The following is a 112,542-nucleotide window of genomic DNA, read 5'->3' as shown; positions in this document are numbered from 1 at the left end:
CATCGAGGACCGCTACGGCGAGGGCTACACCCTGGTCAAGCTCGGCGACACGTACTCGGAGCTGAAACGCCCCGCTGAGGCCCTGGACTTCCTGCGACGCGCGCTGGTGCTGCGCCGCGAACTCGGTGACCGCTGGGGTGAGGGCGAGACCCTGCACAAACAGGGCCTGGCGCTGAACGACGCGGGCCAGCCGGAGAAAGCGCGGGAATGCCTCCGGGCGGCGGTCGCCATTTTCGACGAGCTCGGCGACCCCCGGGCCGCGGACCTGAAGGACCTGCTGGCGAAGCGGACCTGACGCGGTGCGCTGGAGGAGTCCTTCAGCGCACCGGTCGCGATGGTCTGACTAACGTTTCAACGCCTCGAACATCTGGTCCAGGAACCGCGGCACGTCAACGGTTTCCGCCACCTTGACCGGCGCCCGCCCCTCCCCGGCCTTGGTGGCGATGTAGGCGTCACTGGCGATGAGCCGCTGGTCGGAAACGACCTGCCCCCGCGTGTGGGTGCCCGTCAACTCGATGGCGAGCGGCATTTCCCGGTACGTGGCGAGCTTCGGCTCCAGCAGCAGGGCGGCGGCCAACGGATCGTGCAGAGTGCACGTGTGCACGCCGAACATCTGCGAGTAGAAACCCGCGTAGTGCTCGAACAGCAGATTGGCGAACCTGGCGCGCGGATTGTCCAGCGTGCCGACGGCGGTCAGCCAGTCCGAACCGGCGCGGGCCTGTTCGGTGGCGTCCAGACCGACGAGCGTCATGTCCGGGAAACCCGCGCCGAGCACCAGATCGGCGGCCTCCGGATCATGGAAGAAATTTGCGTCCGCGTACGGCGTGATGTTCCCGGGCACGGTCACCGCGCCACCCATGACCACCACGGAACGTAACAACGTGGGTAAGTCAGGTTCGAGGAGCACCGCGAGCGCGATGTTGGTGAGCGGGCCCAGCGCGAGCAGCGTCAGCTCGCCGGGATGTGCACGCGCCAGCCGCACGAGCTGTTCGGCCGCCGACTCCGACACCACGGTCCCGCGTGGTTCCGCACCCGCGTGACCTCCCAGTCCGTCCGCTCCGTGCACGAACTCCGCGGTCTGCAGCGGTTGGGCGAGGGGCCGGGCGGCACCGACCGCGACCGGCGCGTCGATGCCTACGAGCTCCAGCACCCGCAGGGCGTTCCGTGCCGCCAATGGGGCACCGACGTTCCCGTGGACGCTACCCACAGCGACGATCTCCGCGTCCTCCTGGGCCGCGAGATACATGATCGCGAGGGCGTCGTCCACCCCCGGATCGGTGTCGAGAATGATGCGCACGCTGTGGCACTCAACCAGACGACCCCGAGGTAAAGCCAGACCGGGTGACCAAGATCGGTACCCAAAGTAGGGTCTGGCCGTGCGCGTGTGTGTTTTCTGCGGATCATCACCAGGCAAGGGCGAGGCCTACCGGGACGCGGCCCGGCACGTGGGCCGCGTGTTCGCCGAGCGGGGCATCGAGCTGGTCTACGGCGGCGCGAGCGTGGGCACCATGGGCGTCCTCGCCGACGCGGTGCTCGCCGCGGGTGGCAAGGCCCACGGCGTGATCCCGAGGAGCCTCGTCGACCGCGAGGTCGCCCATGCCGGGCTCACGACCCTGAAGGTCGTCGCGGACCTGCACGAACGCAAGGCGGCGATGTCCGAGCTGGCCGACGGCTACCTCACGCTGCCCGGCGGCGCGGGCACGCTGGAGGAGCTGTTCGAGGTGTTCACGTGGGCGCAGCTGGGCCTGCACAGCAAGCCGATCGCGCTGCTGGACGTGGGTGGCTACTGGCAGCCGATGATGAGATTTCTGGAGAACATGTCCGCCGAGGGCTTCCTTGCGGACGACTTTCGGAGGATGCTCATCGTCACCACGGAGGTGACCGAGGCGCTCGAACGGTTCGTCGACTACCGCCCGCCCCGGACAAAGTGGACTTGATGTCACTGGTTGTGATCGCCAACCGCGTACCGTGACTCGCCCATTCGGTGTTTCCTGGATTGCTCAACACGTCAACACTGTGCAACCGCCACGTGACTCCCCATAGTTGGCGGTAACGGCCGGTGAGGAGTGTTGACGATGCGTCGATCGGGGGTATTCCCGGCCAGACACCTCATCCACGGGTGCGACTGACAGGGGAGACAGCATGCACACGGCAAGGGCGGGAGCCGGCGAGGGAGCGGACGCGGCACACGCCGAGCACCAGCATCCGGAGATCGTGGCGCCGAGGTCGGGGGAGCGGCCGCTGCAGTCCGTGCCGGCGGCACGGCGTCGCTGCGACTCGTGCGGCCAGCTGATGACCGACCCGCCGACCGGCCTGATCGAGCGCTGGCACTGGGACGAGGTCGCGGCCGAGACGGTTGCGCAGTCCAGGGTCCGCGGCGAGTCGGTCGCGCTGATCATGATCGACCTGGACCGCTTCAAGGACGTCAACGACAGCTACGGGCACCTCGCCGGGGACGCGGTGCTGCGCGGGGTCGCCGACGTCATCCGCGAGTGCACCCGCGACGGCGACCTGGCCTGCCGCTACGGCGGCTCGGCAGGCGACGAGTTCCTGGTGTTGCTGCCCGCCTCGGAGCTGGAGGCCGCGCTGGCGGTCGCCGAGCACATCCGCGCGGGCATCAACGGCATGTCGGTCACCGCCAAGGTGACGCGCGAGCTGACCACCACCATCGAGGGCCAGACCGCGTCGATCGGCGTCGCGACCTACGGCATCGGCGACCTGGTCGAGCTGGACCTCGAGGACCTGATGCTGGACGCCGACGTGTCGCTGCGCGCGGCCAAGCGCCACGGCCGGGACCGGATCTGCGTGGCGAACATGGACGTGAGCGCCACCGCCGAGTCACCGAGCCAGGCGACCAAGCGAATGGCTACGTGGGCCCGTTTCCGTCGCCTCAGGTCAGTCTGAACACCTCCTGTAGGTTCGGCCCGTGCTGGTTGTCGGATTTCCCACGGGTGCGTTCCAGGCCAACTGTTATCTCGTCGCGGCGGGTGAGGGCGAGCCGTGCGTGATCGTCGACCCGGGGCAGGACGCCGTCGAACCGGTCGCCGAGGCGCTGCGCGAGTACCGGCTCTCGCCGGTCGCGGCGCTGTGCACGCACGGCCACTTCGACCACGTCTTCTCGGTGACGCCGATCTGCGACGGCAACGACATCGCCGCGTGGATCCACCCCGAGGACCGCGGGATGCTCAGCGACCCCATGAAGGGCCTGTCCACGCAGGGCTCCGCGTTCTTCGGCGGCAAGCTGGAGATGCGTGAGCCCGCCGAGGTGCGGGAACTGACCGACGGCGCCGAGCTGGACCTCGCCGGTCTGCGGCTCACCGTCGACCACACTCCCGGCCACACCCGGGGTTCGGTGGTGTTCCACACCGCGCTGGACGAGGGCGGACGCGTGATGTTCGCGGGCGACACGTTGTTCGCGGGCTCGATCGGCCGCACCGACCTGCCGGGCGGCGACATGCGCACGATGACGGAGACGCTGCGCACGAAGATCCTCCCGCTCGCCGACGACACGGTGGTGCTGCCCGGCCACGGCGGCAGCACGACCATCGGCCGCGAACGCGCGAGCAACCCGTTCCTGCTGGAGCTGGACCCCACCGCCGCCGGTCCGACGCGGGGCATCTGACGTGGTGGACGGCATCAGCGGGCCCATCCCGCTCGACCTCGCCGAGGTGTCCAGTGCCCGGCGGCGCGGCTGCGTGTCGTTCGGCGTCGCGCTCGTGTTCGGCGCGGCGATCGGCGGGATCGTGGCCCTGTTCGCGGGCCAGACCCCGGCGTTGGTCACGGCCGCGGTCGTGATCGTGCTGCTCACGTTCCTCGCCTGGGTGTCCGGCAGGCGCAAGCTCACGCTCGAGGGCGACCTGGTGGTGTCGAAGGCACTCGGCCGCAAGTCGGTCGACCTGGTGCGCGTGGACAAGATCGAGCTGATGGTGACCGACATCCGCGGCACGCGGACCGTCGGCCTGCTGTTCACGGGCGGCCGCAAGTCGATCAACCTGGCGCTGGCGGTCTACTCCGGCGCCGGCGGACGCGAACTGGGCATCCTCGTGCTGCGCGGGCTCGCCGACGTGCTGGCCCGCAGCGAGAACACGTCCGGGCTGGTGTTCTCCCAGCTCCTCGTGGCACAGCTGCGGGCGGAGGCCAAGGGTGACGTGGCCGCCGACCGCCCGCTGTACCAGCTCGCCGCGCTCGCACCGACGGGCAAGCTCGCCCAGCGGCTCACGCCGGAGGCGGTGACCCGGTTCGTCGCGAGCCTCGACTGACCGGCCCCGGCGCGGCCCGCCGCCGTCCGCCGTCGGGCACGCGTCGTCCCGGTGCCGCCGGTTCCCGCCTCGCACCAGCCTGGGCGGGCCGCTTCTCGGGTCGCCGCTCGCCGGTCCGCTCCCGGTCGTCCGGTGCCGGTGTCTTCGGCCGCTCCGGTTCCCGGGCCGGTGGCTCCTGCACGGCCACGGCCGCCGCGAGCGCGGTGGTCGCGGGCACGGCCGCGACGATGCCGATGCTGCCGACTAGCGTCCGCACGATCTCCTGCGCGATCGACTGCGACGAGACGATCGTGCCGATGCCCACCCCGGACACCGACGAGTAGAGCAGCAGCGGCAGCGCGGCGCCCGCGTACGCCATGACCAGCGTGTTCACCGCCGACGCCACGTGGTCGCGGCCGATCCGCAGCGCCGAGGCGTACAGCTGCCGCCGCGACAGCGACGGGTTCGCCGCCCGCAGCTCCCACACGGCGCTGGTCTGCGTCACCGTCACGTCGTCGAGCACGCCGAGCGCGCCGATCACGACGCCCGCGAGCAACAGCCCCCGCGTGTCGATCGGCTGGTTCAGCACCGCGATCAGCGTCGAGGTGTCCTCGTCGATGCCGGTGAGCTTCGCGAACGCGGCCCACAGCGCGCCGAGCACACCGATCAGCGTGAGGCTGACCATGGTGCCGAGCACGGCCGTCGACGTCCGCGCGGACAGCCCGTGCGTCAGGTACAGGACCGCGAACATGATCACGCCCGCGCCGACGATCGCCACCAGCAGCGGGCTCTCCCCGCCGGTGATCGCGGGGAGCACGAAGAACACGAGCACGAGGAAGCTGATGACGAGCGCGCCGAGCGCCTTGAGGCCCTGCCAGCGGCCGAGCACCAGGACGGCGACCGCGAACAACGCCGCCAGCAGCGCGAGCGGAACACCGCGCTGGAAGTCGACCAGCTGGTAGGACTGGCCGTTGGTCGGGTCGCCGCCGCCGTAGGACAGGACGACCTCGTCGTCGGCGGCGAACCTCGGTGTGGTCGGTTCGAGCGGGACGATCGTGCGGATCTGCTGGTCCGGCGCGGGCCCGTCGGTCATGCGGACGTCCACGACGACGCACTTCGGCCCGTCGTCGGGCGCGCCGACCTGCACCTCGCCGTTGCAGGCGCCGGTGGCCGTGGCCGTGACGACGCCCTTCACGGGCGTGCCGCCGCCACCGTTGGTGTCCGGCGCCGGGCCGAACGGGTACAGCAGGACGACCCCGACGACCGCGGCGAGCGCGAAGGGGACCAACAGGGCCGCGATGATCGTGCGCACGCGGCGGGACGCGGGTGGTGGCGGGGTGTGACCGTGGCCGTGCCCGTGACCATGCCCGGCAGGCTCGTGCTCGTCGTCCGGTTCGTCTCGGCGCCCGCGCGCCGTGATCCGGGGGATCGGTTCGGTCTCGCCCTCGTACACCCGCGCAGTCTCTCAGGCGGTCAGCGGGTCGTTGAACCGGAAGTGCCGCGCGCGCAGGTCGTCACACGCGGCGACGGCCTGCCGCAGCCGTTCGTCGTGGGTGCCGGTGACCTTGCGCCACGGCACGCCCCGCGCGGCGAGCAACTCCTCGAACCGCCCCGTCATCCACTCCCGCCGGTGCTCGCCGTCGCGCCAGCCGTCCTGCTCGAACGGCACGCCGACGTGGTCGGTGAGCAGGTACAGCGCGGGTCTCCGCGCGGTCGCGACGTCCGGGTGGCTCGCGCCGAGGTACCGTTCGCACCACACGGTCGCGGCCCACGCGTCGTTGTCGCACACGAGCAGCGGGCCGCCGCGCCTGGCCGCCGCGTCCTCCTCCTCGGCCTGCCGCCGCGCCACGTCCACGAAGTCGCCGACGGTCCACACCAGGTCGTCCAGCCTGGGCGGCACGCCGCCGGCGAGCGCGGTGGCGGCGACGAACTTGTCCTCGGTGTGCCTGCGGCCCTCCTCGGCGACCCATTCGGCGCGGTAGTGGTCGGCGAGCGCCCTGCTGAGCGTGGTGGTGCCGGTCGACTCGGCGCCGACCACGACCACCCGCGCGCACAGTCCGGCCCGGGTGGCGGGCGCGAGCTGGTCCCAGTGGCCCGGCGTGTCGGCCCTGACCGCCGTGCCGGACACGGGCACGACCGTGCGGTCCGGGTCGAGCGACACGTGCTTGGCGCCGAGCCTGCCCGCGAGCTCGGCGCCGTAGTCCTCGCTCGAGAACACGGCGTCGACGGGCGCGGCCGCGGGGTCGCCGTCCCGCATCGCGCGACGGGCGAGTACCGCCTTGACGATGCCGACGTGCAGCTCCCACACGGCGTCGTCGTGGAAATCGATCGGGTGATCGTCGACGTCGCCGACGATCGCGACCCCGGCGTCGGCGGCGTGCTCCTCGGCGAGCCAGCGCACCCGGTCGGCGAGCGGGATCGACTCGACGGAGGCGGCGAGCACGGCGACCGTCGTGCGCGCCGCGGCGGCCGCTGCGGCCCTGACCAGCCGGTGGTGACCGGCGTGCGGCGGGTAGAACTTGCCGAGGACCAGCGCGTGCGCGAACATGCGGCAATCGTGCCGTACCGGTCGTGGCCCGGTCGCGGCACCGTCGGGAACCAGCGGAAACCGCTTGCCTTGCGGTATTGGCATCTGTCACATCCGGTTACGCTGGGGACGCCCGGATTGTTCGCACGGCACGTGGAGGACGTATGGACGCCATCGAGTTGGAGGTCTGGACCACTCCGGACTTCGTCGAGTACGAGACGCCGATGGAGGTCACCGCCTACGCGGCGCGTATGGAGGACTGACCACGCGGTTGATCTGGGTTTCCCCGGCGCGGCTGCTTCTCGTCGGAAGCGTCCGCGCCGGGCAGTTCTCTCGGAAGGTGTCCCTGTGATCCGCTCCGCCGAGGAGTTCGTCGCCGAGCTCCGCGCCCTTTCCGGTCGCTACTGGGGTACGCACCCGTTCCACCAGCGCATGCACGCGGGTGAGCTGTCCCGCGACGAGCTGCGGGCCTGGGCCGCGAACCGCTGGTACTACCAGTGCGTGCTGCCCCAGAAGGACGCGGCGATCATCGCCAACTGCCCGTTACCCGAGATCCGCCGCGCGTGGCTCGACCGGATCGTCTACCACGACGGCCACTCCGATGACGATCTCGACAGCGGTCGCGAGCGCTGGCTGCGGCTGTGCGAGGCCGTGGGGCTCACGCGTGCGGAGGTGCTGGACGAGCGCCACGTCGTGCCCGGCGTCCGCTTCGCCGTCGACGCGTACGTGACCTTCGCGCGCACCCGGCCGTGGCTCGAGGCCGTGGCGTCGGGGCTCACCGAGATGTTCTCCGGGCACCTCATGCAGCGCCGTGTCGCGGACATGCTGGCGCGCTACGAGTGGATCTCCCGCGCCGACCTCGCGTACTTCACGAACCGCATCGAGGCGGTCTCCGGCGAGGGCAAGTCCACGTTGGACATCGTGGTGCGCCACTGCGTCACCGGCGAGCAGCAGGACGCCGCGGTCGCCGCGCTGTCGTTCAAGTGCGACGTGCTGTGGTCCATGTTGGACGCCATCGAACGAGCGGCTCGTGAAACCTAAGCTGCGCAAGGGAGTCCGGCTCACCTTCGACAAGACACGGGACACGCACGTGCTCCTGTTCCCGGAAGGTGTGCTGGTGCCCAACGCGACCGCGGCGGCGGTCCTGTCGCTCTGCGACGGGCAGTCCACAGTGGAGGAGATCGCGACCGCGCTCGGCTCGCGGTTCCGCGGCGTGCGTGCCGAGGACGTGATCGACGTGCTGACCCGGTTCTCCGAGCGGAGGGTAGTGGAATGGACGTGACCGTCGCGCCGCCGCTGGGCATGCTCGCCGAGCTGACGCACCGCTGCCCGCTGCACTGCCCGTACTGCTCCAACCCGGTCGAGCTGGTCACGCGCGCCGACGAGCTGACCACCTACGACTGGCTGTCCGTGTTCGACCAGGCCCGCGACATCGGGGTGCTGCAGGTCCACCTGTCCGGCGGCGAGCCACTGGCCCGCTCCGACCTGCCGACGCTGGTCACGCACGCCACCGACCTCGGCTGCTACGTCAACCTCGTCACCAGCGGGCTGGGCCTGACCAAGGACCGGCTGACCGACCTCGTCGACCGCGGCCTCGCCCACGTCCAGCTGTCCGTGCAGGGCTCAGACGCCGCGAGTGCCGACCGCGTCGCGGGCGCCCGCGCGCACACGCACAAGCTCGCCGCCGCCGCACTGATCAAGGACGCCGACCTGCCGCTGACCGTGAACGTGGTGCTGCACAAGGCCAACCACGACGTCGGCGCGCTCATCGCGCTCGCCGAGCGGATGGGGGCCGACCGGCTGGAGCTGGCCAACACGCAGTACTACGGCTGGGCCCTGCGCAACCGGGCCGCGCTCATGCCGACCCCGGCGCAGCTCGCGGCGGCGGAGCCCGTCGTGCGGGCCGAGTCGGAGCGGCTGCGCGGCACGATGGAGATCGTGTACGTGGTCGCGGACTACTACGAGAAGTACCCGAAGCCCTGCATGTACGGGTGGGGCGCGCGGCAGCTGACCGTGGCGCCCAACGGCGACGTGCTGCCGTGCCCCGCTGCGTCGGCGATCACGACGCTGCCGGTCGAGAACGTGCGGACCCGGTCGCTGCGGGAGATCTGGTACGACTCGGAGTCGTTCAACGCCTACCGCGGCGAGGACTGGATGCGCGAGCCGTGCCGGACGTGCGACCGCCGGTCGGTGGACTTCGGTGGCTGCCGCTGCCAGGCGTTCCAGCTGCTCGGCGACGCCGCCGCGACCGACCCGGTGTGCTCGCGCTCGCCGGACCGCGGGGTGGTCGACCTGCTGCTGCGCTCGCCGGGGGAGCAGACCGAGTTCGTCATGCGTGGCCCGGTGGGCTCGCGATGAGGGTGGTCGTGCTCGGCACCGCTGCCGGTGGCGGCTTCCCGCAGTGGAACTGTGCGTGCCGGTTGTGCGTGGCCTGCCGTGCGGGTGACGTGCCCGCGCGGACGCAGGACTGCCTCGCCGTGCGGGCGGACGACGGCTGGTACCTGGTCAACGCGTCGCCGGACGTCCGCGCGCAGGTGCTGGCGACGGCCGAGCTCGCGCCGGGGCCGGGCCCGAGGGACACACCGCTGCGGGGTGCGTTGCTCACCGACGCCGAGCTGGACCACACGATGGGGCTGCTCATGCTCCGCGAGGGCGGCGGGCTGCGGGTGTCCGGTCCGCCCGCGGTGCTCTCCGCACTCGGGACGGTCCGGGACACCGTCGCGGGCTACGGCTCGTGGGACTGGTCCGCCACCCCCGCCCTCCCCGGGCTGACCGTGTCGACGTTCGCGGTGAGCGACAAGAAGCCCCGGTACGCGGCCGCCTCCACCGAACCCGGCCCGTGGGTGGTGGCCTACCGCATCGCGGATCCGGCGACCGGCGGCGCGCTCGTGTACGCGCCCTGCCTGCGCACCTGGCCCGACGGGTTCGACGAGTTCGTCGACGGCGCCACCTGCGCGCTGGTCGACGGCACGTTCTTCGCGCAGGCGGAGATGTCGGGCACCGGCACGTCCACGGCGGCGCAGCGGGCGATGGGGCACGTGCCGATCGACGGTGCGGACGGCAGCCTCGTGCGGATCGCGAAGCATCCCGGCACCCGGTGGTGCTACACGCACCTCAACAACACCAACCCGGTGCTGGACCGCCGGTCACCGGAGTACGCGACCGTGCGGGACGCCGGGGTGGCGGTCCCGCTCGACGGGGACGTGCTCACGGTCTGAGCGACGCTCGAGTGGTGACCCGTGGACACGGCTACCATCGGTGACGTGACAGAACAGGTCGTCCTGCTCGACGAGCAGGGGCGCGGTATCGGGGTCGCCGACAAGGCGACGGTGCACCACCACGACACGCCCCTGCACCTCGCGTTCTCGTGCTACGTGTTCAACCCGCGCGGCGAGCTGCTGGTGACACGGCGGGCACGCGGGAAGAAGACGTGGCCGGGCGTGGTGACCAACAGCTGCTGCGGTCACCCGGGACCGTCCGAGCCGTTCGCGGCCGCGGTCCGGCGCAGGCTCGCCGACGAGCTGGGCCTGCCCGCGGCACCGGACGTCGACCTGCTGCTGCCGTCGTTCCGGTACCGCGCGGTGATGGCCAACGGCGTCGTCGAGAACGAGCTGTGCCCGGTGTTCCGCGCGGTCACCGACACGCAGCCGGTGCTCTCGCCGCTGGAGGTCGACGAGTACGGCTGGATGTCGTGGCCGCTGTTCACCAGCCTCGTGACCGGCGGCGAGCTGACGGTGTCGCCGTGGTGCCGCGAGCAGGTCGATCAGCTGGTCGCGCTGGGCTCCGACCCTTTGACCTGGCCGGTCGCGGACGACTCCGGGCTGCCCGCCGCGGCCAGGGGAGCGGTGGCGTAGCTGGCACTCCAGTTACGCAGGCCGAGCACGCACAGCGCGAGGAAGCCGACGTACAGGACGGCTGTGAGCCACAGGTCCTTGTAGGCGTACAGCGGCACGTAGATGACGTCCGCGGTGATCCACAGCCACCACGACTCGACCTTCTTGCGTGCCTGTCCCCAGGTCGCGAGCAGCGACAGCACGGTCGTGATCGCGTCGGGTAACGGCACGGTCGAGTCGGTGACCGTGTCGAGCAGGACGGTCAGCCCCACCGTCGCGAGCACGCCGACGGTTCCGAGCACGAGCCACTGGCTCCGTGTCGTGCGGGTGACGGTCAGCGTGCTGTGGTCCACGCCGCCGCGCAGCCAGGCCCACCACCCGTACAGCGCCAACCCCATGTAGACGATCTGCAGGCCGGCGTCGGCGTAGATCCCGGCTGTCCAGAACAGGATCAGGAACATGACGTTGTTGGCGATCCCGATCGGCCAGTTCCAGACGTTCTGCCTGGCGACGAGCCACACGCACAACGCGCCCGAGACGAACCCGAGAATCTCGACGATGTCCACGCCACTCCCTTTAGTGTTGACTTATATAAGCGAGCCTCGATACATTGCTGCTCGCGAACGACAATGACACCAGAGGAGACCCCCGATGATCGATCTCGCTGAGCAGATCAACGCGGTGCGCCGGGACCTCGGCACCCGCGTGTTCGGCCCGGGGGAGGCGCGCGTCTCGACGATCAGCCAGACCTACGACGCGGACGTCGAGGACGTGTGGGACGCGTGCACCAACCCCGACCGCCTCCCGAGGTGGTTCCTCCCGGTCACCGGCGACCTCGCAGTGGGCGGGAAGTACCAGCTCCAGGGCAACGCGAGCGGCACCATCGAGCGCTGCGACCCGCCGAAGAGCTTCTTCGCCACCTGGGAGTTCAACGGCATGGTCAGCTGGATCGACGTCCGCGTCGCACCGGAGGCCGAGGGTGGGACCCGTCTCGAACTGGAGCACATCGCCCACGTCGACGACGACCTGTGGGCCCAGTTCGGCCCGGGCGCCACCGGCATCGGCTGGGACCTGGCGCTGCTCGGCCTGGCGGGCCACCTCGCACCCGGCGAGCCGGCGGTCACTCCGCAGAACGCCGACGCGTGGTCCGTGTCGCCGGAGGGCGTCGCGTTCGTGCGGGCCGCCGCGCAGCGGTGGCGGGCCGCCCACGTGGCGTCGGGCACGGACGAGGAGACCGCCGGCGCCGCGTTCGAACGCGTGACGGCGTTCTACACGACCGCACTCGAGGGCTGACACGCCACGGAGCCGGGGGGTCGGCTGCCCGCCGGATGGCTCGGTGGACAGCCGCCTCGTACCCTGGCGTGCCATGGACGCACTCGTCATCGGTGCGGGAGTCAACGGCCTGACCACCGCCATCTGCCTCGCCGAGGACGGCTGGCCGGTGCGCGTGGTGGCGAAGGACCTCCCGCACGACACGACGTCCGTGGTCGCGGGTGCACTGTGGGGCCCGTCGTTCCAGGAGCCCATGGCCATGACCATGGCGTGGACCGACCAGTCGCTGCTCGACTTCACGGCGCTCGCCGAGGACCCCCGCTCCGGCGTCCGCATGGCGCGCGCCCTGACCGTCAGCACCATGCCCCCCGGTGAGCCGCCGCCGCAGGCCCGCTCGATCCCGGAACTCCGCGCGTGCGCCCCGGACGAGGTCCCGGCCGGTTTCGCCGGCGGCTTCCACGCACTGATGCCGCTCGCGGACATGCCCCGCTACCTCGACCACCTGACCGCCCGTCTCGCGGAGGCGGGTGTGCGGGTCGAGCAGGGCACGGTCGCCTCACTCGACGACGCCGCCCGCGAGGCCCCGCTGGTCGTCAACTGCACCGGTCTCGGCGCCCGCGAACTCGGCGACGACAGTGTCCGCCCCGTGTTCGGGCAGCATGTGGTTGTCACCAATCCAGGCCTTGACCTCCTGTTCATGGAACTGTCCACCGCCGACGAGTGGACCAGCTACTTCCCGCACGGCGACCGTGTCGTGTGCGGCGGCGTGCGCGTCCCGGACCGCTGGGACCGCACGCCGGACTCGGCGATCACCGACCGCATCCTGGCGAGGGTCCGCGAACGGGAACCACGCCTGGGGGACGCGGAGGTGATCGAGATCGTGACCGGTCTGCGCCCGGACCGGCCCGCGGTGCGGGTGGCGAAGGAACGGCGCGGCACCGCCTGGTGCGTCCACAACTACGGGCACGGCGGCAACGGCGTCAGCCTCTCGTGGGGCTGCGCCCGCGAAGTCGCCGCGCTAGCCACCGAGCTGCGCGACGAGCCTGCGCGGCGCCTGTAATCGGTACGCGTCGGTGAGCAGCTCCCGTAGCTCGGCCCAGTCGACCTCGCCCACGTCGAGCCGGACCGCGGCCCAGCCCTTGGCGCCGAGGTAGGCGGGCACGTAGAACCGCGCGGGGTCGGACTCCACCAGCGCCTGCTGCTCACCGGGCGCCGCCTTGAACGCCACGCCGACGATCCCGTCGCCGTGGTGGTCGTCGAGGAAGTACCCGAACGTCTTCTTGCGCACGGCCAACGTCAGGTGCTGGTCGCCGGTGCACGTCGCCTCCGGCAGCTCGGCGACGATGGCGGCGACCCGTTCGCGGACCCGGTTGTCGGACATGCGGAAGACGCTAGCGCGGACCACCGACAGCCGAACACCGACACCGCTCATGTGTTCGAATTGACACTGCATCGAACGTGTGTTCGACTGTCTCCGTGCGATGGGAAAGCCAACGCGTCGACCACGACGGCCAGCAGACACTGCCCGGTCTCCCCGGGCTGGTGCGCAGCGTGCGCACGCCCGAGTTCAACGGCGTCGTCTTCCACGAGGTGCGCGCCAAGTCCGTGCTGAACAAGGTGCCCGGCCCGTCGCGGATGCCGTTCAGCTGGACCGTCAACCCGTACCGGGGATGCAGTCACGCCTGCCGGTACTGCCTCGCGGGTGACACCCCGATCCTGATGGCCGACGGCCGCACCAGGCCGCTGTCCGAGCTGCGGGTCGGCGACCGGATCTACGGCACGGAACGGGCCGGCAACCGGCGCAGGTACGTCACCACGCGGGTGCTCGCGCACTGGACCACGCACAAGCCCGCCTTCCGCGTCACGTTGCGGGACGGCACGCAGCTCATCGCCAGCGGCGACCACCGCTTCCTCACCGACCGCGGCTGGCGGCACGTCGCGGCGGGCGCGTGCGCGGACGAGCGCCGGGTCCTCGTGCCCGGCGACCGCCTGGTCGGCACCGGACACTTCGCCACCCCGCCCAAAGGCGGCGTGGACTACCAGTGCGGCTATCTGGCCGGCATCGCCGCGGGGCACGGCGAGCCGGTCGACCCGCGGGTGCTCGAGCGGGCCAGGGAGTTCCTGACCGGGGAGGAGTCGATCAGCCTGCCGATACGCCGTCCCGATGTGCCGAGCGAGGAGTGGCACAAGGGATACCTGGCGGGTGTGTTCGATGTGGACGGTGACTTCTCCCGAGGGCACCTGCGGGTCGGTCGCACAGGACGGTCCGTGCTGCCGGAGGTCGTGACCGCGTTGCGCCGCTTCGACTTCGCCTACGTGGTGGAGGAGGCGGGGCACCGCAGCGGCGTGTGCCGCTTCCGGCTGACCGGTGGCCTCGGGGAGCACCTCCGGTTCCTGCACACGACCGATCCCGCCCACACGACGACCGACGAACTGAACGGCGTGGCGCTGCGGTCCGCCTCACACCTGGCGGTGGCGACCATCGAGCCGCTGGGCCTGGACCTGACGCTGTACGACATCACCACCGGCACGGGCGACTTCATCGCGAACGGCGTCGTCAGCCACAACTGCTTCGCCCGCCGCAGCCACGAGTACCTGGACCTCGACGCGGGCCAGGACTTCGACTCGCAGATCATCGTGAAGGTCAACGCCCCTGAGGTGCTCGCGGCACAACTCCGTTCCCCCCGCTGGACCCGCGAACCGGTCGCGATGGGCACCAACACCGACCCGTACCAACGCGCCGAGGGCCGCTACCGACTCATGCCGGGCATCATCCGAGCACTGGCCGACAGCGGCACCCCGTTCAGCATCCTCACGAAGGGCACGGTGCTGTCCCGGGACCTACCACTCCTGTCAGCGGTGAGCCAGGACGTGGAGGTGGGCGTAGGCGTGTCCATCGCGTTGGTGGACCGAGAACTGCAGCGAAACCTGGAACCAGGAACGGCAAGCCCGCAGGCAAGACTGGACCTCGTCCGCAGGATCGTCGACGCGGGCCTGCCGTGCGGCGTGTTCGTGGCCCCGGTGCTCCCCGGCCTGACCGACTCGACAGAACAACTGGACGCGTTGCTGGCGGCCATAGCGGAAACAGGAGCGAACGGTGCGACGGTGATCCCCCTGCATCTACGCCCGGGCGCACGGGAATGGTTCGCACAGTGGCTGGCGCGCGAACACCCAGGGCTGGTCCCGAAGTACCGCCGCCTCTACGCGAAGGGCAGCAACGCGGACGTGCGCTACCGCCGCTGGCTGGGCACGAGGGTCGGACCACTGTTACGCAAGCACGGCCTGGCCCCGAAGTCCCCAGGGCCGGAGGACAAGGCAGAACCGGCATGGCCGGAAGGCAGCCTGACCGAGGCAGCGAACAAGACCGAACCGGTACGGCAGGAACAACTGGCCCTGCTGTGAACACATGACGGATGCCAGGTAGGGACATGATCTCACCTCCTTTCCAGTCCCGAAAACCACAAGGGGACGAAAGGAGGCGCCGGAGAGTCACTGAGCGCCACGCTGAACGCCGCCGCAGGCCGGATCACCTGGACATACCTTAGGCTCGCTGGCATGCCGGACACGCAGTACGAAGACCTGCTCCGCCACGTGCTCGACGAGGGCGCCCGCAAGGAGGACCGCACAGGCACGGGCACCCGCTCGATCTTCGGGCACCAGCTGCGCTACCGCCTGTCCGACGGCTTCCCGCTGATCACCACGAAACGGGTCCACTTCCGCTCCATCGCCTACGAACTCCTCTGGTTCCTGCGCGGCGACTCCAACATCACCTGGCTCCAGGAGAACGGCGTCACCATCTGGGACGAGTGGGCGGCACCGAACGGCGACCTCGGCCCCGTCTACGGCGTCCAGTGGCGCTCCTGGCCAACCCCCGACGGCGGCCACATCGACCAGATCAGCGAGGTCCTGCACACGCTGCGCGAGAACCCCGACTCGCGGCGCATCATCGTCTCGGCCTGGAACGTCGCCGACATTCCGCGGATGGCGCTGCCGCCGTGCCACGCGTTCTTCCAGTTCTACGTCGCCGAGGGACGACTGTCCTGCCAGCTGTACCAGCGCAGCGCGGACCTGTTCCTCGGCGTGCCGTTCAACATCGCGAGCTACGCGCTGCTCACGCACATGATCGCCGACCAGGTGGGACTCGACGCAGGTGACTTCGTCTGGACCGGCGGCGACTGCCACATCTACGACAACCACGAACAGCAGGTCCGCACACAGCTCGCCCGCGACGCCCGGCCGTTCCCCACGCTGGCCCTCAAGCCCGCGGACAGCCTGTTCGACTACACCTACGAGCACCTCGCGCTCGACGGCTACGACCCGCACCCCGGCATCAAGGCGCCGGTGGCGGTGTGATCGGGCTGGTCTGGGCCCAGTCGGCCAACGGCGTGATCGGCCGGGACGGCGCCCTGCCGTGGCACCTGCCGGAGGACCTGAAGCACTTCCGCGCCCTGACCTCGGGTGCGACCGTGCTCATGGGCCGACGCACGTGGGAGTCGCTGCCGCCGCGGTTCCGGCCGCTGCCCGGCCGGCGCAACCTCGTGCTGTCACGCACACCTCAGGAGGGTGCGGAGACGTTCTCCGATCTGCCGACGGCACTGGCCGCGGTGACCGGGGACGCCTGGGTGATCGGTGGCGCCGCCGTCTACCAGGCCGCGCTGCCGTACGCGGACCGGATCGTCGTCACCGAGATCCGGGACCACTTCGACGGGGACACGCACGCACCGGACGTCGGCCGGGCGCCGGACGCCGTCGGGGAGTGGCAGGAGTCGTCGACCGGCCTGCACTACCGGTTCCTGACCTGGGGCTGAGGCGGCTCAGCCGCGGTCGCGTGGCCAGTCCCAGCGCACGCAGAACGTGCCCGGTCCGAAGTCGAGCGCCACGGCGTGCGCCTGCCCGTTGGGGGTGACCTCGACCTTGCGCCGCGTGGTGGTCTGTTCCTCCGGGTTGACCGTGTACAGCTCGCAGTACGCGGGCAGGGCATCGGGATCGAACTGCATCTCGAGCACGAACTCGCGCACCGGCGTGGTGAACCGGCGGCAGTAGCTGTCGTCGCCGCGTGAGTACGGCGGACCCGGGTGGTTGAGGGCGTACTCGACGATCGCCGTCTCGCCGCGGGCCAGGGGTGCGTCGAGCAGGATCTCGGCCGCGATCAGGCCCGCGTCCTCGTCCCGGGCGACGCGCCCGATCTGGCACGACTGACCGGCCACGACCTCCGGGAACGGCCTGCCGATCCGCTCGAGGTCGTACACCATGACGGTCCGGTCGACGCCGTCGCGCTCGGCGCGCAGCACCTGCCGCACCGCGATCCGCTTCTCGCCCCAGTCGGCGGCGACGTCCATGCGGTCGTGCTGCGACAGCTTGGTCAGCGCCGTCTCCGTGGTGAAGTCGATGCGCTTGAGCAGCTTCGACAGCGCCTCGCTGGACGGGAACAGCGACGGGATCGGCACGCGCGACGACTCGCGTTGCACGCGGCCTCGCGGCCGGGGCGGGCCGAGCAGGGCGATCAGCGAGCCCGGCGCCACGCCGAGCACCGACTCGAGGTGCCCGAGCGCCGCCAGCGACTCGGCGCGTTCCGGCCTGCGCCGCCCCGACTGCCAGTAGCTCAGCGCCGTGACGCTGACGGACACGCCGCGCGCACGGAGCCGGTACTGGATGCGGTCGAGACTCAGGCCGCTCGCCTGGATCGCGGTGCGCAGCGCGGTCGGAAACGCATCGGCCGCGAGGTTGTCCACCGGATGGGGGAGCGTGCGCCTGACCTCGCTGGTCCGGTGCAGCTCTCGAACTGGTTCGCGGGTCGCGCCGCCACCCATCGTGGTCTCCTCGCGTTCTCCCCAGCTGTCCCTACCTACCACCTGGTAACCAACACCCTACGACGTGCCGCCCGACCGTGGTAGCCGACACGTTAAATCCACGTGTGACTGTTTCGGTGCTCAACGTGATCGTAGCGCCGCAAACCTGCTGGACGGAACCGCGACACCGCTGGCTAGTCTCTATCAGCACATCGTCCCTCGACAGGAGAGAGCACGCCGTGATCCGCACGCACGAGGCCGGGACGCTTCGCGCCGAACACGCCGGACAGTCCGTCACGCTGAGCGGCTGGGTTGCCCGCCGGCGCGATCACGGTGGGGTCATCTTCGTCGATCTGCGCGACGCGTCCGGCGTCGCGCAGATCGTGTTCCGCGAGGGTGAGATGGCCGAGCGCGCGCACGGCCTGCGCGCCGAGTACTGCATCAAGGTCGTCGGCGAGGTCGCCAAGCGGCCCGAGGGCAACGAGAACCCGGAGATCGTCACCGGTGACGTCGAGGTCCTGGTCACCGAGCTGACCGTGCTGAGCGAGGCCGCGCCGCTGCCGTTCCAGCTCGACGAGCACCTCACCGTCGGCGAGGACGTCCGCCTGCGCCACCGCTACCTCGACCTGCGCCGCAGCGGCCCCGCGCGGGCCATGCGCATGCGCAGCGAGGCCAACCGGATCGCCCGCGACGTCCTGCACGCCGACAGGTTCGTCGAGGTCGAGACCCCGACGCTCACCCGCTCCACCCCGGAGGGCGCCCGCGACTTCCTGGTCCCGGCCCGCCTGCAGCCCGGCTCCTGGTACGCGCTGCCGCAGTCGCCGCAGCTGTTCAAGCAGCTGCTGATGGTCGGCGGCCTGGAGCGGTACTACCAGATCGCCCGCTGCTACCGGGACGAGGACTTCCGCGCCGACCGCCAGCCCGAGTTCACCCAGCTCGACATCGAGATGAGCTTCGTCGAGCAGGACGACGTGATCGCGCTCGGCGAGAAGGTCGTCGCGGCCCTGTGGAAGGAGCTGGCCGACCACGAGATCCAGCTGCCGATCCGGCGGATGACCTACGCCGACGCCATGGCCCGCTACGGCACGGACAAGCCCGACCTGCGGTTCGGCCTGGAGCTGACCGAGCTGACCGAGTACTTCGCCGACACCCCGTTCCGGGTGTTCAAGGCCCCGTACGTCGGCGCGGTCGTCATGCCGGGCGGCGCCGACCAGCCGCGCCGCCAGCTGGACGCGTGGCAGGAGTGGGCCAAGCAGCGTGGCGCCAAGGGCCTCGCGTACGTCCTGGTGGGCGCGGACGGCACGCTCGGCGGCCCGGTCGCCAAGAACCTGTCCGAGGCCGAGCGCGAGGGCCTGGCCAAGGCCACCGGCGCCAACCCGGGCGACTGCGTCTTCTTCGCCGCCAGCACTCCGGCCGAGGCCCGGTCGCTGCTCGGCGCGGCCCGCGTCGAGATCGGTCACCGGCTCGGCCTGATCGACGAGTCGGCCTGGTCGTTCGTGTGGGTCGTCGACGCGCCGCTGTTCGAGGAGGCGGAGGCCGCGCGCAGCGCCGGTGACGTCGCGGTCGGCGGCGGCCGCTGGACCGCCGTGCACCACGCGTTCACCTCGCCGAACCCGGACTGGATCGACCGGTTCGAGGAGGACCCGGGCAACGCGCTGGCCTACGCCTACGACCTCGTGTGCAACGGCAACGAGATCGGCGGCGGGTCGATCCGTATCCACCAGGCCGACGTGCAGAAGCGGGTCTTCGAGGTCATGGGCATCGCCGAGGAGGACGCCCAGGAGAAGTTCGGCTTCCTGCTGGAGGCGTTCAAGTTCGGCCCGCCCCCGCACGGCGGCATCGCGTTCGGCTGGGACCGCATCGTGATGCTCCTGGCCGGGGAGCCGTCGCTGCGCGACGTCATCGCGTTCCCGAAGACCGGCGGCGGTTTCGACCCGCTGACCAGCGCGCCCGCGCCGATCACGCCGGAGCAGCGCAAGGAGGCCGGCGTGGACTTCAAGCCCCAGCAGCCCAAGGCCGAGAAGGCATAACCCGTGCTGCACCTGCGGGTCATCTGCCCGCCGGAGCACACCGACGACGTGGTCGCCAGGCTGAACGAGCTCCCTGGCGTCGCGCACGTCGTGGTGCTGCCGGGTGCCGCCGTGAAGCCGCCGGGCGACGTCATCGAGGCCGACGTCGCCCGCGAGGCCACGGACGAGATCATCTCGGCGCTGTGCGGGCTGGGGATCGACCACTCCGGCGGCATCACGCTCGAGCAGATCGACACCGCGTTGTCCGACGCCGCGGACGAGGCGGAGGAGAAGGCGCCGGGTGACGGCGCCGACGCGGTCGTCTGGGAGGAACTGGTCGCGCGGACCGGCGAGGAGTCCCGGTTCAACGCGACCTTCATGGCCTTCCTGTCGATCGCGTGCCTGCTCGCGGCCGTCGGCGTGATCACCGACTCGCCGGTGACGATCGTGGGCGCGATGGTCGTCGGGCCCGAGTTCGGGCCGCTCGCCGCCGTCGCGGTCGGGCTGGTCCGGCGGCGCTGGGACCTCGTGCGCCGGGCCGCCATGGTGCTGGTGGTGGGGTTCCCGCTGGCCATGCTGATCACAGCCGGTGGCACCGCGCTCGGCAACGCTGCCGGGCTGTTCGACGCGAGTGCCATCGCGGGCGAAGACCACCAGGTCGATTTCGTCTACGAGGTCGGGCCGTGGTCACTGATCGTGGCGCTCCTCGCGGGCGCCGCGGGCATGCTGTCGATGACGTCGGCCAAGTCGGCGGCGCTGGTCGGCGTGTTCATCTCCGTCACCACGGTGCCCGCGGCCGGTTACGCGAGCATCGCCGCGATCCTCGGCAACTGGGGCCGCGCCACGGAGTCGGTCGTTCAGCTCGCGATCAACCTCCTCGGCATCGTGCTCGCCGCGACCGTGGTGCTCCTGGTGCGCCGCGCCACGTGGACCACCTCGGACGCGGGCAGGCCACTGTCCAACGGCTGAACCCGCTGGTCCGAAACTATCCCGACACGAAGCTGTTTTCGTTATTTATCCGAGGAATCCTGGCTACTTGATCGATGGACATGACTACGGTCGGTGGTACGAGCGGGAGTAGGGTCTGAGGAGATGAGTGTGGAAACCGCCGCCGACCCACCGACACTTGGTGGCGATGCGGATCCCGAAGTACTGGCGACCATGGTCGCGGCCGAGGCGGTGCTCAGCAGGCGGTTCGGTGCCCGCATCCGGTTGACGGAGCCGGAGGACCTCGGCGGTTCCAACCGGTCCTGCGTGGTCCGCGTGCGGGTGGCGGTGAGCCCGTTCTCCCTGCCGCGCACGCTCGTGCTCAAGCGCTACCTGCAGCCCTCCGACGAGCACTGCGACAGCTTCGTGCGGGAGGCGGCGAGCTACCAGCTGTTCACGGCACTCGCGTCCGAGGACCGGATGTGCCCGGAGCTGTTCGCGCACGACCCGGTCAGCCGCCTGCTCGTGCTGGAGGATCTCGGCCGGGCGCCGACGCTCGCGGAGAAGCTGCTCGGCGACGACGCGAAGGGCGCTGAACGGGCGCTGCTGTCGTACTCGCGGTCGCTCGGCCGGCTGCACGCCACCACCGCGGGCCGCGAAGCCGACTTCGACGCGCTGCAGCGGCGGTTGACCGTCCCGGACTTCAAGGACCCCCTCGCCATCGACGGTGGGTCCGCGCTGAACGACCTGCCCGGCCTGCTGGCCGAGGAACTGGGCGTGCAGACGTCCGTGGCGGTCCTCGAGTGCGCGGAACGCAGCCGGGAACTTCTCGAAACGGGCAGGCACCGCGCGTTCAGCCCGTCCGACTCCTGCCCGGACAACAACCTGATCACCAGCCGCGGCGTGCGGTTCCTCGACCTCGAGGGCGGCTGCGTGCGCAACGCGATCTTCGACGCCGCCTACCTGCGGGTGCCGTTCCCGTCGTGCTGGTGCCCGTTCGCGCTGCCCAACGGCATGACCGACGCGATGCTCGCCGGCTGGCGGGCGGAGGTCCGCGTCGTGTGGCCGGACCTCGACGACGACAGCGTGCTGCTGCCCGCGCTGCTGGACGCGCAGCTGTTCTGGGTGTGGCTGACCACCTGGCAGTTCTTCTCGCAACCCCACGCCGCGCAGGGGCATTCGTCGAAGCTGGCGGACACCCCGCCCGAGACCCACGTGCTGACCGACCGGTGGCGCCGGCTCGCGAACGACGCGCTGCTGGCCGGTGCGGACGCGGTCGCCGAACACGCCGCCGCGGTCGGGGACCGGCTGCGCAAGCGCTGGTTCGACGACGACCCGATCCTCGCGGTCTACCCCGCCTTCCGCCGCTGATCCGTTTTGTCGGTGGTCGGGGATACCGTGCGCGGCATGGGATTCTCAGAGCGTTTCCTCCGCTGCGGGGGCGTCGTGCCGGTGGGGGACTGGCGCGTCAAGCAGTACCTGGTGACGGTCACCGAACAGCCCGTCGAGGCCGCCGTGGTGGCGGCGGCCGAGGCGTACCTGCCCAAGCTCCTGCCCGCGGCCGCGGCGTCCGACGCGACACCGCGCGTCGCGTTCTCCGTGCTGCACAAGGGAGCCGACGCGGTCTGGCTGAACCTGTACGCGTGGGTGTACGGCGAGATCGTGCACTGTCGTGCCGCCAACGCGGGTCTCGACGCGCCGACCGCCTTCACCCCGCTGACCGAACCGCTGATCGGCTGCGTGTGGGAGCTGCCCGCGCTGGCGCACGAACGGTCGGCGTGGGTCCGTCACGGGTTGCGGCCGGAGAACCCCGACGTCGACGCCTACCTCGCGGACGTCCTACCCGACGGCCCCGTCGGCGGGCCGTGACGACACCGACCACCAGCGCACGCGATCTGCGGAGCACCGCACCCGGACGTACGTTGGGTGCACGGTGAAGGGAGACGCGATGGCAGACAAGGAGTTGCGCACGCACCACACCACAACTTCGTCACCGGCCCAGCCCGTCGACGCGCCGTCGATCGTGTCGGCGTACGACTGGGGCGCGCTTGGCCACGTGGTCGACGTCGGCGGCGGGGACGGCAGCCTGCTGATCGCACTGCTCAACGAGTACCCGGCGTTGCGCGGCACGGTGGTCGACCTGCCCGCGGCAGCGGAGACCGCGCGCAAGATGCTGTTCGCGGCGGGCCTGTCCGACCGGGCCAACGCCGTGGCGGCAGACCCGCTCGACGCGGTGCCCGACGGTGCCGAGGGCTACCTCCTGTCCGCCGTCCTCTGCGACCGGAACGACGACGACGCCAACACGATCCTCCGCAACTGCGCGACCGCGGCGGGCGAGGACGGCGCGGTCTTCGTCATCGAACCGGTCCCGCCCGTGGACGGCGTCGTGGTGGACACCGGCCCCCTCGGCGTCACGGGCACCGCGCTGCCGGAGCCGCCGGGGTCCGCGCGGCAGGCCCGCGGCCTCACCGAGCTGACCGCGCTCGCCGAGCGTGCGGGCCTCCAGGTCACCGCGGTCCACACCGCGGGCACGGCCGCGATCGTCGAGCTGGCGGCGCGGTGACTCACGTCTTCCGCGTGAACCGGACGTGCTCGGGCGCCAGCTCACGCAGCGACCGCAGCGCGTCGTCGAGCACGCGTGCCTTCTGCTCCGCCACGGCGAGCGGCGAACCGAAGGTGCTGGTGAGCCGCCGCGCGCGGGTGGCGAGCCGGGGATCGGCCGCGAGCGCGGCCGTCGCCTCGTCGGTCAGGTCGAACGACAGGTAGCGCGCGGTGGTGCCGCGTCGTCCGTGCCACAGGTGCAGCGTCACGCCCGTGATCTCCGGCCAGTCGAGCCGCACCGACCGCGGTGAGGTGAACCCGCCGGCCCGCACCCAGACGTGGTCGTCGTCGGCGGCGAGCAGCGGACCGAACGCGGCCTGCGCGCGGACGAGCATCAGCTCCAGCACCACGCCGCCGAGACAGAGTGACCCGAGCACGAGCCACACCACCGACCCGGTGGTCGCGACCCCGAGGCCGGCGACCACCGTGGTCGCGACGAAGGTCGCGATCGTGGTCCCGTGCTCGCGCAGCGCGTGGCGGGACTCGGCGGGCACGACCAGCTTCGTGTCGTCCGGGATCCGGGCGGCTCCTTGCACGTCGGGGAGGGTATCCGGCGGCGATAGGCTGGTCCCGGCAGGCGTGGGGAGGGAGGCACGACGGGTGTACGAGCGGTACGTGGCGATCGGTGACAGCCAGACCGAAGGCGTCGGCGACGGTGACGACCTCGCCGGGTTGCGTGGCTTCGCCGACCGGCTCGCGGCACGGCTCGCCGAGGTGAACCCCGGCCTGCGGTACGCGAACCTCGCGGTCCGCGGCAAGCTCGCCGGCGAGGTCCACGCCGAACAGCTCGGGAAGGCGCTCGAGCTGGAACCGGACCTCGTGACCGTCGTCGCGGGCCTGAACGACGTACTGCGCCCTACCTGCGACGTGGAGCTGGTGGCCGGTCACCTGGCGGCGATGTTCGCCTCGCTCACCGCGGCGGGCGCGACCGTCGGCACGCTCACCTTCCCGAACGTCGCCAAGATCGCGCCGCTGGCGAAACCGCTGGTCCCGCGCGTGCTGGCGCTCAACGCCCGGATCCGCGACGCCGCGGCCCGGTACGGCGTGGCGATGGTCGAGACGTTCGCGGTGGACGTCACCACGGACGCCCGCATCTGGTCGCCCGACCGCCTCCACGCGAACCCGCTCGGCCACCAGCGCATCGCCGACTCGATGGCGCACGCCCTGGACCTGCCCGGCGCCGACGACTCGTGGACGCACCCGCTGCCCGCGCTCCCGCCCGCGGACCGGCTGACCGTGATCCGCACCGAGCTGCGCTGGCTCACCGGCTTCCTCGGCCCGTGGCTGGGCCGGCGGATCCGCGGCGTCTCCTCCGGCGCCGACCGCGAAGCCAAGCGCCCCGAGCTGACCCCGTTCCGTCCGGTCGGCCAGGGGAGGCGCGACGACGCCCCGTAGGCCCCGGGTAGCGTCGGAGGCGTGGAAGATGGGCTCGACCTGGAACTGTTCGACACCGCACCGGAGGAGCGGCACCCCGGCGGCAAGGAGCGGGTGAGCGCGAACGCGCCGCTCGCCGTCCGCATGCGGCCCGCGACGCTCGACGAGGTGGTCGGCCAGGACCACCTCCTGGGGCCCGGTGCGCCGCTGCGGCGGCTCGTGGAGGGCGCCGCCCCGGCGTCGCTGATGCTGTACGGCCCGCCCGGCACGGGCAAGACCACGCTCGCCATGCTGGTGTCGAGCGCGATCGGCCGCCGGTTCGTCGCGCTGTCCGCGCTGTCGGCCGGGGTGAAGGAGGTCCGCGGCGTCATCGAGGAGGCACGCCGCCGCCTCACGCACTCCGGTGAGTCCACCGTCCTGTTCATCGACGAGGTGCACCGCTTCTCCCGCACCCAGCAGGACGCCCTGCTCGGCGCCGTCGAGGACCGGATCGTGCTGCTGGTCGCCGCAACCACGGAGAACCCGTTCTTCTCCGTCGTCTCCCCGCTGCTGTCCCGCTCGCTCGTACTGCAACTGCGGTCGCTCACCGACGACGACGTCCGCGCGCTGGTGCGCCGCGCGGTCGCCGACGAACGCGGCCTGGGCGGCACGGTCACCCTGGAGACCGACGCCGAGGACCACATCGTCCGGCTCGCCGGTGGCGACGCCCGCCGCGCGCTCACCGCGCTCGAGGCCGCCGCCGACTCCGCGCTCGCCACGAACGACGGCACCGTGGACCTCGCGACCGTCGAGTCCACCGTCGACAAGGCCGCCGTCCGCTACGACCGCCAGGGCGACCAGCACTACGACGTGATCAGCGCGTTCATCAAGTCCATCCGCGGCTCCGACGTGGACGCCGCGCTGCACTACCTGGCGCGCATGATCGAGGCGGGGGAGGACCCGAGGTTCATCGCGCGCCGCCTGGTGATCCACGCCAGCGAGGACGTCGGCATGGCCGACCCGACCGCGCTGCAGACCGCCACCGCCGCCGCGCAGGCCGTGCAGCTGATCGGCCTGCCGGAGTGCGCGCTCAACCTCGCGCACGCCACCGTGCACCTGGCGACCGCACCCAAGTCGAACGCGGTGACCACCGCCATCGGCGCCGCGATGGCCGACGTCCGCCAGGGCGCGGTCGGTACCGTCCCGCCCCACCTGCGCGACGGCCACTACGCGGGCGCGAAGAAGCTCGGCAACGCGACCGGCTACCGCTACCCGCACGACGTCCCGGAAGGCGTGCTCGAACAGCAGTACCCGCCGGACGAGCTGGTGGGCAGGGACTACTACCAACCGACCCAGCGCGGCGCAGAACGCGCCCTCGCCGAGCGGGTACCGAAACTGCGGCGCGCGATCAGGGGAAACCGGTGAAGATCGGCTACTGGTACACGCTCCACGGTGACGGGATCCACCCCGCCGACCTCGGCCGCGGCCTCGAAGAGCGCGGGTTCGAGGCGCTGTTCGTCGGCGAGCACACGAACCTCCCGGTGGCGGGCGCCGACGACCTGCCCGACGGCCAGCGGCACTCGCACCCGAGGCTCACCGACCCGCTCGTGACGCTCGCCGTCGTCGCGGGCGCGACGCGGCGGCTCACGCTCGGCACGTCGGTCCTGCTCGCCGCCCAGCACGAGCCGATCGTCACCGCCAAGGCCATCGCGAGCCTCGACACCTTCTCGGGCGGCCGCGTGGTCATCGGCGTCGGCGCGGGCTGGCACGACGGCGAACTGGCCGCCCACGGCGTCGACCCGGCGAAGAAGGTCGCCGTGCTGCGCGAGCACGTCCTCGCCATGCGCGCGATCTGGAGCCAGGACGAGGCCGAGTTCCACGGCGAGCACGTCGACTTCGGTCCCCTGTACTCGTGGCCCAAACCGCCCAGCGGGCCGCGGGTGCTCGTCGGCGGCGGCCGGAAACCGGCGGCGCGCAAGATCGCCGAGTACGCCGACGGCTGGCTGCCGATCTACCCCGGTGAACCGGACGCGCTCATCGGTGAGGTGGCCGCCATCCGCGAACAGCTGAGCCGCGACGTCCCCGTCACCGTGATGAACGCCCCCGCGGACAAGGACGCGCTGGCACGACTGGCCGACGCGGGCATCGAACGGGCGCTGCTCGAACTGCCCCGCGCCGACCGGGACACCACGCTGCACACGCTGGACGGACACGCCGGTCTGATCATCTGATCCGAACGGGCCGGTGTCGGTGGCGCGCGGTAACCTGACCGGCATTCGCAGACCACTCACTTCCTTGGAGGGCTCGTGTCAGCAGGGCAGATCGCCGCGCTGATCGCGGCCGGCGCGTTCGTGCTGCTCGTTCTGCTGCTGGCGATCCCGTTGATCAAGCTCGGGCGCACGCTCGACGAGGCGACCATCGCGATCCGCAAGGCGCACACCAACACCGACCCGATCTTCACCGAGGCCAACACCACGCTCACGCGGGTGAACACGCAGCTGGAGCGTGTCGACGGCATCACGTCGAACACGCAGGCCGTCACCGGCAACGTCTCGGCGCTGACCTCGGTGTTCACCGCCACGCTCGGTGGCCCGCTCGTGAAGGCCGCCGCGTTCTCCTACGGCGTCAGCAAGGCGATGAAGGCCCGCAAGAAGGCCAAGGGCGAGTCGGACGGCAAGCACGCCCGGCGCGGCAGGCGCAAGGGAGCCGAGACATCGTGAGCGGAGCTTGCGTAGCGAACCAGAGAACACAGAGCGACCGCGGGCGGCGCCACGGAGCCTGCGAGGGGGCGTCGTGAGCGGAGCTTGCGTAGCGAACCAGAGAACACAGAGCGACCGCGGGCGGCGCCACGGAGCCTGCGAGGGGGCGTCGTGAGCGGAGCTTGCGTAGCGAACCAGAGAACACAGAGCGACCGCGAGCGGCGCCACGGAGCCTGCGAGGGGGCGTCGTGAAGCGGCTGTTCTGGCTCGGTGTCGGTGTCGCGACCGGCGTCGCGCTGTCCCGCAAAGCCAGGGAGACGGCAAAGCAGGCGACCCCAGCGGGCATCGCGGGTAACCTGGGTGAGGCGATCAGCGAACTCGCCGGCGCGATCGGTGCCTTCGGTGCCGACGTCCGCGCGGGCATGTCAGAACGGGAAGAGGAGTTGTCCGAGGTGGTGGAGCAGCGGTCCGGGGTCAGCCCCGTGGCGCGGCGTGCCCTCGGCGGCCGTGACGAGCGCAGGCCGGCCCGGTCGGCCGGGGCGCGAGCTAACAGGGCGGGCAGCTGAGCCGCGCCCTGTCGCGCGGCGCTGTCCGCCTCGCCGGACCTTCGCACCCTTCCCGACCACAAGGACCTGACCCGTGCAGACACACGAGATCTCCCAGCGCTTCACCAAGCACTTCACCGACAACGGGCACACCCGCGTGCCCAGTGCCTCACTGATCCTCGACGACCCGAACCTGCTGTTCGTGAACGCGGGGATGGTGCAGTTCAAGCCGTTCTTCCTCGGTGAGGAACCGCCGCCGTACCCGCGCGCGACCAGCGTGCAGAAGTGCGTGCGCACCGGCGACATCGACGAGGTCGGCAAGACCACCCGCCACAACACGTTCTTCCAGATGGCGGGCAACTTCTCCTTCGGCGACTACTTCAAGGAAGGCGCGATCGAGCACGCGTGGAAGCTCGTCACGTCGCCCCAGTCCGAAGGCGGCTACGGCTTCGACCCCGAGCGCATCTGGGTCACGGTCTACAAGACCGACGACGAGGCGATCGAGCTGTGGCGCAAGGTCGCGGGCCTGCCCGACGAGCGCATCCAGCGCCGCGGCGGCGAGGACAACTACTGGGACATGGGCGTGCCCGGTCCCGGCGGCCCGTGCTCGGAGATCTACTTCGACCGCGGCCCCGCGTTCGGCAAGGAGGGCGGCCCCGTCGCGGACGAGGACCGCTACCTGGAGATCTGGAACCTCGTCTTCATGCAGGACGAGCGCGGCGAGCTGTCCCCGAAGAAGGACCACCCGCCGATCGGTGAGCTGCCCGCGAAGAACATCGACACGGGCATGGGCATCGAGCGCGTCGCGTTCCTGCTGCAGGACGTGGAGAACGTCTACGAGACCGACCTCGTCCGCCCGGTGATCACCAAGGCGGAGGAGATGTCGGGCCGCCGTTACGGCGCCGACCACGTCGACGACGTTCGGTTCCGCGTCATCGCCGACCACGCCCGCTCGGGTGTCATGCTGATCGGCGACGGTGTCACGCCCGGCAACGAGGCGCGGGGCTACGTGCTGCGCCGCCTGCTGCGCCGCATCGTCCGCTCCGTGCGGCTGCTCGGTGTCAACGAGCCGGTGCTGGGCGAGTTCGCGAAGGTCGTCCGCGACACGATGGGCCCGGCCTACCCTGAACTGGTCGAGCAGTTCGCCCGTATCGACGGTGTGGTGCGCCAGGAGGAGGACGCGTTCCTCCAGACCCTGTCGAGCGGCTCGAAGATCTTCGACCTCGCGGCGTCGGAGACCAAGTCGTCCGGCGGCGCGGTGCTGTCCGGCGACAAGGCGTTCCAGCTGCACGACACGTACGGCTTCCCGATCGACCTGACCCTGGAGATGGCGTCGGAGCAGGGCCTGAAGGTCGACGAGGAGGGCTTCCGCCGCCTCATGGCCGAGCAGCGCCAGCGCTCGAAGCAGGACGCGGCGTCCCGCAAGGTCGGCCACGCGGACGGCGGCGCGTACCGGTCGATCCTCGACACCCACGGCACCACGGACTTCCTCGGCTACAAGGACCTCACCACCGAGTCCCGCGTCGTCGGCCTGCTCGCGCACGGTCAGCCCGCGGTGTCGGCGGGGGAGGGCGCGGAGGTCGAGGTCGTGCTCGACCGCACCCCGTTCTACGCGGAGGGCGGCGGCCAGCTCGCGGACACCGGCAAGATCGTCGGCGACGGCTGGGTCGTCGAGGTGGCCGACGTGCAGTCGCCCGTCGCGGGCCTGAACGTGCACCGCGGCAAGGTGACCTCCGGTGAGGTGCTGCTCGACGCGACCGCGCACGCGGAGGTCGACTCGACCCGGCGCCGCGCGGTCTCCCGCTCGCACTCGGCGACGCACCTCGTGCACGCGGGCGTGCGGCGTGCGCTCGGCACGCAGGCGGCGCAGGCGGGTTCGCTGAACGCGCCGGGCAGACTCCGGTTCGACTTCACCTCGCCCGGCGGCGCGGTGCCGCAGAGCGTGCTGGCGGACGTCGAGGACGAGGTCAACGACGTGCTGCTGAACGACTACGACGTGCGCGCGGAGATCACCACGCTCGACGAGGCGCGCAAGTCCGGCGCGATCGCGTTCTTCGGCGAGAAGTACGGCGACAAGGTCCGCGTCATCACCATCGGCGACTACTCGAAGGAGCTGTGCGGTGGCACCCACGTGCACCGCTCCGGCGAGATCGGTGTGGTGAAGCTGCTGTCGGAGGCGTCCATCGGCGCGGGCGTGCGCCGTGTCGAGGCGTTCGTCGGCCTGGACGCGTTCCGGTTCCTCGCGCGGGAACACGTGCTCGTGGGCCAGCTCGCGGAGCAGTTCAAGGTGCGTCCGGAGGAGCTGCCGGAGCGCATCGGGCAGACCGTGGAACGCCTGCGCGTGGCGGAGAAGGAGCTGGAGAAGCTCCGGGCGGGCCAGCTGCTGTCGTCCGCGGGCACGCTCGCGGAGCAGGCGGAGGACATCCGCGGCACCGCGCTCGTCGCGGTCGCGACACCCGACGGCATCGGCGGCAACGACCTGCGCCAGCTCGCGTCCGAGGTCCGCAACCGGCTCGGCAACCGGGCCGGCGTCGTGGCGCTGTTCTCGGCGGACGGCGAGAAGGTCAACTTCGTGGTGGCGACCACCTCGGCGGCACGGGACGCGGGCTTCGCGGCGGGCAAGCTCGTGCCCTCGTTCGCGCCCGCGATCGGCGGTCGTGGCGGTGGCAAGCCCGACCTCGCGCAGGGCGGTGGCGGCAACCCGGCGGGCATCCCCGGCGCGGTCGCGGCGCTGCGCACGGCGATCGCGGAGGCGTCTGCATGACCGAACCTGATCGGCCGGGCCCTGGTGACCCAGGGCCCGGCCGCAGGCTCGGCATCGACGTCGGATCCGTGCGGGTCGGAGTCGCACTGAGCGATCCCGGTCCGGTGCTCGCGACACCACTCGTTACGCTGTCTCGCGACGAACGCTCGGACAGCGACCTCGATCGCCTCGCCGAGCTCGTTGTCGAGCACGAGGTGGTCGAAGTGGTGGTCGGTTTGCCCAGGACGCTCGCGGCCCGTCATGGCAAGGCCGCGGCGATCGCGACCGCGTACGCCAGGAAGCTGAGGCGGCGTGTGCGCCCGGTCCCGGTGCGGTTGGCCGACGAACGCTTGACTACGGTCAGCGCCACCAGAATGCTCAGCGATCGCGGAGTGCGTGGGAAGCAACAGCGGGCGGTGGTCGACCAGGCGGCGGCCGTCGAGATCTTGCAGGCCTGGCTGGACGGACGGGCACGCCAGACGCCCCCGGAGGCACAGCAGCGATGACCCAACACGACGACGACCTCGACCTGTTCGGCGAGGCACCGACCGAACGGCACCGGCCAGTGCGCCGCGACAGCCGCGACCGGGGTGACAGCCGTGACAGGCGCGACAGCCGTGAGCGGCGGGGACGCAAGCCTCCGCCACCGCCGAAGAAGAAGCGCAGGACAGGGCTGTGGATCGGCATGGTCCTGGTGCTCGCGCTCATCGCGGCGGGCGGCTACTACGGCTACAAGCAACTGACCGGCATCGGGGACTACGAGGACTTCGCCGGTCAGGGCGAGGGCGACGTGGTCATCCAGGTGCAGGACGGCGACTCGACCGGTGACATCGCGACCACGCTCGTGGACGCCGGTGTCGTGGCCAGCTCACGCGCGTTCGTCGCGGCGGCCGAGTCGAACGCCGACGTCCGCGGCGTGCAGCCCGGCTACTACGTGATGAAGAAGAACGCCTCCGGCGCGGCCGCGGTCACCAAGATCGTGAACCCCGAGTCGCGGGTGGGTGCCCTGCAGATCAAGCCTGGTGCGCAGTTCGAGGACATCAAGCTGAAGGGCGACAAGGTGGTCAAGGGCATCACGTCGATGCTCGCTGACGCGTCCTGCGCGGAACTCGACGGCAAGAGCACCTGTGTGCAACCCGCTCAGTTGCTCGACGTGGTCGTGAAAGCGGATCTCGCGAAGCTCGGGGTGCCGGACTGGGCCGTGCCGGATGCCGCCAAGGCGGAGCCGAAGCGGCGGCTCGAGGGCCTGATCATGCCCGGCGTGTACGACGTCAAGCCGGGTTCGACGCCGGAAGAACTGTGGCAGCAGCTGGTGTCCCAGTCCGCGATGCAGATGCAGGCCTACGGGCTGCCCGACATCGCCACGGACACCGGGTACACGCCGTACCAGGTGCTCGTGATGGCGTCGCTGGTGGAGAAGGAAGCCGTCACGAAGGACTTCGGCAAGGTGTCGCGCGTGACGTACAACCGTCTCCGCGACTCGATGAAGCTCCAGTACGACTCCACCATCAACTACGTGCTGGACCGCCCGATGATCCGCACGACCGCCGAGGACCGCGCCCGGGTGGGCCCGTACAACACCTACGGCAACACCGGCCTGCCGCCGACGCCGATCTCCGCGCCCGGCAAGGAGGCCATCGAGGCGGCCGTCAAGCCGGAGCCCGGCGACTGGTTGTTCTTCGTGGTGTGCGAGAAGGACGGCACGTCGTGCTTCGCGAAGACCAACGACGAGCACGAGCGGAACGTGGACCTGGCGAACGAGCGTGATGCCTACTGACGACCTCGCCGCCACCAGACGGGCGGCGGTGGTGGGCAAGCCGGTAGCCCATTCGCTGTCACCTGTGTTGCATGGCGCGGCGTACGAGGCCCTCGGTTTGCCCTGGACGTACACGCGGTTGGAGGCGTCGGAGGCCGAGCTGCCCGCACTGGTCGCCAGCCTGGACGCCTCGTGGGTCGGGCTGTCCGTGACGATGCCCGGCAAGGGCGCGGCGCTGGCCTTCGCCACGACGGCGACAGCGCGCGCGACGGCGGTCGGCGCGGCGAACACGTTGGTGCGCGGCGAGAACGGCTGGTTCGCGGACTGCACCGACGTCGACGGCGTCGCGGGCGCACTGCGCGCGGCCGGGTTCGGCACGGGCACGTCGGCGGTCGTGCTGGGCGCGGGCGGCACCGCGCGTGCCGCGCTCGCCGGCCTCGCCGAGCTGGGCGTGTCGTCGGCGACGGTCGTCGTGCGGGACCGGGCACGAGCCGGGGCGGCGGTGGCCTGCGCGGCGGCGGTGGGCATGAAGCTCGACGTCGTCGCGTGGGCGTCGGCGGACTTCCCCGCATTGGTGGGGGACGCCGCGGTGCTGGTGAACACGGTCCCGCCGGACGCGGTGGACCCGGCGGCGCTCGGTGGCACCCCGTTCCTGCTGGACGTGATCTACCACCCGTGGCCGACGCCGCTGGCAGGGGCCGTCGCCGACCGGGGTGGCAGCGTCGCGACCGGCCTGGACATGTTGCTGCACCAGGCTTTCGGGCAGGTGGAGCTGTTCACCGGAATGGTGGCGCCGCGGCAGGCCATGCGCGACGCGCTGTACACCGCGACCGGGGGAATCCTGCCGCTTCCGCTCTGACCGGGCGGCCACTGTCCACAAGGGACTTGTAGTGTGCGCCGGACGAATTTCCCGAACGAAAGTCCCATTCGCTCGGCCTTGTCCTTGCCGCACCCGCGTTCCGCGGCGGATCGTGGAACCCATGAACCTCACCGTCCTTCTCGCCGCCGCGGGCGCCGCGGCAGGTGTGGCCGCCCGGACTCTGTTGGCCCGCCTGCGGAGAGGCGCGTCCGTCCACAGTGGATGGTGCATCGGCGCGGTCGCCGTCCTGTGGGCGCTTGCGGGCTGGCGCACGGAAACCGGCCACCTCCCGTGGTGGTGGCTGCCGATCCCGTTGGTGGTGGCGTGGTTCGCGGTCACGCTGACCGTGGTGGACCTGAAACACCGCCGCCTGCCGAACGTGTTGACGCTGTCGGCCTACCCGGCAACGGCCGCCACAACCGCGCTGGCGGCAACGCAATCCGGCTTGCACGTGGCGTACGGCGCGTTACTCGGCGCGGCCCTCCTGGGCGCGATCTACCTGGCGCTCCACCTCCTCCGCCCCGCCGCGATGGGCGGCGGCGACGTCAAACTGTCGGGCAGCCAGGGCGCGGTGCTGGGAGCGGTGGGCTTACCAGCGGTGTTGGTGGGCACCACGCTGGCGGCGCTGCTGACACTGGCCCTGCACGCCGCGGCCCCACGACGCCACCGCGCCGCCTGGCGCACCGGCATCCCGCACGGCCCAGCGCTCCTGGCGGCGACCTACGTCATCGCCACCTTCCCGGCGCTGTCGCCATGACTCCGAACGGAACCGCGCCCGTGACACCGTCCAGCCACCGCACGCTCATCGCACGACACGGTTCACGCAGCCCGCATGGCCTGCCGGCGGCCACAGACTGTGTTCATGGGGTGGCGCCGCCTGGGGCTGACGGCAGGAATGGTCTTGGTCTGCACCGGCATGCTCGTCATCGGCGTGCTCGTGACCGCGGGAGGTATCGCGGCGATCCTCTCGCGGGCGTGGAACGGCACCGCGGCCGCCTGGCTGGTGATCGAGCTGCTGATCGGTGGTGCGTTCATCGGCTTCTCGTGCCGGCTCCTGATGGTGGGCACGTACGTCTGCGGCCACGGCCTTCGGGTCCGGACGCCGCTGCGGACCTTGACCGTCAGCTGGTCCGTCGTGCTGGGCGTCCGCACTCAGAAGATCACCCGCCTGACCTCCGGCCCGCTGCAGATCGTGACGGCTCGGCAGGTGTGCGTCGACCTCGTCGACGGTCAGACCGTCGAGCTGCCGCTCCAGGGCACGCTCCATGGGGAGCGCCGCCCGTGGCGGATGTCCGACATCCTGTCCGCCGCCGAGTTCGACCGCCTTCTCGCGGAGTTGCGACACCGGCACCACACACAAGGACGACGTCATGAGACCAACCGCTGAACAACTGCGGCAGCTGTGGCAGATGACCAAGCTGCCGCAGGAGGACGTGCTGTTCACCGCCACCTACGAGTCGGCGGGCAAAGGGCCCGACGGCAAGCCGCTCTCCACCGCGATGGTGGCGATGTTCACCGACGAACCCGGCTCGTTCTCGGACCTGCACCGGTTACCGACCGACGAGATCTGGCACTTCTACCTCGGTGATCCGATCGAGCTGCTCCTGCTGCACCCGGACGGCCGCGACGAGCTGGTCGTCCTGGGCACCGACGTGCTCGGCGGGCAGCGCGTGCAGTACACGGTCCCGAGCGGCACCTGGATGGGTGCGCGGCTGCGGCAGGGCGGCGAGTACGGGGTCTACGGCAACACGATGGCGCCCGGGTTCGTGCCGAGCGACTTCGAACCCGCGGACCGTGCCGACCTGTCGCGGCGCTGGCCCCACCGTGCCGGCCTGATCGCGGCGCTGACGAGGAGGTGAGCCGACAACGAGCACGTCACGGCAGGTGCTCGGGGTGAGGGCCCGGGGTGGTGAACGTGCGACCGCCGATCGGGGTGTTCCGCGGGCATGACAGGATCGTCGGGTGTTGCGTTGGATCACCGCTGGGGAGTCGCACGGGCCCGCGCTGGTCGCCGTGCTCGAAGGCATGGTTGCCGGGGTCGAGGTCACGACCACGGACCTGAACAAGCAGCTCGCGCGTCGGCGGCTCGGGTTCGGGCGCAGCCCGCGCATGGGCTTCGAGACCGATCAGGTCGAGTTCCTCGGTGGGGTCCGGCACGGGCTCACCCAGGGTGGGCCGGTCGCGGTGCGGATCGACAACGCCGAGTGGCCCAAGTGGGAGAAGGTCATGTCCGCGGACCCCGTGGACCCCGCCGAACTCGCCGGGCTGGCCCGCAACGAGCCGCTGACCCGCCCCCGGCCCGGGCACGCCGACCTCGCCGGCATGCAGAAGTTCGGGTTCGACGACGCACGCCCCGTGCTCGAACGGGCCAGCGCACGGGAGACCGCCGCCCGCACGGCGCTGGGCACCGTCGCGCGGCAGTTCCTGCGGCAGCTGCTGGGTGTGGAGATCGTCAGCCACGTCGTCTCGATCGGCGGCGCCGAGGCGCCGGAGGGGCCGTTGCCCGGTCCCGGGGACCTCGACGCCATCGACGAGAGTCCCGTCCGGGCGTTCGACCCGGCGGGCACCGAGGCCATGGTCGCCGAGGTGGAGGCGGTCAAGGAGGCCGGGGACACCGTCGGCGGGGTCATCGAGGTCATCGCCTACGGGCTGCCGCCGGGGCTGGGGTCCCACGTGCACTGGGACCGCCGCCTCGACGCCCGGCTCGCCGCCGCCCTGATGGGGGTGCAGGCGATGAAGGGCGTCGAGATCGGCGACGGGTTCACCACCGCGCGCCGGTGGGGGAGCAAGGCGCACGACGAGATGGATCCCGCGCACCCCGGCGTCACCCGGCGCACCAACCGGGCGGGTGGCCTCGAAGGCGGGATCACGAACGGTGAGCCGCTGCGTGCCCGGGTTGCGATGAAGCCGATCTCGACCGTACCGCGTGCACTGTCCACAATCGACACGGCGACCGGCGAGCCGGCGGTGGCGATCCACCAGCGGTCCGACGTGTGCGCCGTGCCCCGCGCCGGTGTGGTGCTGGAGTCGGTGGTCGGGCTCGTGCTCGCCGAGGCCGCGCTGGAGAAGTTCGGCGGCGATTCGCTCGCCGAGACGCGCCGCAACGTCGAGTCCTACCTCAAGGCACTGCAGGAGCGCTGGTGACTGGTCCCGCACTGATCCTCGTCGGCCCGCCCGGGTCGGGGAAGTCCACTGTCGGGCGGATGGCCGCCGAGCGGCTCGGGTTGGAGTTCCGCGACTTCGACGACGACATCGAGCGCGTCCACGGCATCCACGCGGGCGAGTTGGTCGTGAAGCTCGGACGGGAGAAGTTCCAGGAGTCGGAGCGCGAGATCCTCGCCGACCTGCTGCCCGAGTTCCACGGGGTGCTCTCGCTCGGCGGTGGTACCCCCACCGCGCCGGGCGTGCCGGAGCTGCTCGAGCCCTACCACGTGGTGTTCCTCGACGTGGACCTCGATCAGCTCCTCAAGCGCGAAGGCCTCGTGACGCTCCACCCCTGGCTGCTGCCCAACCCGCGCGCCCACCTCCGGGAACTGCTCAACACCCGCAGGCCGGTCTACACCGCCGTCGCGGCGGCGACCATCCCGACCAGCGAACGCACCCCCGAGGAAGTCCTCGCCGACGTGCTCGCCACGATGCCCGTCGCCAGCTGAGCCGGAGGATGTCGGTGCCATCCGCTACACATGTCGCATGGCACACCGGCTCCACCGCGCCCAGGTGCTCGCCCACCGGGCCCGGGCCCAAGGTCTCCACGGCGGCGACACCCAGGACGCACTGACCGTCGGCCTGCAGGACACGCCCGGCGGGTCGGCCGCACTCGGGTTGCGGCAGCGCACCACCACCGCGCCGGAGCTCGTGCTCGCGCTGACCATGCGCGGGTCACCGCACCTGCACCGCCGCGCCGTCCTGCCGCTGCTGCGTGCCGCGCTGCGTCCCCGTGACAACGAGATGCTGCGTGCCTACCTCGGCGGTTACGGCGACACCCTGATCGCCTCCGGCGCGGACGGTCCCGCGCTGCTCGACGAGGTGGCACGCGCGATGCGGGACGCGTTCCCCGGCGAGACCGCCACCAAAGGCGAACTGTCCGCGGCGGTCAGCCCGTTGGTACCCGGGATCGCCCGGCCGTGGTGCGAAGGCTGCGGCGTCCACCACGTCGCCGACGGGCTGTTCCGCGTCGCCACCCTGTACGCGGGCATCGAGCTGGTGCCGGGCGCGGGGCGCCGCCTGCGGTTCCGCCTGGGCACGGACCCGGCACAGGACCCGGGCGTCGACCACGCGGCCCGGGAGTTGCTGCGGACCGTCGTCCGGGTCGCCGGGCCGCTGACACTCGGTGACCTGGTCACGTGGCTCGACACCCGCTCGGTGACGGCGCCACCGGGCTGGTTGCGACCCGTGTGGTCCGATCTCGTAGACGACCTCGTCGAGGTGGACGTCGGCGATGTGACCCTGCACGCCGACCCGGCGGTCCTCGACGACGACGCGCCCGCACCGCCACCGCTGCTGCTCCTGCCCCCGCGCGACACCTACCTGCTCGGCCACCGCCCGCTGCTGGTGCCGGACAGGGCGGTCGCGACCGAGTTGTGGCGGCCGCTCGGCAGCGCGGGCCCGGTGGTCGTCGACGGCGAACCGGCAGGCGTCTGGCGTGCCCGCAAGTCCGGCAGGACGCTCGAGATCACCGTGACATCCGGGCACACGCTGGCCGCCGAGGCACTCGACGCGCAGGGCGCGGTGGTCGCGGCCGCGCGGGGACACGACGGCAAGGTGGTGGTCACCGTCGGCTGAACGCCGCCGTGCCATGCTCACCCCGGACAGCCGAGCACGAGGGAGCGTGGGCAGTGGGAGCCGAGCCGGTGCGGATCAGGGTCGCGACCGACCGTCCGTACGAGGTGGTGATCGGGCGTGACCTCGCCGACGAGGTGTTCGCCGTCGTGGCCGGGTCGCCGAAGGTGGCGATCGTGCACCCGCCGACCCTCGTCGCGGGCGCCGAGGCGATGCGGAACCGGTTGCTGGACAACGGAATCGACACCCACCTCGTCCCCGTGCCCGACGCGGAGGCAGGCAAGACCCTCGCCGTCGCCGGGCAGTGCTGGGACGCGCTCGCCGCCATGGGCATGGACCGCGGCGGCACCGTCGTGGCGTACGGCGGGGGCGCGGTGACCGACCTCGGCGGGTACGTCGCGGCGAGCTGGATGCGCGGCGTCCGCCTCGTCAACGTGCCCACCACGCTGCTCGGCATGGTGGACGCCGCGGTCGGCGGGAAGACCGGCATCAACATCGACGCGGGCAAGAACCTCGTCGGTGCGTTCCACGAACCCGCCGCCGTGGTCGTCGACCTCACGACGCTGCGGACCCTCCCGGCGGACGAGCTGGTGCCGGGCATGGCCGAGATCGTCAAGGGCGGGTTCATCGCCGACCCCGTGATCCTGGACCTCGTGGAGGCCGACCCGAGGGCCGCATTGGACCCGGACGGCGACGTGCTCGCGGAGCTGGTGCGCCGCAAGATCCAGGTCAAGGCCGACGTGGTGGCCGCGGACCTGCGGGAGTCCAGCCTGCGCGAGATCCTCAACTACGGTCACACCCTCGGCCACGCCATCGAGCGTCGCGAGGGCTACCGGTGGCGCCACGGCGCGGCCGTCAGCGTGGGGTTGGTGTTCGCCGCGGAGCTGGCCCGGGCCGCGGGCCGTCTCGACGACGCCACCGCGGACCGGCACCGCACGGTGCTCGACGCCCTCGGTCTGCCGACCAGCTACGAACCGGGCGCACTGGCGGACCTGACGCGGACCATGCTGGGCGACAAGAAAACCCGCGCGGGCCGGCTCCGCTTCGTGGTGCTGGACGCGCTGGCCACGCCGGGGCGGCTCGAGGACCCGGCACCCGAGCTGCTGGCCACCGCGTACGACCGACTGACGACGTGACGGTCGGCAAGATCAACAGCGGCCGTCGGCCCCCCGACATCCAGCCTAGGGGCGAGCACCGACAGGAACGGGTGTTGGCGGGCGGGTTGTCCACAGGGGGCGCCATCCCGCCGACGGCGCCCCCGTGGTCATCTCAGTGCGTGGCCGATTCGAGGGGGAGGCCAGCGGCCGCCCAGTCCTCGATGCCCTCGCGGTACTTGCGGACGTTGCGGTACCCGAGGTCCTCGAGAAGGGTCGCCACCTGCGAGCTGTTCGGGCATGCCGGGTTCGAGCAGTACGTCACGATCGCCGCGTCGCGGTCGGGGAGCAGGCTCGCCGCCCTCGCCGGGACGTCGGCCGCCACCAGCGGCACCGCGCCCGGCAGGTGCTGCTTCGCCCAGTACTCGCCGCCCAGGGCGTCGACGACCGTCACCGCGCCCGCCTCGATCGCGGTCCGCAGGTCTGCCCTGCTGATCAACTCCGTCATCTCTCCTCCAAGTGGACTATGGTCCGGATTGACATGAGCGACAACAGCGGACCGCGGTCCGGTTATTCCGCACCTGCCCGGGAGCGTGCCGACGCCGCACGCAACCGGGCCCGCGTGCTCGAGGCAGCCGCCCGGCTCTTCCGGGAGCACGGGGTCGCCGCCGTGTCCATGGACCAGGTCGCGGCCGCCGCCGGGGTCGGCAAGGGCACCCTCTTCCGGCGCTTCGGTGACAAGGCGGGGCTCGCCGTCGCGTTGCTCGACGAGCAGGAGCGCGGGCTGCAGGCCGCCATCCTGGGCGGGCCGCCCCCGCTCGGGCCCGGCGCGCCACCCGCCGACCGGCTGGTCGCGTTCCTCGAGGCCTACGTGGACTTCCTGGACGGCAACCTCGACCTCGTGCACATGTCGGAGACGGCCCGGCCCGGCGCCCGCTACACCATCGGCGCCTACCGCCTGTGGCACCGGCACGTCGCCTACCTGCTCGAACAGGCGGGCACACCGGACGCCGACTACCTCGCCCACGCGGTGCTCGCCCCGCTCGCCGCCGACCAGCGGATGGCCTTGCGGGACGAGGTCGGGTCCGACCGGGTCAAGGCGGGACTGGCTAGGCTTGCGCGATCGATGCTCGAAGGAGGAAGCCGATGAAGATCCTGGTGCTCAACGGGCCCAACCTCGGCAGGCTGGGCACGCGCGAGCCCCAGATCTACGGCCACACCACCCACGCCGACCTCGTCGAGCTGTGTGAGAAGACCGGCAGGGAACTCGACCTCGACGTCAGCGTCCGGCAGACCGACCACGAGGGCGAGATGATCGGCTGGCTGCACGAGGCCGCCGAGCACGGCTACGCCGTCGTCCTCAACGCGGGCGCGTGGACGCACTACTCGATCGCGATCCGGGACGCCTGTGCGCTGCTGTCGGCGCCGCTGGTCGAGGTGCACATCTCGAACGTGCACAAGCGCGAGGAGTTCCGGCACCACAGCTACATCTCCGCCGTCGCGGCCGGGGTCATCGTGGGGCTCGGCGTCGAGGGTTACCAGCTCGCGTTGCGCTGGCTGGCCGGCCGACGGTGACCGAGCCGCCGGGTGACGTCCCCCCGTCCGGTGTGCACCACGTCGAACTGTGGGTCGCCGACCTCGCCGCCGCCGAGAAGACGTTCGGCTGGCTGTTCACCGAGCTGGGCTGGCAGGAGTACCAGCGCTGGGACCACGGCGTGAGCTGGCGGCTGGGCGTCAGCTACGTCGTCGTCGAGGACTCGCCCGCGCGGACCGGAACGCGGCACGAGCGCACCGCGCCGGGCCTCAACCACCTGGCGCTGCACGCGGGCACCCGGGCCGACGTCGACCGCATCGCCGCGGCGGCGCCGGAACACGGGTGGACGCTCCTGTTCGCCGACCGCCATCCGTACGCGGGTGGCCCACACCACTACGCGGCATACCTCGAGAACAGCGATGGTTTCGAGGTGGAGTTGGTCGCCACCCGGACGTGAAGTCGCCACGCACGCGGAGTAATCCTTACACTGTCGTTCGGCTGAATTGAGGGCAACATATGGAGGTTCTTCCGCGATGCGCTTCACGCACCGTCGAAGACTCGTTGCCGTCCTCGCCTCCGCCGCGCTGACCGCGGGCTGCACGGCCAGCGAGGCCGCGCCCGGCTTGGAGAAATCCCCCACCTCCACCGCGGCGCCGAAACCGGTGGTCCCGAAGGCGAAGGAACCCGTCCTGCTCGCCACGCGCGCCGCCCGCCAGAGCCCGGGGGTGATCGCGGCCGGGTCCGGCGACGCCCCCTACAACTACGCGCCGTCGGTCCTCTGGGACGGTGGCCGCTACCGCATGTGGTGGTGCAGCCAGCTCGGCATCGCGAACCCGCCCGGCGACGACATCCTGCTCGCCGAGTCGCGGTCGCTGAACGGGCGGTTCCGCGGACCGGACGGCCGCGGCGGCACCCCCGTGTTCTCCGGCAGCGCCCGCCGCTTCGACGCCATGCACACGTGCGACCCGTCGGTGCTCAAGGTCGGGCCGACCTACTACATGTACTACACGGGAGCGGCGGGCGACCACGCCCACGGCAACGCGATCGGGCTCGCGACCAGCCCCGACGGTCGTGTCTGGACGCGGGCCAACGGCGGCCGCCCGCTCGTCACCTCGGCGCGGGACGTCAAGCGGTCCAACACCTACGGCGCGGGCCAGCCGTCCGTGGTGTACGCGGCGGGCAAGTTCTACCTGATGTTCACCGACACCACCGGACGGCACGCCGGCCACAACGGCGCGGGCCAGTTCGTGCTGCGGTCACCCGACCCGGCGTTCGGCCGCGACATCGAGGCGCTCGGGCCCGACGGGTTCGTGTCGGTGCCGGACACGACCGCCCGGCTCCGTTCGGTCGTCGACGCGTTCAGCGCGGACTGGATGTGGGTCGACGCGCTGGCCGCGTTCGCCATCGCCCACGAGACCCGCGACGGCACCACGATCACCTTCTGGGACTGGGACTTCTCGGCGCAGCCCTACCACCCGCTGCTGGTGCCCGGCCCCTGGCGCGAGGGCCCCGGGCTGGTCCGCCGCGGCGACGGGCACGCGGTCGTGTCGCTCGACAACCCGTGCGGCAAGGTCGCGATCGACCTCGTACGCGCCACCCGCGAGGTACGGGCCGGGCCGTCGAACCTGCGGCACTTCGGGCTCGACGTGACCGACTTCGACGCCTGCGCGGACCCGGGACGCGCGGTGCTCGCGCTCGACGGGTTCGCCGTCCCGTCGCCGACCCGGACCGTCGACCTGGTCGTCGGCGGGCGGATCGTGCGGTTCGACCGCAGGTCCGTGGCCGAGAAGCTGGCCGTGCGGGTCCTCGCCCACCGGCCGCCCTCCCTGTCGGAGGTGCGGGTGGCCGCCCACGTCAAGCCCGGCGTCCCCGTGCGGCAGGCGCCCGGCCGGGGCCTGGCGTTCCTGATCGACGACAGGCTGTGGCCGATCTCGTCGCCGGACGTCGCGACGTTCAACTCGTCGATCGTGGGCGACATGACCACCCAGGAATGGGACGCCTACGGACGCGGCCTGGACTTGACGGGTCCGCCGCGCTGAGGCTCGTCCGCTTCGTCCTCGTCGAGGTCGTCCGCGTCGTCGCCCTGGCGGGAGGACCGGATCCAGTACCCGGCCGCGAGCCCCACGGCCGCCGGGATCAGGACCAGCAGCGCCGTGAACGCCGCACCGCCGGTCAGCGCGCCACCCAGGTCGGCGACCCCGGTCTGGTCCACGAACACCGACTTGCCGATCACGGCGAGCACCGCGGCACCCCAGCCCGCGACCAGCGACGCGATCACCCACGCACGTCCCGCGTCCTCGACGTCACGCCACCGGTCGATCGCACCCCACACGGCGGCCACGCCGACGAGCCCGCCCAGCACGAGCGCCTCGAACAACGTCCTGGAGGTGGGGTGGTGGACTCCGAAGTCGGCGCGCGCGGTCTCGGCCACGGCATGCACCACGGCCATGACCACTCCGCGCAACAGCCACGTTCGCATTGGGACAGCGTAAGCCCATAAGGTCTTGGGCATGCCCGAGACGCACGTTCGCCGCCGCGCCGCCCTCCGGTCCCGCCTCCAGGAGCGCGACCTGGACGCCATGCTCGTGGTCGACCTGCGCAACGTGCGTTACCTGACCGGGTTCACCGGCTCGAACGCCGCGTTGCTGGTGCACGCCGACGGCGACGAGAAGACCGTGTTCTGCACCGACGGCCGGTACCTGACCCAGTCCGCGCGGCAGGTGCCCGAGCTGGAGCGGCTGATCGAGCGACCGTGCGGACCGGCACTCGCCAAGGTCGCAGCCGACACGCGGGTGCGGCGGGCAGGGTTCGAGAGCCACCGCGTCACGGTCGACGAGCTGGACGTGCTCGACGAGCAGGCGGGCACGACCGAGCTGGTGCGTGCCGCGGGCCTGGTCGAGGACCTGCGCGTGGTCAAGGACGACGCCGAGATCGAGGCGCTGCGGATGGCGTGCGCGGCCGCCGACCGCGCGCTCGCCGACCTCATCGAGCACGGCGGCCTGCGGCCCGGCCGCACCGAGCGCGAGGTCGCGCGCGAGCTGGAGACCCGGATGCTGGACTACGGCGCGGCGGGCCCGGCGTTCGACTCGATCGTGGCCGCGGGTGCCAACTCGGCCATCCCGCACCACCGGCCGACCGACACCGAGCTCGTCACGGGTGACCTGGTGAAACTGGACTTCGGCGCGCTTGTCGACGGCTACCACTCGGACATGACCCGCACGTTCGTGCTCGGCGCGCCCGCGGACTGGCAGCGGGACCTGTACGACCTGGTCGCGGCCGCGCAGGCGGCGGGCCGGGCGGCGTTGCGGCCGGGCGTGCGGGTGTCGGACGTCGACGCGGCCGCGCGTGGCGTGGTGGAGGCCGCGGGGCACGGCGACGACTTCCTGCACGGCCTCGGGCACGGGGTCGGGTTGGAGATCCACGAGGCACCGTCCCTGGCCAAGACGGGTGAAGGTAGACTTTCCGCCGGTATGGCAGTCACCGTGGAGCCGGGGGTCTACCTGTCCGGCAAGGGCGGGGTCCGCATCGAGGACACGCTCGTCGTGCGGGACGGCGATCCCGAACTTCTCACGCTGACGACCAAACAGCTCGTCGTCGTGTAGCGATGCGGTAGACGACGCGGTAGACGATCCGACCAGGAGAGAGAACCACCCCGTGGCATCCACGAACGACCTGAAGAACGGCCTCGTGCTCAACCTCGAGGGCCAGCTCTGGAGCGTTGTCGAGTTCCAGCACGTCAAGCCCGGCAAGGGCCCGGCGTTCGTGCGCACCAAGCTCAAGCACGTCCTCACCGGCAAGGTCGTCGACAAGACCTTCAACGCGGGCATCAAGGTGGACACCGCCACCGTCGACCGCCGCGACATGACCTACCTGTACCAGGACGGCGCGCAGTTCGTTTTCATGGACGGCGAGACCTACGAGCAGGAGCACATCGACGCCGACGTGGTCGGTGACCAGTCGAAGTTCCTGCTGGAGAACAGCACCGTCACGGTCGCGACCCACGAGGGCACGCCGCTGTTCATCGAGCTCCCGACGTCGGTCGAGCTCGTGATCCAGCAGACCGACCCGGGCCTGCAGGGCGACCGCTCCACCGGTGGCACCAAGCCCGCGACGCTGGAGACCGGCGCGGAGATCCAGGTGCCGCTGTTCCTGTCGACCGGCGAGAAGGTCAAGGTGGACACCCGCGACGGTCGCTACCTCGGCCGAGTCAGCTCGTAGATGGGCGCGCGCAGCAAAGCTCGCAAGCGCGCGGTCGATGTCCTGTACGCGGCGGCGCTCCGCGACGCCGACCCGGTGCGGCTGCTCGAGGAACGCAACGCGGCCGCCGAGCACCCGTCGCCGAACGACTACGCCAGCACGCTCGTCGAGGGCGTGGTGGCGCACCGCGAGCGGATCGACGAACTGCTCACCGAGCACGCGGAGGGCTGGACTCTCGACCGCATGCCGTTCGTGGACCTCGCCATCCTGCGGCTCGGGATCTACGAACTGCTGTGGGCGGCCGACGTCCCGGACGCGGTGGCGATCGACGAGGCCGTGCAGCTGGCGAGGTCACTGTCCACAGACGACTCACCGCGCTTCGTGAACGGCGTTCTGGGCCGCCTCGCCACCATCGCCGACCAGCTGCGGGCGACGCTGTAGATTTCGACTGAGCGGAGCTTGCGCAGCGGACATTTCGACTGAGCGGAGCTTGCGCGGCGAACATGTCGTTCGCCACCGAAGTATGCGCGCCATATCGTGGCGCCCATGACCGACAGACGATCTTTGCTCGCCGCGGCCGTCACCGTGTTCCTGTGGGCGTCCGCGTTCGTGGCGATCCGCAGCGCGGGCGAGCACTACTCGCCGGGCGCGCTGGCGCTGGGCCGCCTGCTGTCCGGTTCGGTCGTGTTGGTCGTGTTCCTCCTGGTGCGCGGGGAAGGTCTGCCCCGGCGTGGCGCGTGGCCCGGCATCGTGATCTCGGGCCTGCTGTGGTTCGGCCTGTACATGGTGGCGCTGAACTGGGGTGAGCAGGAGGTCGACGCGGGCACGGCCGCGATGGTGGTGAACGTCGGCCCGGTGCTGATCGCACTGCTCAGCGGCTGGCTGCTCAAGGAAGGCTTCAGGCCGAGGGTGCTGGCCGGCATCGCCGTGTCGTTCGCCGGCGCGGTGGTGGTCGGCTTCTCGATGGCGGGCGACGGGCACGCGTCCGTGCTCGGTGTCCTGCTGTGTGTGGTCGCGGCGATCACCTACGCCATCGGTGTCGTGTCGCAGAAACCCGCGCTGCGCCACGGAAGCGCGCTACAGGTGACGACGTTCGGCTGTCTCGTGGGGACGGTCGCGTGCCTGCCGTTCGCGGGCCAGTTGATCTCCCAGGCGTCCACGGCCCCGCTGTCGGCGACGTTGAACGTGATCTACCTCGGTGTGTTCCCGACCGGTCTGGCGTTCACGACGTGGGCGTACGCGCTGGCGAGGACGTCCGCGTCGCAGATGGGCGCGACGACGTACGCCGTGCCCGCGCTGGTCGTGCTGATGTCGTGGGTGGTCCTGGACGAACTGCCGGGCTGGGTCACGTTGCTGGGTGGCGTGCTCTGCCTGGCCGGGGTCGCGGTGTCCCGTACCGGATCGCGGAAACCGGCGCCGGTCGCGGAACCGGCGGTGACCGCGAAGACGGGCTGAACGGTCAGCGGTTCATCAACGCGAACACGCCCCAGCCCAGGTACTCGCGCTGGTAGCGGGCGTGGCGGGCCGGTTCGGTGGCGAGTTCGGCGCGTAGCTCGTCGGCCAGTTCGTCGTCCGGGTTGGTGTCGAGCCAGCGGCGGATGTTGAGCCACTGCGCCGCGGCGTAGCGGTCCCAGCTGTCCTGGTCGGCGAGGACCATCTCCACGACGTCGCAGCCGAGTTCGCCGAGGTGGGTCAACAGGTCGGGGAGCGAACGGAAGTCGTCGCGGCTCGTGGCGTGGCAGCCTGCCACCGTGGCGTCGTCCGGCGGCTCGCGGCGCCAGTACGGTTCCCCGACCAGCAGCAGACCACCCGGGCGCAGGCTCTTGCGCAGCAACTCGACCGTTCCGTCGACACCGCCGCCGATCCACGTCGCGCCGATGCACGCGGCCACGTCGACCGGGGTGTCGGCCACGTGGCCCGTCGCGTCGTCGTGGACGAACGTCACCTTGTCCGCCACGCCCAGTTCGGTGGCGCGTGCGGTCGCCTTCGCGACGAAGACCGTGCTGATGTCGACGCCGGTGCCGGTGACGCCGTGATCGCGGGCCCACGTGCAGAGCATCTCGCCCGAACCGCTGGCCAGGTCCAGGATCGTGGCGCCCGCCGGGAGCCCGAGGGCGGCGCCGAGCGTCGCCAGTTTGGCGCTGGTGAGCGGGTTGTGAATGCGATGACCGCTCTCGCGGATCGTGAAATGGCGAGGAAGATCCACGGGCGGACCCTAGACAAACGGCCGCGATCGTGTCCACCCGATTTCGTTGCGACAGAACGGGATCGGACTGCCCCGGTCGGGTTGTTCGGAGGTGACCCGAATGGAGTAGCGGGCTGGGGCCGGACGCGACCATGATCGTCGGCCGTTCGCCACGGAGGGTGGCGGAAATGCCCGGAACACGCGACCGGCCGCGGCCCTGCTCAGCGCAAGGTCGCGACCGGGTTGCCAGTCGACAGCGGGGTTGTACGCACGCCTGCCGGCCGATCTCCCAAGTCCCTCGGCCGGCCGCGGCGGTCGTCAGTGGAGCCCGTACGTACCGGCTCAGTCCTCCTTGGACGGACGTGCCTCCGGGGGAAGCACACCCCAGTCGATGAGCTGCTCGGTGAGCTCGCCCGGGGTCATGTCGTAGATGATGGCCAGCGAGCGGAGGTCCTCGGTGCGGATCGACAGCACCTTGCCGTTGTAGTCGCCGCGCTGGCTCTGGATGGTGGCGGCGTAGCGGGCCAGCGGGCCCACCTTCTCCGCCGGGAGCTGCTGCAGTCGCTCCAGGTTGATGACGATCTTGGTCGCCGGCTCCGCACCGGACGGGACGCGTCCCTCCGGCAGCAGCTCGACCACCGGGACACCGTAGAAGTCGGCCAGCTCGGCCAGCTTCTGCACGGTGACCGCCCGGTCGCCCCGCTCGTACGAGCCCACGACGACCGCCTTCCAGCGGCCGCCAGACTTCTGCTCGACGCCGTGCAGGGACAGGCCCTGCTGCTGGCGGATGCCGCGGAGCTTGCTCCCTAGCGCCTTGGCGTAGTCGCCCATATGGCGATTCTCCATTTCGTTCGCCCCGACGGCCGGTTGAAAAATGTATGCCGCGGGTAGCCGCATATCGACACGCAGAGTAATGGTTACCCACAGTTGTCACCAGGTCAAGCTGATCTGTGTACGACGTCCGTGGAAATGCCCGATTACCACCCGGTTGGTGGATCCGGTCGGCCTGATACGGTGCTACGGCACCCGCAGTGGGTGCGCAGCTAGACGTCCTTTAAGGACCCGTCCAGTGAGGCGGGGAAGGAGGTCAACCCGTTGTCGCCGCCCAACCGCGGCGCGACGGAACCGGCCGAGCGGCGCGAGCTGCTGTCGGCCGGCGACGTCGCGCGCACCGTCGCCCGTATGGCGCACCAGGTGATCGAGCGCACCGCGCTCGGCGCCAACGACGCACCACCCGTCGTTCTCCTGGGCATTCCCACCCGCGGCGCCCCGCTCGCCGCCCGTCTGGCCGCCCGCATCGCCGAGTTCTCCGGCATCGACGTACCCACCGGTGTGGTGGACGTCACACTCTACCGTGACGATCTTCGTCGCAGGCCCACGCGCCCGCTCGGCGCCACCGCGCTGCCGAAGGGCGGCATCGACGACCACCTGGTCATCCTCGTCGACGACGTCCTGTACTCCGGCCGCACGATCCGTGCCGCCCTGGACGCGCTCCGTGACGCCGGTCGCCCGCGCGTGGTCCAGCTCGCCGTGCTCGTCGACCGCGGTCACCGTGAGCTGCCGATCCGCGCGGACTACGTCGGCAAGAACGTGCCCACGTCCCGCTCCGAGGAGGTCCACGTCCTGCTCACCGAGACCGACGACCGCGACGCCGTCGTCCTGGACCGAGTTCTCGACAGGAGGGATTCGTGAAGCACCTCCTGGCCACGGAAGGCATGGACGCGGCCACCGCGACCGCCGTCCTGGACACGGCGTCCGAGCTGAAGCAGACCCTGCTCGGCCGCGAGGTCAAGAAGCTGCCGACCCTGCGCGGCCGCACCGTGATCACGATGTTCTACGAGAACAGCACCCGCACCCGGGTGTCGTTCGAGATCGCGGGCAAGTGGATGAGCGCGGACGTGGTGAACGTGTCCGCGAGCGGCAGCAGCGTCGGCAAGGGCGAGTCGCTGCGGGACACGGCGCAGACGCTCGCCGCCGCCGGCGCGGACTGCGTGATCATCCGCCACCCGGCCTCCGGCGCCGCGCACCGGCTCGCGGGCTGGCTCGCCGAGGCGGGCACGTCGGTGGTCAACGCGGGCGACGGCATGCACGAGCACCCCACGCAGGCGCTGCTCGACGCGGCCACGCTGCGGGAACGTCTCGGTGACCTGGCGGGCAGGCGGATCGCGATCGTCGGCGACGTGCTGCACAGCCGGGTCGCGCGGTCGAACGTCCACCTGCTCACCACCCTGGGCGCCGACGTCACGCTGGTCGCGCCACCGACGCTGCTGCCCGCGCGGGTGGACCGGTGGCCGGTCACCGTCTCGCACACGCTCGACGCCGAGCTGCCCAGCCTGGACGCGGTGATGGTCCTGCGGGTCCAGGCGGAACGGATGCACGGCGGTTTCTTCCCGTCCACGCGGGAGTACTCGATCGCCTACGGCATGAACGAGCGCCGCCTCGCGCTGCTGCCCGACCACGCGGTCGTGCTGCACCCCGGCCCGATGCTGCGCGGCATGGAGATCGCCGCCGCGGTCGCCGACTCGCCCCGCGCCGCGATCACCCAGCAGGTGTCGAACGGCGTGCACGTCCGGATGGCGGTCCTGTACCACCTGCTGGCCCACGAGGAGGAGGTCGCGTGAGGGAGCTTGCGACCGAACCGTTGACGTCGAGTTCGTTGCTTCTCAAGGGAGTCCGCCCCTGCGGCGAGGAGCCGGTCGATCTCCTGATCCGGGACGGGTTCATCGCCGAGGGCACCGACGCCGACGAGGTCGTCGACGCGACCGGGCTCATCGCGCTGCCCGGCTTCGTCGACCTGCACACCCACCTGCGGGAACCCGGCCGCGAGGACACCGAGACCATCGCCACCGGCTCGGCAGCCGCGGCGCTGGGCGGCTACACGGCCGTCTTCGCCATGGCCAACACCGACCCGGTCGCCGACAACGCGGTGATCGTGGAGCACGTGTGGCGGCGCGGCCGCGAGGTCGGGCTGGTCGACGTGTACCCGGTCGGCGCGGTCACCGTCGGCCTGGCGGGCGAGAAGCTCGCCGAGCTGGGCACGATGGCGACCTCACAGGCGCAGGTCCGGATGTTCTCCGACGACGGCCACTGCGTCGCCGACCCGCTGCTCATGCGCCGCGCGCTGGAGTACTCGACGGCCCTGGACGTGGTCATCGCCCAGCACGCCGAGGAGCCCCGGCTCACCCTCGGCGCCCAGGCGCACGAGGGGGAGCAGGCCGCACGCCTCGGTCTCGCGGGCTGGCCCGCGGCGGCCGAGGAGGCGATCATCGCCCGCGACTGCCTGCTGGCCCGCCAGACCGGCGCCCGCCTGCACGTCTGCCACGTCTCCACGGCCGGGTCCGCCGAGCTGCTGCGGTGGGCGAAGGCGCAGGGGATCACGGTGTCCGCCGAGGTCACCCCGCACCACCTGCTGCTCGACGACGAGCGGCTCGACACGTTCGACCCGGTCAACAAGGTCAACCCGCCGCTGCGCACCTCCGCCGACGCGAAGGTGCTGCGGGCGGCACTCGCCGACGGCGTGCTGGACTGCGTGGCCACCGACCACGCCCCGCACGCCGTCCAGGACAAGGACTGCGAGTGGGCCGCCGCACGACCGGGCATGCTCGGTCTGCAGACCGCGCTGTCGGTCGTGGTGGCCACGATGGTCGAACCGGGCCTGCTCGACTGGCGCGGCGTCGCGCGGGTGATGAGCGAGCGGCCCGCGCAGATCGCGGGCCTGACCGACCAGGGCCGCCCGATCGCGGTGGGGGAGCCGGCCAACCTCACCCTGGTCGACCCGGCCGCCAGGTGGACGGTCCGCGGTGACGACCTGGCGAGCATCGCCGCCAACACCCCGTACGAGGGCATGGAGCTGCCCGGCCGAGTGGTCACGACGCTGCTGCGCGGCCGCGTGACGGCACACGATGGAAAGGTGCGTTCATGACAACCGCCGCTCTGGTCCTGGAGGACGGCAAGGTCTTCCGCGGTGAGGCGTTCGGCGCGACCGGGACCACGCTCGGCGAGGTCGTCTTCTGCACCGGCATGACCGGTTACCAGGAGACGCTGACCGACCCCTCCTACCACCGCCAGATCGTGGTGGCCACGGCCCCGCAGATCGGCAACACCGGCTGGAACGACGAGGACGACGAGTCCCGCCGCATCTGGGTCGCCGGGTACGTGGTCCGCGACCCGGCCCGGGTCCCGTCGAACTGGCGGTCCCGGCGCAGCCTCGACGACGCGCTCACCGAGCAGGGCGTCGTCGGCATCTCGGGCGTCGACACCCGCACGCTGACCCGTCACATCCGCGAGCGCGGCGCCATGCGCGGCGGCGTTTTCTCTGGTGACGCGCTCGGCACGGTCGACGAGATGGTGTCGCACGTCCTGGCGAGCCCCCAGATGGTCGGTGCCGACCTCGCGGGAGAGGTGACGACTCAGGGAAGCTACGTGGTCCCCCCGTCCGGTGAAACGCGGTTCCGCGTGGCGGCACTCGACGTCGGCATCAAGACCAACACGCCCCGCATGATGGGACAGCGCGGCATCGAGACCCACGTGCTGCCCGCGAACGCCACCATCGACGACGTCCTCGCCCTCGAACCGGACGGGTTCTTCCTCGCCAACGGCCCCGGCGACCCGGCGACGACCGACGGCCCGATGGCACTGACCCGGCAGGTGCTCGAACGCGAGATCCCCACGTTCGGCATCTGCTTCGGCCACCAGATCCTCGGCCGCGCGCTCGGTCTGGGCACGTACAAGCTGCGCTACGGCCACCGCGGCATCAACATCCCGGTGATCGACGTGGCCACCGGCCGGGTCGCGATCACCGCCCAGAACCACGGCTTCGCGCTGGAGGGGGAGCCGGGCCAGCGGTTCGACACCCCCTACGGCGGCGCCGTGATCAGCCACTACTGCCCGAACGACGGCTGCGTGGAGGGCGTGCGCGCCCTCGACGTGCCCGCGTTCTCGGTCCAGTACCACCCGGAGGCGGCGGCAGGCCCGCACGACGCCGCTCCGCTGTTCGACGAGTTCGTGGGCCTGATGGAGGAGAAGCGTGCCTAAGCGGGACGACATCCAGCACGTGCTCGTGATCGGCTCCGGGCCGATCGTGATCGGGCAGGCGTGCGAGTTCGACTACTCCGGCACCCAGGCGTGCCGCGTGCTGCGCGAGGAGGGCCTGCGGGTCAGCCTCGTGAACTCCAACCCGGCGACGATCATGACCGACCCGGAGTTCGCCGACGCCACCTACATCGAGCCCATCACCCCCGACTTCGTCGAGAAGGTGATCGCGAAGGAGCGCCCCGACGCGCTGCTCGCCACCCTCGGCGGCCAGACCGCGCTGAACACCGCGGTCGCGCTGCACGAGCGCGGGGCGCTGGAGAAGTACGGCGTGGAGCTCATCGGCGCGGACATCGAGGCCATCCAGCGCGGTGAGGACCGGCAGCGGTTCAAGGACATCTGCGCCGCGGTCGGCGCGGAGACGCCGCGCAGCGCGGTGTGTCACTCGATGGACGAGGTCCGCAAGACCGTCGACGACCTCGGCCTGCCCGTGGTCATCCGGCCGTCGTTCACCATGGGCGGACTCGGCTCCGGCATGGCGCACACGGCCGAGGACCTGGAGCGGCTCGCCTCGACCGGGCTCGCGGAGTCCCCGGTGCACGAGGTGCTGATCGAGGAGAGCGTGCTCGGGTGGAAGGAGTACGAGCTCGAGCTGATGCGCGACCGCAACGACAACGTCGTGGTCATCTGCTCCATCGAGAACATCGACCCGATGGGCGTGCACACCGGCGACTCGGTGACCGTCGCGCCCGCGATGACGCTGACCGACCGCGAGTACCAGCACATGCGGGACGTCGGCATCGCCGTGCTCCGCGAGGTCGGCGTCGACACCGGCGGCTGCAACATCCAGTTCGCCGTCCACCCCGAGACCGGCCGCCTGGTCGTCATCGAGATGAACCCGCGCGTGTCCCGGTCGTCCGCGCTCGCGTCGAAGGCGACCGGGTTCCCCATCGCCAAGATCGCCGCGAAGCTCGCCATCGGCTACACGCTCGACGAGATCCGCAACGACATCACCGGCGAGACCCCGGCGAGCTTCGAGCCGACGCTCGACTACGTCGTGGTGAAGGTGCCGCGGTTCGCGTTCGAGAAGTTCCCCGGCGCCGACCCGACCCTGACCACGACGATGAAGTCGGTCGGCGAGGCCATGTCGCTGGGCCGCAACTTCGTCGAGGCGCTCGGCAAGGCGCTGCGGTCCATGGAGACCAAGGCCGCCGGCTTCTGGACCACGCCGGACCCGGGCACCCTGACCGTGGACGGGGTCCTGGCGGCGCTGCGCGTGCCGCACGACGGCCGCCTCTACACGGTCGAACGCGCGCTGCGGCTCGGCGTGAGCGTCGAGGAGGTCTCGCAGGCGTCGGGCATCGACCCGTGGTTCGTCGACCAGATCGCCTCGCTGGTCGAGCTGCGGGCCGAGGTCACCGCCGCGCCCGTGCTCGACGAGCACCTGCTGCGGCGGGTGAAGCGGGCCGGGTTCTCCGACCGCCAGATCGCCGCGCTGCGGCCCGAGCTGGCGGGGGAGGACGGCGTCCGCTCGCTGCGGCACCGGCTCGGCATCCGCCCGGTGTTCAAGACCGTCGACACCTGCGCCGCCGAGTTCGCGGCCAAGACGCCGTACCACTACTCGGCCTACGAGCTGGACCCCGCCGCCGAGTCGGAGGTGACCGAGCAGCGGGACAAGCCGAAGGTGCTGATCCTCGGCTCCGGTCCCAACCGCATCGGGCAGGGCATCGAGTTCGACTACTCGTGCGTGCACGCGGCCATGGCGCTGCGGGCCGCCGGGTACGAGACCGTGATGGTCAACTGCAACCCGGAGACCGTCTCCACCGACTACGACACCTCCGACCGCCTGTACTTCGAGCCGCTGACGTTCGAGGACGTGCTCGAGGTCGTGCACTCCGAGCAGCGCTCGGGCACCGTCGCGGGCGTGATCGTGCAGCTCGGCGGCCAGACCCCGCTCGGGCTGGCGCAGCGGCTCGCGGACGCAGGCGTGCCGGTCGTCGGCACCCCGCCGCACGCCATCCACCTGGCCGAGGAGCGGGGCGCGTTCGGCGAGATGCTCGAGGGCGCCGGGCTGCCCGCGCCCAAGTACGGCACCGCCACGTCGTTCGCGGCGGCCAAGCGGATCGCCGACGAGATCGGCTACCCGGTTCTCGTGCGGCCCTCGTACGTGCTCGGCGGGCGCGGCATGGAGATCGTGTACGACGAGGCGTCGCTCGCCGGGTACATCGAGCGCGCCACCGAGGTCACACCCGAGCACCCGGTGCTCGTCGACCGCTTCCTCGACGACGCGATCGAGATCGACGTGGACGCGCTCTACGACGGCGAGGAACTGTTCCTCGGCGGCGTGATGGAGCACATCGAGGAGGCCGGCATCCACTCCGGCGACTCGTCGTGCGCGCTGCCGCCCATCACGCTCGGGCGCACGGACCTCGCGACCATCCGCAGGTCCACCGAGGCGATCGCCGACGGCATCGGCGTGCGTGGCCTGCTGAACGTCCAGTACGCGCTCAAGGACGACGTGCTGTACGTCCTGGAGGCCAACCCACGCGCGTCGCGGACCGTGCCGTTCGTGTCCAAGGCGACCGCCGTGCCGCTCGCGAAGGCCGCCGCCCGGATCATGCTCGGCGCCACCGTCGCGGACCTGCGGCACGAGGGCCTGCTGCCCGGCCACGGCGACGGCGCCGACCTGCCGCCGTCCTCGCCGGTGTCGGTCAAGGAGGCGGTCCTGCCGTTCCACCGCTTCCGCACCCCGGAGGGCCACGGCGTCGACTCGCTGCTGGGCCCGGAGATGAAGTCGACCGGCGAGGTCATGGGCGTCGACGCGTCGTTCGGCAAGGCGTTCGCCAAGTCGCAGACCGCGTCCTACGGCTCGCTGCCGACGTCGGGCCGCGTGTTCGTGTCGGTCGCCAACCGCGACAAGCGGGCGATGGTGTTCCCGGTCAAGCGGCTCGCCGACCTCGGGTTCGAGGTGCTCGCCACCGCGGGCACGGCCGAGGTGCTGCGCCGCAACGGGATCCCGTGCACCGAGGTGCGCAAGCACTTCGAGGGGCAGGACAACATCGTCGACGTCATCCGCGACGGCGGCGTCGACATGGTGATCAACACCCCGTACGGCAACCCCGGCCCGCGTGTCGACGGCTACGAGATCCGCACGGCCGCCGTGTCGCGCGACATCCCGTGCGTGACGACCATCCAGGGCGCCGCGGCCGCCGTGCACGGCATCGAGGCGCTGATCCGGCAGGACATCGGCGTGGAGTCGCTGCAGTCGCTGCAGGCCACGCTGCGGAGCCAGCGGTGAGGGCGTCGTTCGGTGCGCGGCTGACCGCCGCCGTGGCCGAGCGTGGCCCGCTCTGCGCGGGGATCGACCCGCACGCCGCGCTGCTGGAGCAGTGGGGCCTGCCCGTCGACGCGAACGGGCTCGAGCGGTTCGCGATGACGTGCGCCGAGGCGTTCGCGGGCCAGGTGGCGGTGGTCAAGCCGCAGTCGGCGTTCTTCGAGGCGCACGGCTCGGCCGGGGTCGCCGTGCTGGAGAAGCTGATCGCCGCGTTCGCGGGCACCGGCACGCTGGTGCTGGCCGACGTCAAGCGCGGCGACATCGGCTCCACGATGGCCGCCTACGCGCGGGCGTACCTGGCCGACGGCTCACCGCTGGCCGCCGACGCGGTCACCGTGTCGCCCTACCTCGGGTTCGGGTCGCTCGACCCCGCTCTCGACCTCGCGGACCGGACCGGCCGCGGCCTGTTCGTGCTGGCACTGACCTCGAACAAGGAGGGCCCGCAGGTGCAGCGGGCCCGCGGCGAGGACGGCGTCCCGGTCGCCCAGACGATGGTGGACGAGGCCGCGGCCCGCAACGAGGGCGCCACGCCGCTCGGGTCCGTCGGCCTCGTCATCGGTGCGACCGTCGGCCGCACCGAGCTGGACCTGTCGCGGCTCAACGGCCCGATCCTGGCGCCCGGTTTCGGCGCGCAGGGCGCCGGTGCCGACGACCTCGGGAGCGTGTTCGGCGAACACCGCGGGCACGTGCTCCCGGCGTCGTCCAGGGACATCCTGCGCCACGGCCCGGACGTGACGGCGCTGCGCGACGCGGCGCTGCGCGTCCGGGATGCACTGGAGATACACGCGCGGTAGCCACGAAACCCGATCCGGTGTGACATCCGTTCGAACATCGCTCTCACGAGGCGGGGGTTTGACGGATGAGACGCCGTTGGGTGCTGGGCGGGGTGCCGGTTCTCGCCGTGGGGATGGTGGCGGCGGCCGTTCTGGCCGCCCCACACGAACGGCTGGCGGGGTCGCCTGTGGCCGAGGCGCCCCAGCGCGTCGCGGCCGCCGCGCTCGGCGTCCTCGCCGACCTCGACGACATCGAGCTGACCGGCTGGGTGCGGACGGGGACGGCGCAACGCCTGCACGTCGACATCGTCGTCACCGGCGACGGCGCCCAGGCCGTCGTCGAGGACGAGGCGGGTGGCGTCGCGACCATCGTCGCCGCGGGGGACGACGCCGCGATCAGGGCGAACGCGGCGTGGTGGCTCAACACCGTCCCGGCCCACCAGCAGGCCCACAGCGACCGGTGGGTCAGGGCCGACGACTCGGTGGGGTTCCCGGTCAGCGCGCTGAGCGGCCTGACCGGCGACGCCATCCGGGAGATGATCGCGCGTCCCGCCGCACGGGCCACCTGGACCGCGACCTCGTCGGTCTTCGGCGACGGCACGCCCGCCAGGACACTGACGCTCGGCGACACCGGCTGGCGCGTGTACGTCACCCCGGCCGAGCCGCCCGCACTGCTCGGCATCGGCGGCCCGCTGCTCGCGGACACTCACCGCGTGCGGGGCGGGGACGACGGACGCGACTACCCGGACGTCGAACTGGGTGTCGCGCGGCCGGGCACGTCCTGCAGGCAGCAGACCGGCGCGACGGTCGCGCGGACCGCGCCCACGATCCCGGACCTGCCCGCGCCGTCGGTACCGGACATGGCGCAGCGGCCACGCCTGACCGGCGGGGTTCGCGGGTCGGGCGGCATCTGCCGGACCCCGATGTGCCCGTTCACGGTCGAGGTCACCAACGTCGGCGGCGGGGCGGGCGTCGGCACGCTCGTGATCACGTCGAGCAGCGGCGCGCCCATGACCGTGCCGCTGAACCTGCCGCCGGGCGGCCGGTTCAGCACCGTGTACAACGCGCCGAACCCGGCGCCGCCGTCGCCGGGCGGCCGGGTCACCGTGCCCATCTCCGTCCAGGCGTTCGCGCAGATCACCTCGCTCGCCGGGCCCGACGTGGCGGCCGGCAGGCGGCTGAACGACCGCGGCGTCGACCCGAACAACCCGGTGCCGGGCAGGCCGGGGCTGATCGGGCCCGGCGTCACCGGCATCATGGACCGCCTCACCTCGGGGGCGCCGACCGCGGGCGTGCTCAGACAGGGCGACGTCGTCGCCGAGGCGGAGGCGGTGATCGGCGCCGCGGCGGACGCCGGGCTCCTCGCGTTGCTCCACCAGCTGGTCAGCGCACCCGCCCTGCGCCACGGCGACGACCCGGTCCGCACCCCGCTGCTCGACCTGTTCCGCCAGGCCGTGCGCGGCAAGCCGCTGGAACAGGACCTCGCGCTGCGCACGCTCAAGCTGCTGGCCGCGCTCACCGAAGGCAGGAAGGCGCCGTCGCCCGAGACCGCGCCCGTGCACGTCGAGGCCGACGGCGTCATCGTCGACGACACGACGCGGCGCGCTCACGTGCTCCGCGGGATCGGCGGCGGGGCCAAGGGGCAGAAGGGCCACGACGCCCTCTACGACCTGGTCGACCAGGCGAGACGGGACTTCGACCGGGACGGCGTCGTGCCGTCGGGGTACGCGAGGGTGGTCGACGTGACCGTCCGGGGCGACGAGAGCAACACCCTGGGCGCCATGTCCCGCACACAGCTCGTCGAGGTGCTCCGGGACCGCACGCCGAAGGGTGGGTCGTTCCGCGACGTGCTCCTCGACGACCAGGGCGATCCGGCGATCCAGCAGCTGTCGATCACCAGCGTGACCAGCGGGCTGCCGAACCGCGGCGCGGTGAACGGCGCGTTCGTGTTCGACGTGCACGACATCGCCGCGCTCGGGCAGACGCTGGAGCGGGTGCCGCAGACACCGCCCACCACGGTCGTCCCGCACTTCACGCCCGCCACGGCCGAGCACATGTGGCACGGGGACGCCGTCGACCCGCACCGAGGCGGCGGTGGTGGTCACCGGTACGGCGCGGGGGTCGCGGACAAGACCGAGTACCCGAAGACGTGGAGCCGGGAGGTCACCGAGGAACGCGTGATCGAGGTGGCCTCGCGCGCGATGCGGAACAAGCGCGAGGGCAACCCGCACGACGGCGACGACACCACCGCCACCGGCACGTCGGTGCGCAGGGTGACGGGTGACAACAAGAACCAGATGGGGGTCGAGGTCGGCTCCTGGGAGGTTCGTGGCAGCTCGAACGGCATCGAGCTGGTCGTACACGTGCTGCAGGACGGCACGATCGCGTCGGCGTACCCGACCGGGAATGTCGCCGACGACAGCGGCGTGCTGCAACCGTACGAGATGATCATGGACCCGGCGAACCCCACCCTGCCCTACCGCAACCCGCCACTGCCCAAGGCCCCACCGAGGGCCCAGCTGCCCGAGATGGGCAGGGAAGCCCAGCGCGCGGGCGGGCTCAAGCTGCGCAACCCCAGCGCCCGGTACGTGCGGGCGGGCACGGACGGCAGGCCGGAGTGGCGGTACACGGCCGAAGCCCGCCCCGGCAACACGCCGGTGCCGGTCGAGGTCGTCGCGGACAACGACGGCAAGCACAAGAAGACCACCAGGACCACGCCGCCGAAACGTGCGGACCCGCCGCCCGCGGTCTGTCAGCCGACTGGTTGAGCCAAGTCGGCAGACCGGCCGATGCCGTGGTGTCACCGCACCTGACCTGGGGTTTCCCGCCGGTTCGGGGCAGGGCGCCGACCGGGCGCGCCCTCGTGCGGCGGCGGCTGGTGGCCCGGGAAGGAGCCTGCGCACTACCATGTCGAAGCGCTTCGCGCAGGTCGGGCAGTATGGACCCATGGCACCTGACGTGAAGGTGTTACCGCTGGTCCAGGGGTGTTCGCTACTCAGAGTTGATCTATGCTCTGTCGCGCACTACCCACCGCACTAAGGTGGACCCGCGTTGTCATGAGAAGGCGGACCTCGGTAACGTCGCGACACCGATCCGCAGAAAACCCCACCCCCCGGAGGAAATCGTGGCCCTTCCCCAGCTGACCGAGGAGCAGCGGGCCGCAGCGCTGGAGAAGGCGGCTGCCGCCCGTCGCGCCCGAGCTGAGCTCAAGGAGCGCCTGAAGCGAGGTGGCACCACCCTCAAGGACGTGCTCGCCCAGGCTGACAAGGACGAGGTCCTGGGCAAGATGAAGGTCACCGCACTGCTCGAGGCCCTGCCGGGCGTCGGCAAGGTGCGTGCCCAGCAGATCATCGAGCGCCTTGAGATCGCCCCGAGCCGTCGTCTTCGCGGCCTTGGCGACCGTCAGCGCAAGGCGTTGCTCGCCGAGTTCAGCGGCGAGTGACGAGCAGTGACATCAGGAGGGGCCGGCTGGTCGTACTGGCCGGCCCCTCCGGCGTAGGCAAGAGCAGCGTCGTCCACGAGCTGCGGCGGCTCTACCCGGACCTGTGGTTCAGCGTGTCGGCCACGACCAGGGAACAGCGGCCCGGCGAGCAGGACGGCGTCGACTACCACTTCGTCACGGCCGACGAGTTCGACCGGATGATCGAGAAGGACGCCCTGCTCGAATGGGCGGAGATCCACCGGGGCACGCACCGGTCCGGCACCCCGAGGGCGCCGATCGAGGAGCGGCTCGCGGCGGGCAGGCCCGCGCTGGTGGAGGTCGATCTGCAGGGCGCTCGGAACCTGCGGAAGACCATGCCCGAGGCGCTGCTGGTGTTCATCTCGCCGCCCAGCTGGGAGGCACTCGTCGAACGTCTGGTCGGCCGGGGCACCGAGTCACCGGAGGTCGTGGCGCGCAGGCTCCGGACCGCCAAGGAGGAGCTGGCCGCCCAGGACGAGTTCGACGAGGTCGTGGTCAACACCGACCTGCGGAGCACCGCTGAGCAGTTGCTAAAGTTGATGCTTGACAATTCCTCCTCCCATCAGTTGGAGAACAACGAGTGATCACCCCCACCGAGTTGGGCGCACTGGGTGACCCGTCGAGCCAGCAGCTCGAAGGCATCACCAACCCCCCGATCGACGACCTGCTCGACAAGGTCAGCTCCAAGTACGCCCTGGTGATCTACGCGGCCAAGCGCGCCCGTCAGATCAACGACTACTACGCGCAGCTCGGCGAGGGTCTGCTCGAGTACGTCGGCCCGCTGGTCGAGCCGGGTCCCCGCGAGAAGCCGCTGTCCATCGCGCTCCGCGAGATCCACGCAGGCCTCCTCGAGCACACCGAGGGCGAGTGAGCGAGCCGCCGGCGTCTGGACTGACGAGCACGAAGGCCCGGCGAGGAACGAGCCCTGGGCCTTCGCGCGCAGGAGGGAAGACGCCGGGAACAGGCTCGCGAACGCCGAGCGGAGCGAGGCCGTGACACTGACTCAGGGCTCGCGCGTCGTTCTGGGTGTGGGCGGCGGCATCGCCGCCTACAAGGCGTGCGAGGTCCTGCGACAACTGACCGAGTCAGGGCATTCGGTCAGGGTCGTGCCCACCGCGGCGGCGCTGCGTTTCGTCGGTGCCGCCACCTTCGAGGCGTTGTCCGGACAGCCGGTGCACACCGAGGTCTTCGACGACGTCCCCGAGGTGCCGCACGTCCGCATCGGCCAGGAGGCCGACCTGGTGCTGGTCGTCCCGGCGACCGCGAACCTGCTGGCCAAGGCCGCGCACGGGATCGCCGACGACCTGCTCACCAACACCCTGCTCACCGCGCGCTGCCCGGTGCTGATGGCCCCGGCCATGCACACCGAGATGTGGGAGCACGCGGCCACGCAGGCCAACGTGGCGACGCTGCGTGCCCGCGGTGTGGTGGTCACCGAGCCCGCGAGCGGGCGGCTGACCGGCACCGACACCGGCAAGGGCCGCCTCGCCGACCCCGCCGAGATCGTCGACCTCGCCCGGCTGCTGCTCGCGCGGCGGGACGCGTTGCCCCGTGACCTTCAGGGCGTGCGCGTCGCGGTGTCCGCAGGCGGCACCCGGGAGGCGCTCGACCCGGTCCGGTACCTGGGCAACCGTTCCTCGGGCAAGCAGGGCTACGCGCTGGCCAGGACCGCCGCCCAGCGTGGCGCGCTGGTCACGCTCGTGTCCGCGCACACCGTCGGCCTGCCAGAGCCCGCCGGCGTTGACGTCGTGCGGGCGGGCACCGCGCTCGAACTGCGCGAGGCCATGCACGCGGTGTCGGCGAACGCCGACGTCGTGGTGATGGCCGCCGCGGTCGCCGACTTCCGCCCGGCCACGCGAGTGGACCACAAGATCAAGAAGACGGATCGTGACCCGGATCCAGTCTCGCTGACTCGCAACCCGGACATCCTGGCCGAGCTGGTCGCCGCGCGCAGACCCGGCCAGGTGATCGTCGGCTTCGCCGCGGAGACCGGCGACAGCGGCGCGGACGTGCTCGAACACGCACGCGCCAAACTCAAACGCAAGGGCTGTGACCTGCTGGTTGTCAACGCGGTGGGCGAGGGACGAGCCTTCGAGACCGAGGACAACGCCGGGTGGCTACTATCGGCCGACGGAGCGGAACGACCCATCGAGCTGGGCTCGAAATCGCGGATGGCGTCCGACATATGGGATGCGGTCGTTCAACTGATTCATCAGTGAGTCTCGCTCGATACCTAGTACATAGTCTTCAGGCAGGCAACAGGGAAAGATTGGGTGTGGGTACGTCGTGAGTAGTTCCGCGAGCAGGCTGTTCACCAGTGAGTCGGTGACCGAGGGGCATCCGGACAAGATCTGTGACGCCATCAGCGACGCCGTACTCGACGCATTGCTGTCGAAGGACCCGAAGTCGCGCGTCGCGGTCGAGACACTCGTGACGACCGGTCAGGTCCACGTGGCCGGTGAGGTCACCACCGAGGCGTACGCCGACATCCCGTCGCTGGTCCGCGAGACCATCCTCGACATCGGCTACGACTCGTCGGCCAAGGGCTTCGACGGCAACTCGTGCGGTGTCAACGTCGCGATCGGCTCCCAGTCGCCGGACATCGCGCAGGGTGTCGACACCGCGTACGAGAAGCGCGTGGAGAGCGACGAGGACGAGATCGCCAAGCAGGGCGCCGGTGACCAGGGCCTGATGTTCGGGTACGCCTGCACCGACACGCCCGAGCTGATGCCGCTGCCGATCGCGCTGGCGCACCGCCTGTCCCGCCGGCTGACCGAGGTCCGCAAGAACGGCCAGCTGCCGTACCTGCGCCCGGACGGCAAGACCCAGGTCACCATCGAGTACGCCGGTGACCAGGCCGTGCGGCTGGACACCGTGGTGGTGTCCTCGCAGCACGCGGAGGGTGTCGACCTGGAGAAGCTGCTCGGCGTCGACGTGCGCGAGCAGGTCGTGCAGCCGGAGATCGCCGCGCTGGAGCTGGACACCGAGAACGTGCGGCTGCTGGTCAACCCGACCGGTCGCTTCGTCATCGGCGGCCCCATGGGTGACGCGGGCCTGACCGGCCGCAAGATCATCGTCGACACGTACGGCGGCATGGCCCGCCACGGTGGTGGCGCGTTCTCCGGCAAGGACCCGTCGAAGGTGGACCGTTCCGCGGCGTACGCGATGCGCTGGGTCGCCAAGAACGCGGTGGCCGCGGGCCTCGCGACCCGCCTCGAGGTCCAGGTCGCCTACGCCATCGGCAAGGCCGCTCCGGTCGGCCTGTTCGTCGAGACCTTCGGCACCGAGACGGTCGACCCGACGAAGATCCAGCAGGCCATCAGCCAGGTCTTCGACCTGCGGCCCGCCGCGATCATCCGCGACCTCGACCTGCTGCGGCCGATCTACCGCCAGACGGCGGCCTACGGTCACTTCGGCCGCCCCGAGCTGGACCTGCCGTGGGAGCGGACCGACCGCGCGGATGCACTCAAGTCGCTCGCGGGCGCCTGACCCGTTCCGCTGGTTGTGGTACGCGGTGGCCGGTTCGCTGCCCGCCGCGTACCACGAGTGGGTCCTCTACGACCTGACGTGCCGGACGTGGGTGCTGCGGCACTTCTCGCGCGTGATGGTGCAGTTCCTGCCGTGGTGGCTGGCGCTGCTCGTGCCGGGACCGTGGTCGCTGCGGATCTCCATGGTGGCGCTGGGGTACCTGCTCGGGTTGTACTTCTCGCTGTCCTTCATGGAGGACGCCTGCGAGCGGCGACTCGTGAAGGCGGGCTATCCGGCGGGGTTGAACCGCAAGATCCGCGAAGAGACCCCACCCGCCGAACGCGCCGAGTCGGCGCGGTTCTACGCGTCGTACTACCCGCCCCGCGAGGCCGGTCCCTGAGCCTGTTCGCCGAGGCGGCCGATCGGTTCAGGCGTCGGTCAGCACGGTGAAACGGCGGACCGGGCCTGTCAAGACCATGACCACGACAATGGGAAGCTGACGCTCGTAGGCGAGCGTCAGCTTCCCACTTCGATGATCTTGTGCCCCGGCTCCGGGCCACCGAGGGCAAGCCGGATCTCGTAGGACACGGCGTCCGGGCGCGTGGTCAGGTCGTGCCAGGTGAACCGGAGCACGGTCCAGCCGGTGAGTACCAGCGCGTTCTGCCTGCGCCGGTCGTGCCGGAACCGCTGGACGTCCGAGTGCCAGGCCCACCCGTCCACCTCGATGGCGAGCCGTGCCTCGGGAAAGGCGAGGTCCAGCGCGTACCCGCCGACCCGGTACCCGCACCGCCAGCCGGAGAGCCCGGCGCCGCGCACCAACCCGACCAGCAACCGCTCCGCGGCCGACGCCGCCCGGTCCTGGCTGGCGCGGAGCAGTTCGGCCGCGCGGGCTGACCCACGGCGGCCGAGGTTGCGGCAGTGGGCGGTGTACAGGTCGGCGACTGACACGCGCCGCTGCAGCGCCCGATCCAGCAGTTGTGATCCGAGGTCACCCAACTCGACGGCCGCATCGAGGACGGTCAGTGGCACTCCGGTCGCCCACAACCCCTTGAACTTCACCCGGTCCGCCGGGCGCAGATCGCACCGGCGAACCCGCACACGCGGCCGCGCCGTCAGGCGGCGGCGGTGCGGGATGGCGATCTCCACCCAGGCGGGCGGCTCGGGCCACAGACCGTGCCACCAGGCCGCGGTGACACCACGAAGGGTGGCGGTCGGCCCGGCCCACAGCAGGGCGGCGCGCACCCGCACCTCTGCGGTGAGCGGATGGTCGGCCGCGAAGTACACCCCCGGGTGCAACCGCACCCACACCCTACGCGCGAGCCGCCGACCGATCGTCGCCGAACTCAGACCCCCGTCCAGGGCCTGGGCTCTGCTGATCACACCGGCCTGCCGACGCAGCACCCCTTCGATCCTCATGCCGCGCAGTCTGCCGCCGGGGACCGACAAGCCCGGGCCATGATCACCACAATGGGAGCGATGAGCTCACATTCGAGCGTCAGCTTCCCATTTCGATGATCTTGACCGGGCCTCCGTCAGCCGGTCGTGGCGAGTAGCGCGAACCATGCGGTCGGGGGCAGAACGAGGACCGGACCGCTGGCGTTCTTGGAATCCCGCACCGCGGCGGTCTCGTCAGTCAGGGCGATCTCGACGCAGTTGTCGTTGCCGCCGCCGGTGCCGCCGCTGAAGCTGCTCTTGCGCCACCGCAGGGTTGTGGTGTCCACAGTGGACGCTCCTTCTCAGCTTGACCACAATTCGTCGGCCACCTGCTCGATCAGTGCGATCGACTTGTCGGGACCAAGCGCCAGCGACCGGAGGTGAGCGAACCGAAGTCTAGCCGGTTCCACGAACTCGGACTTGTCCTGCCGCTCGTCGCCGAGAGCGTGAAGCGCATGGCAGATGCTGGGCTGACCGGGCAGCGGAAAGTCCAAGACGCTGAACCCGCCGTATGTGGCCTCGAACGAGAAGGCTGAGGCAGGCAGGATCCGTAGCGTCACCGTGGGCAGTTCGTTGATCAACGTGAGGTGTCGCAGTTGTCCCAGCATCACCGGGGGCTGAGCAGCCGCGTTCCGCAGCGCTGATTCGTGCACTACGGCATCGAGTTGGAGCGGGTGCTCCTCGTCCGTGAGCCGTTCCTGCCGGATCAGCCGCACTTCGAGCTGGTTGGCGATCCAGTCTTCCCGCCGGACCTCCCGACCCGAGTTGAACAGCGCACGCGTGTAGTCGGCCGTCTGAAGCAGTCCAGGGATGAGCGTGACCTCGTAGTTGCTGATCCGGCTGGCGGCCGTTTCCAGCGCCACGAAGTCCTTGTCGGAGATGCCGTACCGCTTCCACCAACCTGGTTGGCGTGCTTGGCGGATCATGTCGAGCACGTCGTCCATGCGCTGGTCGTAGACGTCCATCATCGACCGCAGCAGGTGCACCGTGACCGTGCCGACGCCCTTCTCGAACCGGCCCAGCGCGCTGCGGGTGATCTCCAGCCGAGCGGCGGCCACGACGATCGTCAGCCCGGCGGCGTGCCGGGCCAGGCGAATCCGCCGCCCGACCTCCTGCCGCAGCACGACCGGACTGATGTGCCTGGTCGTCGTTCCCTCGACCCCGCTTCCCATGTGCCAACTCTCCCGGTGCGGCCCGCAGAATTGGGAACTCACCACTCGATCGAGCGAGCGGTCCTACACCGTCCCGTCCGGAGGTAACACCGTGCGTGCACAGCTCGGCCGGGGGCGCTGACCAGCTTTGACATGCGGGTCTGGTAGACCAGGCGGCATGACCGGCGGGCGCGTGGTGCGCAAGGGAGAGAACCGCCCGGCGGCCACCCTTCCGGTCGCCCGGGTGGTCGTCGACGTGCCGCTCGCCCACCTCGACCGGCCCTTCGACTACCTCGTGCCCGACACGCTCGACGCGGCGGCCGTGCCCGGGTGCCGGTTGCGGTTGCGGTTCGCGGGCAAGCAGGTCGACGGGTACCTCCTCGAACGGGTCGCCGCGTCCGAGTTCTCCGGGCGGATGGAGTTCATCGGCAAGGTCGTCTCGTCCGAACCGGTGCTCACACCCGACCTGGCGACCCTCGCGCGGGCGGTCGCCGACCGGTACGCGGGCATGATGATCGACGTCCTGCGGCTCGCCATTCCGCCTCGGCACGCCAAGGTCGAGGCCGAGCCGCCCGCGGAGCTTGCCGAGCCACCGCGGCAACCGGACACCACCGCCTGGGGGCGGTATCCCCGCGGGCCCGCCTTCGTCGACGCCCTGAAGCACGGGCGGCAGGCCCACGCCGTGTGGCAGGCCCTGCCGGGGGAGGACTGGCCCGCCCGCCTCGCCGAGTTGGCCGCCACCGCGGCCGCCAACCGGCGGGGTGCGGTGCTCGTCGTGCCCGACTACCGGGACGTGGCACGGCTGCACGCCGCCTGTGTCGCGCTGGCGGGGGAGGACAACGTCGTCGCCCTGTCCGCGGACGCCGGGCCCGCCAAGCGGTACCGGGCCTGGCTCGCCGTCAAACGCGGGACCGCGCGGATCGTCGTCGGGACACGGGCCAGCGTGTTCGCGCCCGTCGCGGATCCCGCGCTCTTCGTGGTCTGGGACGACGGCGACGACCTCCACGCCGACCCCCACGCGCCCTACCCGCACGTGCGGGACGTCCTCATCCAGCGCGCCCACGCCAGCGGCGCGTCCCTGCTCGTCGCCGGGTTCGCGCGGACCGCCGAGGCGCAGCTGCTCGTCGAGTCCGGGTGGGCGCCCGAGATCGTCGCGGCACGGGACGAGGTGCGCAGGGCCGCTCCCCGGATCACGTCGCTGGGGGAGACCGACCAGCAGCTCGCCCGGGATCCCGCCGCCCGTGCCGCGCGTATCCCGTCCGTCGCGTTCGAGGCCGCCCGGGATGCGCTCAAGGCCGGGCGGCCCGTGCTCGTGCAGGTGCCGCGTGGCGGGTACGTGCCCGCGCTCGCGTGCCAGCAGTGCCGTGGGCCCGCCCGCTGCCGTCGCTGTGCCGGGCCGCTGGGGCTGCCGGTCAGCGGCAGCGAGGCCCGGCCGCCCACCTGCCGGTGGTGCGGGGTGCCCGACACCGCTTTCCGTTGCGGCAACTGTGGTTCCCGGCGGTTGCGGGCCATCGTCGTCGGCGCCAAACGGACCGCGGAGGAGCTCGGGCGGGCGTTCGCCGACGTGCCTGTGCTCGGGTCCGGGGCCAAGGAGGTGCTGCGGCAGGTCGACGAACGGGCCGCGCTCGTCGTCGCCACGCCCGGCGCCGAGCCCGTCGCCGTCGGCGGCTACGGGGCCGCGTTGCTGCTCGACGGGTGGGCGTTGCTCGGGCGCGCCGACCTGCGTGCCACCGAGGAGACCCTCCGGCGGTGGATGACCGCCGCCGCGCTGGTGCGGCCCGGGCAGGACGGGGGACGCGTGGTGGTGCTCGCCGAGTCCGCGTTGCCGCCGGTGCAGGCGCTCGTGCGGTGGGACCCCGTGTGGCACGCGGGCCAGGAGCTGGCCGCGCGTGCCGAGCTGGGTTTCCCGCCCGCCGTGCGGATGGCGTCCGTCGACGGGCCCGCCAAGGCACTCGCCGCGTTCCTCGACGAACTGGCGCTGCCGCCGTCCGGGGAGGTGCTCGGGCCCGTCCCGATCGGCGAGCCCGACCGGGACGGCAACACCGAGAAGGAACGGGCGCTCGTGCGCGCCACGCGCGCGCAAGGCCGGGCCCTCGCCGCCGCTCTCGCCACCGCCCAGCACGCCCGCACGGCGCGGAAGGAACCGGACGCCGTCCGCGTCCGGCTCGACCCGCTCGAGCTGATCTAAAACGGGGTGCGCCGCCGCCCGTGCCGCGACTAGCGTCCTGCGACCGTGAGCGAAGACGACCCGGCGGACGGCTGGTTCCCCGAAAGCGTGGCCGCGGACTACGACGGTCCCGGCGACGAGAACGCACCCGAGGCGGTGGCGGCCGTGGTCGACGTGCTGGCGGACCTGGCCGACGGGCCGGTACTCGAGTTCGCCGTCGGCACCGGGCGGATCGCGGCGCCGCTGGCCGCGCGTGGTGTGCCGGTCAGCGGGATCGAGCTGAGCCGGGCCATGGCCGCACGCGTCGCGGGCAAGCCGGGCGGCGACGCGGTCGACGTCACGATCGGCGACATGACCGGTACCCGGGTGCCCGGGGAGTTCTCGCTGGTCTACCTGGTGTTCAACACGATCAGCAACGTCACCACCCAGGACGGGCAGGTCGACGTGTTCGTCAACGCGGCCGCGCACCTGCGGCCGGGCGGGTTGTTCCTCGTCGAGGTCGGGCTGCCGGACCTGCGCCGCCTGCCGCCGGGACAGGACACGGTGCCGTTCGCGCTCGATCCCGGCAGCGGGTACGTCGGGTTCGACCAGTACGACGTCGTCACGCAGGAGTTCACGTCCAACCACGTCACCGTGTCACCGGAGGGCACCGGACGGTTCCGCCGCATCCCTTTCCGGTACGCGTGGCCCGCCGAGATGGACCTCATGGCGCGCATCGCCGGAATGCGGCGCAGGCACCGCTGGGCGGACTGGGACCGTTCCCCGCTCACGGCCGAGAGCACCAAGCACGTGTCGATCTGGGAGAAGACGTAGCCGGTGACCTAGAAGGTGCCGGTCGCGCCGACCGGCGGCAGGGCGGACGGGTCGTGCGGGTAGGTCCCGCCCGCCTGCCAGCGATCGTTCCTGTCGCGGGTGAGGATCGTCACTCCGTCCCCCGTGCCGAGCTCGCCGACGTCCACGACGAACAGCTGATCGTCGAAGACCGGCGAAGCGGCCGACCTGACGGTGACGGATCCGTCCTGCCCCTCGTCGAGGACGGCGAACTCCAGCCCGTTCTCGACCTGCGCGAAGCCGGCCAGCACCCCGGACGGCGACTGGTACAGCACCCAGTCGGTCGCGGAGACGTTCCCGAACGTCCTGGGGTTCGCGGTCGGGTCGGAGACCGTCGCGGTGTTCCCGCCGACGACGCAGAACATCGGCTTCTGGCCGGACTCCCGGTACCCGGTGATCCGGGCGCCCTCCGGTGTGGTCACGGTGAAGACCGGCGACCACTCGGAGCGCGGTGCGAACTCGGCGGCCCGGGGGCTCGCCGCGACCACCGTGGCGCAGTGGTCCAGGTCGGCGTTCGTGCGCGCGTCCGGCTCGGACCTCGTGAGGGGGGAGCCCGCGGTCGAGGCCGCGCCCCGGTGGTCACCGTCCGGAGTGCCGGTTCCCGACTGGGTGAGGACGGCCGCGCCCATCGCGAGGGCGGCGACGCCCGCGGCGACAGCCAGCGGGGCCCGGGACCGGACCCGCCGCGGTGGTGCGGACGGGGGCACGACGGACACGGCGCCGGAGCCGGTACCGGTGGCGGTGTCCAGCGTGGCGCGGATGCGGGTGCGCACGTCGGCGGGAAGGCTCTCGCGTGGCGGCAGGTCGAACTCGTTCATGACGGTTCCTCCAGTGTCGTGCGCAGGCGGGCCCGTGCGCGGGAGAGTCGGGAGCGGACGCTGACCTCGGCGACTCCGAGCAGCTCCGCGGCATCGGCCGTCGACAGCTCGCCGAGCAGGCACAACTCGACGGCCTCGCGTTCGGCACGGGGCAGCGAACGCACCGCGGACAGGACGCGGGCCATCCGCGCGTCGCCGTCGACGCGCCGCGCCACCTCGTCCGCGTGGTCGGGCGCGACACCCGCGTCCGGCACGCGCCGCAGCGCACGCAGGAAGCGGGTCGAGCCGCGTCGTTCGTCCCTGGCCAGGTTCGCGGCGACCGTGTAGAGCCACGGCAGTGCCGAGTCCCGGACCAGGCGCAGGTCGGCGCACTTGCGCCAGGCGAGCAGGAACGTGCCTGACGTGAGGTCCTCGGCCTGGCTCCACGACGCGGTCAGCCGGTACGCGTGGTTCCACACCGCTTCGACGTGCCGTTCGAACAGCTGGCCGAACGCCGCCCGGTCACCGGTCGCGGCGCGGGCCCACAGCTCGGGGTCGGTGTCGCCGGCGATGGCAGGTCCTCGTGGTGGGTTCGCTGTGCGTGTGTCGGTCACGTGGTGAAGTGGCCAGTACAGCACTCGCCGTTGCGTCCTCAGGGCACTGAATAGACTGACGTGTGCCGCCCACGTGAGACCGATCGGAGCAATGTGACCGTCCAGCCCATCCGGCTCTTCGGCGACCCCGTGCTGCGCACGCCGGCCACCGAGGTCGTCGACTTCGACAGGGAGCTGGCCACCCTCGTCAAGGACCTCTGGGACACGATGGAGGACCAGGGGGGCGCCGGTCTTGCCGCACCCCAGCTGGGTGTGGGCCTGCGCGTGTTCACCTACCACTGCGACGGGTTCGCCGGCCACCTCGTCAACCCCACCTGGACCGCCGTCGACGACGACAAGCAGGACGGTGAGGAGGGCTGCCTGTCCATCCCCGGCCTGTACTGGGAGTGCGTGCGCGCCAAGAACGTCGTCGCGCGCGGCTGGAACATGCACGGCGAGCCGGTGCAGGTCGAGGGCACCGACCTGCTCGCCCGCTGCATCCAGCACGAGACCGACCACCTCGACGGCGTGCTGTTCGTCGACCGGCTCGACGCGGCCACCCGCAAGGCGGCGATGAAGGAGATCCGCGCGGCCGAGTGGTTCGACGGCGGCCTGCCGACGATCAAACAGAGCCCGCACTCGCTGTTCGGCGGTGCCGTCTAGATGCGGCTGGTATTCGCGGGTACGCCGGACGTCGCGCTGCCGTCCCTGCGTGCACTCATCGAGGCGGAGCGGCACGAGGTCGTCGCCGTCGTCACCCGGCCAGACGCGCCAGCGGGCCGTGGCCGCCACCTCGTGCGGTCGCCGGTCGGCGCGCTCGCCGACGAGCACGGCATCGAGGTGCTCACCCCGGCCAAGGCGTCCGACCCCGCGTTCCTCGACCGGCTGCGTGAGCTCGCGCCCGACTGCTGCCCGGTCGTCGCGTACGGGGCGCTGCTGCCGCGGTCCGCGCTCGACATCCCGCGGCACGGCTGGGTCAACCTGCACTTCTCGGTGCTGCCCGCGTGGCGTGGCGCCGCGCCGGTGCAGGCCGCGGTGCGGCACGGCGACGAGATCACCGGCGCCAGCACGTTCCGCATCGTCAAGGCACTCGACGCCGGGCCGGTGTTCGGCGTGCTCACCGAGGCGGTCAAGCCCGGCGACACCGCCGGTGTGCTGCTCGACCGGCTCGCCGAGGCGGGCGCCGGGCTGCTGGAGTCCACGCTCGACGGCATCGAGGACGGCACGCTGGCAGCGGTGGAGCAGCCCGCCGACGGCGTGACCTACGCGCCGAAGATCACCACCGAGGACGCCAGGCTCGACTTCACCGCACCGGCGGTCGGCGTCGACCGGCTCGCCCGCGCGGTCACGCCGGACCCCGGCGCGTGGGCGGAGTTCCGCGGTGAACGCATCAAGCTCGGCCCGGTGACCATCACCGACACCGAACGGCTCGCTCCGGGGGAGTTGCGGGTCGAACGCAGGCGGGTCCTCGTCGGGACCGCGACCGGACCGGTCGCGCTCGGCGAGGTGCAGGCGCCGGGCAAGAAGAGAATGGCGGCAACCGACTGGGCGCGGGGCGCGCGCGTCGAACCAGGAGAGCGGCTGAAGTGACCCAACCACGACGGCGCCCGGCGAGGTTCTCCCGGCCTCGCACGCCGCACCCCCCGAAGCCGAGGGGCGGCCCCGGCAGGCCGCCCGTCGACGACCCGGCCCGGCAGGCCGCGCTCGACACGCTGCGCGAGGTTCGCGCCCGCGATGCGTACGCGAACCTGCTGCTGCCGCAGATCCTGCGCGAACGGCGGATCACCGGCCGTGACGCGGCGCTCGCCACCGAGCTGGCCTACGGCGCCTGCCGCTGCATCGGCCTGCTCGACCAGGTGCTCGAGGCCTGCGTGGACCGCCCGCTCGCCAAGGTCGAACCGGCGCTGCTGGACGTGTTGCGGCTGGGGGTCTACCAGCTGCTGCGCACCCGCATCCCGTCCCACGCCGCCGTCGCGTCGACCGTCGACCTGGTCCGTGCCGGGCACGGGTCACGCAGCAGCGGGTTCGTGAACGCCGTGCTGCGCAAGGTCGCGGAGCGGTCCGAGGAGGAGTGGCTCGACAAGCTGGCCCCGGACTCCGACAAGGACCGGATCGGCAACCTCGCCATGCGCGAGGCGCACCCGCGCTGGGTCGCCCGCGCGTTCGCCGACTCGCTCGGCACCACCGGCGACGAGCTGGCCGACGCGCTGGCCGCCGACAACGAGCGGCCCGCCGTGCACCTGGTCGCGCGGCCCGGCGAGATCACCGCCGAGGAACTCGCCGCCATGACCGGCGGCGACGTCGCCCCCTACTCGCCGTACGGGGTGCGGCTCGCGGCGGGCGCCGGTGACCCGGCCGGGCTGGACCCGGTGCGCGAGCGGCTCGCGGCCGTGCAGGACGAGGGCAGCCAGCTGTGCGCGGTGGCCCTGACCAGGCCGGAGGTCGAGGGCGAGGACAGCCGGTGGCTGGACCTGTGCGCCGGGCCGGGCGGGAAGTCGGCGCTGCTGGGCGCGTTGCTCGCCATCGAGGGCGGGCGGCTCGACGCGGTCGAGAAGGCACCGCACCGGGCGCGGCTGGTCGAGCAGTCGACCGAGGGCCTGCCCGTGGTGGTGCACGTCGGTGACGGGCGGTCACCGGCGGCGCTCGGGCTGGCGAACGGGTCGTTCGACCGGGTGCTCGTGGACGCGCCGTGCACCGGCCTCGGCTCGCTGCGGCGGCGCCCGGAGGCGCGGTGGCGGCGGCAGCCCTCGGACGTGGGGGAGCTGACGAAGCTGCAGCGCGAGCTGCTGCTCACGGCCGTCGACCTGGTGCGGCCGGGTGGCGTGGTCGGGTACGTGGTGTGCTCGCCGCACCTGTCGGAGACCGTCGGCATCGTGTCGGACGTGGTCCGCCGCACCGGCGTGACCGCACTGGACACCCGGGAGTCGTTCCCGGATATGCCAGGGCTGGGTGACGGACCGTACGTGCAGCTGTGGCCGCACCGCCACGGCACGGACGCCATGTTCTGCGCGTTGCTGCGGAAGTGAGCGAAGCTTGCGTAGCGAACCATCGACGCAGGGTCACGTCGCGGTCATCTCGATGGGCGGCACCATCGCCATGGCGCCCAGCGCCAGCGGCGGGATCGTGCCCGCGCTCGGCGCGGACGACCTGGTGGCGTCCGTGCCGGGGCTCGCCGAGCTGGACGTGAAGATCACGACGGAGTCGCTGCGGTCGCTGCCCAGCCCGTCGCTCGGGCTCGCCGACCTGGTCGCGCTCTCGACCCGGGTGCACGAGGAGATCGCGGCGGGTGCGACCGGTGTGGTGATCACCCACGGCACCGACACCATCGAGGAGACCGCGTTCTTCCTCGACCTGACCGTGCCGGGCGACGCGCCCGTCGTCGTCACCGGCGCCATGCGCCACCCGCACTCGGCGGGCCCGGACGGTCCGGCGAACCTGTACGCCGCGATCCGCGTCGCGCTCTCCCCGGCGGCACGCGGGCTCGGCACGCTCGTCGTGATGTCCGACGAGATCCACGGCGCCCGGTTCGTCCGCAAGAGCCACACCAGCAGCACCGGCGCGTTCGTGTCACCCGGGTTCGGGCCGCTCGGCCTGGTCGTCGAGGGTGACCCGCGCATCCGGGGCGTGGCACGCACCGGCCTCACCCTGCCCGCCCACCCCCGGGTCACCGACGTCCGCGTCGGCCTGATCACGGTCGCCATGGGCGACGACGGGGAACTGCTGCGCCGCTCCGGCGACCTGTTCGACGGCGTCGTGATCGCCGGGCTCGGCGCGGGGCACGTGCCCGCCACGATGGTGCCGGTGGTGGCCGAGCAGGCCGCGCGCGTGCCGGTCGTCCTGTCCACCAGGACCGGCGCCGGGTCCGTGCTGCGGCAGACCTACGGTTACCCGGGCTCCGAGCGTGACCTGCTCGACCGCGGCCTCATCCAGTCGGGGTTCCTCGACCCGGCCAAGTCACGGGTGCTGCTGACGCTGCTCCTCGCCGACCACGCACAGAGATCACAGATCACCCAGGCATTCGATCTGTACCGCTAGCGTCCTGAGCCGGAGATTCGGCGCGCTTCTCGGCGGCCCAGCTTCCCGCTGGCGGCGTTGCCGGGTCGCCCAAGTACGACCCGGTACGAGGACGACCCGGCGCCTTGCCAGCGGAAACCTGGATCCGCCGACAAGCACACCAATCTCCGGCTCAGAACGCTCGTAATAGGCTCGGCTGGTGCCACGAACGCCCATGATCGCGCCCAGCATCCTGTCCGCCGACTTCGCCCGGCTCGCCGAGGCGACCGCGGCCGTCCGCGGCGCGGACTGGCTGCACGTCGACGTCATGGACGGCCACTTCGTGCCCAACCTGACACTCGGGCTGCCGGTGGTGAAGTCGATCCTGGCCAGCACGGACATCCCCGTCGACTGCCACCTCATGATCGACGACCCGGACCGGTGGGCGGTCGGGTACGCCGAGGCGGGCGCGCACAACGTGACCGTCCACGTCGAGGCGGCCGCCGACCCCGTGAAGGTCGCGCACGACATCCGTGCCGCCGGCGCGAAGGCCGGGCTGTCGATCAAGCCGAAGACGCCGTTCGAGCCCTACGTGGAATTGCTGAGCCACTACGACACGTTGTTGGTGATGTCCGTCGAACCCGGGTTCGGCGGACAGGAGTTCATCACCGACGTGCTCGACAAGGTCCGCAAGGCGCGGGCCATGGTCGACGCCGGTGAGCTGACGGTGCTGGTCGAGATCGACGGCGGGATCAACGCCGACACGATCGAGCAGGCCGCGGCGGCCGGAGTCGACTGCTTCGTCGCGGGCTCCGCGGTGTACGGCGCCGACGACCCTGCAAAGGCGGTCGAGGCGCTGCGGAATCTAGCACGAGGAACGATGCGCTCCTCGGCCGACAGAAGGACGATGTAGGGGTGTTCACGGGGATCGTCGAAGAGCGCGGCGAGGTCGTCGCCGTCCAGGACCTGCCGGATGCCGCGCGCATCACGGTGGCGGGGCCGCTCGTGACCAGCGACGCCAGACAGGGCGACTCGATCTCGGTCAACGGCGTGTGCCTGACCGTGGTGGAGGTCGCGGACGGGGCGTTCACCGCCGACGTCATGCGCGAGACGCTGGTGCGCAGCAGCCTCGACAAGATCGCGGCGGGCGAGCCGGTCAACCTCGAGCGCGCCGCCGAGGTCGGCAAGCGGTTCGGCGGGCACATCGTGCAGGGCCACGTCGACGGCACCGGGGTGATCCTGTCCCGCGACCCGTCGGAGCACTGGGACGTCGTACGCATCGGCATCCCGCCCCGCCTCGCCCGCTACCTGGTCGAGAAGGGCTCCATCACGGTCGACGGCGTGTCGCTGACCGTGGTCGAGGTGACCGACGACTGGTTCTCCGTGAGCCTCATCCCGGAGACGCTGCGCGCCACCACGCTCGGTGTCCGCACACCGGGCGACCGGGTCAACCTGGAGGTCGACGTCGTCGCCAAGTACGTCGAGCGGTTGGCCTTGCCACACTTGCGCGGAACCGGGGCCGCCGCGGAGCACAATGGCCTCACGTCGGAGGAGGCGGTCGTCAATGAGTGACATCGAGGGCATCGAGAAGGCCATCTCGGACATCGCCGCCGGTCGGCCGGTGATCGTGGTCGACGACGAGGACCGCGAGAACGAGGGCGACCTGATCTTCGCGGCGGAGAAGGCGACGCCCGAGCTGCTGGCGTTCATGGTGCGCTACACGTCCGGGTACATCTGCGTGCCGCTCACCGAGGCCGACTGCGACCGCCTCGACCTGCCGCCCATGTTCCACACCAACCAGGACGTCCGCGGTACCGCCTACACGGTGACCGTCGACGCCAAGGAGGGCGTGAGCACCGGCATCTCCGCAGCCGACCGCGCGCATACGATCCGGCTGCTCGCCGACCAGAAGTCGGTCGCGGGCGACTTCACGCGGCCCGGTCACGTGGTGCCGCTGCGGGCGAAGGAGGGTGGCGTGCTCCGCCGCCCCGGGCACACCGAGGCCGCCGTCGACCTGGCGTTGCTGGCCGGGCTGCGGCCCGCCGGCGTGCTGTGCGAGATCGTGTCGCAGAAGGACGAGGGCGACATGGCCCGCCGCGAGGAGCTGGAGGTCTTCGCGGCCGAGCACGACCTCACGATCATCTCCATCGCCGACCTCATCGACTACCGCCGCCGCAAGGAGGTGCAGGTCGTCCGGGTCGCCGAGGCCAGGATCCCGACCGCGCACGGCACGTTCCGGGCGGTCGGCTACGACTCCAAGCTCGACGGCATCGAGCACATCGCGCTGGTCTACGGCGACATCGAGGACGGCGAGAACGTCCTGGTCCGCGTGCACTCCGAGTGCCTGACGGGTGACGTGTTCGGCTCGCTGCGCTGCGACTGCGGCCCGCAGCTGGACGCGGCGCTCGCGGCCGTCGCCGCCGAGGGCCGGGGCGTGGTGCTGTACATGCGCGGGCACGAGGGCCGCGGCATCGGCCTCATGCACAAGCTGCAGGCCTACCAGCTGCAGGACAACGGCCACGACACCGTCGACGCGAACCTGGCGCTGGGTGTGCCCGCCGACGCCCGCGACTACGGGCAGGGCGCGCAGATCCTCGTCGACCTGGGCATCAAGTCGATGCGGCTGCTGACGAACAACCCGGCGAAGCGGGTCGGCCTGGACGGCTACGGGCTCACGATCGTGGACCGCGTCGCGCTGCCGATCCGCCCGAACGCGGAGAACCTGCGGTACCTGCGCACCAAGCGGGACCGCATGGGACACGAGCTCGGTGACCTGGAGCTGTACGAGGGGTCGTCCCAGGGATAGCACAGGCGACGCACAGACTCCGATCCTGACGTCGATGCCATGACAGAGAGTTACGAGGGCCGCCCGCTGCCCCGTCCACAGGACGAGGTGGCCGACCAGGGTCTGGGTTTCGACCTCGGCACACTGCACAGTCGCCGCCGGGCCCTGCGGTTCCTCGGCCTCGGCGCCGCGGCCGTGGGGTTGACCGCGTGCAGCGCAGGGGGCGGCACGTCGCCGCCGACATCGACTCCGACATCGACCACCACGGCGACGTCGTCGTCCGGTGCCCCGGGGGAGATCCGTGAGGAGACGGTCGGGCCGTTCCCGGGCGACGGCTCCAACGGACCGGACGTGCTGGAGCAGAGCGGCATCGTGCGCAGCGACATCCGGTCGAGCTTCGGCGGGTTGCGCGGCACCGCCGAGGGCGTGCCCATGACCCTGGAGCTGACGGTCGCCGACCTGGCGAACGGGGGAGCGGCGTTCGCGGGTGTCGCCGTGTACGTCTGGCACTGCTCCCGCGAGGGCGGCTACTCGATGTACTCGGACGGCGTCGAGGACCAGAACTTCCTGCGTGGCGTGCAGATCGCCGACAGCGCCGGGAAGGTGAGCTTCACCAGCGTCTTCCCCGCCTGCTACGCGGGCCGCTGGCCGCACGTCCACTTCGAGGTGTACCCGGACCAGGCGAGCATCACCGACGCGGCGAACGTCATCGCCACCTCGCAGGTCGCGTTGCCGCGGGACGTGTGCGAGACCGTGTACGCCGAGAGCGGCTACGAGGAGTCGGTGCCGAACCTGTCGCGCGTCAGCCTGGACTCCGACAACGTCTTCGGTGACGACGGTGGCGCCACCCAGCTGGCCACCGTGACCGGTGACGTCGCGGGTGGCTACACCGTGCGGCTTGCCGTCGGTGTGGACACCACGACCGGACCGGCGGGCGGTGGCGCCCCGCCGTCGCGCTGAGCGGTGGCCCCGGCAGTCCTACGACAACCGGACGACTGCCTGCGGCCGGGCCGTTCCCGCAGGGTGAGGTCATGACCGAACCCGGAACCGTCCTCATCACCGGCCCGACCCGCAACCTGGGCCGGCACGCCGTGCTGGCCATGGCCGCCCGGCCGCGGGCGCGGCGCCCCGACCTGCTGCTGGTCGGCCGCGCCGGGCGCGACCTGACCGCGGTCGCCGACGAGGCCCGCGCGCGGGGCGCCCGCGTCCACGAGATCGGCTGCGACCTGTCGCGGCTGGCCGACGTGCGTGCCGCCGCCACCACCGCGCGCGACCTGCTCGCCGAGGGCGCCGTGCGGCCGCTGCGCGCGCTGGTCGCGAACGCGGGCACCATGTCGGCCGACACCCGCGTGGCCTCGTCCGACGGCTACGAGCTGACGTTCGCCGTCAACCACCTCGCCCACGCCCAGCTCATCGGTGACCTGCTCGGCTCGTTCACCGCCCCGGCCAGGGTCGTCCTGCTCGGCTCGAACACCTACCACGCCAACGTCTGGCGCAGGCTGCTCGGCGTGCCCGAGGCGAAGTGGGCCGACCCCGTGGAGCTCGCCCGCCCGGCCACCGGCGCGGAGGCGCCGGGCATGGTCGCGTCCGGTGTCGCCTACTCCAACGCCAAGCTCGCGATCCTGTACTACGCCCACGAGCTGCAGCGCCGCGCCGACGCCGGGGTCGGCGTGTCGGTGTTCGAACCCGGGTGGATGCCCGGCACCGCGCTCGGCCGCGGCGCCCCCGCGGCGGTGCGGGCGATCAGCCGCGCCCTGGGCCAGGTGCCGGGCGTGTCGACGCCGCGGCGTTCGGGGCCGCTGCTCGCCGCCATGGCCCTCGACGACACGTGGGCACACCTGCGCGACGGCGCGTTCGTGGTGAAGACCAGGCTGACCGAGGTGCGCCCGGCCGCGCACGACCGCGACCGGGAGCGGCGCCTGTGGGAGGCGACCGCGGAGCTGCTGGCGCGTGCGCGGATGCCGCGCTAGGCGCCGGTCTCCGTCACCCGGAAGGCGGCCCGGTGGCCGGATCTCGCGGGTGGTTCGCGAGCCGGTCGCGACCCGCGCGGAGCGAAGGGGGATAATTTCGGGTGTTCAGAGGCGAGGAGGCGCGCGAGCGTGAGTGGCGAAGGCCGTCCCGAGGTCGAGGTCCAGGAGTGCGAAGGCATCCGCCTCGCGATCGCGGCCACCCGGTGGCACGACAAGATCACGTCGACGCTGCTCGAGCGTGCGCTCGCGGCCGCGGACAAGGCGGGTGTGAAGGAGCCGACGGTGGTCCGCGTCCCGGGCGCCGTCGAGCTGCCGGTCGTGTGCCAGGAGCTGGCGAAACACCATGACGCGGTCGTCGCGCTCGGCGTGGTGATCCGCGGCGGCACCCCGCACTTCGAGTACGTGTGCGACGCGGTGACCTACGGCCTCACCCGTGTGTCGCTCGACGAGTCGACGCCGGTGGGCAACGGTGTGCTCACGGTGAACAACGAGCAGCAGGCGCTGGACCGTTGCGGGCTGCCGGACTCCGCCGAGGACAAGGGCTTCGAGGCGACGGTCGCCGCGCTGGACACCGCCATGGTGGTCCGCGGCCTGCGTCAGCCATGGACGGAACGGGGGTTCGAGTGATGTTCACGGCCCGACCGCGCAAGGTCCGCGTGCTGTCGGTCATCGGCGCGCTGGTCTTCGTCGCCGTGTTCACCGTGGTCGCGATCCTGCTGCGCAACACCCCGACCGGCGTGTACTTCTACCTGTCCGACCAGATCGCGATGGTCGGCATCGGCGTGCTGATCGCGTGCGGCGCGCTGATGTTCGGGCGCCCGCGCGTGCGTGCGGACCTCGACGGCGTCGAGGTCCGCAACATGCTGGGCAGCCGCCGCTACGCGTGGTCGGAGATCGAGTCGGTGAGCTTCCCGGACGGTTCCGCGTGGGCCCGTCTGGAGCTCCCGGACGACGAGTACGTCCCGGTGCTGGCCGTGCAGGCCATCGACGGCGAGCACGCCGTCGCCGCGATGCGCGAACTGCGCCGGCTGCGCCGCGAGGCCGAGGAGAACGCCGAGGAGAACGCCGAAGCCGCCCAGCAGTGACGCGTGCCCGCGCGGCCATCCGGGGGCAGTCCGGCTGAACCGTTCGGCGCGCGGGCGCGTAGGGCCTCGTGTAGATCGTCTGCCGAGACCCCATGGAGGCCAGGCTTTGACTGCTGTCGAACCCACCACGCCCACGAACACCCCCACGACCGGCACCCGGTCGCGCCGCGATGTGCTGTGTGGCCTGATGGTCGCGCTCGTCGCCCCAGGTGCGCTGGTCGCCGCCTGCTCCGACGGCGGTTCGTCGAGCGGCGGCGCGACCACCGGCGGCGGCTCGACACCGGCGGGCGGTGGCTCCGGCTCGGCCCAGGGCCTTGCCGCGCTCGCCGACGTGCCGGACGGTGGCGGTCTGATCGTCGACAACCCGGCAGGCGGCAAGATCCTCCTGGCCCGCACGGGTGACGAGGTGAAGGCCTACAACGCCGCCTGCACCCACATGGGCACGATCGTCAACGCTCCCAGCGACGGCGTCGCGGTCTGCTCGAACCACGGCAGCGAGTTCTCCACCGAGGACGGCTCCGCGACGAAGGGCCCGGCGACGCAGCCGTTGCCCACGATCGGCGTGAAGGTCGAGGGCGACCAGGTCGTGCTCGCCTGACCATTCGAACTCCCCGAGCAAACGTGAGGTCCGTTCGGGTTATAGCGGCCCGAATCGGCACGCCGTACTGTGATTGAGCCGTAACCAAACGTAGGCGGACGACCGCCGCGTGTGCTCGGGGAGTTCAGGTCATGCGATCAACGAAGATCACTGCCCTCGCGCTGGGGGCGTTACTCGCGGGCGGTCTGACGCTCGCCACTCCGGCGGCGGGTGTCGCCGACGACCGTCCGACCGCCATCGTGTCGCTGGGCGACAGCGCCATCTCCGGTGAGGGCGCGGGCGACTACGAGGAAGGGACGCGCGGCGAGAACGGCAACTGGTGCCACCGGTCCGCCAACGCGCTCGTCCACAGGACCGCGGTCGCCGAACACACCATCAACCTCGCGTGCAGCGGCGCCGAGGCCGCGAACGTGTCGCTGGCCGACACCACCCACTACACCGAGGGGTCGCAGGCCCGCCGCCTGATCGGCATCGCGCAGCAGTACCGCGTCACGACCGTCGTCGTGCAGGTCGGCGCGAACGACGAGCCCGCGTTCGCGGACACCATCCTCGACTGCATCGCGAAGTGGTTCGACCCGTTCAGCTCCGGCTGCCGCAAGAAGCTGCGCACCGAGTGGCCCCAGCGCCTGGCCGCCATGGCGCCACGCGTGGAGGTCGCGCTGGCCGACGTGCGCACCGCCATGTCGCAGGCGGGCTACGCGCCCGGCTCCTACAACCTGGTCCTGACCTCCTACGCCTCCCCGCTGACCGAGCACATGGACGCCATCCTCCACGGCCCGCAGGGCTGCCCGTTCAAGCTGGCCGACGCGGGCTACGGCCGGACCGAGGCGGTCCCGCAGCTCTCCGAGGCACTGCGCGGCGTCGCGTCCCGGTCGGGCGCCAAGTTCCTGGACTTCTCCCGCGCCACCGAGGGCCACGAGGCGTGCAGCGGGTACGGCGACTCGTCCACCGAGTGGCAGAACCGCGTCAAGGTCGACCCGTGGGCCTGGGTGACCGGCGGTCTCGACGCGATCGGCATCCACATGGCACAGGAGTCCTTCCACCCCAACGCGAAGGGCCACGCGCAGCTGGGCCGGTGCGTCACCGAGTTCGTGCACTCGGGCGCGGGTTCCGCCCGGTGCCTGATCGGCACGGACGGCAACCTCCACGCTGTTCCGCCTCCCCGGATTTAAAAGTGTTGGTCCCGACCCAGCGACACCTGCGGACCGTGGGCGGTTGGTGGCTGAGTACCGTCACGTTCCCCTGAGGTAACTGCTGATCAGGCCAAGACTCTCCCGCAAAGATCAGTTGGGACATTGCGCCAATACCGTGTCGCGCCCGGCCGGGCGCGACACGGGGGTGTCCGGCGTTGTCGGTGGTCGGTCGTAGGCTGGTCGGGTGGCTGATCCGTCGACATATCGTCCGTCGCCGGGCACGATTCCGGACGCGCCTGGGGTGTACAAGTTCCGTGATCCCGGTGGCCGGGTCATCTACGTCGGCAAGGCGAAGTCGCTGCGCAGCCGCCTCAACTCCTACTTCGCCGACGTCGCGATGCTGCACCCGCGCACGCGGCAGATGGTCACGACGGCGGGCAGCGTCGAGTGGACCGTCGTCGGCACCGAGGTCGAGGCCCTCCAGCTCGAGTACAACTGGATCAAGGAGTTCGACCCCCGGTTCAACGTCCGTTACCGGGACGACAAGACCTACCCCGTGCTGGCGGTGACGCTGCACGAGGAGTACCCGCGCCTGCACGTCTACCGAGGACCGCGCCGCAAGGGGGTCCGCTACTTCGGCCCCTACGCGCACGCGTGGGCCATCCGCGAGACGCTCGACCTGCTGCTGCGAGTCTTCCCGGCCCGCACCTGCTCGAACGGCGTCTTCAAGCGGCACGGCCAGATCGGCCGCCCCTGCCTGCTCGGCTACATCGGCAAGTGCTCGGCCCCGTGCGTGGGCCGGGTGTCCGCCGACGAGCACCGCGACATCGTCGAGGACTTCTGCGACTTCCTCGCGGGCAAGACCGACCACATGATGAAGCGGCTCGAGAAGGAGATGAACGCCGCCTCCACCGACCTCGAGTTCGAGCGCGCCGCCCGCCTGCGCGACGACCTGGCCGCGCTGCGCCGCGCGATGGAGAAGCAGGCCGTGGTACTCGGCGACGGCACCGACGCCGACGTGGTCGCGTTCGCGCACGACGAGTTGGAGGCCGCCGTCCAGGTGTTCCACGTCCGCGGCGGCCGCGTGCGTGGCCAGCGCGGCTGGGTCATCGACAAGATCGACGAGATCGACGAGGCCGGGCTGGTCGACCAGTTCCTCATCCAGTTCTACGGCGACCAGGCCGAACTGGCGGAGGGGGACGACAGCCCCGTGCCGCGCGAGGTGCTGGTGCCCGCGCTGCCCGAGGACGCCGAGGCCATGTCCGACCTGCTCTCGGAGCTGCGTGGCGCCCGCGTCGCGCTCCGCGTGCCGCAGCGCGGCGACAAGCGCGCGCTCATGGAGACGCTGGAACGCAACGCCAAGGAGGCCTTCCAGCTGCACAAACTGCGCCGCGCCGGTGACCTCACCGCCCGCTCGGCCGCGCTGCAGGAGCTGCAGGACGCGCTGGGCCTCGACACGGCGCCGCTGCGCATCGAGTGCATCGACATCAGCCACATCCAGGGCAGCGACGTCGTGGCGTCGCTGGTCGTGTTCGAGGACGGGCTGGTCCGCAAGTCCGAGTACCGCCGGTTCGCGATCAAGGACGCGGCCACCGAGGGCGACGTCGCGTCGATCGCCGAGGTCGTCCGCCGCCGCTTCCACCGCTACCTGCAGGAGACCCGGGAGGAGCCGAGGGCGGGCATCGACCCGGAGACCGGGCGGCCGAAGAAGTTCGCCTACCCGCCGAACCTGCTGGTCGTCGACGGTGCGGGCCCGCAGGCCAACGCGGCCGCGGACGTGCTCGCCGAGATGGGTATCCAGGACGTCGCCGTGATCGGCCTCGCCAAGCGACTGGAGGAGGTGTGGCTGCCCGCCGACCCGGAGCCGACCATCCTCTCCCGCACCAGCGAGGGCCTCTACCTGCTGCAACGCGTCCGCGACGAGGCGCACCGGTTCGCCGTCGCCTACCACCGGCAGAAGCGCTCGAAGCGGATGACCACCTCGGCGCTCGACGGCATCCCGGGCCTCGGCCAGAGCCGCAAGGCGGCCCTGCTCAAGCACTTCGGTTCGCTCAAGCGGTTACGCCAGGCCACCGTGGACGACATCAGCGGTGTACCGGGAATCGGCGCGCACACGGCGGCGCTGGTACACAGTGCCCTGGCAGCACGAACAGACCAAGACAACGGGAGCGAATCATGACTGAAACGCCTGAGGACCACGCACAGGGCGTGGAGGTCGCCGTGGTGACCGGCCTGTCCGGCGCGGGCCGCAGCACAGCGGCCAAGTGCCTGGAGGACATCGGCTGGTTCGTGGTGGACAACCTTCCGCCCGAGCTGATCTCCACGATGGTCGAGCTGGGGGCGAAGGCCCAGGGCGCGGTCACGAAGGTGGCCGTGGTGATGGACGTGCGCAGCCGCGCGTTCACCGAGGACCTCGCGTCGATCATCAAGGACCTCGACGCGAGCGGGTACAAGCCGCGCGTGGTGTTCCTGGAGGCGACCGACGAGGTGCTGGTCCGCCGGTTCGAGCAGGTCCGCCGCGGCCACCCCATGCAGGGCGACGGCAGGCTCATCGACGGCATCAAGGCCGAGCGTGAGCTGCTCGGCCCGCTGCGTTCGGACGCCGACCTGGTGCTCGACACCTCCACGCTGTCCGTGCACCAGCTGCGCGCCAAGATCGAGGACGCGTTCGGCAGCGACGCCGCCAGCACCACCAAGGTCACGGTGCTGTCGTTCGGCTACAAGTACGGCATCCCCATGGACGCCGACCTGGTCATGGACGTGCGGTTCCTGCCCAACCCGTTCTGGATCCCGGAGCTGAAGGACCTCACCGGCAAGGACGCCGACGTGCGCAACTACGTGCTCACGCAGGAGGGCGCCGAGGAGTTCCTCGACCGCTACCACGAGCTGCTGCGGCTGATCGGCGCCGGCTACCGGCGTGAGGGCAAGCGGTACCTGACGCTCGCGATCGGCTGCACCGGCGGCAAGCACCGCAGCGTGGCCATCTCGGAGGAGCTGTCCCGCCGCCTCGCCGACGAGGACCGGATGGCGGTGAAGGTGGTCCACCGCGACCTGGGGCGCGAGTGAACGGAGCCCGCGGAGTGAACCCGATGGCACAGGAGCGGCCGTGAAAGCCGTAGCGCTCGGTGGAGGGCGTGGACTGCACGCGACGCTGTCGGCGTTGCGACGGCTGACACCGGACGTGACCGCGGTGGTCACCGTCGCGGACGACGGCGGCTCGTCGGGCAGGTTGCGGCGCGAGCTGGGCCTGCTGCCTCCCGGTGACCTGCGCAAGGCGCTCGCCGCGCTGGCGGGGGAGGACGCGGAGAACTCGCTGTGGTCGACGGTGTTCCAGCACCGCTTCGGCGGCACGGGCGCGCTGGCCGGGCACGCGGTCGGCAACCTGGTGCTCGCGGCGCTGCTGGAGATCCTCGACGACCCGGTCACCGCGCTCGACGAGGCCGCCCGCCTGCTGGGGCTGCGCGGCCGGGTGCTGCCGATGTGCACCGAGCCGCTGGACATCGAGGCGGACGTGGTCGGCCTCGACGAGGACCCGGACGCGGTCCGGCGGATCCGGGGGCAGGTCGCGGTGGCGACCACGCCCGGCCAGGTGCGGCGGATCCGGCTGTACCCGGCGGGCGAGCCCGGTGAGGTGCCGAAGGCGTGCGCCGCCGCGGTCGCCGCCGTGCACGACGCGGACGTGGTGCTGCTCGGGCCCGGGTCGTGGTTCACGAGCGTGCTGCCGCACCTGCTCGTCCCCGAGCTGCACGAGGCGCTGATCGACACGGCCGCGTCCCGCGTCGTGGTGCTGAACCTCGTCCCCCAGCCGGGGGAGACGGCGGGTTTCTCCCCGGAGCGCCATCTGGACGTACTCTGCGAGCACGCGCCGCACCTGCGGGTGGACGCGGTGATCGCCGACGCCGACTCGGTCCCGACACCGGACCGGCTGCGACGTGCGGCCGAGTCGCTCGGGGCGCGCCTGCGACTGGACGCGATCGCGTCGGCCGCGGCGCGGGAGCGGCACGACCCGGCCGCGCTGGCCGAGAGCCTGCGGGGCGCGTTCGAGGCGGTCAGATCGGCACGCGAAGCGGGTTGATGGTGGGATGTACGCCTGCGTGGGAGGCGAGCCCCTGTGGGAGGGGGCGCGCGTGGTGGGAGAGGAGCAACCAACGTGGCGATGACCGCGGCGGTCAAGGACGAGCTCAGCAGGCTGGCGGTGTCCAAGACGTGTTGCCGGCGTTCGGAGGTGTCGTCGCTCCTGCGGTTCGCGGGCGGACTGCACATCGTCGGTGGCCGGGTGGTCGTCGAGGCGGAGCTGGACACGGGTGCCGCGGCGCGGCGGCTGCGCAAGGAGATCCACGACCTGTTCGGGCACAACGCCGACATCCACGTGCTCGCGTCCGGGGGCCTGCGCAAGGGCACCCGGTACGTGGTGCGCGTGGTCAGGGACGGTGAGGGGCTCGCCCGTCAGACCGGCCTGCTCGACCAGCGCGGCCGCCCGGTGCGGGGCCTGCCCGCCGCGGTCGTGTCCGGTGGCGTGTGCGACGCGGAGGCCGCGTGGCGGGGCGCGTTCCTGGCGCACGGCTCGCTGACCGAGCCCGGCCGCTCGTCGGCGCTGGAGATCACGTGCCCCGGCCCGGAGGCGGCGCTGGCGCTGGTGGGGGCGGCGCGGCGGATGGGCATCCAGGCCAAGTCGCGCGAGGTCCGCGGTGCCGACCGCGTGGTGGTCCGCGACGGTGACGCCATCGGCGCGATGCTCACCAGGCTCGGCGCGCACACGTCCGTGCTGGCGTGGGAGGAGCGCCGCATGCGCCGCGAGGTCCGCGCGACGGCCAACCGCCTCGCCAACTTCGACGACGCCAACCTGCGCCGGTCCGCCCGCGCGGCGGTCGCCGCCGCGGCACGGGTGCAGCGCGCGATGGAGATCCTCGGCCCGTCGGCCCCGGAGCACCTGTCCGCGGCGGGCAAGCTGCGGCTGTCGAACCGGCAGGCGTCGCTGGAGGAGCTGGGCCAGCTGTCCGACCCGCCGATGACCAAGGACGCGGTCGCGGGCCGCATCAGGCGTCTGCTGGCGATGGCCGACAAGCGCGCGAAGGAACTGGGCCTGCCCGACACCGAGTCAGCCGTCACCCCGGAGATGCTCGAAGCCGAGGTCTAGTGCGGGGCACTAGCTCGGCGTCGAGCCGCGCACGCCACTCGTCCGGCGACATGGAGACGTACGTCGGCACCTCCTCGTCCCACCGCGCGGCGAACTCGTCCAGGCCCTTGACGAACTCGCGCTGGATCCAGCGACGCGCGACGGCGAGCACGGGCGCGGCGAGTGGGCGGTACAGACCGCGGCCACGGACGGTCACGGTCACCTCGACCCGCCACCCGTCGCCCGCCGCTCGGCTGACCTCCACGGTGCCGCGGGCCATCCTGTGGTCGAACCGGCCGAGGACGGCGGTGCCGCCACCGGTCCACCAGCGTTCGAAGTCGACGGTGCCGGTGCCGGTCGTCAGCTTGCCGCCGTCGCCCGCGCCACCCTCGATCTGGAGGGCGCGCGGGGCGGCGGCGCTGTGCAGCCGCACGTGGCAGGTGGTCGTGACGTCGGGCGTCGTGGTGGTGACCCGGGCCGCCGACTCCCCGTGCCGGTCCCACGCGTCGAGCGTGACCACGGTTTCGCCGTTCTCGTAGTGCGCACCCGCGGCGAGCGGATCGCCGTCGATAGGGGGGAGCGCCGCGCTGCCGAGGTGTTCGGTGAGCGCGTCCCAGCAGATCGCTACCGCACTCTCGAACCAGGCCCTGGGCGCCGGCGTGAGGGCGATCGTGTGGTGGAAGCGAGCCATGCCCGCATGTTCCCATCCGGACATGCGTGCTGAACCCGAAATTTCGGCCGTCAGTGGAAGTTGCGTGCCCCGGCGCCCGTTCGGGAAAGATCCCGGACACGGCGCGAGGCCTGCCTGATTGACCCCCACGCAATCAGGCAGGCCCCGCCTTTCCTGGGTGCCGCACCCCCCTGGCGGCGAGCCGTCCCCCGCCTCGCCGCCACTCCCAGCGCCCCCCTACGCCAACACAAGAGCAGGCCCCCGGCACCCAGATACGACCTTGTTGGGAAAAATCCCGCGAACCAGTTCCGGCCCCGGCGCGCGGGTCCCAACTGATTCGATACAGTTGCCTTGCCCGCACATCCCGCGACCTGGCCAACCTCGGGCGATAGGGTGGATCGGGCTGATTCGACAATCACGAGCACGAGGAGACGCACGGTGACCGTTCGGGTAGGCGTCAACGGCTTCGGCCGTATCGGCCGCAACTTCTGGCGCGCGGTGCAGGCCAGCGAGCACGACATCGAGGTCGTCGCTTTCAACGACCTCGGCGATGTCGCCACCATGGCGCACCTGCTGAAGTACGACAGCGTCCTCGGTGTGCTGCCGCAGGAGGTCAAGGCGACCGCCGACGGCATCCAGATCGACGGCACGACCATCAAGGCGCTCGCCGAGCGCGACCCCGGCAAGCTGCCGTGGAAGGACCTCGGCGTCGACGTCGTCATCGAGTCGACCGGCTTCTTCACCAAGGCCGACGACGCACGCAAGCACGTCGACGAGGGCGGCGCCAAGAAGGTCATCATCTCCGCGCCCGCGAAGGGCGAGGACCTGACGGTCGTCATCGGCGCCAACGAGCAGCTCTACGACGGCTCGCAGACCATCATCTCCAACGCCTCCTGCACCACCAACTGCCTGGCGCCGCTGGCCAAGGTCCTCCACGATGCGTTCACCATCGAGAAGGGCCTGATGACCACGATCCACGCGTACACGCAGGACCAGAACCTGCAGGACGGCCCGCACAAGGACCTCCGCCGCGCCCGTGCCGCCGCGCTGAACGTCGTGCCGACGTCCACCGGCGCCGCCAAGGCCATCGGCCTGGTGCTGCCGGAGCTGAACGGCAAGCTCGACGGCTACTCGCTGCGCGTGCCGGTGCCGACCGGCTCGATCACCGACCTGACCGTCGACGTGTCGCGCGAGGTCACGGTCGACGAGGTCAACGCCGCCTACCGCGCCGCCGCCGAGGGCCCGCTGAAGGGCATCCTGCGCTACTCCGAGGACCCGATCGTGTCCTCGGACATCGTGACCGACCCGGCGTCCTGCGTCTACGACGCGCCGATCACCAAGGTCATCGGCAACCAGGTCAAGGTCTACGGCTGGTACGACAACGAGTGGGGCTACTCGAACCGCCTCGCGGACCTGACCGCACTCGTCGCGTCCAAGCTCTGAGGCGAGGCATGAAGACACTCGACGACCTGCTCGCCGAGGGTGTCCGGGGTCGGCGCGTCCTGGTGCGCGCCGACCTCAACGTGCCCCTCGACGGCGACACGATCACCGACGACGGCCGCATCCGCGCGTCGCTGCCCACGCTGACCAAGCTGGTCGACGGGGGCGCCCGGGTGGTCGTCACGGCCCACCTCGGCCGCCCCAAGGGCGAGCCGGACCCGAAGTACTCGCTCGCGCCCGTCGCGGCCCGGCTCGACGAGCTGCTGGACGCGACGGTCACGCTCGCGGGCGACGTGGTCGGCGACTCCGCGAAGACCACTGTGGACGGTCTCGCGGACGGCGAGGTCGCGCTGGTGGAGAACATCCGCTTCGACGCGCGGGAGACCAGCAAGGACTCCGCCGAGCGCGGCGCGCTGGCCCGTGACCTGGCGGGCCTCGTCGGCGACGACGGTGTGTTCGTGTCCGACGGTTTCGGTGTGGTGCACCGCGAGCAGGCCTCGGTGTACGACGTCGCCAAGCTTCTGCCGGCCTACGCGGGTGGCCTGGTGCTGGCCGAGGTCGAGGTGCTGCGCGAGCTCACCGGCGACCCGCGGCGGCCGTACGTGGTCGTGCTCGGTGGTTCCAAGGTGTCCGACAAGCTCGCGGTCATCGAGTCGTTGCTGCCCAGGGTGGACAAGCTGCTCGTCGGTGGCGGCATGTGCTTCACGTTCCTGGCCGCCGAGGGGCTCGGGGTCGGCTCGTCGCTGCTGGAGGGCGACATGATCGACACCTGCAAGAAGCTGCTCGCCGAGGCGGGGGAGAAGATCCTGCTGCCCGCGGACGTCGTGATCGCCGACAGGTTCGCCGCCGACGCCGCGACCGAGACCGTGCTCGTGGCCGAGATGCGCGAGGACTGGATGGGCCTCGACGTCGGTCCCATCACCGCGGAGCGGTACGCCGCGGCGCTCGCCGACGCGGGCACCGTGTTCTGGAACGGCCCGATGGGCGTGTTCGAGATGGCCCCGTTCGCCGAGGGCACCCGCGCGGTCGCCCAGGCCATCGTGGACGGCGACGCCTACAGCGTCGTCGGCGGCGGCGACTCGGCCGCGGCCGTGCGTGCGCTGGGGCTGCCGGAGGACGGATTCACACACATCTCCACCGGCGGCGGGGCGTCGCTGGAGTTCCTGGAGGGCAAAGAACTTCCGGGCGTCGCGGTACTGGAGGAGGGCGAATGAGGCAGGTCCTGATCGCGGGCAACTGGAAGATGAACCTCAACCACCTCGAGGCCATCGCCCTGGTGCAGAAGATCGCGTTCTCGCTGCCGGAGAAGTACTTCGCGAAGGTCGAGGTGGCGGTGCTCCCGCCGTTCGCCGACATCCGCAGCATCCAGACGCTGGTGGACGGCGACAAGCTGAAGCTGCGGTACGGCGCGCAGGACGTGTCCCGCTACGACTCCGGCGCCTACACGGGCGAGGTGTCGGCGCCGATGCTCGCGAAGCTGGGCTGCTCGTACGTGACCGTCGGCCACTCCGAGCGCCGCGAGTACCACGAGGAGACCGACGAACTGGTCAACGCGAAGGTGAAGGCCGCGCTCAAGCACGACATCGCGCCGATCCTGTGCATCGGCGAGAAGCTCGAGGTGCGCGAGGCGGGCAACCACGTCGAGTACACGACCGACCAGCTGATCGCCGGGCTCAAGGGCCTCAAGACCGACCAGGTGTCGAAGGTCGTCGTCGCGTACGAGCCGGTGTGGGCCATCGGCACCGGCCGCGTCGCGACCCCGCAGGACGCGCAGGAGGTCTGCGGCGCGATCCGGGCGAAGCTGGCCGAGAAGTACGGCCGGGAGATCGCCGACGGCGTCCGCGTCCTGTACGGCGGCTCGGTCAAGTCCGGCAACATCGGCGACCTGGTGAAGCAGGACGACATCGACGGCGCCCTGGTGGGCGGCGCGAGCCTGGACGCGGAGGAGTTCACGAAGCTCTCCGCCATGGCCGCGGGCGGCCCGCTGCCCTGATGGAACGCACGACGGCCCCTCTCCGCACGCTCGGGGAGGGGCCGTCGCGTTCTGTCAGAACGGGGTCAGGGTCAGCGTCATCGACGTCGGGGCCGGGTCCTCGATGTAGGAGGCGTGTTCGCACACGTCGTCGAAGGCGAAGCCGTACGCCTTACCGTCCACCGTGTTCTCGTGCATGATCCGCGAGTAGTGGTTGGTGACCGACCCCTGGTAGTACGTGGCCGCGTCGCGCACCGGCTGGGCGCCCGTCGCGGTCAGCACGCCCCGGTTGAAGCCCGCCCCCAGCGTCGCGGCCACCGGGCCGGTCACGCCGTCGTTCGGGGCGGCGAGCGCACCGTCGCAGAACAGGACGTCCCTGGTCGACGGCTTGGTGAACGCGCGCACCCCGCCGTCGAACACGAACTGGTCGCCCTGCACCGACCCCCGGAACGTGTTCGCGCCCGCGGTCACGGTCATCGTGTTCGAGCGGTAGTGGCTCCACACCTCGTCGATCAGGCCCGCGAAGTAGTCGGACGCGAACCGGCCCGCGTCGAGTCCGTGACCAGGGGCGATGACCCGCAGGTCGCCCAGCACCAGGTTCTCGAAACCGGGCGTGCCGGCCAGCGCGGAGAAGACCGCGCCCCGGCCGCCGTCCTTGAGCCTGCCCGTCTTCTGCTGGGACGCGCCGGACAGCGAGATCTCCATCGGCACCGACAGCATGTCGACCATCGTGATGTTGCAGTGCATGCCCGCGCCGTCGTAGGTGAACTCGGCGCAGTCGTGCAACACCGGGTAGTTCGGGTCGGCCTCGACCCAGCCCGCCGGGTAGGCGAGCGCGTTGCCCGGGTTGCACTTGAACTTCAGCTTCTCGCCGAGCGCGACGTAGATGCGCCCGGACATGCCCTGCGGCAGCGACAGCGTCCGCGAGCCGTCGACCTGGATCGAGTAGTCGGTGTAGCCGTCCGGGCCGTTGTCGGCCTCCGAGACCGGCACGAGCGCGCCGTCGGCGGACAGCCTGCACTGCTGTCCGGTGGCGAGGTTGGTGCCGACGACGTACGTCCAGAGCGGGCCGCGTCCGGACTCGTTGGCGATGGTGATCGAGAGAGGTGCGAGCGGCTGTGCTGAGGTTGGCGCTGCCCCGACCGACCTGGCCAGGAGCGGAGCGCCGACGGTCGCCGCCGCGAGCCCCCCGAGGAACGAGCGACGAGAGATCATGCGTGTACTCCTCACTGTCGGGTGCCCAGCACTGGGCACCGCGGAGGCCACGCGGAGCAACATCGGTCGTACGAGTCCCGCCCAGAGTATTGACCAGTTTGTTCTCGTACGCAACAATCCCGTCCACGGTCCGGTGGGGCACTGCGTGACGATCACAGGGCACCAGGTAACCTGATGCTTCGACCGTGCAGACGCGGTCCCGTGTCGACAGCGAGGATGAAATGGTTCTAGCTCTGCAGATTGGTCTGATCGTTACCAGCCTGCTGCTTATCCTTCTGGTCCTGCTGCACCGCGGTCGTGGTGGCGGTCTGTCGTCACTGTTCGGCGGCGGTATGCAGTCGAGCCTGTCCGGCTCCAGTGTCGCGGAGAAGAACCTGGACCGCGCGACGTTGTTCATCGGCGGAATCTGGCTTATCTGCGTCATCGGGCTCGGCCTGCTCATCAAGGTCCCGGTCTGATATCTCCCCGTTCGGCGGCGGACGGGGCGTCCCTCCTTTTCCCGTGTGAACCACCTTGTGGGGGTGTGAGAGTCGATGGCTGGTGGTAGTGCGATTCGAGGTACTCGAGTCGGCGCTGGGCCAATGGGTGAGTCGGAGCGGGGTGAGTCGGCGCCACGCCGACGGGTCTCCTACTGGTGCGCCAACGGGCACGAGTCGCGGCCGTCGTTCGCACTCGACGCCGAGGAGCCGGAGTCGTGGGACTGCCCGCGCTGCGGGCTTCCCGGTGGCCGTGACGCGCAGGAGCCCCCGAAGGCGCCGCGCAACGAGCCCTACAAGACGCACCTCGCCTACGTGAAGGAGCGTCGCTCGGACGCCGACGGCGAGGCCATCCTCGCCGAGGCGCTCGCGAAGCTCCGCAAGCAGCGCGAAGGCATCTGAGCGCAAGCTGAGAACACGAAGGCCGCCGGATCGGACCGAAGTCCCATCCGGCGGCCTTTGTGGTTCTCAGCCAGCCAGGGGGTAGGTGGCTGAGACCCGGAAACCGCCCTCCGCGGTCGGTCCCGCAGAGAACGTGCCCCCGAGCAACCCGGCACGTTCCTCGAGACCGATCAGTCCGTGACCGCCGGACGGCAGGACCGGCTTGCGTGCCCGCGCACGCTCGTTGCGCACCTCGACGACGAGGGTGTCCTGCTGCGCGAGCACCCGCACCGAGGCACGTGCCCCGGCCGCGTGTTTGCGCACGTTCGTCAGCGCCTCCTGCACCGTGCGGTACACGGCGTGCGACACCGGCCTCGGCAGACGCGACGGCTCCGCCTCCACGTCCAGCGCCACCGGCACCTGGTCGGAGCGGAAGTTCTCCACGAGGTCGTCGAGCTCGTCGACGCCCGGCTGCCCGTCCTCGGCCGCGTCACCGGACCGCAGCACGCCGACCAGGTTCCGCAGCTCCTCGAGCGTGCGCGTGGACAGGTCGCGGATCGTCCGGGCGGCCTGCTCGGTGTTCTCGCCGGTCGACACCTGCAGCGCGCCCGCCTGCATGGCGATGAGGGTGACCTGGTGGCTCACGACGTCGTGCATCTCGCGGGCCAGGCGTGCCCGCTCGGCCGCGCGGATCGTCTCCGCCAGGAGCTTCTTCTCCCGCTCGCGGCTCGACGCCAGCTCCCGGATGCGGGCCGACAGCTCCTGCCGCGCCGAGATCAACAGGCCGATGGCGACCGGCATCCCGGCGATGATCACCGCCCAGATCACGTTGAGCATGTGTTCCTGCCAGCTCAGTGACACGAACTCGGTGAGCGGCCACCGCACGTAGCCGCAGAGGAAGACAAGCACGCAGCCGGCGACCATCCGCCACGACAGCAGCCGGTGTTTCTTCGCGAGCGACCCGAGCGCGATCATCGCGGCGAGCTGCGACCAGCCGGTCATGAAGCCGGGGACCGTGACCAGCACGGCGAGGAACGGCACGTGCCTGCGCATGACCATGGCGGCGACCGCGACGGCCGACAGCCAGATCGAGTAGGTGGGGGCGTCCTCCGGGATGACGAGCCACACGTCGAGCACCGCGAGCAGCAACGCGACGACGTCGGAGGTGATCCCGCGGGCGCGCGGGCTGTTCCGCAGCGCCGTCAGCCACCGGGGCAGCCTGCGGGACGCCGCGAGGCTCGGGCGCGGCAGTATCCGTACGTCGTCGAGGGTGGCTTTGGGGGTGAACGTCGACGCGACCAGGACGGAACCTCCAGACTCGGTGCGGGCGCGCAAGGATGGCTCGACACCGCCCGTGCGTTGTCGCGGCAGCTCCGCGCCGGCGGGCACGCGTTCGCGTGTCTCGGCCGCGTGGCGCTGTCGTCGTGAAGACATAGGCTCGGCCTCCCTCCGGAGTTGTGCTCCGCGCCAATGAAGACATAACAATCGTCCGGTCGGGACGAAATGTTTCAGATCAATGTGCTGGAGCAAATCACCAGTTGCCGGACGACCTTCAGCTTGGACCGAACGGCCCCACTGTTTGGTCCGATCGACGCACGACTTCGCCTGCCGGTGACGAGTCGGGTTCCGAGCGTGTTTGTGAGGGCCCCCGCGGTGGAAGAATTGATCACGGGCCCTAACGGCCTGTCTTCGATCTTCGATGAACAGTCGGCGCTTCGCCACGCGTGTCCCCGATGTGGGAGGCATCGTGGTCGAGGGCCACCGGGACGAGGGAGGGTGCGGGGACTTGACGGAATACGGGGTGGCGCAGGACCAGCGGCGGCGACGGGAGCCCGCGCAGGCCGTCGCGGTGGTCGTCGCGGCGTTGTTCGTGGCGGCGGCGGCGCTGGACATGGGGCCAGGGCTGCTGGACAACGCGGTGCAGCTCGGGTTCGGGGGCGTGGGCCTGGCGATGAGCCGCGCTCCGCGCGGCGCGCGGGCGTTCCTGATCGCGGGCGGAGTGGCGTACTTCCTGCTGTGGCAGTTCGGCGCCGTCATCGACCCGTCACTCGTGCCGTTCCACACCGGCGACGTGGCCGTGCACCTGTCGTTCGTCGGGAGCATGATCGGCTTGGCCGTGCTGAGCGGCGGCCGGCTGGCGGCACCGCTGACGGTCGCGCCGGCGGTCGCGTTCCACGACGTGCCCGCGCGGTTCCGCCGCAGGCGCCAGGCGCCGAGCCGCCCACCGGGCCGCGACGACGGCAACCGCACTCCGCGGATCACGACCGGCCACCGGCGGGCGCGGCTTCTCGGCACCGAGGTCTGAGGATGCGGCGGTACGGGTTCGTGGGGGCCGGTGAGCTCACGGCCGCCGTGGTGACGGGACTGTCCCGCGCGGTCGCCGACCCGCCGGAGATCTTCCTGTCACCGCGTGGCCGGGGGAGCGCGCTGGCCGCGCGGTACCCGAACGTGCGGGTGTGCGACAGCAACCAGGGCGTGCTCGAGCACGCGACGACGGTCGTGCTCGCGGTCCGGCCGCCGATCGGCCGCACCGTTGTCTCGGAGCTGTCGTGGCGGCCGGAACACGTGGTGATCAGCGCGCTCGCCGGGGTGCGGCTGGCGTTGTTGCGGGAGTGGGCCGCACCCGCGGGCCACGTCGTGCGGGTCATCCCGCTGCCGCAGGCGGCCGTCGGGAAGAGCCGCACCGCGGTGTACCCGGACCACGCCGCGGCCCGCGCCGTGTTCGAGCAGGTCGGCGACGTCGTGGTGCCCGCCGAGGAAGCGTCGCTGGAGGTGTTCAGCGCCGCGACCGCGACGTTCGCGGCACACCTCGACTACCTCGCCACCATCGCGGGCTGGATGACCGAGCACGGCGTGGACGCGAACACGGCCGACGCCTACGTCACCCACATCTTCGGTCAGCTCGGCGAGTCGCTGTCGAAGCACGCCGACCTCGCGGCGTTGACCGGCAGGCACATGACGCCGGGCGGGATCAACGAGCAGCTCATGACCGACCTGCGCGACGACGGCGTGCCCGACGTGGTGCGGCGTGCACTCGACCGGATCCTGGCGCGCCTCAACGGATGAGCGTTCAGCTCGTCAGCGCCACCATCGCCTCGGAGAGGCTCGAGTAGTTCTCGATGCCCTCGGTGGTCTCGGTCGCGCGCAGGACCCTGGCCACCGTGAGGTTCGCGATCACGACGGCGAGGCGCTGGCCCGCCCACCGTGCGCGTGCGGTCGCGTCGAGGAGGACGCGGACGCCGGCCGCCGCGCAGTAGGTGACCTCCGTGAGGTCCACGATCACGGCGGGCACGCGTCGCCTGTGCAGGTCCTCCAGCACGGTCGCGAGGGTGGAGACCGTCAGCAGGTCGATCTCGCCCGCGACGCGGCACACGTGCAGGTCGTCGTTGTGCCGGACCACACGGACGCGCAGGCTGCGGTCGATGATCCGCTGGATGTCGGGCGCCGGTTTCTTCAGATGCGCCGGCGGAAGACGGTCTGGGCCTGTCCCCATCGTCGCTTCCCTACGGCTGTCGGCTGGCACTCCTGATTCTAGCCGCCTTCTCGTCGGCGACCGTGCACCACCCCGAAACCCTTGGCGGGTCCCGAGAACGGCGCGTGCCGGTGGGCGAGACGACGCCGGTCGGCCGCCGCGTCGGCGGCCCGGACGGTGGCCGCGACGTCGTCGCAGTCCGCGTACAGGCGGGCGGGGAGGCGGTGGAGCCGTCTCCTGGTCACCGAGTCCGTGCCGAACAGTTCCGCCTGCGCGATCACTTCCCAGCGGTAGGCCGGGAAGCACAGACCGTCCAGCACGGCCGCGACATCCGCGGAGTCCATGGGTTCCAATGTGCGCCTCCTGACGGTGATGAGCAGCGGAAATGTGGCCAACCACACCGAGTCCGCCGATCCCCGCGAGGGAGGGCCGGTGAGGCCGCGCCGCCCCACCGGCCCTCGGGCCGGGTGTCAGGTCGTGAGGCGCAGACGGGCGCGGAGGTCGTCCGCGGTCAGGTCCGCGCCGAACACGTCGGTGCCGGGCTGGAGCTTGCGGCCACCGACGGTGAGGCCACCGACGTCGACCGGTGCGAAACCGAGTTCGCCCGCCAGTGCCATCGCGGTCTTCTTCGCCCGCAGGTCGTCGCCCGCGACGGGGACGGCGCGGCGCGGAACGCGGTGGGCGTGGTCACCCAGGTGCTGCCAGCCGATCGCGTTGAACGCCTTCACCACGTACGCGGTGACGAGGTGGCTCTGGATCAGGTCACTCGAGGTCAGGCAGTCGTCGTCGAGGTCGGGGGTGGGACCGTCGAGGACGGGGTCGTAGTTGGTGGTGTCGATGACCGGTTTGCCCGCCAGCTCCGCCACCGGCAGTTCCCGGTGGCGGTCGAACGGCACCGCGACGACCGCGACGTCGGCGAACGCGGCGACGCCGCGCATCGTGCGTGCCACCAGCAGGCCGCACAGCGACACCTCGTGCCCGGTGAGGGCGAGCTGCCTGCTGAGCGCCGTGCCGAGGTGACTGGCGCCGATGATGCCGATACGCATGACCGGGGCGCCTAGTCGGCGATGGCCGGCACGACCGAGACGATCAGCGAACGGTGTGGCACGTTCATGGGGATCGTCACCGGCCGGTAGCGGCGGGGGCGGGGACGGGCGCTCTGGACGGCGACAATTGTCGCCGCGACATCCTGGCAGTCGGAGTAGCGGCGCAGCGGTAGCCGGTGCAACTTCGACATGGTGACGGCGTCGGCGCCGTACACGGCCGCGTGGGCGATGAGTTGCCAGCGATAGGCGGGGAAAGGCAGGTCCCAGAAGACCTGCTGGACTACTGTCTCGTTACCTGGGTCCGGGGTCACGCGAGAATCTTGTTCTCGTCACTTGCCGGAGACATCCGTCAAGTGACGGAGGTATGAGTGTCAGTTCTCCCCGGCGGCTGCCTTGTCCAGCAGCCACAGCGTCTCTTGCCGTCCGCGTGCCCCCGCTGCCGGGATGTCCGCGGCGTCGGCGTCCGCGAGCGCCGCGGCGACCGCCTCCGCCTTCGACGCACCGGCGGTCATCAGCCACACCCGCGCCGCGCGGCCGATCGTCGGCAGCGTCAACGACACGCGCGTGGGCGGCGGCTTCGGGCAGTCCCGGACCGCGACCACCGCACGCGCCGTCTCGGCGACAGCGGGGGAGTGCGGGAAGATCGACGCCGTGTGGCCCTCCTCGCCGACCCCGAGCAGGCACACGTCGAACGACGGGACATCCTTGAGCAGCACCGCGTACGCCTCGGCGGCCGCGTCCGGATCGTCGCCGTACTCGCCGTCCGACGGCGCCATCGGGTGCACCCGGTCCGGCGCCACCGGCACGTGGTCGAGGAGTTCCCGGCGCGCCAGCGTTTCGTTGCGTTCCGGGTCGCCGCCCGGCAGGAACCGCTCGTCGCCCCAGTAGACGTCGATCGTCGACCAGTCGAGCGTGGCGTCCCGCAGCGCGGCCAGCACGGCACCTCCGGTGCGGCCGCCCGTCAGCACGACAGAAGCCGTGCCACGGGCGGCCTGTGCCTCGGCGAGGACGGCGGCCAGCCGCTCGGCGGTGCGTGCCGCCAGCTCGTCCTGCGACGCGTGGACGATGGTCGCGGGGGTCACGACGCCGTCGCCTCCGCCTTGACCTTCTTGGCCGCGTTCGCCTTGCGCGTGGCCGCGGCACCCCGGCCGCGGTCGACCTTGTTCAGCGCCTTGAGCGCGGACTCGTAGATCTCGTCCGGGTCCAGCCGCCGCAGCTCCTCGGCGATGCAGTCCCGCACCGCGCGCCGCTGCAGCGCGACCCGCCGGTCCGGCTGACCCGGCTGGGACAGCAGACCGACCGCGCCGTCCGGCCGGTGGATCTCGATGTTGCCGGAACGGCGCTCCAGCACCACCGACACGATGCCCTGACCGGACTTGGCCTTCGTGCGCTTCACCGGCAGCCGCAGCTTCGACGCGAGCCACGCGGCCAGCAGGTCCGCCGACGGCGAGTCGGTCTCCCCGGACACCGACGCGCCCGTCACCCGCTCGAACGGCGGCAGGTCCAGCGCGGCCGCGAGCAGCGCACGCCACAGCGTCAACCGCGTCCACGCCAGGTCCGTGTCACCGTCCGCATAGGACTTCGCGCGGGCCTCGAGCGACCGTGTCGGGTTGCGCTCGGCGGCGGCGTCGGTGATCCGCCGGGTCGCCAGCCTGCCGATCGGGTCCTTCTCCGGTGACGTGGGCGCCTCGAACGGCCACCACGCCACCACCGGCGCGTCCGGCAGCAGCAGCGGCACCACACACGACGCGCCCTCGCTCGCGAGCGGGCCGTACAGGCGCAGCACGATGACCTCGCTGGCGCCCGCGTCACCGCCGACGCGGATCTGCGCGTCCAGCCGCGCCGCGGCCTTCTTCGCCCCGCGCGCCACCACGATCACCCGGCACGGGTGCTCGCGGCTCGCGTGGTTGGCCGCGTCGATGACGTCCTCGGTGCGCTCGCTGTCGTCGGTGACGATCACCAGCGTCAGCACGCGCCCGATGGTGTTCGCGCCACCCTGCTCACGCAGGTGCACCAACTTGCTGTTCACCTGCGACGTCGTGGTGGCAGGCAGATCGATGATCATGGTCGCCTCCAGTGACGGCCGGTGCGGGACAGCATGCGGTCCGCCGAGTCGGGGCCCCAGGTGCCTGCCTGGTAGGGCTCCGGCTTCCCGTTGGTCCGCCAGGCCTTCAGGATCGGGTCGAGGATCTGCCAGGACAGCTCGACCTCGTCGTTCTTCGGGAACAGCGACGGCTCACCGAGCAGCACGTCCAGGATCAGCCGCTCGTAGGCCTCCGGCGACGACTCGGTGAACGAGTGGCCGTAGGAGAAGTCCATGTTCACGTCCCGGACCTCCATGGTGGAGCCGGGCACCTTCGAACCGAACCGCATCGTCACGCCCTCGTCGGGCTGCACCCGGAACACCAGTGCGTTCTGGCCGAGCTCCTCGGTGGACGTGGCGTCGAACGGCAGGTGCGGCGCCCGCTTGAACACCACGGCGATCTCGGTGACGCGACGGCCGAGCCGCTTGCCGGTGCGCAGGTAGAACGGCACTCCGGCCCAGCGGCGGGTGTCCACCGCCAGCTCGATGGCCGCGAACGTCTCGGTGATCGAGTCCTTCGCGAAGCCACCCTCCTGCAGCAGGCCGGGCACCTTCTGCCCGCCCTGCCAGCCACCGGTGTACTGGCCGCGCGCGGTCGTCTCGGTGAACGGGCCGACCGGCTTGGTGGCGGCCAGGATCTTCGCCTTCTCCGCGCGGACCGCGTTGGGGTCGAAGGAAACCGGCTCCTCCATCGCGGTCAGCGCGAGCAGCTGCAGCAGGTGGTTCTGGATCACGTCACGGGCGGCGCCGATGCCGTCGTAGTACCCCGCGCGACCGCCGAGACCGATGTCCTCGGCCATGGTGATCTGCACGTGGTCCACGTAGTTGCCGTTCCAGATCGGCTCGAACAGCTGGTTGGCGAACCGGATCGCCATGATGTTCTGGACGGTCTCCTTGCCGAGGTAGTGGTCGATGCGGAACACCGACTCCTCGGGGAAGATCTCGTTGACCATCTTGTTGAGCTGCTTGGCGCTCGTCAGGTCGTGGCCGAACGGCTTCTCGATGACCACGCGGCGCCACTCGTTGTTCTTCGGCTCCGCGAGACCCGTGCGCGCCAGCTGCTGGATCACCTTCGGGAACGCGGCGGGCGGGATCGACAGGTAGAACGCGTGGTTGCCCGCCGTGCCACGGACCTGGTCGAGGTCGGTGATGGTCTGCACCAGGTTGTCGAACGCGACGTCGTCGTCGAACGAGCCCTGCACGAACCGGCAGCCCTCGGCGAGGCGGTCCCAGACCTCCTGCCGGAACGGCGTGCGCGCGTGCTCCTTCACCGCGTCGTGCACGACCTTGCCGAAGTCCTCGTCCGCCCAGTCGCGGCGGGCGAACCCGACCAAAGAGAAACCGGGTGGCAACAGCCCCCGGTTCGCCAGGTCGTAGATCGCCGGCATGAGCTTCTTCCTGGACAGGTCACCGGTCACCCCGAAGATCACCAGGCCGCAGGGCCCGGCGATCGTGGGGAGCCGCTTGTCCCGCTCGTCGCGCAGCGGGTTCTGCCAGCCGCGTGTCACCTGCCGACCTCCTGAAGCGCCGTCACCAGGTGCGCCAGCCCGGCGGCCCGGTCCGTGAAGTGCAGCCGCAGCACCGGGCGCCCGTGCTCGGTCAGCACCTGACCGTCGCCGAGTGCCTGCGCGAGCTGCAGCGTGCCGAGTGTGTAGGGGCGGCCGGGGACCTCGATGTCGTCCTCGACGGCACCGGTCAGCTGCAGGAAGACACCGTTCTGGTGCCCGCCCTTGTGGTACTGGCCGGTCGAGTGGAGGAACCTCGGGCCCCACCCGAACGTGGTCTGCAGCCCGGAACGCCGCGCGAACTCCGGCCGCAGCACGACCGCCGACGCGTCCGCGATCCGGTCGAGGTAGGCCTGCACGGCGACGTAGCCGAACTCCGGCGCGGACGCGATGAACGCCCGCAGCACACCGGCGAGCGTCGTCTCACCCGCCAGCGCCTCTGGTGCGTGCACCTCGACCGCACCGTCCACAAAGGTCGGTGTGGCCGGCTCCGACCGCGGCGCGTCCAGGAGCGACCGGGCGGCCTTCTTCGCGGCCTCCACGTCCGGCTGGTCGAACGGGTTGATGCCCAGGAGCCGCCCGACGATCGCGGTCGCGTACTCCCACAGCAGGAACTGGCCGCCGAGGGCGCCTTCGATGCCCATGAGCGAACCGCTGCGGCCCTCGCCGACGGCGATCGGCACCGCGTCGGAGTGGGCGTCGGAGAAGTCCGGTGACTCCGGGCTCTCGACCACCACGGGCAGCAGGCCGATGCCGTTCTTGCCGGTCGACTCGGCGATCAGCTGCTCGGCCCAGTCACCGAAACCCTTGATGCCGGAGCCGGTGTCGGCGATGACCACCTTCTCCGCGCCGCGTCCGTGCGCGCCGCCGAGCGCGGCCGCCAGCACGATCGCCGGGTTGTTCGTGCTGTCCTGCGACAGTGCCGGAGCGGCCTCCGCCGCCTCGTCGAGCAGCTTCCCGATGTCGGCGCCCGCGAGCCCCGAGGGCACCAGCCCGAACGCGGTCAGCGCCGAGTAGCGCCCGCCCACGTGCGGGTCGGCGGCGAAGACCTTGCGGTAGCCCGCCTCCTTCGCCGCCGCCTCCAGCGGTGAGCCCGGGTCGGTCACGACCACGATCCGCGACGCGGCGTCGATGCCCTCGTCGGCGAACGCCTTCTCGAAGATCCGGCGGTGGCTGTCGGTCTCCACAGTGGACCCCGACTTCGAGGACACCACGAGCACCGTGCGGGTCAGGTCGCCCTCAAGCGCGTCGGCGACCTGACCCGGGTCGGTGGTGTCGAGCACGACCAGCGGCACGTTCGCGGTGCGGGTGATCACCTCGGGCGCGAGCGACGACCCGCCCATGCCCGCCAGCACGACCCGGTCCACGCCCTCGGCGTGCAGTTCCGCCCGCAGCGCCTCGATGTCCGCGACCAGCGGGCGCGACGTCTCGTGCAACGTGGTCCAGGACAACCGGATCGACGCCTCAGGCTCGGCCTCGGGGCCCCACAGCGTGGGGTCCTGGGCGGTGAGCTTGGACGCGACCCGGTCAGCGGCCAGCTGCTCGGCGAGCGGCCCGGCGTCCTCGATCAGCCGCTTGCGGCCCTCGAGCTTGCCCTTGATCAGGTCCTCGAACTGCTTCACGATCCGCACTGCCTCGGGCGGCAGGTCGTTCGTCTCGGTCATGTGGTCGTCTCAGCTCCCCGCCGCGGCGAGTTGTTCGGTGACCGAGTCGAGCAGCTCTTCCCAGGACTTCTCGAACTTCTCCACGCCTTCGTTCTCCAAGGTGATGAACACGTCGTCGATGTCGATGCCGACCGCGACGAGGTCGTCGAACACCTTCTGCGCCTCGCCCGCGGTGCCGGTCACCGTATCGCCGTGCAGGTCGCTGTGCTCGGCAACCGCGTCCAGCGTGTTCTCCGGCATCGTGTTGACCGTGTCGGCGACGACCAGCTCGTCGACGTACAGCGTGGGGGAGTAGTCCGGGTTCTTCACGCCGGTCGACGCCCACAGCGGACGCTGCGCGTGCGCGCCCGCCGCCTTCAGCCGCTCCCAGCGCGCACCGGAGAAGGCCTCCTGGAACGCCGCGTACGCGAGGCGCGCGTTGGCCACGGCCGCCTTGCCGCGCAGGGCCTTCGCCTCGTCGGTGCCGATGGCGTCGAGCCGCTTGTCGACCTCGGTGTCCACGCGGGACACGAAGAACGACGCGACCGAGTGGAGCTGCCGGATGTCGTGCCCGTTCGCCTGCGCCTGCTCCAGGCCGGCCAGGAAGGCGTCCATCACGGCCTTGTACCGCTCGACGGAGAAGATCAGCGTGACGTTCACGCTGACGCCCTCCGCGAGCGTGCGGGTGATCGCGGGGATCCCGGCCTCGGTGGCGGGGATCTTCACGAGCAGGTTCGGCCGGTCGACCGTCTTCCACAGGTCCAGCGCCTCGGCGACGGTCTTGTCCGTCTCGTGCGCCAGGCGCGGGTCGACCTCGATCGACACGCGGCCGTCGACACCGCCGGTGCTGGTGTAGAGGTCCCGGAACAGGTCGCAGGCGTTGCGGATGTCGGTGGTGGTGATCTCCTTGACGGCCGCGTCCAGCGACGCGCCGCGGGCGGCCAGCTCACGCACCTGGTCGTCGTAGTCGGACGCGTTGGACAGCGCCTTCGCGAAGATCGTCGGGTTGCTGGTCACCCCGACCACGTGCTTGTCCCGGACCAGGCCGGCGAGGTTGCCGGAGGTGAGCCGGGCCCGCGACACGTCGTCGAGCCAGATGGACACGCCCAGCTCGGACAGCTGGGCAAGCTTGTCGGTCATGCGAGCCTCTCAGTCTTCTCAAGTGAGCGACGGGCCGCGGCGACGACGGCTTCCGTGGTGAAACCGAACTCCTTGAACAGGGTCTGGTAGTCGGCGGAAGCGCCGAAGTGCTCGATGGAGACGATCTCCCCCGCGTCACCGACATACCGGTACCACGGCTGGGCGATGCCCGCCTCCACGGCGACCCGCGCCTTCACGATCGGTGGGATCACGTGGTCGCGGTAGGACTGGTCCTGGGCCTCGAACAGCTCCTGCGACGGCATGCTCACCACTCTCGTGGCAACGCCATCGCCCTCGAGAACCTTCCTGGCCTCGACCGCGATCTGCAGCTCGGAGCCGGTGGCGACGATCACCACCTGGGGCACGCCCGCCGAGCTGTCCTCGAGCACGTACGCGCCCTTGGCGACCCCTTCGGCCGCCTTCTCCTTCGTGCCTTCCAGCACGGGCAGGTTCTGCCGCGTCAGCGCGATGCCGACCGGCGCGTCGTGCTGCTCCAGCACCGCCCGCCACGCGGCGGCGGTCTCGTTCGCGTCACCCGGCCGCAGCACGACCAGGCCCGGGATGGCGCGCAGCGCGGCGAGGTGCTCGATCGGCTGGTGCGTCGGGCCGTCCTCGCCGAGGCCGATCGAGTCGTGCGTCCACACGTAGGTCACCGGCAGCTTCTGCAGCGCGGCGAGCCGGACCGGTGGGCGCATGTAGTCGGAGAACACGAGGAACGTCGCGCCGTACGGCCGGGTCGGGCCGTGCAGCACGATGCCGTTGAGGATCGAGCCCATCGCGTGCTCGCGGACACCGAAGTGCAGCGTGCGCCCGTACGGGTGGGCGTCCCACTCCTTCGTCTTCGCCGCCTCCGGCCCGAACGAGTCGGCGCCCTTCATCGTGGTGTTGTTGCTCTCCGCGAGGTCCGCGGAGCCACCCCACAGCTCGGGGAGCACGTCGGCGAGCGCGTTCAGCACCTCGCCGGACGCCTTGCGGGTCGCGATCCCCTTGGGGTCCGGGTCCCACGACGGCAGCGCGTCGGCCCAGCCGTCGGGCAGCCGGTAGGCGCCCGCACGGTCCAGCAGCGCCTTGCGCTCCGGGTTGGCGGCCGCCCACGCGTCGAAGGCCTTCTGCCACTCCTCGTGCGCCTGCTTGCCGCGGTCGGCGGCCAGGCGGGCGTGCTTGAGCACCTCCGGCTCGACCGCGAAGTGCTGGTCCGGGTCGAAGCCGAGGATCTTCTTGACCTCGGCGACCTCGTCGGCGCCCAGCGCGGCACCGTGCGCCTTGCCGGTGTTCATCTTGTTCGGCGCCGGGTAGCCGATCACGGTCTTCAGGAGGATGAACGACGGCCGCGCGGTCTCCGCCTTCGCCGCCTCCAGCGCGGCCAGGATCGCGACGACGTCCTCGCCACCCTCGACGACCTGGACGTGCCAGCCGTAGGCCTCGTAACGCTTCGCGGTGTCCTCGGACAGCGCGATGTTCGTGTCGTCCTCGATGGAGATCTTGTTGTCGTCGTAGATGACCGTGAGGTTGCCCAGCTCCTGGCGGCCCGCGATGGACGACGCCTCGGAGGTGACGCCCTCCTCGATGTCACCGTCGGAGGCGATCACGTAGATCTGGTGGTCGAACACGCTCTCGCCCGGCGCGGCGTCCGGGTCGAACAGGCCGCGCTCGCGGCGGGCGGCCATCGCCATGCCGACCGCGGAGGCGAGACCCTGGCCGAGCGGGCCCGTGGTGATCTCCACACCGGCGGTGTGCCCGTGCTCGGGGTGGCCGGGGGTCTTGGAACCCCACGTGCGCAGCGCGGCGATGTCCTCGATCTCCAGCCCGTAGCCGGACAGGAACAGCTGCAGGTACAGCGTCAGGCTCGAGTGGCCGGCCGACAGCACGAACCGGTCGCGGCCGATCCAGTCCGGGTCACTCGGGTCGTGGCGCATCACCCGCTGGTAGAGGGCGTACGCGACCGGAGCGAGGCTCATCGCGGTGCCCGGGTGACCGTTGCCGACGTGCTGGACGGCGTCCGCGGCGAGGACCCGGATGGTGTCCACGGCGCGTTTGTCGAGGTCGGTCCAGTCGTCAGGCAGGTTCGGTGTGGTCAAACGGGCCAGTTCGTCGGCGCTCATGGACACGGACTCAAGCTCCCACCTAATCGTGTTGCCGATCATGCTCGGTGCACGACCGCGCTGGTCATCCTCGGGTTCCCCGCTCAATTCCCGGCTGTGTTTCTCAGCCTAACGAAACCACCCGACGGCGGCCGTCCATGGTCACGCGGCTACCATTCGAGCCGTTACCCGGACAGCCGCCACTTACACCAGTCAGGAGCCGCCAGTGAGCGCAGCGCTGGGGGCGACGACCGAAGCCCCGCGCCGCAGCCGCAAGGATGTCGTGCGTGCGTACGTCGCGCTGACCAAGCCGAGGATCATCGAGCTCCTGCTGGTCACGACCGTGCCGGCCATGATGCTGGCCGAGCGGGGCATCCCGTCGCCGTGGCTCGTGTTCGCCACCCTCTTCGGCGGGACGATGGCCGCGGGTTCCGCGAACGCGCTGAACTGCGTCGCCGACGCCGACATCGACGCGGTGATGAAGCGCACGTCGGCGCGCCCGCTCCCCAAGCACCAGGTGCCCACGCGGAACGCGCTCGTGTTCGGGGTCACCCTCGGCGTGCTGTCCTTCGCGTGGCTGTGGCCCACGACCAACCTCCTGGCGGCGCTGCTGGCCGTCGCCGCCATCCTGTTCTACGTACTGATCTACACGATGGTTCTGAAGCGCAGGACCGCGCAGAACATCGTGTGGGGCGGTGCCGCGGGCTGCATGCCGGTCGTGATCGGCTGGTCGGCGGTCACGGGCTCGGTCGAGTGGCCCGCGCTGGTCATGTTCGGCGTGATCTTCTTCTGGACCCCACCCCACTTCTGGGCGCTGGCGATGAAGTTCAAGGACGACTACGCCCGGGCGGGCGTGCCCATGCTGCCCGTCGTGACGACCGCCGACCGGGTGGCCCGGCAGATCGTCACGTACTCGTGGGTGATGGTCGTGTGGACGCTGCTGCTGGTCCCCGCGACCGGCTGGGTGTACACCGCGTTCGCGGTCCTCACCGGCGGCTGGTTCATGATCGTCGCGCACCGCCTGTACGCGGCGATCAAGCGCGGCGAGCCCGGCAAGCCGATGAAGCTCTTCCACATGTCGAACACGTACCTGACGCTCGTGTTCGTCGCGCTGGCCGTCGACTCGGCGCTGGGCCTCCCGGTGGTCGGTCTCCCGTTCTAGCTGGGTCGGAACTCGATCCGGGCACCGAGCACGTCGACCGTCGCCGCGGGCAACGCGGCCACGTCCCGCACGGCGACCGCGTAGGACACGAACGCCGTCTCGTCGCCGGGCACGAACCGCACGAGCCGTTGTGGCCGACCGACGTACGTCTCGTACCTGGCGGCCGCGGCCTCCGGGGCCGGGGTGCGGAGCGTGACCTCGTCGTCGAGCTCCAGGTAGCGAATCGTCTCCACATCGCCGTCGACCGGGCGGCGCACCGTGTTCACCCCGCCGTGCGCGATGCCTTCGGTGGTCGCCTCGATCCGGGTGATCAGGGCAGGCAGCACGTCGGGTGGCGCGTCGAGCGGCACGAACCGGGCGTCCTCGGGCATTGAACCGACGTCGGGGGTCACCAGTTCGACAAAGCTGTGCGGGAAGGTCGGCGTGCGTGTTCGCGGCGCCGAACGGGCGCGGCTCTCGCCGTCGCCGCGTGCCATCGTCGGGTAGGCCGGGGCGGGGTCTTGACACCTCCGATAACCTTCCGGTTATGAAACCGAGGGGTAATCAATCGTGACGGCGACCCTCGACGTCACATTCGCCGCGCTGGCCGACCCCACGCGGCGTGCCATCCTCGCCCGGCTGTCCAGGGGCGAGGCGACGGTGAAGGAGCTGGCCGAGCCGTTCGCCATGACGCAGCCCGCCATCTCCAAGCACCTCAAGGTCCTGGAACGCGCCGGCCTGGTCGAACGCGGCCGGGACGCGCAACGCAGGCCGTGTCGCCTCGTCGCCGCGCCCATGCGGGCCGCGACCGAGTGGCTCGGCGGCTACCGGCGGTTCTGGGAGGAGAGCTACGACCGGCTCGACCAGGTGCTCTCCGATGAGTGACCGCGACATCGTCATCACCCGCACCTTCGCCGCGCCCAGGCAACGGGTGTTCGAGGCCCACACGGACCCGGGCCTGCTGCGGCGCTGGTTCGGTCCGCACGGCTGGCGGCTCGTCGTCTGCGAGATCGACCTGCGACCCGGCGGGACCTGGCACTACGTGCTGCGCGGCCCGGCGGGGGAGGAGATGGCGCTGGGTGGCACGTACCTCGAGATCGACCCGCCCGACCGCCTCGTCATGACCGAGCGCAACCCCGACTGCCACGCCCGCGCCGCCCACGAGTCGGTGATCACCATCGCGCTGACCGGCGACACCCACCTCACCCACACCGCCACGTTCCCGACCCCCGAGATCCGCGACGCCGTCGCCGGCTCCGGCATGGCACGTGGCGTCGGCGAAGGCTTCGACCGCCTCGCCCGCACACTGGAGCGACCCATGGACTGGAAGATCGAGATGATCCCCGTGCCCGTCACCGACGTGGACCGGGCCAAGGACTTCTACGCGAACAAGCTCGCGTTCCCCGTCGACGTCGACCACGAGGCGGGCGACTTCCGCTTCGTCCAGGTGACCCCGCCGGGGTCGGGCTGCTCGATCGGCTTCGGCCGCGGCACGAGCGAGATGACACCCGGCGACCTGAAGGGCGTGCAGATCGTCGTCGAGGACGTCCAGCGCGCCCGCGACGAACTGGTCGGCCGCGGCGTCGACGCCACGCCGGTGTACCACTTCGAGAACGGCGAGCAGGTCGACGGGCCGGGCGACCGGTGGAACTCGTTCGTGGGCTTCAGCGACCCGGACGGCAACCGCTGGGTGCTGCAGGAACGCCCCGCGGGCGACCCCGCGGGCGACTAGGAGGCGGCGGCGGGACTCGCGGCGGCGACGGCGGCCAGCAGCTGGGAGACGTCCGCGTCGTCCAGTGACTCGCGGATGCACTGCCACAGCTGGAGGTTCGCCGACGCCCAGCGGGTGTACATGGCGGCGGCTTCCGGGTTGTAGAAGTAGAAGCCCTCGTCGTGCACGCCCTGCTGCTCGCCGCAGATCTTGTTCGCGAGCTCCCGCAGGCCGATCCCGTTCTCCTCGAGGTACTTGTGCGCCAGCACCACCGGGGTGACCGGCAGCGCCTTGAACAGCGTGTCGGCGTCCGAGAGCGCCTGCGCCTCGAGCGAGATGTCGCGGCCGCGGGTGGCCATCTCCGCCTCGACCACGATGCAGTCGATCCACGCGGCCACGTGCGGGGCGACGCCCGCCCGTTTCAGGATCGCGCGCCGCAACCGCCCGCCCGTGGCGGCGGAGGAGTTCCTGCGGACCAGGTAGTTGACGTCGTGCACCAGCGCGGCCGTCTCGACGACGCTCACCTCGGCGCCGTTGAGCACGGCGAACCGCGCCGCCTTCGTGCGGACGAACGACACGTGGTGCCACCCGTGGAACTGCAGGCGCGCGGCATAGCGCGTGCAGATCCGGTGGACGTCCGCCTCGACGGCGTCGACCACATCCGGTGCGATCACCGGCACCAAGTCGCCAGCAGGCGTGTTTTCCTCGACAGACATCGACCCCTCCGAACCGCGCCGTCGCCCACGCCGGTGCGGTCGGCGCGGAAGGGGGGCTCGTGGAGGTAGATGGTAAACGCCGGGGACGGAATTGTCTGCGGTAGCCGGGCCCTTTCGACTCCTTTCAGTCGCGGCTCACAGTCGTGCCGCGAGGTGCGACAAGCGCGATTCGACCGGTACGTGCCGGTGACTTTCCTGCGTGACGGGGTCGTAGGACAGGCTCCACGGCGTGACCTCCCTCGACTTGACCAGGAACGTCATGGTCCCGTTCATCGCGCGCGGAATGCGGTGGAAGTCGGACGCGAGCAGGCAGCCCGCGGCGCCCTCCGTGCATTCGGTTTCGGACAGTTTCGTGGTGGCGGAGATCAGGCCGTTGTCCGGCTTGATCGCCGCGGCATAGCGTTCGTGCAGGTAGGCGCCTTTCAGGATGGTCGTGCAGAAGTGGTACCGGTGGTTGTGCACCGAGTCGGCGTAGCCCGCGCGCCAGTCACGCTGCTCCTTGTACTCGTGCAGCCAGAACGTGAACGGCTCGTCGCGCCGGTCGCGCAGGCACCACGCGAAGTGCGTCGTCGTCTCCCTTGACCGTGCGATGACCGTGTTCGCCTGCTCGGTGGGCAGTTCGAGCAGGTGGGTGCGGAGGTCGGTGCGCAGGTTCGGCCGGGTGGACCAGGAATCGAACCACCGGTCCACCTGTTCCCAGCGGGACAGGAGGTCGAAGTCGGCGCTCCGCAACTGCTCTGCCAGCTCCGTGAGCGCGGAGCCCTTGGTGGCCACGGGACATCAGCTCCCCAACTCAGCTGTGGCGGCGAAATCGCGGAGGAAGTTGTAGAACTCCGCGTTGAGCTCGAGGAACTGCTCCTCGCTCAATGTCGAATTGGTGATCTTCTCGAACCGCGAGATGAACTCCTCCCGTGTCGTTTCCGGCGTGATCACGAGATGGTGTGCGTGATGGGACGCGCTGATGCGGCCGAACTCCGCGCGTTCCATGTTGTAGATGAACGAACCGTCCGAGAACCGCAGCGTGCGGGGATATTCGGCGGGTGCGTGCGCGTCGCTGTAGAGCGTCACCCACACGCTGTCGTCGAAGATCTCCAGCCGGTCCAGCGGCGGATCGGAGATGATCGTGACCTCCATCCGCGTGCACCTGCTGCGGGCCAGGTACAGCCCGACCAGGCCCATCCTGATCTCCTGGTGCAGCCGGGCCTGGATCGTGTCGACGTCCACGTCGGCCGCCGAGTGGCGGATCAGGTAGCGGGCACGTCCGCTGATCCCCGAGAGGTTGTCGGGGTCCGCGACCACCGCGCGAAGTTCCCACTCTGCCTTGGACAACAGCAGCCGGGCGGCCGCGTGCCGACCGGAGAAACCTCGGAACAGGTACTGCCTCGTGTTCTGCAGGTCCTGCATCATCAGCCGGTTGAGCGCGGGATTGGGCTCCGCGGTCGGTTCGAAGACGTGGGTGGGGAAGAACTCACGGTTCATCGACCGGTACTCGGCGGACAGGTCACGCAGCGACTGTCGAGATTCCTCGATCAGCGGCGTGAGCATCGCCCGCTGGGTGGCGGTCGCGGTGATGAGGGTCTGGCCGAAGCCGACGATGGCCGAGACCAGGGTGCCGGTGGCCACCGCGGTGACCAGGTTCTTGCCGACGCCGGGGTCAAGGTTCGCCGACAGGACCATGGTCAGTCCGGAGACCACGACCAGTATCAGGAGTAGGAGGCCGGTTCTGGTCCAGAAGATCTCTTGAATGGGGTTCTTCTCGCGGGAGCCCCTGTCGGCTTCCGCGGGCATAGTGGTTCTCACCTCCCTGAAGGCACACTCGAACGAGGGACTTGCTCTCTGTGTCTGATCGAGTGCGAGGAGTTACTGTACCTCTCCGTGTGCAAGGGAGGAAGGGGACGGGTGCGTGACCGTGCCTGTTCCGTGATGCACTGGATCCCCAGGAAAACGGCCATCCAGGCCCACGACGTGATGCCCATGGTCGGCAGGTTCGCGGTGGTGGCGCTTGTTTTGGCGTCGCTCACGGCCTGTGTCAGTCGCGGTGGCCCGGACGTGTCGCCGGTGTTCGGGCAGCCCCCAACGAGTAGTCAGTGCGACGCGGAATGTGACCTAACAGACATCGAACCGAGCGGTGAACTCGACGAAACCCCGAAGATCCGGTGGCGCCGTCAGGGGATCAGGAGCAGCTTTCCCGTGGTCCGCCGTGCCTCCAGGTCGGCGTGCGCCGTGGCGGCGTCGGCGAGCGGGTAACGGCCACCGATCCGCACGGACACGCGTCCGGCGCCGATGGCCTGGAACAGCTCGTCGCAACGCCACCGGAACTCCTCGGGCGTCGCGATGTGGTGGGCGAGCGTCGGCCGGGTCAGGAACACCGACCCCGCCGCGTTCAGCCGCTGCGGGTCCACCGGCGGGACCGGCCCGCTCGACGCGCCGTACAACGCCAGCACACCCCGCCGAGCGAGGCAGGCCAGGCTGCCGTCGAACGTGGTCCTGCCGACGCCGTCGTACACGACCGCCACGCCGACCCCGCCCGTGAGGTCCCGCACGGCAGGCACGAAGTCGGTCTCCGTGTACCGGATGACCTCGTCGGCGCCTGCCTCGCGGGCGAGTGCCTCCTTCTCGGGCGTGGACACCGTGCCGATGACCCTGCCGCCGCGTGCCTTCACCAGCTGGGTCAGCAGCAGACCCATGCCGCCCGCGGCGGCGTGCACCAGCACGGTGTCGCCCGGCTTGACCGCGTACGTCGACGTCACGAGGTAGTGCGCGGTCAGGCCCTGCAGCATCGCCGCCGCGGCCGTGTCGTCCTCGACGCCGTCCGGCACCGCGAACGCCTTCCGCGCCGGGACGACCACCTGCCGCGCGTACGAGCCCGGTGCGTCGGCCCACGCCACGTGGTCACCCACGGCGTGGCCGGTGACGTCCGCACCGACCGCGACCACCGTGCCGGCGCCCTCGGCACCCGGCACGAACGGCAGGTCGCGCGGGTAGAGGCCGCGGCGCTGGTAGGTGTCGATGTAGTTCACCCCGGCCGCGGCCACCGACACGAGCAGCTCACCGGGGCCGGGGACCGGCGCGTCGATCGTCGACGGCGTCAGCACCTCCGGCCCGCCGGTGGCGTGCACGAGAATGGCGTCGATGGGGTCGGCCACGGTTGTCCTCCACGATCACGGGAACAGTCTGCGACCGGCAGGACC

121 protein-coding genes (1 of these 121 running past the window's edge) are annotated in these 112,542 nt (G+C 71.3%); 87 read left to right on the top strand and 34 right to left on the bottom strand.

Annotated features, from left to right (window positions below; all coding sequences use genetic code 11):
• On the top strand, positions 1-295 hold the final stretch of the coding sequence (locus tag ACIBVP_RS10270; protein WP_396105726.1) for a tetratricopeptide repeat protein. Its footprint begins 1,940 nt before the window's first position; the window shows 295 of its 2,235 coding nt (coding positions 1,941-2,235); its start codon lies beyond the left edge, outside the window; it ends in the stop codon at positions 293-295.
• Positions 296-343: 48 nt separating this feature from the next.
• Here ACIBVP_RS10270 and ACIBVP_RS10265 read toward each other — a convergent pair whose 3' ends face one another.
• Complete coding sequence (locus tag ACIBVP_RS10265) at positions 344-1,297, bottom strand: nucleoside hydrolase (protein WP_396105725.1); 954 nt, start codon at positions 1,295-1,297, stop codon at positions 344-346.
• 79 nt (positions 1,298-1,376) lie between these two features.
• On the opposite strand from ACIBVP_RS10265, the gene ACIBVP_RS10260 reads away from it, so the two are divergent.
• The 4 genes from ACIBVP_RS10260 (at position 1,377) to ACIBVP_RS10245 (ending at position 4,259) form a co-directional block, all read left to right on the top strand.
• Positions 1,377-1,937, top strand: coding sequence for a TIGR00730 family Rossman fold protein (locus tag ACIBVP_RS10260; RefSeq protein ID WP_396105724.1), 561 nt, complete (start codon positions 1,377-1,379; stop codon positions 1,935-1,937).
• A gap of 205 nt (positions 1,938-2,142) precedes the next feature.
• Positions 2,143-2,904, top strand: coding sequence for a GGDEF domain-containing protein (locus ACIBVP_RS10255; protein WP_396105723.1), 762 nt, complete (start codon positions 2,143-2,145; stop codon positions 2,902-2,904).
• 22 nt (positions 2,905-2,926) lie between these two features.
• On the top strand, positions 2,927-3,622 hold the full coding sequence (locus ACIBVP_RS10250; protein ID WP_396105722.1) for an MBL fold metallo-hydrolase: 696 nt from the start codon (positions 2,927-2,929) through the stop codon (positions 3,620-3,622).
• Position 3,623: 1 nt separating this feature from the next.
• Positions 3,624-4,259, top strand: a complete 636-nt coding sequence (locus tag ACIBVP_RS10245) for a hypothetical protein (protein ID WP_396105720.1) — start codon at positions 3,624-3,626, stop codon at positions 4,257-4,259.
• On the opposite strand, the gene ACIBVP_RS10240 is transcribed toward ACIBVP_RS10245, so the two are convergent.
• Both ACIBVP_RS10240 and ACIBVP_RS10235 read right to left on the bottom strand, forming a co-directional pair.
• Positions 4,216-5,691: a YibE/F family protein gene (locus tag ACIBVP_RS10240; protein WP_396105719.1), complete on the bottom strand. Its 1,476-nt coding sequence runs from the start codon at positions 5,689-5,691 to the stop codon at positions 4,216-4,218. The two genes, ACIBVP_RS10245 and ACIBVP_RS10240, sit on opposite strands and share 44 nt — an antisense overlap.
• Before the next feature lie 12 nt (positions 5,692-5,703).
• Positions 5,704-6,786 carry an AAA family ATPase gene (locus ACIBVP_RS10235; protein ID WP_396105718.1) on the bottom strand — a complete coding sequence of 361 codons (1,083 nt, stop codon included), beginning with the start codon at positions 6,784-6,786 and terminating at the stop codon, positions 5,704-5,706.
• A gap of 143 nt (positions 6,787-6,929) precedes the next feature.
• Between ACIBVP_RS10235 and pqqA the strand changes: the two genes are divergently transcribed.
• The 6 genes from pqqA to idi all read left to right on the top strand — a co-directional run bounded on the left by pqqA (position 6,930) and on the right by idi (position 10,619).
• Complete coding sequence (gene pqqA, locus ACIBVP_RS10230) at positions 6,930-7,028, top strand: pyrroloquinoline quinone precursor peptide PqqA (RefSeq protein WP_396105717.1); 99 nt, start codon at positions 6,930-6,932, stop codon at positions 7,026-7,028.
• Between the two features lie 85 nt (positions 7,029-7,113).
• Complete coding sequence (gene pqqC / locus ACIBVP_RS10225; RefSeq protein WP_396105716.1) at positions 7,114-7,806, top strand: pyrroloquinoline-quinone synthase PqqC; 693 nt, start codon at positions 7,114-7,116, stop codon at positions 7,804-7,806.
• On the top strand, positions 7,796-8,047 hold the full coding sequence (gene pqqD, locus ACIBVP_RS10220) for a pyrroloquinoline quinone biosynthesis peptide chaperone PqqD (protein WP_396105715.1): 252 nt from the start codon (positions 7,796-7,798) through the stop codon (positions 8,045-8,047). Before pqqC ends, pqqD begins: the two co-directional genes overlap by 11 nt.
• Positions 8,038-9,123 carry a pyrroloquinoline quinone biosynthesis protein PqqE gene (gene pqqE / locus ACIBVP_RS10215; protein ID WP_396105714.1) on the top strand — a complete coding sequence of 362 codons (1,086 nt, stop codon included), beginning with the start codon at positions 8,038-8,040 and terminating at the stop codon, positions 9,121-9,123. Before pqqD ends, pqqE begins: the two co-directional genes overlap by 10 nt.
• Positions 9,120-9,983 (top strand): pyrroloquinoline quinone biosynthesis protein PqqB, encoded by an 864-nt coding sequence (gene pqqB / locus ACIBVP_RS10210; RefSeq protein ID WP_396105713.1) that lies wholly within the window; start codon positions 9,120-9,122, stop codon positions 9,981-9,983. Before pqqE ends, pqqB begins: the two co-directional genes overlap by 4 nt.
• A gap of 45 nt (positions 9,984-10,028) precedes the next feature.
• Entirely contained in the window at positions 10,029-10,619 is a 591-nt protein-coding gene (gene idi / locus ACIBVP_RS10205) for an isopentenyl-diphosphate Delta-isomerase (RefSeq protein WP_396105712.1), read from the top strand.
• Here idi and pnuC read toward each other — a convergent pair.
• Positions 10,529-11,164, bottom strand: a complete 636-nt coding sequence (gene pnuC / locus ACIBVP_RS10200; protein ID WP_396105711.1) for a nicotinamide riboside transporter PnuC — start codon at positions 11,162-11,164, stop codon at positions 10,529-10,531. The genes idi and pnuC overlap by 91 nt on opposite strands.
• Positions 11,165-11,249: 85 nt before the next feature.
• Between pnuC and ACIBVP_RS10195 the strand changes: the two genes are divergently transcribed.
• Both ACIBVP_RS10195 and ACIBVP_RS10190 read left to right on the top strand, forming a co-directional pair.
• The gene (locus ACIBVP_RS10195) at positions 11,250-11,891 is read left to right on the top strand and encodes an SRPBCC family protein (RefSeq protein ID WP_396105710.1); all 642 of its coding nucleotides are present in this window, start codon (positions 11,250-11,252) and stop codon (positions 11,889-11,891) included.
• A 73-nt stretch (positions 11,892-11,964) separates the two neighbouring features.
• Positions 11,965-12,930 carry an FAD-dependent oxidoreductase gene (locus tag ACIBVP_RS10190; protein ID WP_396105709.1) on the top strand — a complete coding sequence of 322 codons (966 nt, stop codon included), beginning with the start codon at positions 11,965-11,967 and terminating at the stop codon, positions 12,928-12,930.
• Here ACIBVP_RS10190 and ACIBVP_RS10185 read toward each other — a convergent pair.
• Positions 12,889-13,251: an MmcQ/YjbR family DNA-binding protein gene (locus ACIBVP_RS10185; protein ID WP_396105708.1), complete on the bottom strand. Its 363-nt coding sequence runs from the start codon at positions 13,249-13,251 to the stop codon at positions 12,889-12,891. The two genes, ACIBVP_RS10190 and ACIBVP_RS10185, sit on opposite strands and share 42 nt — an antisense overlap.
• Before the next feature lie 95 nt (positions 13,252-13,346).
• Here ACIBVP_RS10185 and ACIBVP_RS10180 point away from each other — a divergent pair, with 95 nt between their 5' ends.
• The 3 genes from ACIBVP_RS10180 to ACIBVP_RS10170 all read left to right on the top strand — a co-directional run bounded on the left by ACIBVP_RS10180 (position 13,347) and on the right by ACIBVP_RS10170 (position 16,678).
• A complete protein-coding gene (locus tag ACIBVP_RS10180; protein WP_396105707.1) occupies positions 13,347-15,272 on the top strand; it encodes an intein-containing Rv2578c family radical SAM protein in 1,926 nt (641 codons plus the stop codon).
• Positions 15,273-15,425: 153 nt separating this feature from the next.
• Positions 15,426-16,223 (top strand): thymidylate synthase, encoded by a 798-nt coding sequence (locus ACIBVP_RS10175; protein ID WP_396105706.1) that lies wholly within the window; start codon positions 15,426-15,428, stop codon positions 16,221-16,223.
• A complete protein-coding gene (locus tag ACIBVP_RS10170; RefSeq protein WP_396105705.1) occupies positions 16,220-16,678 on the top strand; it encodes a dihydrofolate reductase in 459 nt (152 codons plus the stop codon). Before ACIBVP_RS10175 ends, ACIBVP_RS10170 begins: the two co-directional genes overlap by 4 nt.
• A gap of 6 nt (positions 16,679-16,684) precedes the next feature.
• Here ACIBVP_RS10170 and ACIBVP_RS10165 read toward each other — a convergent pair whose 3' ends face one another.
• Positions 16,685-17,680, bottom strand: a complete 996-nt coding sequence (locus ACIBVP_RS10165) for a hypothetical protein (RefSeq protein ID WP_396105704.1) — start codon at positions 17,678-17,680, stop codon at positions 16,685-16,687.
• Between the two features lie 218 nt (positions 17,681-17,898).
• Between ACIBVP_RS10165 and aspS the strand changes: the two genes are divergently transcribed.
• The 5 genes from aspS (at position 17,899) to ACIBVP_RS10140 (ending at position 23,158) form a co-directional block, all read left to right on the top strand.
• The gene (gene aspS / locus ACIBVP_RS10160) at positions 17,899-19,689 is read left to right on the top strand and encodes an aspartate--tRNA ligase (RefSeq protein WP_396105703.1); all 1,791 of its coding nucleotides are present in this window, start codon (positions 17,899-17,901) and stop codon (positions 19,687-19,689) included.
• 3 nt (positions 19,690-19,692) lie between these two features.
• Positions 19,693-20,637, top strand: coding sequence for a DUF389 domain-containing protein (locus ACIBVP_RS10155; RefSeq protein WP_396105702.1), 945 nt, complete (start codon positions 19,693-19,695; stop codon positions 20,635-20,637).
• A 123-nt stretch (positions 20,638-20,760) separates the two neighbouring features.
• On the top strand, positions 20,761-21,966 hold the full coding sequence (locus ACIBVP_RS10150; protein WP_396105701.1) for a hypothetical protein: 1,206 nt from the start codon (positions 20,761-20,763) through the stop codon (positions 21,964-21,966).
• Between the two features lie 36 nt (positions 21,967-22,002).
• Complete coding sequence (locus ACIBVP_RS10145; RefSeq protein WP_396105700.1) at positions 22,003-22,464, top strand: hypothetical protein; 462 nt, start codon at positions 22,003-22,005, stop codon at positions 22,462-22,464.
• A gap of 79 nt (positions 22,465-22,543) precedes the next feature.
• Complete coding sequence (locus ACIBVP_RS10140) at positions 22,544-23,158, top strand: methyltransferase (RefSeq protein ID WP_396105699.1); 615 nt, start codon at positions 22,544-22,546, stop codon at positions 23,156-23,158.
• Position 23,159: 1 nt separating this feature from the next.
• On the opposite strand, the gene ACIBVP_RS10135 is transcribed toward ACIBVP_RS10140, so the two are convergent.
• Positions 23,160-23,732, bottom strand: coding sequence for a hypothetical protein (locus tag ACIBVP_RS10135; RefSeq protein WP_396105698.1), 573 nt, complete (start codon positions 23,730-23,732; stop codon positions 23,160-23,162).
• Positions 23,733-23,796: 64 nt separating this feature from the next.
• On the opposite strand from ACIBVP_RS10135, the gene ACIBVP_RS10130 reads away from it, so the two are divergent.
• The 16 genes from ACIBVP_RS10130 (at position 23,797) to aroB (ending at position 39,066) form a co-directional block, all read left to right on the top strand.
• Positions 23,797-24,591, top strand: coding sequence for an SGNH/GDSL hydrolase family protein (locus ACIBVP_RS10130; RefSeq protein ID WP_396105697.1), 795 nt, complete (start codon positions 23,797-23,799; stop codon positions 24,589-24,591).
• A gap of 45 nt (positions 24,592-24,636) precedes the next feature.
• Positions 24,637-25,974, top strand: a complete 1,338-nt coding sequence (locus ACIBVP_RS10125; protein WP_396105864.1) for a replication-associated recombination protein A — start codon at positions 24,637-24,639, stop codon at positions 25,972-25,974.
• Positions 25,971-26,780 carry a TIGR03619 family F420-dependent LLM class oxidoreductase gene (locus tag ACIBVP_RS10120; protein WP_396105696.1) on the top strand — a complete coding sequence of 270 codons (810 nt, stop codon included), beginning with the start codon at positions 25,971-25,973 and terminating at the stop codon, positions 26,778-26,780. The genes ACIBVP_RS10125 and ACIBVP_RS10120 overlap by 4 nt, the downstream gene beginning before the upstream one ends.
• Before the next feature lie 75 nt (positions 26,781-26,855).
• Positions 26,856-27,269, top strand: a complete 414-nt coding sequence (locus ACIBVP_RS10115; protein WP_396105695.1) for a DUF948 domain-containing protein — start codon at positions 26,856-26,858, stop codon at positions 27,267-27,269.
• A 227-nt stretch (positions 27,270-27,496) separates the two neighbouring features.
• On the top strand, positions 27,497-27,814 hold the full coding sequence (locus ACIBVP_RS10110) for a hypothetical protein (protein ID WP_396105694.1): 318 nt from the start codon (positions 27,497-27,499) through the stop codon (positions 27,812-27,814).
• A gap of 73 nt (positions 27,815-27,887) precedes the next feature.
• A complete protein-coding gene (gene alaS / locus ACIBVP_RS10105; protein WP_396105693.1) occupies positions 27,888-30,557 on the top strand; it encodes an alanine--tRNA ligase in 2,670 nt (889 codons plus the stop codon).
• Entirely contained in the window at positions 30,554-31,042 is a 489-nt protein-coding gene (ruvX, locus tag ACIBVP_RS10100; protein WP_396105692.1) for a Holliday junction resolvase RuvX, read from the top strand. Before alaS ends, ruvX begins: the two co-directional genes overlap by 4 nt.
• The gene (mltG, locus tag ACIBVP_RS10095) at positions 31,039-32,313 is read left to right on the top strand and encodes an endolytic transglycosylase MltG (RefSeq protein ID WP_396105690.1); all 1,275 of its coding nucleotides are present in this window, start codon (positions 31,039-31,041) and stop codon (positions 32,311-32,313) included. The genes ruvX and mltG overlap by 4 nt, the downstream gene beginning before the upstream one ends.
• Positions 32,303-33,151: a shikimate dehydrogenase gene (locus ACIBVP_RS10090; RefSeq protein ID WP_396105689.1), complete on the top strand. Its 849-nt coding sequence runs from the start codon at positions 32,303-32,305 to the stop codon at positions 33,149-33,151. Before mltG ends, ACIBVP_RS10090 begins: the two co-directional genes overlap by 11 nt.
• 121 nt (positions 33,152-33,272) lie before the next feature.
• A complete protein-coding gene (locus ACIBVP_RS10085; RefSeq protein ID WP_396105688.1) occupies positions 33,273-33,908 on the top strand; it encodes a prepilin peptidase in 636 nt (211 codons plus the stop codon).
• 105 nt (positions 33,909-34,013) lie between these two features.
• Complete coding sequence (locus ACIBVP_RS10080) at positions 34,014-34,538, top strand: PH domain-containing protein (protein ID WP_396105687.1); 525 nt, start codon at positions 34,014-34,016, stop codon at positions 34,536-34,538.
• Entirely contained in the window at positions 34,522-35,010 is a 489-nt protein-coding gene (locus ACIBVP_RS10075; protein ID WP_396105686.1) for a cupin domain-containing protein, read from the top strand. The genes ACIBVP_RS10080 and ACIBVP_RS10075 overlap by 17 nt, the downstream gene beginning before the upstream one ends.
• 103 nt (positions 35,011-35,113) lie before the next feature.
• Positions 35,114-36,295: a chorismate synthase gene (gene aroC / locus ACIBVP_RS10070; protein ID WP_396105685.1), complete on the top strand. Its 1,182-nt coding sequence runs from the start codon at positions 35,114-35,116 to the stop codon at positions 36,293-36,295.
• Positions 36,292-36,804, top strand: a complete 513-nt coding sequence (locus tag ACIBVP_RS10065) for a shikimate kinase (protein WP_396105684.1) — start codon at positions 36,292-36,294, stop codon at positions 36,802-36,804. Before aroC ends, ACIBVP_RS10065 begins: the two co-directional genes overlap by 4 nt.
• Positions 36,805-36,841: 37 nt before the next feature.
• Positions 36,842-37,933: a DNA glycosylase AlkZ-like family protein gene (locus ACIBVP_RS10060; protein WP_396105683.1), complete on the top strand. Its 1,092-nt coding sequence runs from the start codon at positions 36,842-36,844 to the stop codon at positions 37,931-37,933.
• 53 nt (positions 37,934-37,986) lie between these two features.
• The gene (gene aroB / locus ACIBVP_RS10055) at positions 37,987-39,066 is read left to right on the top strand and encodes a 3-dehydroquinate synthase (RefSeq protein WP_396105682.1); all 1,080 of its coding nucleotides are present in this window, start codon (positions 37,987-37,989) and stop codon (positions 39,064-39,066) included.
• A gap of 133 nt (positions 39,067-39,199) precedes the next feature.
• On the opposite strand, the gene ACIBVP_RS10050 is transcribed toward aroB, so the two are convergent.
• Positions 39,200-39,532 carry a rhodanese-like domain-containing protein gene (locus ACIBVP_RS10050; protein WP_396105681.1) on the bottom strand — a complete coding sequence of 111 codons (333 nt, stop codon included), beginning with the start codon at positions 39,530-39,532 and terminating at the stop codon, positions 39,200-39,202.
• Between the two features lie 33 nt (positions 39,533-39,565).
• Here ACIBVP_RS10050 and ACIBVP_RS10045 point away from each other — a divergent pair, with 33 nt between their 5' ends.
• The 4 genes from ACIBVP_RS10045 to ACIBVP_RS10030 all read left to right on the top strand — a co-directional run bounded on the left by ACIBVP_RS10045 (position 39,566) and on the right by ACIBVP_RS10030 (position 42,597).
• Positions 39,566-40,174, top strand: a complete 609-nt coding sequence (locus tag ACIBVP_RS10045) for a TetR/AcrR family transcriptional regulator (protein WP_396105680.1) — start codon at positions 39,566-39,568, stop codon at positions 40,172-40,174.
• A complete protein-coding gene (aroQ, locus tag ACIBVP_RS10040; protein WP_396105679.1) occupies positions 40,171-40,599 on the top strand; it encodes a type II 3-dehydroquinate dehydratase in 429 nt (142 codons plus the stop codon). The genes ACIBVP_RS10045 and aroQ overlap by 4 nt, the downstream gene beginning before the upstream one ends.
• A complete protein-coding gene (locus tag ACIBVP_RS10035; protein WP_396105678.1) occupies positions 40,596-41,015 on the top strand; it encodes a VOC family protein in 420 nt (139 codons plus the stop codon). Before aroQ ends, ACIBVP_RS10035 begins: the two co-directional genes overlap by 4 nt.
• Before the next feature lie 76 nt (positions 41,016-41,091).
• Positions 41,092-42,597, top strand: a complete 1,506-nt coding sequence (locus ACIBVP_RS10030) for a beta-xylosidase (RefSeq protein WP_396105677.1) — start codon at positions 41,092-41,094, stop codon at positions 42,595-42,597.
• On the opposite strand, the gene ACIBVP_RS10025 is transcribed toward ACIBVP_RS10030, so the two are convergent.
• Entirely contained in the window at positions 42,558-43,037 is a 480-nt protein-coding gene (locus tag ACIBVP_RS10025; RefSeq protein ID WP_396105676.1) for a B-4DMT family transporter, read from the bottom strand. The two genes, ACIBVP_RS10030 and ACIBVP_RS10025, sit on opposite strands and share 40 nt — an antisense overlap.
• Before the next feature lie 31 nt (positions 43,038-43,068).
• On the opposite strand from ACIBVP_RS10025, the gene ACIBVP_RS10020 reads away from it, so the two are divergent.
• The 4 genes from ACIBVP_RS10020 (at position 43,069) to ACIBVP_RS10005 (ending at position 46,210) form a co-directional block, all read left to right on the top strand.
• Complete coding sequence (locus ACIBVP_RS10020; protein WP_396105675.1) at positions 43,069-44,160, top strand: M24 family metallopeptidase; 1,092 nt, start codon at positions 43,069-43,071, stop codon at positions 44,158-44,160.
• Positions 44,161-44,212: 52 nt separating this feature from the next.
• Complete coding sequence (efp, locus tag ACIBVP_RS10015) at positions 44,213-44,776, top strand: elongation factor P (RefSeq protein WP_396105674.1); 564 nt, start codon at positions 44,213-44,215, stop codon at positions 44,774-44,776.
• Positions 44,777-45,196 carry a transcription antitermination factor NusB gene (gene nusB / locus ACIBVP_RS10010; protein WP_396105673.1) on the top strand — a complete coding sequence of 140 codons (420 nt, stop codon included), beginning with the start codon at positions 44,777-44,779 and terminating at the stop codon, positions 45,194-45,196.
• A 105-nt stretch (positions 45,197-45,301) separates the two neighbouring features.
• On the top strand, positions 45,302-46,210 hold the full coding sequence (locus ACIBVP_RS10005) for a DMT family transporter (RefSeq protein WP_396105672.1): 909 nt from the start codon (positions 45,302-45,304) through the stop codon (positions 46,208-46,210).
• A 4-nt stretch (positions 46,211-46,214) separates the two neighbouring features.
• Here the strand turns inward: ACIBVP_RS10005 and ACIBVP_RS10000 are convergent, their stop codons facing one another.
• Together ACIBVP_RS10000 and ACIBVP_RS09995 are read right to left on the bottom strand one after the other, a co-directional pair.
• The gene (locus ACIBVP_RS10000) at positions 46,215-46,961 is read right to left on the bottom strand and encodes an SAM-dependent methyltransferase (RefSeq protein WP_396105671.1); all 747 of its coding nucleotides are present in this window, start codon (positions 46,959-46,961) and stop codon (positions 46,215-46,217) included.
• Positions 46,962-47,282: 321 nt separating this feature from the next.
• The gene (locus ACIBVP_RS09995; RefSeq protein ID WP_075123575.1) at positions 47,283-47,771 is read right to left on the bottom strand and encodes a transcriptional regulator; all 489 of its coding nucleotides are present in this window, start codon (positions 47,769-47,771) and stop codon (positions 47,283-47,285) included.
• A gap of 264 nt (positions 47,772-48,035) precedes the next feature.
• Between ACIBVP_RS09995 and pyrR the strand changes: the two genes are divergently transcribed.
• From pyrR to ACIBVP_RS09930, 13 genes are all read left to right on the top strand, one after another.
• Positions 48,036-48,632, top strand: a complete 597-nt coding sequence (gene pyrR / locus ACIBVP_RS09990) for a bifunctional pyr operon transcriptional regulator/uracil phosphoribosyltransferase PyrR (protein WP_396105669.1) — start codon at positions 48,036-48,038, stop codon at positions 48,630-48,632.
• On the top strand, positions 48,629-49,561 hold the full coding sequence (locus ACIBVP_RS09985; protein WP_396105668.1) for an aspartate carbamoyltransferase catalytic subunit: 933 nt from the start codon (positions 48,629-48,631) through the stop codon (positions 49,559-49,561). Before pyrR ends, ACIBVP_RS09985 begins: the two co-directional genes overlap by 4 nt.
• Complete coding sequence (locus tag ACIBVP_RS09980; protein WP_396105667.1) at positions 49,558-50,862, top strand: dihydroorotase; 1,305 nt, start codon at positions 49,558-49,560, stop codon at positions 50,860-50,862. The genes ACIBVP_RS09985 and ACIBVP_RS09980 overlap by 4 nt, the downstream gene beginning before the upstream one ends.
• On the top strand, positions 50,859-51,974 hold the full coding sequence (gene carA, locus ACIBVP_RS09975) for a glutamine-hydrolyzing carbamoyl-phosphate synthase small subunit (RefSeq protein WP_396105666.1): 1,116 nt from the start codon (positions 50,859-50,861) through the stop codon (positions 51,972-51,974). The genes ACIBVP_RS09980 and carA overlap by 4 nt, the downstream gene beginning before the upstream one ends.
• Complete coding sequence (gene carB, locus ACIBVP_RS09970) at positions 51,967-55,269, top strand: carbamoyl-phosphate synthase large subunit (protein ID WP_396105665.1); 3,303 nt, start codon at positions 51,967-51,969, stop codon at positions 55,267-55,269. Before carA ends, carB begins: the two co-directional genes overlap by 8 nt.
• On the top strand, positions 55,266-56,099 hold the full coding sequence (gene pyrF, locus ACIBVP_RS09965; RefSeq protein ID WP_396105664.1) for an orotidine-5'-phosphate decarboxylase: 834 nt from the start codon (positions 55,266-55,268) through the stop codon (positions 56,097-56,099). The genes carB and pyrF overlap by 4 nt, the downstream gene beginning before the upstream one ends.
• A 65-nt stretch (positions 56,100-56,164) precedes the next feature.
• The gene (locus tag ACIBVP_RS09960; protein ID WP_396105663.1) at positions 56,165-58,846 is read left to right on the top strand and encodes a hypothetical protein; all 2,682 of its coding nucleotides are present in this window, start codon (positions 56,165-56,167) and stop codon (positions 58,844-58,846) included.
• Positions 58,847-59,202: 356 nt separating this feature from the next.
• Positions 59,203-59,520, top strand: a complete 318-nt coding sequence (gene mihF, locus ACIBVP_RS09955; RefSeq protein WP_133905065.1) for an integration host factor, actinobacterial type — start codon at positions 59,203-59,205, stop codon at positions 59,518-59,520.
• Positions 59,517-60,122, top strand: a complete 606-nt coding sequence (gene gmk, locus ACIBVP_RS09950; protein WP_396105662.1) for a guanylate kinase — start codon at positions 59,517-59,519, stop codon at positions 60,120-60,122. The genes mihF and gmk overlap by 4 nt, the downstream gene beginning before the upstream one ends.
• Positions 60,119-60,409 carry a DNA-directed RNA polymerase subunit omega gene (rpoZ, locus tag ACIBVP_RS09945; protein WP_184813077.1) on the top strand — a complete coding sequence of 97 codons (291 nt, stop codon included), beginning with the start codon at positions 60,119-60,121 and terminating at the stop codon, positions 60,407-60,409. The genes gmk and rpoZ overlap by 4 nt, the downstream gene beginning before the upstream one ends.
• A gap of 127 nt (positions 60,410-60,536) precedes the next feature.
• Positions 60,537-61,757 carry a bifunctional phosphopantothenoylcysteine decarboxylase/phosphopantothenate--cysteine ligase CoaBC gene (gene coaBC / locus ACIBVP_RS09940; protein WP_396105863.1) on the top strand — a complete coding sequence of 407 codons (1,221 nt, stop codon included), beginning with the start codon at positions 60,537-60,539 and terminating at the stop codon, positions 61,755-61,757.
• A 67-nt stretch (positions 61,758-61,824) separates the two neighbouring features.
• The gene (gene metK / locus ACIBVP_RS09935) at positions 61,825-63,027 is read left to right on the top strand and encodes a methionine adenosyltransferase (protein WP_396105661.1); all 1,203 of its coding nucleotides are present in this window, start codon (positions 61,825-61,827) and stop codon (positions 63,025-63,027) included.
• Positions 62,999-63,406 (top strand): DUF5313 family protein, encoded by a 408-nt coding sequence (locus ACIBVP_RS09930; protein WP_396105660.1) that lies wholly within the window; start codon positions 62,999-63,001, stop codon positions 63,404-63,406. Before metK ends, ACIBVP_RS09930 begins: the two co-directional genes overlap by 29 nt.
• Positions 63,407-63,522: 116 nt before the next feature.
• On the opposite strand, the gene ACIBVP_RS09925 is transcribed toward ACIBVP_RS09930, so the two are convergent.
• From ACIBVP_RS09925 to ACIBVP_RS09915, 3 genes are all read right to left on the bottom strand, one after another.
• Positions 63,523-64,422: a DUF559 domain-containing protein gene (locus tag ACIBVP_RS09925; protein WP_396105659.1), complete on the bottom strand. Its 900-nt coding sequence runs from the start codon at positions 64,420-64,422 to the stop codon at positions 63,523-63,525.
• A 116-nt stretch (positions 64,423-64,538) separates the two neighbouring features.
• The gene (locus ACIBVP_RS09920) at positions 64,539-64,727 is read right to left on the bottom strand and encodes a DUF397 domain-containing protein (RefSeq protein WP_396105658.1); all 189 of its coding nucleotides are present in this window, start codon (positions 64,725-64,727) and stop codon (positions 64,539-64,541) included.
• A 15-nt stretch (positions 64,728-64,742) separates the two neighbouring features.
• Positions 64,743-65,564: a helix-turn-helix domain-containing protein gene (locus tag ACIBVP_RS09915; protein ID WP_396105657.1), complete on the bottom strand. Its 822-nt coding sequence runs from the start codon at positions 65,562-65,564 to the stop codon at positions 64,743-64,745.
• A 205-nt stretch (positions 65,565-65,769) separates the two neighbouring features.
• Between ACIBVP_RS09915 and ACIBVP_RS09910 the strand changes: the two genes are divergently transcribed.
• Together ACIBVP_RS09910 and ACIBVP_RS09905 are read left to right on the top strand one after the other, a co-directional pair.
• Complete coding sequence (locus ACIBVP_RS09910; RefSeq protein ID WP_396105656.1) at positions 65,770-67,779, top strand: primosomal protein N'; 2,010 nt, start codon at positions 65,770-65,772, stop codon at positions 67,777-67,779.
• Between the two features lie 45 nt (positions 67,780-67,824).
• Positions 67,825-68,571, top strand: a complete 747-nt coding sequence (locus ACIBVP_RS09905; RefSeq protein WP_396105655.1) for a class I SAM-dependent DNA methyltransferase — start codon at positions 67,825-67,827, stop codon at positions 68,569-68,571.
• 8 nt (positions 68,572-68,579) lie between these two features.
• Here the strand turns inward: ACIBVP_RS09905 and ACIBVP_RS09900 are convergent, their stop codons facing one another.
• On the bottom strand, positions 68,580-69,407 hold the full coding sequence (locus ACIBVP_RS09900) for a hypothetical protein (RefSeq protein WP_396105654.1): 828 nt from the start codon (positions 69,405-69,407) through the stop codon (positions 68,580-68,582).
• Positions 69,404-70,000 (bottom strand): RNA polymerase sigma factor, encoded by a 597-nt coding sequence (locus tag ACIBVP_RS09895; RefSeq protein ID WP_396105653.1) that lies wholly within the window; start codon positions 69,998-70,000, stop codon positions 69,404-69,406. The genes ACIBVP_RS09900 and ACIBVP_RS09895 overlap by 4 nt, the downstream gene beginning before the upstream one ends.
• Before the next feature lie 93 nt (positions 70,001-70,093).
• Between ACIBVP_RS09895 and def the strand changes: the two genes are divergently transcribed.
• The 17 genes from def to whiA all read left to right on the top strand — a co-directional run bounded on the left by def (position 70,094) and on the right by whiA (position 86,680).
• Entirely contained in the window at positions 70,094-70,642 is a 549-nt protein-coding gene (gene def, locus ACIBVP_RS09890; RefSeq protein WP_396105652.1) for a peptide deformylase, read from the top strand.
• Positions 70,643-71,569 carry a methionyl-tRNA formyltransferase gene (fmt, locus tag ACIBVP_RS09885; protein ID WP_396105651.1) on the top strand — a complete coding sequence of 309 codons (927 nt, stop codon included), beginning with the start codon at positions 70,643-70,645 and terminating at the stop codon, positions 71,567-71,569. It begins immediately after the preceding gene.
• A complete protein-coding gene (locus ACIBVP_RS09880; protein ID WP_396105650.1) occupies positions 71,566-73,005 on the top strand; it encodes an RsmB/NOP family class I SAM-dependent RNA methyltransferase in 1,440 nt (479 codons plus the stop codon). The genes fmt and ACIBVP_RS09880 overlap by 4 nt, the downstream gene beginning before the upstream one ends.
• 7 nt (positions 73,006-73,012) lie before the next feature.
• Positions 73,013-74,014: an asparaginase gene (locus tag ACIBVP_RS09875; RefSeq protein WP_396105649.1), complete on the top strand. Its 1,002-nt coding sequence runs from the start codon at positions 73,013-73,015 to the stop codon at positions 74,012-74,014.
• Positions 74,015-74,207: 193 nt separating this feature from the next.
• The gene (gene rpe, locus ACIBVP_RS09870; protein ID WP_396105862.1) at positions 74,208-74,885 is read left to right on the top strand and encodes a ribulose-phosphate 3-epimerase; all 678 of its coding nucleotides are present in this window, start codon (positions 74,208-74,210) and stop codon (positions 74,883-74,885) included.
• 2 nt (positions 74,886-74,887) lie between these two features.
• Positions 74,888-75,544, top strand: coding sequence for a riboflavin synthase (locus ACIBVP_RS09865; protein WP_396105648.1), 657 nt, complete (start codon positions 74,888-74,890; stop codon positions 75,542-75,544).
• Entirely contained in the window at positions 75,537-76,778 is a 1,242-nt protein-coding gene (locus tag ACIBVP_RS09860) for a bifunctional 3,4-dihydroxy-2-butanone-4-phosphate synthase/GTP cyclohydrolase II (RefSeq protein WP_396105647.1), read from the top strand. Before ACIBVP_RS09865 ends, ACIBVP_RS09860 begins: the two co-directional genes overlap by 8 nt.
• Positions 76,779-76,817: 39 nt before the next feature.
• Positions 76,818-77,717 carry an intradiol ring-cleavage dioxygenase gene (locus ACIBVP_RS09855; RefSeq protein WP_396105646.1) on the top strand — a complete coding sequence of 300 codons (900 nt, stop codon included), beginning with the start codon at positions 76,818-76,820 and terminating at the stop codon, positions 77,715-77,717.
• A gap of 71 nt (positions 77,718-77,788) precedes the next feature.
• Entirely contained in the window at positions 77,789-78,727 is a 939-nt protein-coding gene (locus ACIBVP_RS09850) for an SDR family NAD(P)-dependent oxidoreductase (protein WP_396105645.1), read from the top strand.
• A 129-nt stretch (positions 78,728-78,856) separates the two neighbouring features.
• Positions 78,857-79,354, top strand: coding sequence for a 6,7-dimethyl-8-ribityllumazine synthase (ribH, locus tag ACIBVP_RS09845; protein ID WP_396105644.1), 498 nt, complete (start codon positions 78,857-78,859; stop codon positions 79,352-79,354).
• Positions 79,354-79,812 carry a PH domain-containing protein gene (locus ACIBVP_RS09840; protein WP_396105643.1) on the top strand — a complete coding sequence of 153 codons (459 nt, stop codon included), beginning with the start codon at positions 79,354-79,356 and terminating at the stop codon, positions 79,810-79,812. Before ribH ends, ACIBVP_RS09840 begins: the two co-directional genes overlap by 1 nt.
• A 106-nt stretch (positions 79,813-79,918) precedes the next feature.
• Entirely contained in the window at positions 79,919-80,410 is a 492-nt protein-coding gene (locus tag ACIBVP_RS09835; RefSeq protein ID WP_396105642.1) for a Rieske (2Fe-2S) protein, read from the top strand.
• 131 nt (positions 80,411-80,541) lie between these two features.
• Entirely contained in the window at positions 80,542-81,582 is a 1,041-nt protein-coding gene (locus ACIBVP_RS09830; protein ID WP_396105641.1) for a GDSL-type esterase/lipase family protein, read from the top strand.
• 205 nt (positions 81,583-81,787) lie between these two features.
• The gene (uvrC, locus tag ACIBVP_RS09825; protein ID WP_396105640.1) at positions 81,788-83,722 is read left to right on the top strand and encodes an excinuclease ABC subunit UvrC; all 1,935 of its coding nucleotides are present in this window, start codon (positions 81,788-81,790) and stop codon (positions 83,720-83,722) included.
• On the top strand, positions 83,719-84,609 hold the full coding sequence (rapZ, locus tag ACIBVP_RS09820) for an RNase adapter RapZ (protein ID WP_396105639.1): 891 nt from the start codon (positions 83,719-83,721) through the stop codon (positions 84,607-84,609). The genes uvrC and rapZ overlap by 4 nt, the downstream gene beginning before the upstream one ends.
• 40 nt (positions 84,610-84,649) lie before the next feature.
• The gene (gene yvcK, locus ACIBVP_RS09815) at positions 84,650-85,618 is read left to right on the top strand and encodes a uridine diphosphate-N-acetylglucosamine-binding protein YvcK (RefSeq protein ID WP_396105638.1); all 969 of its coding nucleotides are present in this window, start codon (positions 84,650-84,652) and stop codon (positions 85,616-85,618) included.
• 75 nt (positions 85,619-85,693) lie between these two features.
• Entirely contained in the window at positions 85,694-86,680 is a 987-nt protein-coding gene (gene whiA / locus ACIBVP_RS09810) for a DNA-binding protein WhiA (RefSeq protein ID WP_396105637.1), read from the top strand.
• On the opposite strand, the gene ACIBVP_RS09805 is transcribed toward whiA, so the two are convergent.
• A complete protein-coding gene (locus ACIBVP_RS09805) occupies positions 86,649-87,350 on the bottom strand; it encodes a hypothetical protein (protein WP_396105636.1) in 702 nt (233 codons plus the stop codon). The genes whiA and ACIBVP_RS09805 overlap by 32 nt on opposite strands.
• Positions 87,351-87,767: 417 nt before the next feature.
• Here ACIBVP_RS09805 and gap point away from each other — a divergent pair, with 417 nt between their 5' ends.
• The 3 genes from gap to tpiA are packed head-to-tail and all read left to right on the top strand — an operon-like array spanning position 87,768 to position 90,762.
• Positions 87,768-88,772, top strand: coding sequence for a type I glyceraldehyde-3-phosphate dehydrogenase (gene gap, locus ACIBVP_RS09800; RefSeq protein ID WP_396105635.1), 1,005 nt, complete (start codon positions 87,768-87,770; stop codon positions 88,770-88,772).
• Positions 88,773-88,780: 8 nt separating this feature from the next.
• A complete protein-coding gene (locus tag ACIBVP_RS09795; RefSeq protein ID WP_396105634.1) occupies positions 88,781-89,983 on the top strand; it encodes a phosphoglycerate kinase in 1,203 nt (400 codons plus the stop codon).
• Positions 89,980-90,762, top strand: a complete 783-nt coding sequence (gene tpiA / locus ACIBVP_RS09790; RefSeq protein ID WP_396105633.1) for a triose-phosphate isomerase — start codon at positions 89,980-89,982, stop codon at positions 90,760-90,762. The genes ACIBVP_RS09795 and tpiA overlap by 4 nt, the downstream gene beginning before the upstream one ends.
• Before the next feature lie 54 nt (positions 90,763-90,816).
• On the opposite strand, the gene ACIBVP_RS09785 is transcribed toward tpiA, so the two are convergent.
• Positions 90,817-91,956, bottom strand: a complete 1,140-nt coding sequence (locus ACIBVP_RS09785; protein ID WP_396105632.1) for a beta-1,3-glucanase family protein — start codon at positions 91,954-91,956, stop codon at positions 90,817-90,819.
• A gap of 221 nt (positions 91,957-92,177) precedes the next feature.
• On the opposite strand from ACIBVP_RS09785, the gene secG reads away from it, so the two are divergent.
• The gene (gene secG, locus ACIBVP_RS09780; RefSeq protein ID WP_396105861.1) at positions 92,178-92,414 is read left to right on the top strand and encodes a preprotein translocase subunit SecG; all 237 of its coding nucleotides are present in this window, start codon (positions 92,178-92,180) and stop codon (positions 92,412-92,414) included.
• Positions 92,415-92,489: 75 nt separating this feature from the next.
• Complete coding sequence (locus tag ACIBVP_RS09775) at positions 92,490-92,834, top strand: RNA polymerase-binding protein RbpA (RefSeq protein WP_396105631.1); 345 nt, start codon at positions 92,490-92,492, stop codon at positions 92,832-92,834.
• Between the two features lie 66 nt (positions 92,835-92,900).
• Here the strand turns inward: ACIBVP_RS09775 and ACIBVP_RS09770 are convergent, their stop codons facing one another.
• Positions 92,901-94,247 carry a sensor histidine kinase gene (locus tag ACIBVP_RS09770; protein WP_396105630.1) on the bottom strand — a complete coding sequence of 449 codons (1,347 nt, stop codon included), beginning with the start codon at positions 94,245-94,247 and terminating at the stop codon, positions 92,901-92,903.
• Between the two features lie 352 nt (positions 94,248-94,599).
• Between ACIBVP_RS09770 and ACIBVP_RS09765 the strand changes: the two genes are divergently transcribed.
• Positions 94,600-95,118, top strand: a complete 519-nt coding sequence (locus ACIBVP_RS09765; RefSeq protein WP_396105629.1) for a DUF4383 domain-containing protein — start codon at positions 94,600-94,602, stop codon at positions 95,116-95,118.
• Positions 95,119-95,120: 2 nt separating this feature from the next.
• Positions 95,121-95,879 (top strand): NAD(P)-binding domain-containing protein, encoded by a 759-nt coding sequence (locus ACIBVP_RS09760; protein WP_396105628.1) that lies wholly within the window; start codon positions 95,121-95,123, stop codon positions 95,877-95,879.
• 4 nt (positions 95,880-95,883) lie between these two features.
• On the opposite strand, the gene ACIBVP_RS09755 is transcribed toward ACIBVP_RS09760, so the two are convergent.
• The 10 genes from ACIBVP_RS09755 to tkt form a co-directional block, all read right to left on the bottom strand.
• Positions 95,884-96,306 (bottom strand): STAS domain-containing protein, encoded by a 423-nt coding sequence (locus ACIBVP_RS09755; RefSeq protein WP_396105627.1) that lies wholly within the window; start codon positions 96,304-96,306, stop codon positions 95,884-95,886.
• A gap of 38 nt (positions 96,307-96,344) precedes the next feature.
• Positions 96,345-96,629 carry a hypothetical protein gene (locus tag ACIBVP_RS09750; protein ID WP_396105626.1) on the bottom strand — a complete coding sequence of 95 codons (285 nt, stop codon included), beginning with the start codon at positions 96,627-96,629 and terminating at the stop codon, positions 96,345-96,347.
• A 126-nt stretch (positions 96,630-96,755) separates the two neighbouring features.
• Positions 96,756-97,331, bottom strand: coding sequence for an NADPH-dependent F420 reductase (locus ACIBVP_RS09745; protein ID WP_396105625.1), 576 nt, complete (start codon positions 97,329-97,331; stop codon positions 96,756-96,758).
• An 11-nt stretch (positions 97,332-97,342) separates the two neighbouring features.
• Entirely contained in the window at positions 97,343-97,642 is a 300-nt protein-coding gene (locus ACIBVP_RS09740; protein ID WP_396105624.1) for a DUF2795 domain-containing protein, read from the bottom strand.
• A gap of 60 nt (positions 97,643-97,702) precedes the next feature.
• On the bottom strand, positions 97,703-98,413 hold the full coding sequence (gene pgl, locus ACIBVP_RS09735; RefSeq protein ID WP_396105623.1) for a 6-phosphogluconolactonase: 711 nt from the start codon (positions 98,411-98,413) through the stop codon (positions 97,703-97,705).
• Entirely contained in the window at positions 98,410-99,396 is a 987-nt protein-coding gene (gene opcA / locus ACIBVP_RS09730; RefSeq protein WP_396105622.1) for a glucose-6-phosphate dehydrogenase assembly protein OpcA, read from the bottom strand. The genes pgl and opcA overlap by 4 nt, the downstream gene beginning before the upstream one ends.
• Complete coding sequence (gene zwf / locus ACIBVP_RS09725; RefSeq protein WP_396105621.1) at positions 99,393-100,922, bottom strand: glucose-6-phosphate dehydrogenase; 1,530 nt, start codon at positions 100,920-100,922, stop codon at positions 99,393-99,395. The genes opcA and zwf overlap by 4 nt, the downstream gene beginning before the upstream one ends.
• Complete coding sequence (locus tag ACIBVP_RS09720; RefSeq protein WP_396105620.1) at positions 100,919-102,583, bottom strand: glucose-6-phosphate isomerase; 1,665 nt, start codon at positions 102,581-102,583, stop codon at positions 100,919-100,921. The genes zwf and ACIBVP_RS09720 overlap by 4 nt, the downstream gene beginning before the upstream one ends.
• Positions 102,584-102,592: 9 nt before the next feature.
• Positions 102,593-103,702, bottom strand: a complete 1,110-nt coding sequence (gene tal, locus ACIBVP_RS09715; RefSeq protein WP_396105619.1) for a transaldolase — start codon at positions 103,700-103,702, stop codon at positions 102,593-102,595.
• Positions 103,699-105,804: a transketolase gene (gene tkt, locus ACIBVP_RS09710; protein WP_396105618.1), complete on the bottom strand. Its 2,106-nt coding sequence runs from the start codon at positions 105,802-105,804 to the stop codon at positions 103,699-103,701. Before tkt ends, tal begins: the two co-directional genes overlap by 4 nt.
• A gap of 217 nt (positions 105,805-106,021) precedes the next feature.
• Between tkt and ACIBVP_RS09705 the strand changes: the two genes are divergently transcribed.
• Positions 106,022-106,945, top strand: a complete 924-nt coding sequence (locus ACIBVP_RS09705) for a heme o synthase (RefSeq protein WP_396105860.1) — start codon at positions 106,022-106,024, stop codon at positions 106,943-106,945.
• Here ACIBVP_RS09705 and ACIBVP_RS09700 read toward each other — a convergent pair.
• Positions 106,942-107,316: a hypothetical protein gene (locus tag ACIBVP_RS09700; protein ID WP_396105617.1), complete on the bottom strand. Its 375-nt coding sequence runs from the start codon at positions 107,314-107,316 to the stop codon at positions 106,942-106,944. The two genes, ACIBVP_RS09705 and ACIBVP_RS09700, sit on opposite strands and share 4 nt — an antisense overlap.
• A 175-nt stretch (positions 107,317-107,491) precedes the next feature.
• Between ACIBVP_RS09700 and ACIBVP_RS09695 the strand changes: the two genes are divergently transcribed.
• Together ACIBVP_RS09695 and ACIBVP_RS09690 are read left to right on the top strand one after the other, a co-directional pair.
• Positions 107,492-107,809: an ArsR/SmtB family transcription factor gene (locus ACIBVP_RS09695; protein WP_396105859.1), complete on the top strand. Its 318-nt coding sequence runs from the start codon at positions 107,492-107,494 to the stop codon at positions 107,807-107,809.
• The gene (locus tag ACIBVP_RS09690; RefSeq protein ID WP_396105616.1) at positions 107,802-108,656 is read left to right on the top strand and encodes an SRPBCC domain-containing protein; all 855 of its coding nucleotides are present in this window, start codon (positions 107,802-107,804) and stop codon (positions 108,654-108,656) included. The genes ACIBVP_RS09695 and ACIBVP_RS09690 overlap by 8 nt, the downstream gene beginning before the upstream one ends.
• Here ACIBVP_RS09690 and ACIBVP_RS09685 read toward each other — a convergent pair.
• The 4 genes from ACIBVP_RS09685 to ACIBVP_RS09670 all read right to left on the bottom strand — a co-directional run bounded on the left by ACIBVP_RS09685 (position 108,653) and on the right by ACIBVP_RS09670 (position 112,476).
• Positions 108,653-109,351, bottom strand: a complete 699-nt coding sequence (locus tag ACIBVP_RS09685) for an HD family phosphohydrolase (RefSeq protein WP_396105615.1) — start codon at positions 109,349-109,351, stop codon at positions 108,653-108,655. The genes ACIBVP_RS09690 and ACIBVP_RS09685 overlap by 4 nt on opposite strands.
• A 135-nt stretch (positions 109,352-109,486) precedes the next feature.
• Positions 109,487-110,125, bottom strand: coding sequence for a hypothetical protein (locus ACIBVP_RS09680; RefSeq protein WP_396105614.1), 639 nt, complete (start codon positions 110,123-110,125; stop codon positions 109,487-109,489).
• A 6-nt stretch (positions 110,126-110,131) separates the two neighbouring features.
• On the bottom strand, positions 110,132-111,139 hold the full coding sequence (locus ACIBVP_RS09675; RefSeq protein WP_396105613.1) for a hypothetical protein: 1,008 nt from the start codon (positions 111,137-111,139) through the stop codon (positions 110,132-110,134).
• A gap of 377 nt (positions 111,140-111,516) precedes the next feature.
• On the bottom strand, positions 111,517-112,476 hold the full coding sequence (locus ACIBVP_RS09670; RefSeq protein ID WP_396105857.1) for a quinone oxidoreductase family protein: 960 nt from the start codon (positions 112,474-112,476) through the stop codon (positions 111,517-111,519).
• Positions 112,477-112,542 lie beyond the last annotated feature (66 nt).

Origin of the sequence: Actinophytocola sp. NPDC049390 (assembly GCF_044466355.1) — a bacterium.
In the GTDB taxonomy this organism is placed as follows: domain Bacteria; phylum Actinomycetota; class Actinomycetes; order Mycobacteriales; family Pseudonocardiaceae; genus Actinophytocola.
The sequence above is the reverse complement of the archived record's forward strand: the minus strand, read 5'-3'. Positions and strand labels throughout refer to the sequence as shown.

Coding starts and splice junctions, on each gene's coding strand:
- ACIBVP_RS10140 (WP_396105699.1), top strand. CDS start 22,544: ATGGCAGACAAGGAGTTGCGCACGCACCACACCACAACTTCGTCACCG.
- ACIBVP_RS09720 (WP_396105620.1), bottom strand. CDS start 102,583: ATGACCGAGACGAACGACCTGCCGCCCGAGGCAGTGCGGATCGTGAAG.
- ACIBVP_RS09960 (WP_396105663.1), top strand. CDS start 56,165: ATGAGACGCCGTTGGGTGCTGGGCGGGGTGCCGGTTCTCGCCGTGGGG.
- ACIBVP_RS09755 (WP_396105627.1), bottom strand. CDS start 96,306: ATGGGGACAGGCCCAGACCGTCTTCCGCCGGCGCATCTGAAGAAACCG.
- ACIBVP_RS10045 (WP_396105680.1), top strand. CDS start 39,566: ATGAGCGACAACAGCGGACCGCGGTCCGGTTATTCCGCACCTGCCCGG.
- ACIBVP_RS10255 (WP_396105723.1), top strand. CDS start 2,143: ATGCACACGGCAAGGGCGGGAGCCGGCGAGGGAGCGGACGCGGCACAC.
- tkt (WP_396105618.1), bottom strand. CDS start 105,804: ATGAGCGCCGACGAACTGGCCCGTTTGACCACACCGAACCTGCCTGAC.
- ACIBVP_RS10195 (WP_396105710.1), top strand. CDS start 11,250: ATGATCGATCTCGCTGAGCAGATCAACGCGGTGCGCCGGGACCTCGGC.
- ACIBVP_RS10150 (WP_396105701.1), top strand. CDS start 20,761: ATGAGTGTGGAAACCGCCGCCGACCCACCGACACTTGGTGGCGATGCG.
- ACIBVP_RS09855 (WP_396105646.1), top strand. CDS start 76,818: ATGACAGAGAGTTACGAGGGCCGCCCGCTGCCCCGTCCACAGGACGAG.
- ACIBVP_RS09775 (WP_396105631.1), top strand. CDS start 92,490: ATGGCTGGTGGTAGTGCGATTCGAGGTACTCGAGTCGGCGCTGGGCCA.
- aroQ (WP_396105679.1), top strand. CDS start 40,171: ATGAAGATCCTGGTGCTCAACGGGCCCAACCTCGGCAGGCTGGGCACG.
- ACIBVP_RS09795 (WP_396105634.1), top strand. CDS start 88,781: ATGAAGACACTCGACGACCTGCTCGCCGAGGGTGTCCGGGGTCGGCGC.
- pqqA (WP_396105717.1), top strand. CDS start 6,930: ATGGACGCCATCGAGTTGGAGGTCTGGACCACTCCGGACTTCGTCGAG.
- opcA (WP_396105622.1), bottom strand. CDS start 99,396: ATGATCATCGATCTGCCTGCCACCACGACGTCGCAGGTGAACAGCAAG.
- fmt (WP_396105651.1), top strand. CDS start 70,643: ATGCGGCTGGTATTCGCGGGTACGCCGGACGTCGCGCTGCCGTCCCTG.
- ACIBVP_RS09675 (WP_396105613.1), bottom strand. CDS start 111,139: ATGCCCGCGGAAGCCGACAGGGGCTCCCGCGAGAAGAACCCCATTCAA.
- ACIBVP_RS09700 (WP_396105617.1), bottom strand. CDS start 107,316: ATGCCCGAGGACGCCCGGTTCGTGCCGCTCGACGCGCCACCCGACGTG.
- tal (WP_396105619.1), bottom strand. CDS start 103,702: ATGACCGACAAGCTTGCCCAGCTGTCCGAGCTGGGCGTGTCCATCTGG.
- ACIBVP_RS09840 (WP_396105643.1), top strand. CDS start 79,354: ATGTTCACGGCCCGACCGCGCAAGGTCCGCGTGCTGTCGGTCATCGGC.
- ACIBVP_RS10005 (WP_396105672.1), top strand. CDS start 45,302: ATGACCGACAGACGATCTTTGCTCGCCGCGGCCGTCACCGTGTTCCTG.
- ACIBVP_RS09770 (WP_396105630.1), bottom strand. CDS start 94,247: ATGTCTTCACGACGACAGCGCCACGCGGCCGAGACACGCGAACGCGTG.
- rapZ (WP_396105639.1), top strand. CDS start 83,719: ATGACTGAAACGCCTGAGGACCACGCACAGGGCGTGGAGGTCGCCGTG.
- tpiA (WP_396105633.1), top strand. CDS start 89,980: ATGAGGCAGGTCCTGATCGCGGGCAACTGGAAGATGAACCTCAACCAC.
- ACIBVP_RS09930 (WP_396105660.1), top strand. CDS start 62,999: ATGCACTCAAGTCGCTCGCGGGCGCCTGACCCGTTCCGCTGGTTGTGG.
- ACIBVP_RS10020 (WP_396105675.1), top strand. CDS start 43,069: ATGCCCGAGACGCACGTTCGCCGCCGCGCCGCCCTCCGGTCCCGCCTC.
- ACIBVP_RS09745 (WP_396105625.1), bottom strand. CDS start 97,331: ATGCGTATCGGCATCATCGGCGCCAGTCACCTCGGCACGGCGCTCAGC.
- ACIBVP_RS10090 (WP_396105689.1), top strand. CDS start 32,303: ATGCCTACTGACGACCTCGCCGCCACCAGACGGGCGGCGGTGGTGGGC.
- ACIBVP_RS09750 (WP_396105626.1), bottom strand. CDS start 96,629: ATGGACTCCGCGGATGTCGCGGCCGTGCTGGACGGTCTGTGCTTCCCG.
- ACIBVP_RS10190 (WP_396105709.1), top strand. CDS start 11,965: ATGGACGCACTCGTCATCGGTGCGGGAGTCAACGGCCTGACCACCGCC.
- ACIBVP_RS10075 (WP_396105686.1), top strand. CDS start 34,522: ATGAGACCAACCGCTGAACAACTGCGGCAGCTGTGGCAGATGACCAAG.
- ACIBVP_RS10050 (WP_396105681.1), bottom strand. CDS start 39,532: ATGACGGAGTTGATCAGCAGGGCAGACCTGCGGACCGCGATCGAGGCG.
- ACIBVP_RS09805 (WP_396105636.1), bottom strand. CDS start 87,350: ATGGCTCGCTTCCACCACACGATCGCCCTCACGCCGGCGCCCAGGGCC.
- nusB (WP_396105673.1), top strand. CDS start 44,777: ATGGGCGCGCGCAGCAAAGCTCGCAAGCGCGCGGTCGATGTCCTGTAC.
- ACIBVP_RS09685 (WP_396105615.1), bottom strand. CDS start 109,351: ATGTCTGTCGAGGAAAACACGCCTGCTGGCGACTTGGTGCCGGTGATC.
- ACIBVP_RS09850 (WP_396105645.1), top strand. CDS start 77,789: ATGACCGAACCCGGAACCGTCCTCATCACCGGCCCGACCCGCAACCTG.
- mltG (WP_396105690.1), top strand. CDS start 31,039: ATGACCCAACACGACGACGACCTCGACCTGTTCGGCGAGGCACCGACC.
- ACIBVP_RS09900 (WP_396105654.1), bottom strand. CDS start 69,407: ATGAACGAGTTCGACCTGCCGCCACGCGAGAGCCTTCCCGCCGACGTG.
- ACIBVP_RS09925 (WP_396105659.1), bottom strand. CDS start 64,422: ATGAGGATCGAAGGGGTGCTGCGTCGGCAGGCCGGTGTGATCAGCAGA.
- carA (WP_396105666.1), top strand. CDS start 50,859: ATGACAACCGCCGCTCTGGTCCTGGAGGACGGCAAGGTCTTCCGCGGT.
- ACIBVP_RS10235 (WP_396105718.1), bottom strand. CDS start 6,786: ATGTTCGCGCACGCGCTGGTCCTCGGCAAGTTCTACCCGCCGCACGCC.
- ACIBVP_RS09785 (WP_396105632.1), bottom strand. CDS start 91,956: ATGATCTCTCGTCGCTCGTTCCTCGGGGGGCTCGCGGCGGCGACCGTC.
- ACIBVP_RS10085 (WP_396105688.1), top strand. CDS start 33,273: ATGAACCTCACCGTCCTTCTCGCCGCCGCGGGCGCCGCGGCAGGTGTG.
- pqqB (WP_396105713.1), top strand. CDS start 9,120: ATGAGGGTGGTCGTGCTCGGCACCGCTGCCGGTGGCGGCTTCCCGCAG.
- ACIBVP_RS10145 (WP_396105700.1), top strand. CDS start 22,003: ATGGGATTCTCAGAGCGTTTCCTCCGCTGCGGGGGCGTCGTGCCGGTG.
- secG (WP_396105861.1), top strand. CDS start 92,178: ATGGTTCTAGCTCTGCAGATTGGTCTGATCGTTACCAGCCTGCTGCTT.
- ACIBVP_RS09910 (WP_396105656.1), top strand. CDS start 65,770: ATGACCGGCGGGCGCGTGGTGCGCAAGGGAGAGAACCGCCCGGCGGCC.
- ACIBVP_RS09995 (WP_075123575.1), bottom strand. CDS start 47,771: ATGGGCGACTACGCCAAGGCGCTAGGGAGCAAGCTCCGCGGCATCCGC.
- ACIBVP_RS09760 (WP_396105628.1), top strand. CDS start 95,121: ATGCGGCGGTACGGGTTCGTGGGGGCCGGTGAGCTCACGGCCGCCGTG.
- ACIBVP_RS10185 (WP_396105708.1), bottom strand. CDS start 13,251: ATGTCCGACAACCGGGTCCGCGAACGGGTCGCCGCCATCGTCGCCGAG.
- ACIBVP_RS10060 (WP_396105683.1), top strand. CDS start 36,842: ATGGCACACCGGCTCCACCGCGCCCAGGTGCTCGCCCACCGGGCCCGG.
- ACIBVP_RS09690 (WP_396105616.1), top strand. CDS start 107,802: ATGAGTGACCGCGACATCGTCATCACCCGCACCTTCGCCGCGCCCAGG.
- ACIBVP_RS09860 (WP_396105647.1), top strand. CDS start 75,537: ATGAGTGACATCGAGGGCATCGAGAAGGCCATCTCGGACATCGCCGCC.
- ACIBVP_RS10175 (WP_396105706.1), top strand. CDS start 15,426: ATGCCGGACACGCAGTACGAAGACCTGCTCCGCCACGTGCTCGACGAG.
- pqqE (WP_396105714.1), top strand. CDS start 8,038: ATGGACGTGACCGTCGCGCCGCCGCTGGGCATGCTCGCCGAGCTGACG.
- ACIBVP_RS10030 (WP_396105677.1), top strand. CDS start 41,092: ATGCGCTTCACGCACCGTCGAAGACTCGTTGCCGTCCTCGCCTCCGCC.
- ruvX (WP_396105692.1), top strand. CDS start 30,554: ATGACCGAACCTGATCGGCCGGGCCCTGGTGACCCAGGGCCCGGCCGC.
- ACIBVP_RS10165 (WP_396105704.1), bottom strand. CDS start 17,680: ATGGGTGGCGGCGCGACCCGCGAACCAGTTCGAGAGCTGCACCGGACC.
- ACIBVP_RS09830 (WP_396105641.1), top strand. CDS start 80,542: ATGCGATCAACGAAGATCACTGCCCTCGCGCTGGGGGCGTTACTCGCG.
- ACIBVP_RS10080 (WP_396105687.1), top strand. CDS start 34,014: ATGGGGTGGCGCCGCCTGGGGCTGACGGCAGGAATGGTCTTGGTCTGC.
- rpe (WP_396105862.1), top strand. CDS start 74,208: ATGATCGCGCCCAGCATCCTGTCCGCCGACTTCGCCCGGCTCGCCGAG.
- ACIBVP_RS10025 (WP_396105676.1), bottom strand. CDS start 43,037: ATGCGAACGTGGCTGTTGCGCGGAGTGGTCATGGCCGTGGTGCATGCC.